Here is a 103,010-nt window from a genome sequence, read left to right on the forward strand (position 1 = left end):
CTACGCGAACGCCGGGTGGGCGGTGCGCCGTACGCGGCCCAACCGCCATCGCGGCTACGCGAACGCCGGGTGGGCGGTGCGCCGTACGCGGCCCAACCGCCATCGCGGCTACGCGAACGCCGGGTGGGCGGTGCGCCGTACGCGGCCCACCCGCCATCGCGGCTACGCGAACGCCGGGTGGGCGGTGCGTCGTACGCGGCTTTCCCCCGTGGTGGCTGCGGGGCGTGACGGTTGGGTTCGGCGGGGGCGCACGGGCGCGTTCGGCGGGGCGCAGGGCTGCGTTCGGCAGGGGCGCGTGACCTGCCGGGTCCGCCGTACGTGATGATCCTGAGGGTTCGTCACGACCCACCTCACCGACCACCTCACAGGGGATTCTTCATGCGCTCCGTGCCGTCCGTACCGTTCACCGTCGCCGCCCTCGCCGCGGCCCTGCTCCTGACCGCCTGTGACAGTGGCGGCGCCGGCGAGGGCGACGCAGGAGGGGACGGCGGCGGGAGGACGACCCGCGCGGCGGCCGCCGCGTGCGCGGCCGACGGGATCGCCGTCGAGGTCGGCCCCGCCAACGCCGCCCCCGTCGCCGGGGACACCGGCAACCTGCCCGTGACGCTGACCAACGAGGGCTCCGAGTGCATCCTCGACGGCTTCCCCGTCGTGAAGTTCTCGGCCGGCGGCGAGAAGGTCGCCGTACCGGTCGACGAGGCGGCGAAGGCGCAGAAGCTGACGCTCGCCGAGGGCGCCGCCGCGTCGTTCACCCTCACGTACGTGCGGGGCGAGGAGGGTGCCGCGGGCAGCCTCGCCGTGGAGGCCCTGGAGATCGCGCTGCCGGGTGCGGCGGAGGGCGGCAGCCACCCGTGGTCGTACGGGCCGGTGGCGGGCGGGGAGGCGGCGCCCGAGGCGTCGGTCGGCGCCTTCCAGCAGGCGGGCGACTGAGGGGCCGGCCTCACTCGAGCCGTCGGCGCGCTCTCACCTCCGCCCGGTCGGCCGCGCGGGCGCCCTCCGTCCAACCGGCCGCGTCGGTCACTCCGCGCAGCCGGGTCGTGGTGGTCTCCGGGAACAGCTGCTCCATCCGTCCGGTGACCGCGACCTCGCGGGAGGCGAGTACCGGCAGGAGCTCGTCGGCCGCCTCGCCCCGGGCGGCGGCCTCGGCGGCGGCTTCCTCGGCGGCCTGTTCGGCGGCGGCCTCCAGACGCAGGCCGATGCGGTGGGCGTAGGCGGCGAGGAAGGACTGCCGGAAGGTCCTGGTGCGCTTGCGGCCGCGGGCCCGCTGGGCGGCCTCCGCCTTGGTCATCGCGGTCGTCGCCTGCACCAGGAGCGAGGTGTAGAGCAGTTCGACGGCCTCCAGGTCGGGTGCGAAGCCGACGACGGTGGAGAAGCCGAAGGGTTCGTTCCACACGGCCCGGCAGTGGTTGGCGGAGGCGACCGCGTCCAGCAGCACCGCCTTGGCCTGCTCGTAGGGCGGTTCGACGCCGATCCGGCATGCGGTGGGCTCGTCGGCGGCCGGGGCGTGCGCGGCGAGCAGGGCCTCGTCGATGCTGTGCCGGGCCATCAGCTCCTGCGCCTTGGCGGTGAGCGCCTCGGCCTCGTCCGGGTAGCTCGTCGCCTCGGCCTTGGCGAGCAGGGCGCGGATACGGCCCAGCGCCCTCGACTCGCCCTGTGGCCTGCCGCGGGCGGGCGTGCGGGGCCGCGGCTCGTCCAGGGACTCCAGGGCGGGCAGGCGCGCCAGCAGCCGGTACAGCTCCAGGACGGCGGTGGCGTGGGCGAAGCGGTCGCCCGAGGGCTCCTTTCCGGCCTGCGGGTCCAGCCGGCCGAGTTCGGCGATCTGGGCGGTCCAGCGAGGTCCGCGCGGACGGTCGTCGGACGCCTGGGAGCGGATCAGGGAGGCGGCGAGCCGTACGTGGACGTCGTCGAGGTCGCGCCGCACGATCCGTACGACGTCGGCGGGCTCCCAGCCGCGCCGCCACAGGTCGGCGACGAACCCGCGCCCCCGCGCGGCGAGTTCCGCGTCCGCCGCGGGGTCGGCCGCGAGCAGCGAGGCGCCGGTGTCCAGGGCGACGTGGTCGTCGCCGGGGGCATACAGGGCAGCCTCGAAGGCGCGTTCGACGGTGTTGGTCGTGTCGTCCACCCGGCGATCGTGTCACGGGCGCGTCTCACTCCACGAAATTCGCTCGCCCGCGCGGGGGCCCGCACCGAGCATGGCGCACATGGTGGACCCGCATCTGTACACGGCGTTCCTCGTCGCCGCATTGGCCCTGTGCGTCACTCCGGGGCCCGACATGATGTTCGTCGTGGCCATGGGCGGGAAGGGCGGACCCGTCGCCGGGGTGATGGCGGCGGCCGGGGTCGCCTGTGCCATGTTCGTGCACGCCGTCGCCGCGGCGCTCGGGCTGTCGGCGCTGTTCACGACGTTGCCGGTGCTGTACCAGGTGCTGCGGTGGGCGGGGGCGGCGTATCTGCTGTACCTGGCCTACCGGGCGTTCCGGGAGCCGGCGGCGCCGGTCGCGCGGGACGTCCCGGGCGGGGAGCCGGCGGAAGGCGCCGGGGCGGGGCGGTGGCGGGCCTTCTGGCAGGGCGCGGTGACCAATCTGCTCAACCCGAAGGTGATCGTCTTCAACGTCGCCTTCCTGCCGCAGTTCGTGGACCCGGCGCTGGGCCACGTCCCCGGCCAGTTCATGGTGCTGGGGCTGACCTTCGTGGTGATGGGCTTCGCGGTGGACGGTTCGATCGGCCTGCTCTCCGGCAAGCTGTCCGCGCTGCTGCGCCGGAGCCGGCGCGTGGCACGAGGGTTGAGCGTCTTCACGGGGACGGTGTTCGCAGGGCTGGCCGTCCGCTTGGCGGCGACTCCGAAGTAGGCCGGGAGGGGGCGACGGCGGCGGACCGGATGTGTCAACCGATGGTTGACACCATTGGGGGTGCAACCTACGGTTGACACATGGCGACGAACCCGACCATCACGTCATCCGTCCGTCTCGACGACCTCATCGCGGCCATCAAGAAGGTCCACGACGAGCCCCTCGACCAGCTCCAGGACGCCGTGCTCGCCGGGGAGCACCTGGGCGACGTGGCCGACCACCTGATCGGCCACTTCGTGGACCAGGCCAGGCGTTCCGGCGCGTCCTGGACCGACATCGGCAAGAGCATGGGCGTCACCCGGCAGGCCGCCCAAAAGCGCTTCGTACCGAAGGAGTCCGCCGACCTCGATCCCAACCAGGGCTTCAGCCGTTACACGCCCCGGGCGCGGAACACCGTCATGGCCGCCCACAACGAGGCGGTCGCCGCCCGCACGCCCGAAGGCCGCCCCGAGCACCTGGTCCTCGGCCTGCTGGCCGAGCCGGAGGGCCTGGCCGCCAAGGCGATCACCGCGCAGGGCGTCCCCCTCGACGCCGTACGCCAGGCAGCCGCCTCGGCCCTGCCCCCGGCCGCCGACGACGTACCGGAGCTGATCCCCTACGGCCCCGACGCCAAGAAGGTGCTGGAGCTGACCTTCCGCGAGGCCCTGCGCCTCGGCCACAACTACATCGGCACCGAGCACGTCCTGCTCGCCCTGCTGGAGTTCGAGAACGGCGAGGGCGTGCTGTCCGGGCTCGGCATCACCAAGGCGTCGGTGGAGCAGTACGTCGCGGACGTGCTCGCGCTGATCCAGCAGCAGCCGACGAAGGCGGAGCCGGAGCAGGACTAGCCGGAACAAGGCTGAAGTGCCGCCCCCAGGCCATGGGGGCCATCGCTCCCGGGCCGTCGCGCGGGGCCGTTGTCAGACCCTGGTGCGACACTCACGTTCATGGCCGACAGGTGGGCGCTCGCTCCGGCCGAGGACGGTGGCGTGGACGTCGCCCCCCTCGGTCCGGACGGGCTGCCCGCCGGGCCGGTGGTCCGGGAGGAGGATCTCGCCGAGGCGGTGCGCAGCAGGCCCCGGGTGACGCGGTGGGTGTGGCGGTCCACTGCCGAGGTCTATCCGCGGCTGCTCGCCACGGGGGTGCGAGTGGAGCGGTGCTACGACGTCGAGGACGCCGAGACCCTCCTCCTGGGCCACGAAGGGCGGTACGGCGAGCCACGCTCGGCCGCCGCCGCCCTCGCCCGGCTGCGGGGCGGCCCCGTGCCGCCCGACCCTCCTGCGCGCTCCGCCGAACCGGGCGCGCAGTCACCGCTGTTCGAGCCACAGGGCGCCCGGCTCCCGCTCGACGACCTCCTCGCGGTCTACGCCGAGCAGCTGCGGCGGCACGAGCGGGCCGCCCACCCGGACCGGATGCGGCTGCTGACCGCCGCCGAATCGGCCGGGATGCTGGTGGCCGCCGAGATGAACCACGCGGGCGTCCCCTGGAGCGCGCCCGTGCACCGTGAGGTGCTGCACGACCTGCTGGGCGAGCGGTACGCGGGCGGCGGCGAGCCGCGCCGGCTGGCCGAGCTGGCCGACGAGGTGTCCGCCGCCTTCGGCCGCCGGGTCCGCCCGGATCTGCCCGCCGACGTCGTCAAGGCCTTCGCGCAGGCCGGGATCAAGGTGGGCTCGACCCGCCGCTGGGAGCTGGAGACCGTCGACCACCCGGCGGTGAAACCGCTCATCGAGTACAAGAAGCTGTACCGGATCATGGTCGCCCACGGCTGGTCCTGGCTGCAGGACTGGGTGCGGGACGGGCGGTTCCGGCCCGAGTTCCAGGCGGGCGGCACGGTGACCGGGCGGTGGGTCACCAACGGCGGGGGCGCCCTGCAGATCCCCCAGGTGATCCGGCGCGCCGTCGTCGCCGACCCGGGCTGGCGGCTGGTCGTCGCGGACGCCGACCAGATGGAACCGCGCGTCCTCGCCGCGATCTCCCGCGACCCCGGCCTGATGGAGGTCGCCGGCCGGGAGACCGACCTCTACCAGTCCGTCTCCGACCGCGCCTTCGCCGGCGACCGCGACCAGGCCAAGCTCGCCGTGCTCGGCGCGATCTACGGCCAGACCTCCGGCGACGGGCTGAAGAACCTCGCCGCGCTCAGACGCCGCTTCCCGAAAGCGGTGGAGTACGTCGACGAGGCGGCCCGCGCGGGCGAGGAGGGCAGGCTGGTGCGCACCTGGCTGGGCCGGACCTGCCCGCCGGCCGCCGGGGCGGGCAGAAGCGGCGCGGACGAGGCGGGCCTGCCCCAGGACGACCCGGCCGTCGAGGACCCGGGCGGCGACGGACGCGCCCAGGACTGGGTCCCCGGCTACGCCTCCACCAACGCCCGCGCGCGGGGCCGGTTCGCCCGCAACTTCGTCGTGCAGGGCAGCGCCGCCGACTGGACCCTGCTCCTGCTCGCCGCCCTCCGGCGCGCCTGCGCGGACATGGCGGCCGAGCTGGTCTTCTTCCAGCACGACGAGGTGATCGTGCACTGTCCCGAGGAGGAGGCGCAGACGGTGGTCGCGGCGATCCGGGAGGCGTCGCAGCTGGCCGCGCGACTGACGTTCGGCGAGACGCCGGTGCGGTTTCCGTTCACGGCGGCGGTGGTGAGGTGTTACGCGGACGCGAAGTGAGCGGGCGGGCGTGCGGTGCGGCGGGACCGGACGGCGCCGCCCGCCGAGGCCCCACGGGCGGTGCAGCATGACGCCGGCAGGCAGGTCGTGGCCGCGGCTTGCGTCTCGTAGCTCGAAGGACACGATGCGCCGCGGGGGAGACGCCAGGCCCGGCCCGGAAATCACAACTGAGACCAGAACTGAGACCGAGGACCGACGCGCGGCCCGTGACCGGTGTCGTTGACGCGTCCGGTAGCGCAAAAAACCCCAGGTCAAAGGAATTCGGCCTGGGGTTTCAATGGAGCCGCCTTCGGGATTCGAACCCGAGACCTACGCATTACGAGTGCGTTGCTCTGGCCATCTGAGCTAAGGCGGCGCGCCGGTCGCACCATGGTGCGATCAGCAACGTCGGTAAGTCTACACAGTTTCCGGAGGTGCTTCGTACCGGCCCGCGCCGGTGCTACGAGCAGCGCTTCCCGTCCGTCGGCGGGGTGCCGCGCAGGAGGTAGGCGTTGATCGTGCGGTCGATGCAGTCGCTGCCTCGGCCGTACGCCGTGTGGCCGTCGCCGTCGTAGGTCAGGAGGCGGGCCGAGGAGAGCTGGCGGGACAGGGACTGGGCCCAGCGGTAGGGGGTCGCGGGGTCGCGGGTGGTCCCGACCACGACGATCGGGGCGGCGCCCTTCGCCACGATGCGGTGCGGTTCGCCGGTGTGGCCGACGGGCCAGTACGCGCAGTTCAGGGACGCCCAGGCGAGGCCCTCGCCGAAGACCGGGGACGCCTTCTCGAAGTCGGGCAGGGCCTCGCGGACCTCGTCCGGGGTGTCGAAGGCGGGCGGGAGGTCGAGGCAGTTCACGGCGGCATTGGCGGACATCAGGTTGGAGTACCGGCCCTCGGCGTCCCGCTCGTAGTAGCCGTCGGAGAGGACGAGCAGGCCCGCGCCGTCGCCCTCCTTCATCGCCGCCGTGAGCGCCTCGCGCAGCTGCGGCCAGGCCGCCTCGTCGTACATCGCTGCCATGACACCGGTCGTGGCCAGGGACTCGGTGAGCCGGCGTCCGTCCGCGTCGCCCGTGGGCAGCGGCTTGGCGTCGAGCTTCTCGAAGAAGGCATTGAGGTTGCGCCCGACCTGCTCCGGCTTGGTTCCCTTGCCGCCGAGCGGGCAGCCGTTCTGCGTCACGCAGTTCTCGGCGAACGCCCTGAACGCCGTCTCGAAGCCCGCCGTCTGGTCCAGGGTGAGCCTGCGGGCGGGCAGCGTCGGGTCCATCGCGCCGTCCAGCACCAGCCGCCCCGACCGTTCCGGGAACAGCCCGGCGTACGTCGCTCCCAGGAACGTGCCGTACGACGCCCCGACGTAGTTGAGCCGCTCGTCGCCCAGCGCCGCCCGCAGGAGGTCCATGTCCCGGGCCGCCTCGACCGTCGAGACGTGCCGCAGCAGTTTCGGGGCGTCCTCGCCACAGCCCTCGCCGAACTTCCGGTACTGCTCGATCAGCCCGGCCGTCTCCCGCTCGTCGTCCGGTGTGCCGTCCGTCTGCGTGTACGCGTCCATGGCCGGACCGTCCAGGCACTCGACGGGCTCGCTGCGGGCAACCCCGCGCGGGTCGACGGCGACCATGTCGTAGCGGGCGCGGATCTCGGCCGGGTAGCCGATACCGGCGTACTCCTGGAGGTAGCCGATCGCCGAGCCGCCCGGTCCGCCCGGGTTCACCAGGAGGGAGCCCAGGCGCTCGCCGGGCCCGGTGGCCTTCTTGCGGGCGACCGCGAGGCGGACGTCGCCGTCCTGGCCGGGGCGGTCGTAGTCGAGCGGGGCCAGCAGCGTGGTGCATTCGAAGCCGGGCACCCCGCAGGCGCGCCACTTCAGCTTCTGCTCGTAGTACGGCGCGAGCCCGGACGGCGTCGCCCCGGACAGCGCGACCAGCACGGCGGGATCGCCGGCCGCCGACGTGGAACTCGTCGGACTCCCGGGCGAGCAGGCCGCGGCGCCCAGCATCGCCGCCAGCGCGATCAGCGCGGCTGCGGTGCGCGCGCCTCGACCGGACCTGCGCGCGCTGCGGGACCCGGGAAGGGGACGGTTGGTGTGCATCCCGTGATCGTAACGCTGCGCGATCACTTCGGCGCGCTGCGTCGCGGATGTGCCACGGACGGGCGACGCCGTCAACGCGCGGCGGACCCCTCGCCGCTCAGCCGGCTCTGAGCGCCATCGTCATCGCCTCCACCGCCAGCAGCGGCGTCACATTGCGGTCGAGGGCCTCGCGGCAGGCGGCGACGGCCTCGATCCGGCGCAGGGTGGACTCGGGCGTGCTGCCGCGGGCGATCCGCTCCAGGGCGTCCTCGGCGTCGGCGTTGGCGATCGCGACGCGGGAGCCGAGCTGGAGGGCGAGGACGTCGCGGTAGAAGGCGGTGAGGTCGGACAGGGCGACGTCGAGGCTGTCGCGCTGGGTGCGCGTGCGGCGGCGCTTCTGGTTGTCCTCCAGGTCCTTGATCACGCCCGCCGTGCCGCGCGGCATCCGGCCGCCCTGCGACGCGCCGAGCGCCGCCTTCATGTCCTCGGTCTCCTTGGCGTCCGTCTCGTCGGCGAGCGCCTTGGCGTCAGCCGCCGCGGCGTCGACCAGTTCCTGGGCGGCCTTGAGGCAGCCCCCGACGTCGTCGACGCGCAGGGGCAGCTTCAGCACGGCGGCGCGGCGCGCGCGGGCCTCCGGGTCGGTGGCCAGTCGGCGCGCCCGCTCCACATGCCCCTGCGTGGCGCGGGCCGCCGCCATGGCGACGTCCGGTTCGACGCCCTCGCGCCGGACGAGCATGTCGGCGACGGCGTCCACCGACGGGGTGCTCAGCGTCAGCAGCCGGCACCGGGAGCGGATGGTGGGCAGCACGTCCTCGACCGACGGCGCGCACAGCAGCCACACCGTGCGGGACGCGGGCTCCTCCACGGCCTTGAGGACGGCGTTCGCCGATTTCTCGTTCAGCCGCTCGGCGTCCTCCACCAGGATGACCTGCCAGCGGCCGTTCGCCGGGGCGGTGAACGACTGACGGACCGTGTCCCGCATGTCCTCGGCGCGGATCTGCGCGCCGACCGCGGTGACCGTGGTGACGTCCGCGTGGGTGCCGATCAGGGCCGTGTGGCAGCCGTCGCAGAAGCCGCAGCCCGGCGCGCCGCCGAGCGCGCGGTCGGGGCTGACGCACTGGAGGGCGGCGGCGAAGGCCCGTGCCGCCTGGACGTAGCCGGCGCCGGGCGGGCCGGTGAACAGCCAGGCGTGCGTCATCTTCGACGCCTCGGGCGGCGGGGCGTCGGCGGACGCGGCCGTGACCAGGGCGTCGGCGTCCCGTGCCGCGGCGGCGAGCTGCTCGCCGATCCTCTCCTGCCCGACGAGGTCGTCCCACACGCTCATGGGTCACGCCGCCCTTCCGTCACGTTCGCGGTACGCCGTCCATTGTGCGGGCGACCACTGACAACGCCCGCGACGGTTCAGCTCCTGCGCCCCCGGCCCCACCCGCGGCGCCCCTGGTCTCCGTCGCGCGAACCGTCGCCGGAGCCGTGGTCGTGGCCGTCGGCATGGGCGTCGTCGCGGCTGTCGTCGCGGCTGTCGTCGTGCGGGCCGAGCAGCTCGTCCGCCAGCGTCGGCAGGTCGTCCAGCGGCGTCTCCTCGGCCCAGTCGGACCGCGGCCTGCGCCGGGGCGTCCCGTCCTCGCCGACCTGCGGCAGCTCCCGCGTACGGTCCTCGGCCGCCTCCGCCCGCGATCCCGCCGCGTCCGGCCGCTCGTCCCGGAAGTAGCCGGGCGGGACCCGGTCCACCGGGTCCTGTCCCGGCGCTGCGGGCCGTACGGCCGCCCCGTCGGCCCCCGGCGGGACCTGCGGCAGCACGGCCGTCTCGTCCGCGGCCCCCGGCAAAGGCTGCGGCAGCTCAGTGGTGGCCTCGGCGTCGGCGGCGCCGCGGTCCCGCGGCGCCTCGTCGCGCACCGGACGCAGGACCGCCGTCTCCTCCAGCGGCCCGCCCGTCGCGTTCGTCGGGGTCACCACCGGCGTCGGCACGGTCGCCGCGTCCGTCGGGACGGCGGGCGGCGCCGGAGGGCGCGGGCCCTGCGCCGCTGCCGCCGCTGCCTGCTCGGCCGCCCTGCGCGCCTCCTCGGCCCGCAGCAGCGCCGCCTCGGCCTCACGCTGCTTCGCCAGCCGGCGCTGCTCCTCCTCGGCGCGCCGACGGGCCTCCTCCGCCCGCTGCCGGGCCTCTTCCTCGGCCTGCTTGCGCCGCCGCTCCTCCTCGGCCCGGCGCCGCTCCTCTTCCTCCGCGCGCGCCTTCTCCTCGGCGAGCAGCCGCGCCCGCTCCTCCTCCGCGCGCCTGCGCGCTTCCTCGGCCCGCTGCCTGGCCTCCTCGGCCTGCCGCTCGGCCTCGCGCCGCTGCGCCTCCTCCAGCTCGCGCCGCTTGCGCTCCTCCTCCTCGGCGCGCAGCCGGGCGAGCAGTTCCTGGCGCTCGCGCTCCAGGCGCTCCTCCTCGGCCTTGCGGGCGGCCTCTTCCTCCGCCTTGCGGCGGGCCTCCTCCTCGGCCTTGCGCCGCGCCTCCTCCTGCGCCTTGATCTCGGCCTCGGAGAGCGGCAGCAACTGGTCGAGCCGGGCCCGGATCACGGTGGTGACGGCCTCGGGCTCCTGGCCGGCGTCCACCACCAGGTAGCGCCCGGGGTCGGAGGAGGCCAGCGTGAGGAAACCGGAGCGCACGCGCGCGTGGAACTCGGCGGGCTCGGACTCCAGCCGGTCCGGCGCCTCCGTGAACCGCTCCCGGGCGGTCTCCGGTGCGACGTCCAGCAGCACGGTCAGGTGCGGGACGAGGCCGTGGGTCGCCCACCGGTTGATGCGGGCGATCTCGGTCGGGGACAGGTCCCGGCCGGCCCCCTGGTAGGCCACCGACGAGTCGATGTACCGGTCCGAGATGACGACGGCGCCGCGCTCCAGCGCCGGCCGCACCACGGTGTCGACGTGCTCCGCGCGGTCGGCGGCGTACAGCAGCGCCTCCGCGCGGTGCGAGAGCCCGGCGCTCGACACGTCGAGCAGGATGGAGCGCAGCCGCTTGCCGACGGGCGTGGCCCCGGGCTCGCGGGTGAGCACCACCTCGTGGCCCTTGGCCCGTATCCACTCGGCGAGCGCCTCGGCCTGGGTGGACTTCCCGGCGCCGTCGCCGCCCTCCAGGGCGATGAAGAAGCCGGAGCCCGCGGGCGACTGCACCGGGTCGTCGCCGCCGAGCAGCGCGTCGCGCAGGTCCTGGCGCAGCGGCACCCCGGAACGGTCGTCGAGCTTGGCCAGCACCAGCGCGGCCACCGGAAGCAGCAGCGCGCCGACCAGCATCAGGGTGTACGCCGCTCCGCCGTGCGCGAACACGAACTTGCCGTTCTCCACGCGGTGCGGCCCGATCAGCGCGGCCAGCACGGGCGCGGCCACGACGGCGAGGGCGACGACGGCCCGGACGACGGCGTGCAGATGCTCGGTGGTCCGCGCCCGCCGGTGCTCCTCCGTCTCCTGGTCGAGCAGCGCGTGCCCGGTGTTCGCCGCCGCGCCCGCGCCGACGCCGGCCAGCGCGACGATCAGCAGCACGGTGGCGACGTCCGGGACGAGGCCGGCGGCCAGCAGGGCTACGCCGGTGAAGGCGAGGGCGAGCGCGAGCATCCGCCGCCGTGACAGCGTCACCAGCACCTTCGGCGCCGTACGGACGCCGACGACGACTCCGCCGGTCAGCAGCAGCACCAGCAACCCGTACGTCACCGGGCCGCCGCCGAGGTCGTTGGCGTGCAGCACGGCGACCGCGCCGGCGGCGGCGACCGCGGCGGCGACGGCCGCGCAGGCGAGCACCAGCAGCGGGACGGCGCCGGTTCGGCCCTTGTCGGCGCCGGCGCCCGCCTTGGGTCGGCGCAGCCCTTCGAGCGGGGACCGCGCGCGGGGGGTGCGGGTGGCGGGCACGTCGAGGAAGGTCAGCACGGACAGCGACGCCGCGAACAGCCCGGCCGCGACGTACGAGGCGAGGGCGGCCTGATGCTGGGCGAACCAGTCGACCCCGGCGCCCAGCAGGTTGTTGAACAGCCCGGCGGTGACCAGCGCGGCGCCCGCCAGCGGGACGGCGGCGAAGCCGGTGCGCAGCCACAGGCGGCGCAGTGCGTCCATGTGGTCCGGCAGCGGCCGTACCGTCGCGCCCTCCGGCGGCGGGGCGGGCAGCAGCGCGGGGGCGGCGCTCGCGCGCGACACCGTCCAGAAGCGCTCGGCGACGCCGGTCACGAAGACGGTGGCGAGCAGGGCGACGAGCGCGTTGTCCGGCGTCCAGTCGATCCACAGCGGCGCGACGATCAGCAGCGCGGCACGCAGCCCGTCCGCGCCGACCATGGTCCAGCGCCGGTCCAGCGGGCCGTCCTGGGAAGTGAGCGAGGTGAGCGGGCCGAGCAGGACCGCCCCGAAGAGGAGCGTGGCGAGAATGCGCGCCCCGAGGACGGTCGCCACTACGAACGCCGCGCCCCGGTAGCCGCCGCCGAAGGAGCCCTCCGCGACGGCCGCCTGGAGGACCAGGAGGACCAGCACAAGGAGCGCGAGAACGTCACCGACCCCGCTCACCAGTTGTGCGCTCCACAACCGCTTCAGCTGCGGGCGGCGCAGCAGGGCGCGGACGGCGCGCTCGCGGGAGTCGGCGACCAGGGCGTCGTCGGGGGCCGGCTGATGGGCCGTTGGCTGCTCGGCTCGCGTCATGCTTTCAGCCTATCGGGCCGGACCGGCACTCCGGTGGACCCGCCCGAACGTGTGCACGCCCCGACATCCGTACGATGCCGGGGCGTTCGTTTCGCGAACGCGGGGGTACCTGCGACGGACCGGACATATGGCCGAAACGCCGCGCCCGTGGGGCAGCTGGCGACCATCGGGCCGCCGACCGGCGGACGGGCGAGCCGTCGGCCGACCCGTCGGAGGCGGCCGGCCAGTCCCAACCCGGCCAGTCCGGCCGATCAGCCCCGGGCCGGTCCCGACCCGATCAGCTCCCGGCCGGTCCGGCCCGTCCCGGCCCGCTCAGTCCTCGCCCGCCGCCGACTTCGAAGCCGTCGCCTTCTTCGCGGCGGTCTTCTTCGCGGTCGCGGTCTTGGATGCCGCCGACTTGGCGGTCGTCTTCTTCGCCGTCTTCTTCGCCGCGGTCGTCTTCTTGGCCGCCGTCGTCTTGGCGGCGGCGGTCTTCTTCGCCGGCGCCTTCTTCGCGGGGGCCTTCGCCCGCTTCTCGGCGAGCAGTTCGAATCCGCGCTCCGGGGTGATCGTCTCGACGCTGTCGCCGGAGCGCAGCGTGGCGTTGGTCTCCCCGTCGGTGACGTACGGGCCGAACCGGCCGTCCTTGACCACCACCGGCTTCCCGCTGACCGGGTCCTCGCCCAGTTCCTTCAGCGGCGGCTTGGCGGCCGCGCGGCCACGCTGCTTCGGCTGGGCGTAGATCGCCTGCGCCTCCTCCAGCGTGATCGTGAAGATCTGGTCCTCGGACTGCAGCGAGCGCGAGTCCGTGCCCTTCTTCAGGTACGGCCCGTAGCGGCCGTTCTGCGCGGTGATCTCCTGCCCGTCCGTGTCCGTGCCGACGACGCGCGGCAGCGACATGAGCTTGAGGGCGTCCTCCAGCGTCACCGTGTCCAGCGCCATCGACTTGAACAGCGAGGCCGTGCGCGGCTTGACGGCGTTCTTGCCGGTCTTCGGCGTGCCCTCGGGGAGGATCTCCGTGACGTACGGGCCGTAGCGGCCGTCCTTGGCGACGATGGTGTGGCCGGTGCTCGGGTCGGTGCCCAGCTCGAAGTCGCCGCTCGGCTTGGCGAGCAGCTCCTCCGCCAGCTCGACGGTCAGTTCGTCGGGCGCGAGGTCCTCGGGGATGTCGGCGCGCTGGTGGTTCTCCGCGTCCTTCTCGCCGCGCTCGATGTACGGCCCGTAGCGGCCGACGCGGAGCACGATGCCGTTGCCCACGGGGAACGACGACACCTCGCGGGCGTCGATCGCGCCGAGGTCGGTCACCAGTTCCTTGAGGCCGCCGAGGTGGTCCCCGTCACCGTTGCCGGCGTCGGCCGCGCCGCTGCCGTGGCCGGGGCCCTCGCCGAAGTAGAAGCGCTTCAGCCACGGCACGGCCTGGGCCTCGCCGCGCGCGATGCGGTCGAGGTCGTCCTCCATGCGGGCGGTGAAGTCGTAGTCGACGAGCCGGCCGAAGTGCTTCTCCAGCAGGTTGACCACGGCGAAGGAGAGGAAGGACGGCACGAGGGCCGTGCCCTTCTTGAAGACGTAGCCGCGGTCGAGGATCGTGCCGATGATCGACGCGTACGTCGACGGGCGGCCGATCTCGCGCTCCTCCAGCTCCTTGACCAGCGACGCCTCGGTGTAGCGGGCCGGGGGCTTGGTGGCGTGCCCGTCGACCGTGATCTCCTCGGCGGTCAGGGCGTCGCCCTCGGCGACCTGCGGCAGCCGGCGCTCGCGGTCGTCCAGCTCGGCGTTGGGGTCGTCGGCGCCCTCGACGTAGGCCTTGAGGAAGCCGTGGAAGGTGATGGTCTTGCCGGACGCGCTGAACTCGACGTCGCGGCCGTCGGAGGCGGCGCCGGCGATCTTCACGGTGACGCTGTCGCCGATGGCGTCCTTCATCTGGGAGGCCACGGTCCGCTTCCAGATCAGCTCGTACAGCTTGAACTGGTCGCCGGTCAGACCGGTCTCGGCGGGCGTGCGGAAACGATCACCCGAGGGACGGATCGCCTCGTGCGCCTCCTGCGCGTTCTTGACCTTGCCGGCGTAGGTGCGCGGCTGCGGCGGGAGGTAGTCGGCGCCGTACAGCTGCGTGACCTGGGCGCGGGCGGCGGCGATCGCCGTCTCGCTCAGGGTCGTCGAGTCCGTACGCATGTAGGTGATGTAGCCGTTCTCGTACAGCTTCTGCGCGATCTGCATGGTGGCCTTCGCACCGAAGCCGAGCTTGCGGCTGGCCTCCTGCTGCAGCGTCGTCGTACGGAACGGGGCGTACGGCGAGCGGCGGTACGGCTTCGACTCGACGGAGCGGACGGAGAAGCGGGTGTTCTCCAGGGCGGCGGCCAGCGCGCGGGCGGCGGCCTCGTCGAGGTGCAGGGTGTTGGCGCTCTTGATCTGCCCGAGGGAGTCGAAGTCGCGGCCCTGCGCGACCCGCCTGCCGTCGACCGTCTGCAGGCGTGCGACCAGCGACGACGGGTCGGACGCGTCGCCCGCGCGGCCGGTCCCGAAGGTGCCGGTCAGGTCCCAGTACTCGGCGGAGCGGAAGGCGATGCGCTCGCGTTCCCGCTCGACGACCAGGCGCGTGGCGACGGACTGGACGCGGCCGGCCGACAGGCGCGGCATGACCTTCTTCCACAGGACCGGCGAGACCTCGTAGCCGTAGAGGCGGTCGAGGATGCGGCGGGTCTCCTGGGCGTCGACGAGCTTCTGGTTGAGCTGGCGCGGGTTGGCGACGGCCGCCCGGATCGCGTCCTTGGTGATCTCGTGGAACACCATGCGCTTGACCGGGATCTTCGGCTTGAGGACCTCCTGGAGGTGCCAGGCGATCGCCTCGCCCTCCCGGTCCTCGTCGGTGGCGAGGAAGAGCTCGTCGGAGTCCTTCAGCAGGTCCTTGAGCTTCTTGACCTGCGCCTTCTTGTCGGCGTTGACGACATAGATCGGCTGGAAGTCGTGTTCCACGTCCACACCGAGGCGGCGCACCTCGCCGGTGTACTTCTCCGGCACCTCCGCGGCGCCGTTGGGGAGGTCGCGGATGTGCCCGACGCTCGCTTCGACGACGTAGCCGGGGCCGAGGTAGCCCTTGATCGTCTTCGCCTTGGCAGGCGACTCGACGATGACGAGTCGGCGGCCGCCCTGTGCGGTCTCGCTGGTCGGGGACAACTTCGCTCTTCTCTCCGGTCGACGCTGGGGCCTCCCCAGGCCTTGGTCCCGGGGTCGGGTCATGGTGACGCTGCGGAGTGTGACGGTACATCCCGCCCCCGTGTCAAACGGGAAAAGCCCGCAACGGCCACTCGAACGGTAACCCGACTACCGCCATTCCTGCCGCCCGGAGTGGCCGAGGCCGTTCGGGCGCCGATCCGGAGCGCCACCTCTCAATTAGCCAGGTGAGAGATCCCGAGCGCCTGCCGGACCTGCCGTCAGACCTGCGTCAGGCACCAGGCGCCGACGGCGAGGGAGACGAACGCGACCACGCTCGCGGTGGCCGCCGATGCGACGGGACTCACACCGAGGGCGACGGGCTCACGGCGTCGCACGCGGGTCGCCGTCCAGGCCGCGAGGGCCGCTCCGAACAGGGCGAACGTCAATCCCGCGAAGATCGCCGGTCCGCTCTCCATGGCTCGTCGCGCCCCTTTTCTCCGGTCCGTGCGGATCTGTTTTCCGGAGGTTGACACGCGCGGGCGGCGTCCGGGCGAACCTGACGTGAACGTGCGGGCGACGGGCCTGTGGATCACCGGGCCCCGGCGTCCGGTCCGCCCCGCCGACGGGAGCCGACAGGACGCGGAAGGGCCCGGATCGCCGAGGAAAAAATCATGGTGCGAGACGTTCCCGGCCGCCTTGGCCGGTTTTCGCCCCCGCCCCCGCCTCCTGTCCGGTCACTGTCACCTTGGCTGTGACGGTAACCGGGCCGTGGCGGTCACCGCGGCGCGACGACGACCGCGGCGCGACGACGCGTGACGACGACCGACGACCGCGGCGCGACGACGACGCGGCGTGACGACGACGCGGCGTGGGGCGTGATCGTGCGGGAAGTCACTGCGCCGGTTCGAGGAACCCCTGCTCCACCAGCAGCCTGATCTGCGCCGGCGTGCGGTCCCGCAGCAGCACCGGGTCCTCGCCCATGAGCTGGGCGATGGCGTCGAGGATCCGCCCGGCGGTCAGCGAGCCGTCGCACACGCCCGCGAAGCCCGCGGCGACCGTGTCCACCTTGGTGGCCCGGCGCATGCCGCGGTTCTGCCGCAGCACGACGTGCTCGGGGTCCTCGGCGCCGGGCAGTCCGACCTGTTCCTGGACGATCTCCGGGGCCAGCCGGAAGCACTCCTCCAGCAGGGCGGCGTCGTCGCGGGCGCGCAGGTGGTCGAGGCGGGCGAAGTGCGCCCGGACCGTCTCGCCGAGCGGCTGTTCGACCGGATGCGGCCACTCCTCGACCGTGACCGAGGGCGTCGCGGCCCCCGTCCGGCGCAGGGTGATCCAGCCGAAGCCCACCGCCTTCACCTTGCGCGCCTCGAACTCGTCCAGCCAGGCGTCGTACCGCGCCTGATAGTCGGCCGCGTCACCGCGGTGGTCGCCCGCGTCCCGCAGCCACAGCTCGGCGTACTGCGTGACGTCCTGCACCTCGCGCTGCACGATCCACGCGTCGCACCCCTGCGGCACCCAGGACCGCAGCCGCTCCTGCCACTCCTCCCCCTCGACGTGCTGCCAGTTGGCGAGGAACTGCGCGAACCCGCCCTCGTTCAGCCGCTCCCCCGCCTGCTGAACGAGCGTCCGGCACAGATCGTCCCCGCCCATCCCGCCGTCGCGGTACGTCAACCGAGCCCCGGGGGAGATGACGAACGGCGGGTTGGAGACGATCAGGTCGTACGTCTCGTCGTCCCGCAGCGGCGTGAAGAGCGAGCCCTCACGCAGGTCGGCGGCCGGGGCGCCGGACAGCGCCAGGGTGAGGGCGGTGATGTGCAGGGCACGCGGGTTGACGTCGGTCGCCGTCACGCGCGTGGCGTGCTGGGCGGCGTGCAGGGCCTGGATGCCGGAGCCCGTGCCCAGGTCGAGGGCGGCGGCGACGGGCGTGCGCACGGTGATGCCGGCCAGGGTGGTGGAGGCGCCGCCGACGCCGAGGACGACGCCTTCGTCGTGCCGCCCGATGCCGCCGGCCCCGCCGACCGCGCAGCCCAGGTCGGAGACGATGAACCAGTCCTCCCCGCCGGGCCCGCCGTACGGCCGCACGTCCACGGTCGCCGCGACCTCGTCCTGCCCCGCACGCGTCAGCCACCCGTCCTCCAGGCACTCGGCGACGGGCAGAACGGCCGCCACGCGCGCGTGCCCCACGGGTTGCTGAAGGAGGAACAGCCGTACGAGCGTCTCCAGCGGCGTGTCTCCCCTGGTGGCCCGGAGCGCGGGGACGGTCTCGCTGCGGGCCAGCGCCGCGTAGGCGGGGGCGCCGAGGAGTTCGAGCAGTCCGTCGGCGGTGAAGTCGGCCGCGAGCAGGGCGTCCCGCAGCCGTGCGACGGTGCCGGGGCGGTCGGCGGAGGGCAGGACGGACAGCGAGGACTGACTGGCGTTACTCACGCCTCCATTGTGACGTGCGCCCGGCTGCCCGCACCCGCGCCGGAGGGCTCGCGGGGGGGCGGCGTGGGGGTGCCGTTGCGCCGGGCGCGGGTGGGTCGTAGCGGCGGAACAGGGGGGCATGGCACCGGGTGCGGGTGGGCCGTGTCGCCGGGGCGCGGGTGCGTCGTAAGACCGGCGGGTGCCTGGCGGGTGCCCCGTGCGCCCGCCAGGAGCGCGTCGGACGCCCGGCGCGCAGGCCCGTCGGCGGCCGACCGGGCCGCCAGGCCGACCGGGCCGCCAGGCCGACCGGGCCGCCACGGGCGACTACGCCGCCGCAGGCGACTACGCCGCCGCAGGCGACTACGCCGCCGCGGGCGAGGCGGAGGCGGAGGCGCTCTTGCAGCTCTCCTGCCTCTGCATCGCCTCGCCGACCTCGCCCTCCTCCAGGGCCTTCAGGGCGTCGCTGCCGCTCTTGCCGAGCTTGTCGAGTCGGCCGGCGATGTCCTTGAGACCCTCGGCGAACTCGGCCTGGTCCTTGGTGTCGAGCTTGTCGACCCGCTTCTGGAGATCGGCGTAGGAGGCGGAGAGGCCGTTCAGCTCCTTGACCGCGTCCTGCTGCTTCTTCTCGCCGTCCTCGACGTCCGGCGCGCCGGCCTTGCTCACAGCCGCACCCATCGCCTTGTAGGCCTCGGACATGTCCCCGAATGCCACCGAGTCGGTCTTCTGGACCTGCTCGGGCTCGCTGTTGTCGGAGGTCTCCTTCTGGATCGCCGCGTTGGCGTCCTGGATCTTCTTCGCCTGCGGTTTGACGGCGTCGCAGACCTGCTTGGCCCAGGCGTCCAGCTTGTCGTCCCCGTCGTCGCCGGTGCATCCCGACAGTGCCAGTACGAGTACCGCACCGCCGGACAGTGCGGCAGCGAGCTTCTTGTTCACCGGTTTGGTCCCTTCCATGGCTCTCGGCCCCGGAACATACACGCCGAGCGGACGGCAGACATATGATAAACGTCTGCTTTGACCCATTTTGAAGCCATTTGCGGCAAGGGAGAGCGGGAGAGAGAAGGCTCACGGTGGGGCGCGAAAGCGGCGAGGCGGGCCGGCGAAGCGTCAACGCGCTCCGCCTGCCCGCCCCTTGAGCCGGGTTTCCCGCCCCCCTGCTACGAAACCACCGCCGGATCAACGGGTTTGGCGGTGCCGTCGGCGTCGCCCTCGTCTCCCATGGCGATGCCGCGCCGCTTGGAGGCGTACACCGCCCCCACGATGACCGCCAGGGCGAGGCCCGCGATCAGGACGCGCACGCCGGTGTTCTCGTCCGCGCCGTAGCTGAACTTGATGACGGCGGGCGCGATCAGCAGCGCGACCAGGTTCATCACCTTCAGCAGCGGGTTGATCGCGGGGCCCGCGGTGTCCTTGAAGGGGTCGCCGACCGTGTCACCGATCACGGTCGCGGCGTGGGCGTCGCTGCCCTTGCCGCCGTGGTGGCCGTCCTCGACGAGCTTCTTGGCGTTGTCCCAGGCGCCGCCCGAGTTGGCGAGGAAGACCGCCATCAGCGTGCCGGCCCCGATCGCCCCCGCGAGATACGCGCCGAGCGCGCCGACGCCCAGCGTGAACCCGATGAAGATCGGCGCCAGCACGGCCAGCAGCCCGGGCGTGGCCAGTTCCCGCAGCGCGTCCTTCGTACAGATGTCGACGACCTTTCCGTACTCCGGTTTCTCGCTGTAGTCCATGATCCCGGGCCGTTCCCGGAACTGCCGCCGCACCTCGAAGACCACCGAACCCGCCGACCGCGACACGGCGTTGATGGCAAGCCCCGAGAAGAGGAAGACGACCGCCGCCCCCGCGATCAGTCCGACCAGGTTGTTGGGCTGCGAGATGTCCATCGCCAGCGTCATCGGCGAGTCCTCGCCGGCGAGTTTCTCGCCGACGTCGCGCGCGCCGGTGGCGATGGCGTCGCGGTACGACCCGAAGAGCGCCGACGCGGCGAGGACGGCCGTGGCGATGGCGATGCCCTTGGTGATGGCCTTGGTCGTGTTGCCGACCGCGTCCAGGTTGGTGAGCACCTGCGCGCCCGCGCCCCGGACGTCGCCGGACATCTCGGCGATGCCCTGGGCGTTGTCGGAGACCGGGCCGAAGGTGTCCATCGCGACGATCACGCCGACCGTGGTGAGCAGTCCGGTGCCGGCCAGCGCGACCGCGAACAGCGCCAGCATGATCGAGGTGCCGCCCAGCAGGAAGGCGCCGTAGACGCCGAGGCCGATCAACAGAGCTGTGTAGACTGCGGATTCCAGGCCGATGGCGATACCGGCGAGGACGACGGTGGCCGGTCCGGTGAGGGAGGTCCGGCCGATGTCCCGGACCGGGCGGCGGCTGGTCTCGGTGAAGTAGCCGGTGAGCTGCTGGATGAGGGCGGCGAGGACGATGCCGATGCCCACCGCGACGAGTGCGAGGATCCGCGGGTCGCCGTCCGTCCCGAGGATCTCGGCGTCGGTGACGCCGTCCAGCTCCGCGTACGTGTCCGGCAGATAGACGAAGACGGCGACGGCGACCAGCACCAGCGAGATCGTGGCGGAGATGAAGAACCCGCGGTTGATCGCGCTCATCCCGCTGCGGTCGGCCCGGCGCGGCGCGACCGCGAAGATGCCGATCATCGCGGTGATCACTCCGATGGCGGGCACGAGCAGCGGGAAGGCCAGCCCGGCGTCGCCGAAGGCGGCGGTGCCGAGGATCAGCGCGGCGACGAGGGTCACGGCGTACGACTCGAAGAGGTCGGCCGCCATGCCCGCGCAGTCGCCGACGTTGTCGCCCACGTTGTCGGCGATGGTCGCGGCGTTGCGCGGGTCGTCCTCCGGGATGCCCTTCTCGACCTTGCCGACCAGGTCGGCGCCGACGTCGGCGGCCTTGGTGAAGATGCCGCCGCCGACCCTCATGAACATGGCGATGAGGGCGGCCCCGAGCCCGAAGCCCTCCAGCACCTTCGGCGCGTCGGCGGTGTACACCAGCACGACGCAGGAGGCGCCGAGCAGCCCGAGGCCCACCGTGAACATGCCGACGACGCCACCCGTGCGAAAGGCGATCTTCATTGCTCTGTGCGATACGGCGGTGAGATCCTTTTCCGGTTCGCCTTCCGCCGGAGTCGCCTCACGGGCCGCCGCGGCGACACGCACATTGCTGCGCACCGCGAGCCACATTCCGATATAGCCGGTGGCCGCCGAGAAGGCCGCGCCGATCAAGAAGAACACCGACCGGCCGGCGCGCTGATTCCAGTCGTCCGCGGGCAGCAGCAGGAGCAGGAAGAACACGGCGACGGCGAATACGCCGAGTGTGCGCAACTGCCGTGCCAGATAGGCGTTCGCGCCCTCCTGGATGGCGGTGGCGATCTTCTTCATGCCGTCGGTGCCCTCGCCCGCGGCGAGTACCTGGCGCAACAGCACCCCGGCCACCACGAGCGCCGCCAGCGCGACGGCCGCGACAATCAGCACCAGGACCCGGTTGCCGTCGGTCAGCACCGCTGCCGCGAAGGCCGTGGAGTGATCCCACTCGTGCGGGGAAGAAAGCTCCGCCATTCGTCCTCCTTGACGCTTGGGCTGAGCTCAAGATGTGGACGGAGTGCAGGTGTCCGAGCCCGATCAACAGGGCACGGCAAACCGCGATTCGCGTTCACTCGCTCCACGAAAATGATCGCAGGAAGTCATGGAACCGGAAAGTTCTCATACTCCGGACGCATTCCTCCGGGGCCTTCGCGGGCCGCGGGAAAACACCGAGGGCCCTGCTTGCTCGGCAGGGCCCTCGGTGAAGACTGCGACGACGACTTCGTTGACTGCGATTACTGAAATTCACCGCGGCGACTGCGTGACTGCGGTGACTACTGCAGACAGACTGCGGTGATTACTGCGTCGGAGTGAACGAGGAGGGCGTCAGGGAAGCGTGACGTTCGGCGGCGGGGTGGTGGGCCAGGTCATGCGGATCCTTCCACCGTGCTCCCCGGCGGTGACCTCCACCTCGTCGACGAGCCCGCTGATGACCGCGAGGCCCATCTCGTCCTCCTCGGTCTCCGGGTCCGGCTCGCCGGCGGCTCCCGCGGCCGAGCGGGCCCCGGGGACCTGATGCGGCGCCTCGTCGCCGACCTCGATGGAGAACTGCTTCTCCTCCTCGATCAGCGACACCGTCACCGGCGCCGCGATCCCGCCGCTCTGGTGGAGTCCGACGGCCCTCGTGCAGGCCTCGCCCACGGCGAGTCTGACCTCGTCGAGGACGGCCTCGTCGACCCCGGCCCTGCGTGCCACCGCCGCCGCCACCAGGCGGGCGGTCCTGACGTGCTCCGGCAACGCGCTGAAGCGGAGTTCGACGGTGGCCATGCGTCCCCCTCTGAGCTACGGGCGTGCTGTCGGGGGGCCGGGCCGTCGAGCCCGGCCCCCCGGTTTCACTCTGCCTCCCCGGGCCCTCGGCCCGGACCGGTGATCAGTCGGTGGCCGCCACCGCTTCCTCGACCGAGGTGTGAATCGGGAACACCTTGGTGAGGCCGGTGATACGGAAGATCTTCAGAATGCGCTCCTGGTTGCAGACCAGGCGCAGCGAGCCCTCATGGGCGCGCACCCGCTTCAGTCCGCCGACCAGCACGCCGAGCCCGGTGGAGTCGAGGAAGTCCACGCCCTCCATGTCGACGACGAGGTGGAAACTGCCGTCGTTCACCAACTCGACCAGCTGCTCGCGCAGCTTGGGCGCGGTATATACGTCGATTTCGCCGCCGACCCTGACGATCGTGCGATCGCCGATGGTCTCGGTCGACAAGGACAGGTCCACGGATCCTCCAGCACCTTGCTATCGAGCGGTCGCCCTCGGGGCATCTCGGGTTTCAGCCCCCGGGACGGTTCGCCAGCCGCGATGGCATTCAATCACTTACCGGCAGGCGTGCACGACGCCTTGGTCCCATTGTCCGTCACGCCAGTGACACACTCGGTGCCGATGGCCGAGAATCACCGATCCGATCGATCCCCGACGCAGCCCGCACCGCGGCCCACTCCGGCCATGGTGCTGGACCGGCTCGCCTCCGGTCCGAGCCGGGCCTCGCGCATCACTCATACGGAGCACTTGCCCCCGCGCGCGGGTCGCCATGCAGTGTGGCCGCACCGGATCCGTTCCGAGGTCGTCGCCGCCGTGCGGGACGCCGGCATCGAGCACCCCTGGGCGCACCAGGCGCGTGCCGCCGAGCACGCCCTGGACGGCGACTCGGTGGTCGTCGCCACCGGGACCGCCTCCGGCAAGTCACTGGCGTACCTCGTCCCGGTGTTCTCCACCCTCCTGGACGGCGCCGAGGCCCCGAACGGCCGCGGCGCCACCGCGCTCTACCTGGCCCCCACCAAGGCCCTCGCGGCGGACCAGTGCCGGGCCGTGAAGGAGCTCTCCCGCCCGTTGGGCCACGCCGTACGGCCGGCCGTGTACGACGGCGACACCCCGTTCGAGGAACGCGAGTGGATCCGCCAGTACGGGACCTACGTCCTGACCAACCCGGACATGCTCCACCTGGGCATCCTGCCGTCACATCCGCGGTGGGCCTCCTTCCTGAAGGCGCTCAAGTACGTCGTCGTCGACGAGTGCCACACCTACCGCGGCGTCTTCGGCTCGCACGTCGCCCACGTGCTGCGCCGGCTGCGCCGCCTGTGCGCCCGCTACGGCTCCTCTCCCGTGTTCCTGCTGGCCTCGGCGACCGCCGCCGAGCCCGCGGTGGCCGCGCGCCGCCTGACCGGCCTGCCGGTGGTGGAGGTGGCCGACGACGCCTCGCCGCGCGGTGAACTGGTGTTCGCGCTGTGGGAGCCCCCGCTCACCGACATGCAGGGCGAGAGGGGCGCCCCGGTCCGCCGCACCGCCACCGCCGAGACCGCCGACCTCCTCACCGACCTCACGCTCCAGGGCGTGCGCAGTGTCGCCTTCGTCCGCTCCCGGCGCGGGGCCGAGCTGATCTCGGTGATCGCCCAGGAACGGCTCGGCGAGATCGACCGCTCCCTGGCCCGGCGTGTCGCGGCGTACCGGGGCGGCTATCTGCCCGAGGAACGGCGCGCCCTGGAACGAGCCCTCCATTCGGGTGAACTCCTCGGGCTCGCCGCCACCACCGCCCTCGAACTCGGCGTCGACGTGTCCGGCCTCGACGCGGTGGTGATCGCCGGTTATCCGGGCACGCGCGCGTCGCTGTGGCAGCAGGCGGGCCGGGCGGGGCGGTCCGGGCAGGGGGCGCTGGCCGTACTGGTCGCCCGCGACGATCCGCTGGACACCTTCCTCGTCCATCATCCCGAGGCCCTGTTCGACCAGCCGGTGGAATCGACCGTCCTCGACCCCGACAACCCGTACGTCCTCGCCCCGCACCTGTGCGCCGCCGCCGCCGAGCTGCCGCTGGTCGAGGAGGACCTGGAGCTGTTCGGGCCGGCCAGCGCGGAGCTGCTGCCCCAGCTGGAGGCGGCGAAGCTGCTGCGCCGGCGCACCAGGGCCTGGCACTGGACCCGCCGGGAGCGGGCCGCCGACCTGGCCGACATCCGGGGCGAGGGCGGACAGCCGGTGCAGATCGTGGAGTGCGGCACCGGCAGGCTGCTCGGCACGGTCGACGCCGCGTCCGCGCACACCACCGTCCACGAGGGCGCCGTCCACCTCCATCAGGGGCGCACCTATCTGGTGCGCTCCCTCGACCTGGACGATTCGGTCGCCCTGGTCGAGGAGGCCAACCCGCCGTACTCCACGGTCGCCCGCGACACCACCTCCATCTCCGTGCTGGAGACCGACGTCGAGATCCCGTGGGGCGCGGCGCGCCTGTGCTACGGCTCCGTCGAGGTCACCAACCAGGTCGTCTCCTTCCTCCGCCGCCGGCTCATCACCGGCGAGGTGCTGGGCGAGTCCAAACTCGACCTGCCTCCCCGCACCCTGCGCACCCGCGCCGTGTGGTGGACGGTCACCGAGGATCAGCTGGACGAGGCCCGGATCAACCCGGAGATCCTCGGCGGCGCCCTGCACGCCGCCGAGCACGCCTCGATCGGCATGCTGCCCCTCTTCGCCACCTGCGACCGCTGGGACATCGGCGGCGTCTCGATCCCGCTGCACCCCGACACCCTCCTCCCGACGGTCTTCGTCTACGACGGTCATCCGGGCGGCGCGGGATTCGCCGAACGCGCCTTCCACACCGCCCGCTCCTGGCTCACCGCGACCCGCCAGGCCATCGCGTCCTGCGAGTGCGACGCCGGCTGCCCCTCGTGCATCCAGTCCCCCAAGTGCGGCAACGGCAACGATCCGCTGCACAAGAGGGGCGCGGTGCGACTGCTGACGGTGCTGCTGCGGGGGGCGCCCGAGGAGAAGCCGGAAGAGGGGTCGGAGGTGACGCCGGGCGAGGAGCGGTAGCGGCGTTCACGGTGCCGGGCTGCTGGGCGGCAGCGGCCCGGCACTGCCGGACTCCGCAGCCCGGCTGCGCGGTGGCAGCGGCTCCGTGCCGCCCGACTCCGTGCCCGGCGGCGCCCAGTCCGCGGGACCCGCCCGGGACCTGACCTCCACCGTGAACGGTCCCCGCCCCGCGGTCGCCGTCACGTCCGAGATCTCCCCGACCAGCGCGCACCGCGTCAGCCGCGCACCCTGCGCCCGCGCGATCTCGTCCGCCCTGTCGCAGGCCGTCGAGGCGCCCAGCGTCCACTGGTCCGCCGCCGCGAGCGCCGCCAGGTCCGCGCCGCCGGCCGCCCGGTGCCGGGCCAGGACAGCCTGTCCCAGGGCCAGCACCACGCCGAACACCACGCACAGGACGGCGATCGCCCCCACGCTCCAGACGGTGGCCGACCCGCGGTCCGCGTCCGGGCTCGCCGGGCGGGTCCACCTCACCCGACGGGTCGGCCCGACCCCGCGGCCCGCGTCAGGGCGCTCCAGGCGGATCCACCTCACCCGACGGGTCGGCGCAGCCCCGCGGTCCCGCACCGCCGGGTGGCCCCGGCTCGGACCGCCCCCGCACGCATGCCGTCTCGTCCTCATCCCGGCGCCCCCTCCGCCAATGCCACGGCCTCCTCCCGCAGTCGGTAACCCAGCCGTCCCACCGCGGGCGCCTCGGCCGTCACCACGACCCGCACCCGGTCCGCCTCCCGGCTGACCGTGACCCTCGCCCCGTGCGGCGCCGCCTCCCGGACCGCCGTCACGACCGCGTCGGGCGAGTCCTGGCGGGCCGCCGCGCGGGCGCCGGTCCTGGCCGCGTCCACGCACTGGATCTGCGCGGCCACGACGAGCACCACCCAGGTGAGCCCCATCGCGAAGATCACCAGCACTGGCAGCACCACCGCGGCCTCCGCCGTGACGAACCCGCCGTCCCGGTCCGTGCGCCGCTCACATCCGCGCATCGAGCGCCCGCTTCACGATGGCCTGCAGCTCCGCGTTGACCTGCCCACTGGTGATGACCTTGTAGAGGATCGCCGCGAACGCCACCGCGGCGACGATGCCGACGGCGTACTCGGAGGTCACCATGCCCGCTTCCCTCCGCACCCCGCGTGTCCCGCACACCAGCGCCCGCGCCCACGCCCGGACCGCCTGTACCGCCCGTGTCACCTGCTTCATGTGATTCATCCGGTTCGCCTGGTTCATCTCAACTCCCTTGAAGTCCCTGTGCCTGGTTGCGACGTCCGTGTCGTCGCTCGTGGAATGCGGTAGTCGTCGCTCGTCGTTGCTCAGTTGCTCATCGGCCCGGCCTCCTGCCCCCGGCGTGCCTCGTCCGCCGTACCGCCGTAGCGCGCTGCCGCTGTGCTGCCGTGCCGCCGTCAGCCACCACCCCCTCCCAGCACCCCTCCCGCCAGACCGATCACCACGGGCAGCACGCCCATCGCGATGAAGGCGGGCAGGAAGCACAGCCCCACCGGGGCCGTGACCATGACGGCCGCCCGCCGGGCCCGTTCCGTCGCGCTCCGGGCCCAATCGGCGCGGGCGTCGGCGGCGATCCGGGCGACCGGTGCCGCGGCGGGGAGCCCGGAGACGTCGGCCCGTTCCAGCAACCGCGCCAGTGCTCCCGCGCCGGGTGCGGCGGCCAGCGCGCGCCACGCCTCGGCCGGCGCTCCCCCGAGCCGCACCTCCGCCGCGCCGCGTGCCAGCGCGCCCCCGACGGGACCGCCCAGCGCCTCTCCCACGGCCCGGGCGGCGATCACCGGTCCGGCGCCGGCCGTGATGCAGGCGGCCAGCAGGTCGGCGGCGAGCGGGAGTTGGCGAGCGGCGGCCCGGGCGTCCGACTCGGCCTCGACTCCACCGGCCGCCGCCTGCCGCAGACGCCACCGCCACAGCCCGACCGCACCCGCGGTCCCGACGGCCATGCCCATGACCCCGCCGACCAGCACCCACCCGGCGACCGCCACCACGCCCACCGGCCACCAGCGGCGTACGACCTGTGCGCCCCGCAGGCGCCGCCCGGCGACCACCGCATCAGCCCCAGCCGGCACCAGCCCGCCCAACCGCCTGCGCACCCGGCGTCTTTGCCGCGCTCCCCGCGCCCCCGCCACCAACCACGCGCCGAGCAGCACGACCCCCAGGGCCACCCCCAGCCTGTGGAAAACCTCCGCACTCACACCGCACCCCTCTCGGATCCCTCGGTCCCTCGATCCCTCACCGCCCGCCGCCCCGCCGCCCCGCCGATGCATCACCACACCGGGCCCCCGCCCCCGCACAGCACCGCCCCACACCACCGCCCCTCACCCCGTCCCCTCCGCGCCCCGCACGATCCGCAGCACCCACCACAGCCCCACCCCCTCCAGCACCCCTCCGACGACCAGGCAGGCCAGACCCGCGCCGGTGTGCAGCAGGACTCGCAGCGGGTCGGCGCCCAGGGCCGAACCCAGGCACAGGCCGAACACCGGCAGCCCGGCGAGCATCACGGCGGTGGCTCGAGCACCGGCCAACTGAGCACGCAGTTCCGCGCGTTGGTCGCGCTCCGCGCGCAGCGCGCCCTCGAGCCGGTCCAGCCCTGCCGCAAGGCCCGCGCCCCGGTCCACGGCGACCTGCCAGCACGCCGCCAGCCCCAGCAGCCCGTCGGCCCCCGGCCGGCGTGCAGCCGTCGCGAGCGCCGACGGGACGTCCCCGCCGAACCGCGCCGCCGCGAGCACGGCCGCCTGCGCCTCACCGAGGCCACCGGACTCCCGTGCCGCCCGCAGCAGCGCCTCACCCGGGTGTCGTCCCGCCCGCACCTCGCCGGCGAGCACTCCGCACAGCGCGATCACCGCGTCCCCGCGGCGCTCCCCTGTCCGCCGCGCCTCCCGGGCCAGCCGCGCCCGCCGCAGCACTGGCACTCCGGCCGCCCCGACGATCACCGGCAGCACGGATGCGCCCAGCACCGCCCCACCCAGCCCGACCACCAGGACCCACCACTCGCCCCTGAACCGCCCACGCAGCCCCCGCAGCTCACCGGCACACCATCGCCACCACGACGGCCCGGCCCGCACCACTCCACCGCCTCCGCCACCGCCCCCGGCACGGCCCTCACCCCCGGCCAGCAGCATCCGAGCCCGCGTCGCCCCGGACCAGCCCCTGCCGATCAACCACAGCGCGGCCCCGCCGCACACCACGGCCGTCCCCGTCACCGACTCCTGCACAGCACCGCTCACCCTTCGTCCTCGTCACCCTCGACCTCGCCCAGCCGCCGCCGCTCACTCGACCGCCCCGCTCCCACCCCGCCGATCACCACTCCACTCCCTCGCCACCACCACCTCCGTCCCCACCGCGCAGCAGCTCCCGCAGCCGCTCCCAGCCCCGCTCCCGCCGGAACGCCTGTTCGCCCCACCGCAGCGCGGGCACCGTCCTCACCAGCCCGGACGGATCCCGCTCCAGCACATGCACTTCCGAGATGAGCCGCCGCCCGGTACGGTCGCGCACCAGGTGCAGCACGACCGAGAGCGCGGCGGCCAACTGGCTGTGCAGCGCGGCCCGGTCGAGCCCGGCTGCGGTGCCGAGCGCCTCCAACCGGGCCGGCACGCCCGCCGCCGCGTTGGCGTGGACGGTGCCGCAGCCTCCTTCGTGGCCCGTGTTCAAGGCGGCCAGCAGATGGACCACTTCAGGACCGCGCACTTCGCCCACGACCAGCCGGTCGGGCCGCATCCGCAGCGCCTGCCGCACCAGGTCGTCGAGCGTGACGAGCCCGGCGCCCTCCTGGTTGGCGGGTCTGCTCTCCAGCCGGACGACGTGCGGATGGTCCGGCCGCAGCTCGGCCGAGTCCTCGGCGAGCACGATCCGCTCGCCCGGTCCGACCAGCCCCAGCAGGGCGCTCAGCAGCGTCGTCTTCCCGAACTAGGGACAGAGACACCATTGCTGAGGCACACTCGGGCCATGAACAGCACCCAGACGGGGGGCGCCCGGACGCGCGCCGTCATCTACTGCCGCATCAGCCAGGACCGCACCGGCGCCGGCCTCGGCGTCGACCGCCAGCGCGAGGACTGCGAAGCCCTCGCCCAGCGCAACGGCTGGGACGTCGTCGAGACCTACGTCGACAACGACGTGTCCGCGTTCTCCGGGAAGCTGCGCAAGGACTACCGGCGCATGCTCGCCGACCTCGACGAGGGCAAGGCCACCGTCGTCATCGTCTGGCACACCGACCGTCTCACCCGCTCGATCGTCGAGCTGGAGGAGTACATCGAGCTGTCCGACCGCCGCGGCATCGCCACCCACACCGTGCAGGCCGGGACCATCGACCTCGCCACGCCGTCCGGGCGGATGACCGCGCGGATCCTCGGCGCCGTCGCCCGCCAGGAGTCCGAGCACAAGGGGCACCGCGTCGCCCGCGCCCGCCAGCAGAAGGCCATCAACGGCGAGTGGGCAGGCGGGATCCGCCCGTTCGGGTGGGGCGTCCCCACCGGCGAGGTTCGCACGCGCATCGACCGGAAGACCGGCGAAGAGGTCGAGGTCCCCGAGCTTGACATGCTGAAGGCCGTCCCCGAAGAGGCCGAGGCGCTGCGCTACTGGACCGACGAGATCCTCTCCGGCGGGTCGATCCGGTCACTGGTGAAGTGGTGCAACGACAAGGGCATCACCACCACCCGGGGCAACCCGGTCACCCACACCGACCTGCGGGACATGCTGCTGCGCCCCCGCAACGCCGGCATCGCCGTGTACCGGGGCGAGGAAGTCGGCCGCGGGAAGTGGGAGCCGATCGTCGACGAGGCGAAGTACCGGGCCGTCGTCGCCATCCTGAAGAACCCGGCGCGGACGACGACGCCCGGTGCCCAGCCGAAGTGGCTGGGGTCGTTGCTGTACCGGTGCGGGCGCGCCGGCTGCACGCACTTCGTGTACGTCACCCAGTCCGGCGGGCGTTCGTACCCGTCGTACCGGTGCCAGACCGGGCACGGCGGCGGCCGGCGGGCCGAGGTGGTCGACCAGTACGTCGAGGACACCATCGTTGACCGACTGTCCAGGCCGGACGCGCACGAGCTGCTGGAGCCCGCGCCGGACGGCATCGACGTGGCTGCGCTGCAGGCGGAGAGCGAGCAGATCCGCCGGCGCATGACGGACCTGGCGGGCCTGTTCGGCGCGGGGCAGATCGGGATCGAGGCGTTCACCGAGGGAACGGACACGGCGCGCGCGCAGCTGGAGGGCGTGACGCGGCAGCTGGCCCGGGCGGCGACGCGGGACCCGCTCGCCGGCCTGGTCGGGGCGCCGGACGTGCGGAAGGCGTGGAAGGGGATGGAACTGGAGCGGAAGCGTGCCGCGCTGCGGTCGCTGGTCGAGGTGACGCTGAAGACGCCGCGGCCGGGGCGGATGCCGGACGGCGGATACTTCGATTTCAATGCTGTCGTCTTCAACTGGAAGCGGAGCGGAGCAGCGTCCGCGTGAACCGCCTCCAGACCCGAACCTAGCAAGCCGCAAAGAAGTGGTGGTAGACCGTGAAATTAAAGCGGTCGCCGACACCCGCAGAGCATGGCTCTGGCGTCATTGCTCACCTTCCCCCTTGTTGCGCCGCATCACGCGCTGCATCGCCTCTTGAAACGCTTCCACCAGGTAGGGCTTCATCTCGGCAAACGTGTCTTGCATTTTCTGCTGAGTGGCTTCGGAAAGGGGCGGATCAATCTGCACTTCCCCCTCCACCGACTTCTTGCGCAGATCACCATCTTCACCCCATGACAGAGCATACGTGGGGCGTTCCGCATCTGGCTTGGTGACGGCATCTGGATCAATGTGTCGGAGAGACGCAGGAAGCGCGGGTGGAATGAGGCCCTGCCGCTTCATCCTGTCTCGCACCTCACGGACCTCCGCCTCGTACCGAAGTACCGAGCGGTCCGCTGTCTCCACTGCCGTCCTCATACGGTTGTATCGTCGCTGAGCTTCCGTGTATCCCTCCATTACAGTAGCTAGGACGGACATCCTGTCTTGCGCAGCGGCCTTTTCCCGTTTGCGCACATCATCGATTTCCGCTGCATCCAAGGCAACCAACTTATCCGACAATTCACGATACTCACGTTGCGCCCTCTGCATATCGATGTCGGCCTCCTGGAAGCGATCAGGGAGGCCTTCGATGGCCTTCAGCGCTCGATCGCGGCTGGCCATGGCTCGCATCAGAAGCGCCACATAGTCTTGATGCGTTCGCGCAAGGGTCAGAGGCGACTCCGGCGAGGACTCAACCGCTCCCTCGTTGATTGCGACTGTGCCAGCGACCCAACCAATCGCTTCCAACGGCTCAAGCAACGCATCGGGCAGCACTTCTACTTCCGCCGCATACCCGACCGGGAATAGCAGAACCGCGGGAGGCACCTCGAGGGCTTCCGCGAGAACCAGGACCTCGGCAACCGTCACGGTCGTTCGTCGACCGCTCTCCATGTTCGCGATCACTGACCGCTTGATGGACATACCAAGGCGGTCGCAACGCTCGGCTAGCTGCTGCGCGCTCAGCCCTCTGGCAAGGCGGTGCCGACGCACCTCAGCAGCGATCGATAGAGCGAGGCGCGTGGCGTAGTCCGGTCCGTGTTGCGTCATGACGGCGAGACTCCCATGTGTCTTGTGCGTCCACCAACGACGGGGCGGCACGCTCCGGTGACAGGTGGCATCACCCGGCACCCGGTGTCAGGATTCAGCAACGTTCCCACGGTTTCTGTGTTGACACAAGACAGCACCGCTTGACACACCTCGGGGCGACCTTCAGACTCGGACCACTTCCCCAGGAAGCAACTTCCGCAAGGAGTGCCACGAATCATGACAACGACATCCGTGAGTGGCCCGCTCACTCGTGAGGAGCTACTCGCACTTCCCGCCGCCGTTGACGTGGAGACCGCAGGGCGAGCCTTCGGGATCGGCCGGACCACGGCTTACGCCTTGGCGAAGGCCGGCGACTTCCCCTGCAAGGTGCTCCGCATCGGCAAGGCATACCGGGTGATCACTCAGGACCTGCACCGGGTTCTCGACATCACTCCCGGGAACGGCGACGGCGCCGGGTCTAGCCACCCGACGCCGTCTGACGAGAACGCCCTTCACCACCAGCGCTAACCAGCAAGACGGCGGCACCCGGGGTCTAGCCCACCCCATCAGTGCCGCCGCCGGAAAGAGACGTCTCAATGACAACGGTACAACTCACGGCGTCAACGGCGACGCCGGACGGAAAAGACCAGCACCTCAACGGCGTCATCGTCGCGATCGGCGCCGCCACCGGCCCGCTCCGCCGCGACCAGCAGACGGACCTCTGGGCCACGCCCGACTGGGACGCCTACGCCTACGAGGCCGTTTACGACCCGGCCCGCATCAGCCGCGCCGACGCTGAGACCGCGATACGCACCCAGCTCGCCGAGTTCAACGTCCAAGTCGCTCGCTTCCTCAACGAGGACGCCCCGCTCACCGCCGCCCAGCGCGGCCCCGAGTGGATGACCCGCTGGAACTGCACCCCCGACTGCACGACCGACCACGGCGCGCCCAACGCGTCCGACTGGCACGTCAGCGTTCGGGTCGAGACGGCCATGCGCGACATCGACTCCAGCCTCCTCCCGGCGGAGAACGCGAACCTGCCCTGGTTCGGCGCGCAGGTCGTCGTCATCAACGACAAGCCGCAGGCCTACGGCCGTGAGACCCGCGTGTGGGTGGACTACGGCCACGTCACCGGGGAGTTGAGCCCGTCTGAGGCCCGGCAGGCGCTGGAGGAGCTGCGCGGCTTCGTCGCCCGGTTCCAGACCGTCGTGGAACACGCCGAGCGGAGTGCGGCCAGCGACTTCGAGGGCGACCCCGAGATCGCCCGACTCGACCGCGAGGCCGAGGACCGCCGGATCCGCGCCATCACCGAGGGGCGCCGATGAGCACAGCGACGAACCCGCCGGCCGCCGGGGACACCCCCGGCCGCCCGCCCCGCGCCGACCGCCCCGTCCGCTTCGAGGACCCCGCCCGTAACGCCGCCTACTGGGCGCGCATCGAGCGCATCGTCGACGAAGCGCCGCCCCTCACCGTCGAGCAGAAGGCCACCCTCCGCGGCCTCTTCGCTCCCGTCGTCGCCGCCATGGCCAAGGAAGAGGCAGCGTGAACGAGCACCGCCCCGGCCAGTGGCCGGTCGACCACCCCGTCCACATCGACACACCCGCGCCGCCGCCTGCCGCAGAGCCCGCCCCGGCGCAGCCGCGCGTCGAGGTGCCGGTGCCGGCCGTCCGCCTCGTCGTCACCGTCGACCTCACCGGCCGGTATGACACCCACACCGAGGTCAGCCGGGACCTGTACGAGCAGACCCGCTACTCCACCGACTGCCACACCGCGATCGTGCGTCTCGGCGAGGACGCGCTGCGGGTGGGTGTCGGCCTGGGCAGCGCGATCGCGTCCCGGTTCTTCCTCGCCGCCCGTGAGATCGAGATCCACGTACCGGGCGGGACCCGGTGGGCCTACGTCGCAGCCGAGGCGCAGCAGTACATGCGCCACTACGCCGCCGACCACGCCCAGATGCTCACCACAACGCGCACTCCCGAGGGCTGATCGGGTCAGCGCACCGCGGCCCCGGGCCCTCCCCCAGGCCCGGGGCCGCACGCGCACTCACGAACCCCACAGGCCCCGCTCGTAGAAGAGAGCACCGTTCGTGAACAGCACCACCACCCTCCCGCTGTTCGGGGAGGACCCCGAGCAGACCGAGGCACCTGTCCAGACGCCGCCGGTCCGTCTCGGGATGGCCGCCGCCGCGGCCCGCCTGGTCGCCTACCGCGACACCCAGTTCGAGGACGGCGAGCCCCGCGCGCTGCTCGTCGTCGACTGCCCGTTCTGCGCTCACCGGCACGTCCACTCCGCCGGTCTCGCCGCCGCGCCGCGCGTCTGCCCCCGGCAGTCCCGGTGCGTCGGCCGCCCGACCGGCGCCTACTACTTCCCGGCGGTGACTCGGTGACGAACCAGTTCCTGGAGATCCCGTCGGACCTGCCGAGCGCCGCCGTCGCCTACGCGGCGGCGGGCATCCGCGTCTTCCGCGTCCGTCCGGACAAGGCCCCGTTCGCCAACTGCGCCCGGTGCCGCCCGCCCACGGAGACGCGGCCCAATCCGTTCTACATCGAGCACCGCCCCGAGGAGTGCCGCTGCACCGCACGCACCTGCCACGGCTTCCACGCGGCGACCACGGACGTGACGCTCGTCAGGCAGTGGTGGACGGAGCAGCCCGACGCGAACATCGGCGCGCCGTGCGCGCTTAACGGGTGGGCCGTCCTCGACATCGACCCCCGGCACGGCGGCGACCAGTCCTTCGCCGTCCTGGAGCAGCGCGTCGGCGTGCTGCCCGGCACCGTCATGCAGCTCACGGGCGGCGGCGGGCTGCACATCGTCTACCGCACGCCGAGGGTGTCGCTGCCCGGGACGCTCGGCCCCGGCCTGGACGTCAAGCACAACGGCTACATCCTGCTGGCGCCGTCCGTGCACAGCAGCGGCGGCCGGTACCGGTGGTCCGGGCACGGGCGCTTCCTACGGCCCGACGTCGCGTGGCCTGCGGTGCTCACCCCGCAGGCGAGGAGGGCCGCATGACGACGTCCGAGGAAATCCAGCGGGGCGTCGACGCCGCGCTGGCCAAACTCGGCGCGCAGACGCCGCCGATCGGTGCGGCGCGCGGCTCGTTCCGGGTGTCCTCCGACCGGCTCGACTCCTACACCCGCAAGGCGCTGCAGGCCGAGTGCGACCTGATCGTTGGCGCACCCGACGGCGACCAGAACAACACGATCAACCGGGCCGCGTTCAATGCGGGCACGCTGGTGGCTGCTGGCGCGCTCAGCGAAGCTGACGCCCGCGAGGCCCTGCTGTCCGCCGCCATCGCGGGCAACCATCCCGAGCGGAGGGCGCGGCCCAGCATCGAGTCCGGTCTCCGCAGCGGCATGCAGCACCCCCGGACCCCGTGGCCACCGGTCTCCCACGCGACCGCCACCACGGACGTCCGGGAACTGCTCGGCGACGAAATCGACTGGAGCGACATCGAGCTGGGCCTCGGCGAGCCGGACGATCCGGTCGACGACCACGACCCGGGCAAGCCCAGCAGCCAGGGGCAGCCCTCCGTGCCCGGCCTGATCCCTGAAGAGTTCTGGGCCGCCCGGCCCGAGCTACAGCACATCCGCCAGGCCGGCCACTCCCGTACCCGCTCCGGTGACGTTGCCCTTCTGTCGGTCCTCACCCGGCTGTCGTCGCTGGTGTCGCACCGAATCCGCGCCGACACCGGCATCGCCGGGTACGCCTCGCTGAACCTCTTCGGCGGAATCATCGGGCCTTCCGGTATCGGCAAGTCCACCGGCGTGGAGGTCGCCGACCGGCTCATGCCCGCCCCGCCGGACCTCGACTTCCGCGACGGGCTGCCGCTCGGCTCCGGCGAGGGCCTTGCCGAGGTGTTCATGGGCATCGTCGAGGAGGAGACCGGCGAGGTCCGGAAGCGCGGCGGAACCGAGACCCCCGTCACCGTGAGCGTCCGCAAGCAGGTTCGGCACAACGCCTTCTTCTACGTCGACGAGGGCGCGACGATCACCCGGCTGATGAAGGAGCGGTCCGGGTCGACGCTCGGCGAGACGCTCCGCAGCGCGGCCGTAGGCCAGACGCTGGGCCAGACCAACGCCAGCAAGGACACCAGCCGGTACATCCCCAGCGGCTCCTACAGCCTCGGCCTGCTGGTCGGCTTCCAGCCGGAGACCGTGGCACCGCTGTTCGAGGAGGTCGCCGAGGGCACGCCGCAGCGGTTCGTGTGGGTGCAGGTCATCGACCCGTCAATCCCCGACGTGCCGCCGCCGTGGCCCGGCGAGCTCAACGCCTGGCGCGAGGCCGCCACCGTCCCACCGGGCGACGAGGCGAGCCGCTTCGTCCTGGTCTCCTTCGACGAGTCCATCAAGGCCGAGCTGCGCGCCGCCGACTTGGCCAAGGTCCGCGGCCACCTCGACCCGTCCCAGTTCAACCAACTCGACTCGCAGGCCCCGGTGATGCGCGTGAAGCTCGCGTCGCTGCTGGCCATCCTCGGCGGGCGGCGGCATGTGACGCCGGAGGACTGGCAGCTGGCTCAGATGCTGTGGGAGGCGTCGTGCGCGACCCGGGACGCAGTGCTGGAGTACACCGCAGCGCAGCGCCGGGCCGAGCAGGAGCGGCGCACCGTGGCGCGCATCGAGGAGGAGGTGCGCGTCGACCACGCCAAGCAGCTGGCCGAGGAGAAACGGACGGAGCGGGCTGTCGAGCGGCTTGCCATCCGGCTCTCGGCTTTCGTGCACGCACAGGGGGCGAAGTCCCGTTCGGAGCTACGGAGCCGGGCGGCCGGCCGGGAGAAGCGGTTGCTGCCCGATGCGTACTCCTACGCACTGCTGCGTGAGTGGCTCGTCGAGGACGACGGCAGGTTCGTCCCCGGCCCTGTCCCCCCGTCGTGAGGGGGGGGACAAGGGGGGGGACAGCGCAGGGGGGGACAGCGTTTGTCCCCCCGTCCCTCCCCCGGACGCTCCCCAACTAGTTCCGCCCAGAAACTATTGCCTCTGCAAGTAACCGTCTGACCAGCACTAATAAAAGATCAAGATCAACTATCTCTCGACTCGCATAGCGCGCGAGAGAGGGGGGGACAAACAGCGTCCCCCCTGTCCCCCCCTTGTCCCACTGTCCCCCCGATCGATCAGGGAGACCTGATGTCCGACTTCACCCCGGCGCGGAAGCCTGACCCGCCGAACTCTCGAGGAGACAAGATGACCAACCGCTTCTTCGACCGCGCCGCCGCCATCTTCGGCGTGCGCGAAGGGGTAGTCGCCTGGCCCTACGGCCTGGAGACGCCGCACCCGCGACGCAGCTGCCTAAGCCGCGAGCGCCTCGCCGAAGCGACCGCACACGCCGAAGCCGCACAGCACACCATCGTCGAGTGGGCCGAACGCCACGGCCTTCGCTACAGCCGCACCGGCTGCTGCCAGCTCTGGCTCCTACGCAAGGTCAGCCGGAAGTGCCCCCTCGGCACCTGCCGCAACAACGGCGGACTCGACTACGTGTGGCTGGACCACGCGAATGGATGGCTGCGCGACAGCAGGCCGGCCGTCCTGACGAGCGCCCCCTACAGCACTGAGTACGACGCCGAGCATCCAGAGATCCGCGAGTGCTTGCGCACTGACGAGCGACTGCGCGCAGCGTTCGGGGACGGCTGGTACGGCCACGGCACCAAGCAGATCGTCCTGTGGCGCACGGACCGTATCGACCACGTCGAGCCGGCGGCGCTGCCCCGCTGACCCGCCGCCTCTACGGCCGGGCCCGGGGGCATCGGGCCCGGCCTCGCGCCCGGCACACCACAACGGTGATCACTTTGCGGTTGCCCGCTTAGTGAAAACGCTCGTCACTTTGGCGGCATAGCCAAAGTGACCGACCTCCCAAGGAGCCGAAGCTGAGATGACCTCGACCGAGATTCAGATCCTGCTGTGCGGCGTCGGCATCGGCGCCTACGGCATGGCCGTGCTGCACATGGTGGGCGACATGCGCAGCATCCGCCGCAACCTCACTGCTTCCGGTGCCGCGCGGAAGCGCGCCGCCGGCGACGTCTTCCTGAGCAGCTTCCGCCTGCACCGGCTGCAGCTGCGGGCGGAGGCCGAGCGGTGACCGCGTGCGAGCTGTGCGGCGCCGAGACCGTCGGCCGGTACCTGTGCGAGCGGCACGCTGTCGCCTTGGCCAAGACGCTCGCCGCACTGCCCGACCTGCACACCGAGCTGTCCGTGCACCTGGTGCCCGCCCGTCGGGGCCTGGCCGAGCACACCGCGGCTGCACCGGCCGGCCCGAGGTCCCCGCTCAACGAGGACGTTCTCGACCTGGTCGGCCGCGGCGACATGGCCGCCGTCGTTGAGTCGTGGCGTGAGGACGTCCAGCGGGTGCGCTGGCCGGAGCGCAGCGCCCCGCCGCGTGCCGGGATGGCGTCGGCGTGCCGGTGGCTTGGCATGGAGTTGGAGTGGATCGTCGAGCACTACCCGGCGGCCGGCGACCTCGCCCGGGAGGTACGGGAGCTGGAGCTCCAGGCGCGCACGATCGTGGGGGACCCGGCACCCCGGCCGCAGCGACTCGGGACGTGCGTGGCGATCACCGCTGAGGGAGTCGTTTGCGGCGCGGTGATCTCCCGGCTGCCGGGGCAGACCCGGCTGAAGTGCCGCTGGTGTAGCTACACCTACGAGAGTGCGCAGGACTGGGCCCTGCTCGTCCACTTCCAGGCGAAGGAGACGGCGTGAATATCACAGCCCCCCTTGTGCGTAACCCCGTGTGTGATAACCTCGGAGAGGTGGAAACGCCTCCCTGGCGGGACCGCCTCCGCACGGAAGACGAGCTGCTGGAACAGCTCGACAACCAGGCGGAAGCAGCCCGCAGACGACGGGCGCAAGCCCTCAAAGACGGGGCCGACGAACTCGGCAGCGTCTACAAGGTCGCGCAACAGCTGGGCCTCAGCTGGACCGCTGTAGCGAACGCGATCAAGAAGTACACAACGGAATAAGACGAGGGCCGGGCAGCAGCTCTCCGGGTGCTGGAACACCTGGAGGCGCGCGCGCCGCCCGACCCTCTACGCCCCCGGAGCGCAGCAACGCCCGGGCACTTGACCACGAACGAGATCGGACCTCGTCATGGACCACCAGCACCTTAGCGCGCCCTTGTGCGCGCCGATTAGCGGCGGCCGCCGCCTCATCGCGGCCGGGTACGTGCGCCGCGCACCCCAACCGCCGGCCGAACCCAGCGACCTCGAGGTCGCCGTCCGCGTCGCGCAGCAGCTGCTCGACAGCGACCAGATCCTCTCCGTCCGCGAGGCCCTCCGCCTCCTGCTCCGCGCCCTCGGTGCCGAGACGCAGGTGACCCGATGAGCCGCGCCGACATCCCCGCCCCCGTCCGCGACCTGCTCGCCGCGGTCCTCGAAGCCCTCGACATCCCCGCCCCGGCCACGGTCGGCGGCACCGAGGCGCACGACCGGCTGCTCAACGAGCGGGCCATGCACGCCCGCATCGCCCTGCAGAACCTGCTCGACTCCGGCCCCGTCCTCGGAGTCGACTGGACCGCCCGCTACCTGCGCGAGCGCATCGCCGAGCACCCCGTCGCCGGGTACGTCACCGTCGACCAGGCGCACGCCGCCCTCACCGAGGGCAAGACCTGGTCCGAGGCCGTCACCCTCCCCGGGGGTGAAGACCAGTGAGCAGCGAACCCCGCACCACAACCGTCAACCTGCTCACCGTCCATCCGCTGGTCATCCCCGAACCGGACTGGTGCGCCGGCCACCCCGACGCCGACTCCGACCAGGCCACCGCCGACTTCCGCGTCGACATCTCCCACGCCGGCCCCGAACACCACCTCGACTTCCACGGCGAACACCTGTGGACGGCCCTTCTGTCTCAGGCCCCGTTCGCCACCAGCCCCGAACACCGCGGCGTCGGACTCTTCATCGAGCAGGGCAGCTTCGCCCGCACCCTCACGCCCGCCGAGGTGTACGACCTGGCGGCCACGATGGAGGCGCACGCCGACCGGCTGCGGGACCTCGCCGACCGGCTCTCCGCGATCCTCGCCGGGGGTGCCCGGTGAACCGCGACTACCTGAAGTGGGGTGCCCTGGTCGCCGCGCTCGTCGCGACAGCCTCGGCCGAGTACGACCTCGCCCGCGCGGTCGGCTTCAACAAGTGGGTCGCTGCCGCAGTCCCGGGTGCCCTGGACATCTACACGATCCGCGCCCTGCGGGCCCACCGCGACGTCCTCGCCGCCGTGGCCGCCCTCATCCTGGTGAACTCCGCGAGCCACCTCGTCACGGTCGGCCTGCTGCCCGTCGACTGGCCGCTCGTCGTCGCCGTCGCCGCCATCGCCCCGCTCGTCCTGTGGCGGGTACACCGGCTCGCCGACGCACCCGCGGAGCCGGACCTCGTGCAGGAGACCCAAGAGATCCCGGCCGCCCCGGAGTACGAGCCGGAGTACGAGCCGGAGCCGGAAGCGGAACCCGTACCCGCCGTACCCGAGCCGGTCCGTCCGATCCCTCCGGCTGTACCCGAGGGGGCGCGGCTGCTGCCGATCGTCGCCCGCCCGGCGCCCGCCGCGAAGGCTCTCGTATCCGCCGCCGAGTACACCCATCCCCGCACCGAGGTACGCGCCGAGTACGTACCCGACAAGGTGTGGCAGGAAGACCACGAGTACCTGACGGGCACCCACCGCCCCGAGTATCTGGACGACCCGGAGCAGTCCGACCCGCTCACCGAGTACGGCCTCGGTCTGGCCGCCGAGCAGTTCAAGGACGAGCTGCTGGCCGGCAAGGTCCCGTCCATCCGCGCCATCAAGGACCGGCTGTCCGTCGGCCAGAACCGGGCCAAGGAGATCCAGGACGGCTTCCGTCAGGCCCTCGCCAAGTTGTCGGCCGTCCGGCCGGAGGTGGGGCAGTGAAGGCGCTCATCCTCGGCGTGCTGGCCGGCCTGCTGCTCGCCTTTCCCGCACTGCTCGGCCTGGCCGTCACCGCGGTCACCGCGCTGGTGGAGAGGCCGTGGGCGGTCGCCTTCGTCCTCGGCCTGGTCGTCCGCCCGTACCTGCCCCTGCCGTGGAGGTGGACCCGATGAGCGACCTGGAGAAGGCCGCCCGCGACGCCGTCGAGGCCGCCGACAACGCGGAGATGGTCCGGCAGATCGCCGCGATCCTCGCCGCCCAGCAGCTGCTCGCCCAGCAGCAGGCCGCGCCCGCGCCGGCCGCCCGGCCCGAGTTCAACGCCACGAAGTGGCTCGTCATCGGCGGGGTGGTGGTGTCGGCCGGCCTGGTCGCCTCCCTGTTCGCCGTCGCCATCGCCATCGGTGCCGTGTGCGCCACCACCTGCCTGCTGATCCTCCGCGGCCTGTGGGCCGACTTCCAGAAGGGCCGCTGACCTGCCCTTCCGTCCCGCCGGACCTGCTTTCGCCGAGAGCGAGAGCAGCCCGGCGGGTGCGGTGGGGCCGGACAGCCCGGCCCGTACCCGTCCGAGGAGGACACCGTGAGCGACTTCATCAACGACAAGGTCAGCGAAGCCATCGCCGCCATGGACGCCGGAAACGACCAGGCCCTGGTGCACGCCGTGGTCGAAGCCATCAGCGAGAACGACGGCACCTTCGCACAGACCATGGCCGCCATGACCGAGGCCGCCAAGCAGCAGCGCGGCGCGTGACCGCCACCACGACCCCCTGGAGGACTGCCCCATGGCCGACAACCCCCGCCTGACCTGGACGGAGAAAGCCGCCGTCGCCCGCCTGGAGCTGAAGGGCGCCCGCCGCATCCTCGCCGGCGCCAAGTCCACCCCCGACATCGACCGCCGCGTCGAGGCCATCTACGACAAGGCCCGCAAGCGCGCCGCCGACAGCAAGTAGGTACGCCACGGGGCGGCCGTACCCGGCCAGGTACACCCGGCCGCCCCGTGTCCCGGACCGCCCAACAGAACGACCGGAGGAACCATCGTGACGGACACCCTCGTACCCGCCAACGTCGAGGCCCCGAGTACGCCCGTACCCGCCGTACCCGAACAGCCGGGTACGCCCTCGGCGCCCGTACCCGTCGACAATCCGAATCTGCCCTCCCCGGGCGTGGCCGACGAGAAGCGGAAGCCGATCCTGCCTGCCTGGGTGAAGGACCGTGCCGACTTCGCCGCCACTCTCAAGCACACCGCCGGCCGCCTCGGGTACGCCGCCGCCTACCACACCGTCCGCGCCCCCTGGTACAGCGTGCAGCTCGCCGCGATGTCCCCGCGCGGCGTCTGCCGCTTCATCACCGAGACGAACCGGTGGGTGTGGGACCGGGAGGCCGCGCCGCTGCGGGCACACGCCGTGCGCGCCGAGGACGCCGTCGAGTACATGACCCTGGCCCGGCTGCGCGCCAACCGCGTCCGCCTGCGCGGCCTCGTCGTGGCCATCGCCGCGGTGTTCGGCGCCGGTTTCGCCCTGTGGCTGTACGTCATGGCCCCCGCCTTCCTGTGGGCGTTCGCGGCTGGAGCGGTCCTGACCTGCGGCTACTTCGGGCAGCAGCCCGACGCCCCCGTCATCGGGCCCGCCGTGATGCGCACCGAACTGCAGAAGCTGACCGGCACGATCGTCCTGCGAGCGCTGGAGTCGATCGGCAACCCCCGCATCACCGCCGCGATCAAGAAGGGCGGCGACATGAACGGGATGCGCTTCACCAGCGAAATCACCCGCGACGGCCCCGGCTACCGCGCCGACCTCGACCTCCCCTACGGCGTCACCCCCGAGGACGTCATGGAGGAACGCCAGGCCCTCGCCTCCGGCCTGCGCCGCAAGCTGGGCTGCGTGTGGCCCTCCGGCGACCCCGAGGAACACGAAGGCCGGCTGATCCTGTGGGTCGGCGACAAGCCCATGAACGAAACCACCAAGCCCGCCTGGCCGCTGCTGAAGGACGGCCACGTCGACCTGTTCCAGCCGGTCGTCTTCGGCAACGACCAGCGGATGCGGGACATCCGCGTCACCCTCATGTTCGCCTCCGTCGTCATCGGCTCCATCCCCCGCATGGGCAAGACGTTCCTGCTCCGCCTGCTGCTGCTCATCGCCGCCCTCGACCCGCGCGCCCAGCTGTACGCCTTCGACTTCAAGGGCACCGGCGACCTCGGCCCCCTCGAACCCGTCTGCCACCGCTACCGCACCGGCGAGGACGACGAGGACGTCCTGTACGTCCTGCACGCGCTGCGGGAACTGAAGGACGAACTGCGCCGCCGCGCCAAGGTGATCCGCAGCCTGCCGCGCTCCCGCTGCCCCGAGTCGAAGGTGACCCCGGCCCTGGCCAGCGACAAGAGCCTCGGCCTGCACCCGATCGTGGTCGGCTTCGACGAGTGCCAGGTGCCCTTCGAGCACGAGAAGTACGGCGCCGAGCTGGAGTCCATCTGCACGGACATCGCCAAGCGCGGCCCGGCCCTCGGCATCGTCGGCATGTTCGCCACCCAGCGCCCCGACGCCAAGAGCCTCCCGCCCGGGATCAGCGCCAACGCGGTCCTGCGGTTCTGCCTCAAGGTCATGGGCCACACCGCCAACGACATGGTCCTCGGCACCGGCGCGTACAAGGCCGGCATCCGCGCCACCATGTTCTCCCGCTCCGACCGCGGTATCTGCTGGATGTCCGGCGAGGGCGAGGACCCGCTCATCGTCGCCTCCGCGTTCGTCGACGGCCCGGCCGCCGAGAAGGTCGTCGCGCGCGCCCGCCAGCTGCGGGAGGACTACGGCAACATCACCGGCCACGCGATCGGCGAAGGCCCCTCCGCCTCCCGCGGCATGGACGTCCTCGGCGACGTGCTCAAGACGTTCCACGCCGACGAGGAACAGCTGTGGTGCGAGCGGATCGCCGCCCGCCTGGCCGAGACCCTGCCCGACGTCTACGGCGAGTGGACGACCGCCAGCGTGGCCCCCGCCCTGAAGCCGTGGGGGGTGACGACCGCAGACGTGTGGGCCGCCGGAGACGACGGCAAGGGCACCACGAAACGCGGCATCAAGCGAGCCGACATCACCGCCGCCATCACCCGCCGTAACGCCGACCGGGCCGCCGCCTGACCCCGAAACGGCCGCTAGGCCTAGCACCCCGCCCTGCTAGGCCTAGCACCCCCGCTAGCACCACAATCCGCCCCTGACCTGCCACCTAGCGTCTAGCAGCGGCAGGCCCGGAAACGGGAAACACCCGCCCAGGAAGGCCACCCGACCCCCATGCTGATCGCTAGCGCCGCACTCATCGCGGCCCTCGGCTACTACACAGCGTTGTGCGCCATCAAGCCGTTCGGTACCTGCCGCAGATGCCACGGCACAGGCCAGGTCGAGCGGTTCGGAAAGCCCCGGACCTGCCCGCGCTGCCGTGGCCGACGGCTCCGGCTTCGCGTCGGCCGGCGCGCGCACAACGCCTGGCGACGCACCCACCAGGCCGGCACCCGCTGACGCATCATGGAGGTCATGGAGCAGCAGCACATACGGCCCGGCCACCTCACCGCCCACCAGACCGCCCGCGTCCTCGGCATCACCCTCACCGGGCTGCGCACCCTCGTCCACCGCGGCCAGCTCACCCGCTCCGGCGGCACCCCCCGCCAGCCCTGGTACGCCGCCCGCGACGTCACCGCCCTCGCCGCCAAGCGCGCCACACGCTCCGCCGCTTGACCGCAGGTCAGCCGCAGTGCAACGATCTCCGTGTACACCTGTGCCCATCGGGCACCACAGACACCCCGAAGGCCCCGCCCACCAGCGGGGCCTTCGCCGTACCCGGAGGGCGACGATGCACAGCCCCCAGATCGTCGTGGAGATCCGCGACCTGCCCCCCACAGACGACGGCTGGGCCCGCTGCGAATCGACCGGCCGCGCCTGCTTCGTCTGCACCTGCAGCACCACCACCGGCTTCGTCGACAAGGCCGCCGCAATCCAAGCCGCCGCCGAGCACCCCGGCAGTGCTCACAGCCCACGGATCGACGGACCCCGCGAACCCCTCAAGGTCGACGTCCGCCTCGTCGGCGTCGGTGCCGAGGTGACGGCCTTCTTCCGCGGGCTCGTCCGGCGCGAGAGGTAACCAACCAGTACGGCACCGGCGGGTCACAGGACGGACACAAGCCGTATACGCCAGCTCCACACGTCGCATGATGTCCCCTCAGCACTCGATCTCTGGGGACGACACATGCGCATCCGCACCACCATCGGCGCTCTCACCGCCGCCTTACTCCTCTCCCTCACCGCCTGCGAGAGCACCGAATCCACCACCTCCACCAAGCCGGGCACCGACGCCAACAACAGCAGCCCCGCCAAGCAGGACCCGCCGCCGGCCCAGGAATCGGAAGACGCCGCCGAGCCGGACACCGACACCTCCGACGCCGGCGCGGACGTGGCGGAGACCGCCGAACTCCCCAACCTGGTCGGGATGGACCTCCAGGCCGCCCAGGACGAAGCACAGAACGCCGGCTTCTTCAGCCTCGACGACCAGGACGCCAGCGGCCAGAACCGCCTGCAAGTCCTCGACCGCAACTGGACCGTGTGCAGCCAGGACCCCGCACCCGGCACCCACCCGACGGACACCCTCGTCACCCTGCACGCGGTCAAGGACACCGAGACCTGCTGACCCCCTGACCCGCCCCAGGCCCGGCCCGCCTCCCGCTGGCCGGGCCTTCGCACGCCCGGAGGCGACCATGCCCAGGCGAGCCCTCCAGGTCTGCCCCACCCCCGGATGCCCCACCCTCACCCCCGGCGGACGCTGCCCCAACTGCCAGGCAAAGGCGCAACGCCGACGCCCCACCGCAGCAGCCAAGGGCTACGACACCCGATGGGAACGCACACGCCGCGAGTACCTCCGCGCGCACCCCTACTGCGAGTGCGACGAGTGCGAGCAGCTGCCCCCGCTCCTCCGGCCGAGGGCGACCGAGGTCAACCACCGCGACGGACTCGGACCCCTCGGACCCCGCGGCCACGACTGGGCCAACCTGCAGTCCATGACCAAGGCCCACCACTCCCGGCACACCGCGAAGGAGCAGCCCGGAGGCTGGAACGACCGCGAACAGTGACCGGAAGGCAAAGCCGCAGGTCAGAAGCCCTTCCGAGGGTAAGGCCGCAGGTCAGAGGGGTGGGGGGCGACCCCCGGCCGGTAGGGGTGCCGGAACGCCGGGGAGGGCTCCGGGAGGTCCGCAGGGTCAGAGGGTCCATGATCCACAACCGGCGTCACGCAAGGTGACGGCTATCGGTGCTGCGCAACGCAGCGCGCGAAGGAGTGATCGCCATGCCCCGTGGGGGACACGCCGCGTCCGGGCCGCCGCCGGACCCGAACTCCCTGAAGTCCGCGAAGGCCGTACAGGCCGGCGGCTGGACCACGCTGCCGGCGGAGGGCCGCACCGGCCCGGCGCCCGAGTGGCCGCTGACCGAGCAGACGGGCCGTGAAGCGCAGTTGTGGGAAGACCTGTGGGCCAGACCGCAGGCGGTCGCGTGGGAGGAACTGGAGCAGGACCTGGAGGTCGCCCTGTTCTGCCGGACCCTGGCGGAAGCCGAGCGGCCGGACTGCCGAGTCGACGTGAAGAAGATGGTCCGCAGCTACCTCGACAGTCTCGGGCTCAGCGTCGCGGGGATGCTGCGCAACCGGTGGAAGGTCGCCCCGGCCGCCGAAGTCACGGAGCCGACCGCAACCGCGGCCGCGCCGGCGCGACGCCCGAGCGCGCGCGACCGGCTCAGGGTCGTGCCCAGTGGCGACGGGGACTGACCCCGGCTTCGTCGTCGACTTCCCCACCTTGTGGGTAGTGCCGGACTGGATCGAGGAGCACTGCCCCATCCCGGACGGCTTCCGCGCGGGCGAGCGCATGGAGCTGTACCCGTGGCAGCTGTGGTGCACGGCCAACCACTACCGGGTCCGCCCGGAGGCGACCGTCGGGCAGTTGGCGCCGGCGTTCCACTACCGGCGCTCGCAGGTTGTCGCGCCGCAGAAGACCGGCAAGGGCCCGTGGTCGGCGACGATCGTGCTGGCCGAGGCGGTCGGCCCGGTCGTCTTCGGCGGCTGGGCCAGAGGCGGGGAGCGGTACCGGTGCGCGGATCACGGCTGCCCGTGCGGCTGGTGGTACGAGTACCAGCCCGGCGACCCGATGGGTGTGCCGTGGCCGACGCCGCTGATCCAGCTGACCGCGTCCAGCGAGGACCAGGTCGCCAACGTCTACCGGCCGCTGAAGTCCATGGTGAAGCTGGGGCCGCTCGCCGAGCAGCTGCGGGTGGGCGAGGAGTTCGTGCGGGTCGGTGACGCCGGACGCATCGACGTCGTGACGTCGAGCGCGCTGTCCCGGCTGGGCAACCCGATCAACTTTGCGCTGCAGGACGAGACGGGGACGTGGACGGCGGCGAACAAGCTGCGCCGGGTGGCGGAGACCCAGCGGCGCGGTCTGGCCGGTATGGGTGGCCGGTCGATGGAGACGACGAACACCTGGGACCCGTCGGAAAACTCGGTGGCGCAGACGACCGCGGCGTCCAAGCGCCGGGACATCTTCCGCTACCACCCGCAGGCGCCGAAGTCGCTGTCGTACAAGGACAAGCGGCAGCGGCGGAAGATTCACGCGATCGTCTACGCCGGCTCGGCGCACGTCGACCTCGACGCGATCGAGGCCGAGGCCGCGGAGCTGATGGAGCACGACCCGGCGCAGGCCGAACGCTTCTACGGAAACCGGGTCGTCTCGGGCACCACGGCGTGGCTGGACGGCACGGCGTGGGCGGCGCGGGCGAAGCCGCGTCCGGTGAAGCGGCGTACCACGGTGGTGGCCGGGTTCGACGGCTCGGACATCGACGACCACACCGCGATCCGGCTGGAGACCTTGGACGGCTACCAGTTCACTCCGGTCTACGGTCCGAACCGGCTGCCGACGATCTGGGACCCGGCCGACTACGACGGCCAGGTTCCCCGGCTCGAGGTTGACGCCGCCATGGACGAGGTGATGCGCACCTACAACGTCGTCCTGCTGTACGCGGACCCGCCTTACTGGGAGTCCGAGGTGGACGCGTGGGCGGAGAAGTACGGCGAGCGGCGGGTGATCCGCTGGTACACGCGGCGGGTGGTGCAGATGCACGCCGCGGCGGAGCGGCTGAAGACCGACGTGACCAAGCGGGACACGAAGTTCTCGCACGACGACTGCCCGATCACCGCCGCTCATGTGGAGAACACCCGCGCGGCCGCGCGGCCGGGCGACCGGTACGTGCTGGCGAAGGCGTCGGCGACTCAGAAGATCGACGCCTGCGTGACGAGCGTGCTGGCGCACGAAGCGGCTGGCGACGCGATCGCCGCGGGCCTCAGCACCCGCAGGAAGAGCTACTACTACGGCGCGTGAGAGGGGGCCTGGCGTGGCCGAGGACGACGACCTGAAGAAGGCGAAGGCCCTGGTGGAGACGCTGGAGAAGGAACTCACCACCCGGTGCGGCCCGATCGACACCTACCGGGCGTACTACCGGGGCGAGCAGGCCCTGAAGTTCGCCTCGGACGAGTTCCGCAAGTACCACGGCGACCGCTACCGCGACTTCTCCGACAACTGGGTGCAGGTCGTCTCCGACTCCCCGGTGGAGCGGCTGACCGTGACCGGCATCAAGCCCTACGGCGCCGACCAGGCCGACGGGGAGTCGATGCGGGTGTGGCAGGCCAACGGCCTGGACGCCGACAGCCAGCTGGGGTTCCTCGGCGCGGTGATGTCCTCGCGCAGCTTCGCCCTGGTGTGGGGCGACCCGGACGACGACGAGACGCCGGTGGTCACCTTCGAGGACGCCTCCAGCTGCATCGTCGCCTACGAGCCCGGCTCGCGCCGGAAGCGGCGGGCGGCGCTGCGCCGGTGGCAGGACGGCAGCAAGTACATGGCGGTCCTGTACCTGCCCGACGCGGTGTGGAAGTTCGAACGCCCCGTGGAACGGCAGGTCAAGACGGAGGACATGGCGTCCGTGGACACGCAGCTGGACGCATGGCAGCCGCGGGAGATGCGTGACGAGCCCAACCCGCAGCCCAACCCGATGGGCGTGGTGCCGGTCGTGGAGCTGGTGAACCGGCCGCTGCTGGTCGACGACCCGATCTCCGACGTCCGCGGCGTGGTCCCCATGCAGGACGCGGTGAACTTGCTGTGGGCGCAGCTGTTCACCGCCTCCGACTACGCCGCCTTCCCGCAGCGCGTCGTCCTGGGCGCCGAGCGGCCGATGATTCCGATCCTCAACGCGGACGGCGACATCGTCGGGGAGAAGCCGCTGGACCTGGAGAAGCTGGCCGCGGACCGGATCGCGTTCATCACCGGGGAGAGCGCGTCGATCGCGGAGTGGACGGCCGCCAATCTGGAGGCGTACACGAAGGTGATCGAGGTGGCGGTCGGGCACATCGCCGCGCAGACCCGCACCCCGCAGCACTACTTGATCGGGAAGATGGCCAACCTCAGCGCGGATGCGCTGCTGGCCGCGGAGACCGGTCTGGTCAAGCGGGTGGAGGAGAAGCAGCTCTGGTACGGGCAGGCCATCCGTGAGGTGTTCGCGCTGATCGCGCTCGCGCGCGGGGAGGACGACAAGGCACGCGCGCTGCGGTCGGGCTACATGCTGTGGGCGGACGCGGAGTCCCGCTCGCAGGCGCAGCTGGCGGACTCGCTGCTGAAGCTGAAGCAGATCGGGTTCCCGTTCGAGTTCCTGGCCCTGCGCTACGGGCTCACCCCGGCCGAGGTGGTCGACCTGCTGGCGATGATCGAGCGGCAGCACCAGCTGGACCCGCTCGGCGCCGCGGCCGCGATGATGGCCCAGCGGCCCGGGCCCGCCGCGGACCCGCCGGATGTCGAGGAAGAGGCGGCGTGAGCACGCCGCCCACCGCGCAGGACCACCAGCAGGAGCGCGCCGCGCAGGCGGCGACGACGGCGGCCGCGGTCCGTCAGGTGTGGTCCACGGTCGACCCCGACCGGCTGGAGGCGTCCTGGCTGGCGCGGGCCGCGCTGGTCGCCGAGCTGATCCGGCACGGGCAGCTGGCCGCCGCAGCGACGGCCGAGCCGTACCTAGTGCAGGAGACCGGGCCCGGCGAAGGCGAGGTCAACCCGGCGGCCGCGGTGGAGGCGACTGGTGACCTCAGCGTCCCGCTGGTCTATCCGCTGATCATCGCCCTGAACCGGCTCGGCCGCGGGTTCACCACCGCCATGTCGATCCTGTCGGGGGCGTACTTCCTGGAGATGGTCACCCGCTCCCTGGTCGCCGACGCCGGCCGGATCGCCGACATGGCCGGGATGATCGCCCGCCCGCGGGTGGTGTCCTACGTGCGCGTGGTGGAGCTGCCCGCGTGCGCGCGGTGCATCATCCTCGCCGGGCGGGAGTACAGCCTGTCCGAGGGGTTCGCGCGGCATCCGCGGTGCGACTGCACGCTCGCGCCGCGCCGCCCCGGCGACACCTGGGAGCTGTCCTCGCCGACCGCCCTGCTCGAACAGATGACGCCCGTGCAGCAGCGGCGCGCGCTCGGCGAGGCCGGGATGAAGGCCGTCGGCGAGGGCGCGGACGTCGGCCAGGTCGTCAACGCCCGCCGCGGCATGACCACCGTGACCCGCTACGGGCGCCAGGTGCAGGCCACCCGCGAGGGCACGACCCGGCGCGGCCTGTACGGCAGCAGGCGGGCGCAGTTCGCCAAGGCCGCCGGCGACCGCTACGCCCGCGCGAAGACGCCCCGGCTGATGCCGGAGGAGATCTACCGCCTGGCCGACGGCGACCGGGAGCACGCGATCCGCCTGCTCAAGCGGAACGGCTACATCGTCTGACCTGGCGCAACGCCCGGTCCCGACCCCGCAATGGGAGACACCGCCATGACGACACCTACCTCCGACGCGTCCGTGGACACCGCGCGCGCCGACGGCGAGCCGACCACCGGCGACGACCTGGAACCGACCGGTGACAACCCGGACGGCACGGCCGACGGCGACGGCGACGACGACCCGGAGGGTGCCAACCAGCTCGGCGACCCGGGCAAGAAGGCACTGGACACGATGAAGGGCAAGCTCAAGGCGGAGCGCGAGCGGCGCCGGGAGCTGGAGCGGCTGCTGGCCGAGCGGGACAAGCCCGCCGACGGCGACCAGCCCGACCCCGAGGCGATCGTGCGCCAAGCCGAGCAGGCCGCCATGGCCAAGGCCAACGAGCGCATCATTCGCGCCGAGGTGAAGGCCGCGGCCGCCGGGAAGCTGGCCGACCCGGCCGACGCCTACCGGTTCTTGGACCTGTCCCAGTTCGAGGTGGACGCCGACGGCAACCTCGACGCCGACGAGGTCGCCGACGCGATCGAAGGCCTGCTGAAGTCCAAGCCCTACCTGGCCGCGCAAGGCGGCACCCCCACGAAGCGGTTCCAAGGGACCGCAGATTCCGGCGCCCGCAAGGGGAGTGGCCGGCCCGCCCAGCTCACCGAGGCAGACGTCAAGCGCCTGTCCAAGGAGGGCAAGCACGCCGAGATCCTCAAGGCCCGCGACGAAGGCCGGCTCGAGGACTACCTCGCCCAGTAACCCCTGAACGGAGAAACACGACATGGCCATCAGCGCCTTCAAGCCGGAAGTCTGGAACGCCGAACTCCTGGTCACCCTGGAGAAGTCCCACGTCTACGGAGCGCCCGGCGTGGTGAACCGCCAGTACGAGGGAGACATCTCCCAGTACGGCGACACCGTCCACATCGTCAGCCTCGCCGAGCCGACCATCGGCACCTACAGCCCGCACGTCGACATCGTCATCGAGGACGTCGACGACACCGACACCACCCTCGTCATCGACCAGGCGAAGTACTTCGCCTTCGAGGTCGACGACGTGGAGAAGCGCCAGGCCCTCAACGGCGGCGCCATCCTCACCGAGCAGGCCCGCAAGGCCGCCTACAAGCTGCGCGACGTCGCCGACCAGTACCTGGCCACCCTGATGGCCGCCGGCGTGGACGCCGGGAACCTGGTCGCCGAGCAGACCCTGGCCACCCCGGCCGAGGCCTACGACCTGCTCGTGGACCTGGGCGTCATCCTCGACAACGACAACGTGCCCTCCGAAGGCCGCTGGGTGGTCGTCACCCCGGCGTTCTACGGGCTGCTGCTGAAGGACTCCCGGTTCATCGCCGCGGGCGACGCGCAGGGCGCTCAGGTCCGCACGAACGGCATCGTCGGCCAGGCCGCCGGGTTCACCATCCACAAGTCCAACAACGCCCCCAACGGGCCCGGTGCCGGGGCGGGCAAGCTCGTCATCGCCGGGTACAACGGCGCGGTCACCTACGCCGAGCAGATCAACAAGACCGAGGCGGCCCGCAAGGAGAAGGGCTTCGCCGACATCGTCAAGGGCCTACACCTGTACGGCGCGAAGGTCGTCCGCGCGACCGGCCTCGCCGCAGCGGACGTGATCATCTGATGCGCCCGGGAGAGCAGCTTCGCTTCCGGGGCCCCGCCGGCGCCCCGTTCGTGGTGACAGTCGGCGAGGTCTTCGACGCGAAGGCCATCAGCGCCCGCGTTGGGTCCGGCGAGTGGACCCCGCTGGAGACCGGGCAGGCCGACGCCGGCGAGGCGGAAAGCACGCCGAAGCGTCCGGCGCAGAACGCGTCCAAGGCCGACTGGGTCACCTACGCGGTGGACAGCCACGGCATGGACCGCGAGCAGGCGGAGTCCATGACGAAGCCGCAGCTCATCGAGGCCACCGCCACGAAGGAAACCCCCACCCCCGCTGGAGAGGACGACGGTCATGGCGACTGAGAACACCGACCCGAACGAGAACACCACGGCGCCCGAGGGCACGGCGACCGTGGGCGACCGGGAGAAGACCGACGGCGCGAGCGGCCCGCGCCCGCGCGTGGAGTGGACCGACGACGGCGGCCCCCGCCCCGACGGGGTGGAGGCCAAGGTCACCGACCCGCGCCCCACGGACACCTCCGACGCCCACGACGACGCCGCACGCGACGACGGCCCCGGCAACGACGGCTGACGGGGCCACCGTGGCACTGACCCCCCTGGCGACGGTGGCCGACCTCACCGCCCGCGGCCTGACCGTCGCCCCCGAGGAAACCGCTCTGGCCGGCGTCTACCTCGACGTCGCCTCCGCCGCGGTGCGGGCCGCGGCCGGCGTCCCCATCAGCGAGACGACGTCCACTGTCACCCTGGACGGCGAGGCCTCGCAGTGGCTGTCCCTGCCCGGCCCGCCCGTGCGGTCCGTGCAGGCCGTCACCGTCGACGGCCGGGCCCTGGACGCCGCCGACTACAAGCTGCGCTCCGGCCGCCTGTGGCTGGCGCGCGGATGGTCATTCAGCTACGAGCCGTCCGAGGTCACCGTCACCTACACCCACGGCCTGCCCACCGTGCCCGCGGACATCGTGGACCTCGTGTGCCGGATCGCCGCCGCCACGCTGATCGCCTACCGGTCCCAGCCCGACGGCGAGGGCCTGGCCGCGAAGGACATCCGATCCGAGCGGATCGGTGACTACTCCGTGCAGTACGGGGACTCCGGCCGCATCACCGAGGTCGAGCTGCCGCCCTACCTGCGCGAGCAGCTGCGCGCCCGCTTCGGCGGGGGCGTCGCGGTGGTGAGGTCCCGGTGAGCCGGGTCGGCCGGCTGCTCAACCGCACGGTCGCGGTGTGGCGGGCCACCACGGTCGACGACGGCGGCGGCGGGCAGGAGCGGACCTGGGCGCAGGTGGGCAGTCTGCGCGCCCGCATGTCCCAGCCCACCGCCCGCGAGCGGCAGGCCGCCGACCAGGCCGGCGCACAGCTCGACGAGACCTGGTACTTCCACCCCGGCGCGGATGTGCGCCGCGGCGACGAACTGCGTCCGCCCGGGAGGGTCGCAGAGGTGTTCGCCGTGTTCGAGCCGTCCGAGCCCGGCACCTACCTGCGCGCGGACTGCACCGTGCGCCAGTCCGAAAGCTGAGGATCACCATGGCCATCCTGAACCCGCAGAGGGTCACCCTGGGCGGACTGCAGCCCAACTACTCCAACGCTGCGTCGGGCGGCGACCAGGCCCCGGTCGGGGAGAAGCTGGTGCTGCACGTCCGTAACGGCGACGCCACCTCCAAGACGGTGACCGTCGCCACCCCGGGCATGGCCGGGGACCTCGCCATCGCGGACGCCGTGCAGACCATCCCCGCCTCCGGCAGCGCGTTCATCCCGCTCAAGCAGGCGTTCCGGGACCCGGCGACCGGGCGCGCCGCGATCACCTACAGCGCGGTCACCTCGGTCACCGTCGCCGTCCTGCAGCTGCCCTGACGCCGTGGCCCGACGAGTCCGGCTCGACGGCCTGCGCGCCGCGGTCCGCGCGATCGAGCGGATCCCCGACGCGATGGGCGAGGCGCGCAAGGAGACGCTGCACGAGTGGGCCGACAACGTGGAGTCCACCGCCGAGGACGCCGCCGCGGTCCGCTCCGGCCACCTCAAGGGGCAGATCGAGCAGAAGGTGGACGAGCAGTACGGGCGGGCCGAGGTCGGCGTGTGGGAGCCCACCGCGATGGAGTACGCGTACTACGTGGAGAAGGGCACGTCGTCCATGGACGACCAGCCGTTCCTGGTGCCCGCGTTCGACGAGCACCGCCGCCAGGTCACCCGCACCTACCGGGCCGCGTTCCGCCGGCACATGCGGGGGGTGAGCGAGTGACGTCCGCGCTGTGGCCGCTGCAGCAGGCCGTCGTGCAGAAGCTGCGTGCACACGCGCCGCTGACGGCGCTGGTGACCGGTGTGTTCGACAAGGTGCCGGAGCAGCAGGCGCACCCCTACGTCACCCTCGGCTCGATCACCGAGACCACGGACGACGCCCACAACGCGCGCGGCCTGGAAGCCGCCGTGGTGCTGCATGTGTGGTCGAAGTACGCCGGGTACCGGGAGGCGTCCCTGATCCTCACGGCCCTGGACGACGCGCTGGACCGGCAGCCGCTGACGGTGGCCGGCTTCCGCGATGTGTCGATCGCGCACCGCCAGCACACCCAGGTCCGCGACCCCAACCCCGACATCAGGCACATCAACGTCAGCTATCGCGTGTGGCTGACCAAGGCGTAAGGAGGACAGACCCATGGCTGGTCTGGACGCTTTCGGCACTCAGCTGCAGCGCGGCGACGGCGCCGGAGTGGAGACGTTCTCGCCCATCGCGAGCGTCACCGACATCACCCCGCCGGGCATCGAGCGGGAGACCCACGACGTCACCGCGCACGACAGCCCGGACAAGTACCGAGAGTTCATCGGCGGGCTGAAGGACGGCGGGGAGGTGGAGATCGAGCTGAACTACGACCCCCGCGAACACGACAGCCTGGTCGCCGATTTCGAGGACGAGAACCCCCGCAACTACAAGGTCGTCTGGCCGGGCACGCTCGGCGAGTGGTCGTTCAAGGCGATCCTGACGAACTTCGAACCGTCGGCGCCGCACGACGACAAGCTCTCCGCGTCCGCCACCTTCAAGGTGTCCGGCAAGCCCACCATCACCACCGGCGTCTGATGTCCGCCGAGACCGTCTACGACGCCGACACCTGGCCGCTCGTCGCCTGCAGCGAACGACTCGCCGAACTCCGGGACTGGCTGCGCGCCAACGGCATCGACCCGGCCGACGTCTCCGTGCACGAGGACATCACCATCGAGCCCTTCACGCTGGGCGGGGACCGGGCCATCCGCTACACCGCCCATCTGCGCAACGCCGAGGGCTGCAAATACCGCGACGACACCACCGGCGGCGTCGCCCAGGAGGAGCGCCTGGTGCCCCTCGTCACCGACCCGCCGCCGCACTGGCCCATCAGCAGGGAGACCGACCGATGACGACCTACCTGTCCGCCGAGCAGATCCTCGGCGCCGACGACCTCAAATGCGAGGACGTCAACGTGCCGGAGTGGGGCGGGACCGTGCGGGTGCGGGAGCTGCCCGGCACCGAACGCGACCGGTTCGAGTCGCAGTTCCTCGGCAAGGACGGAGCGTCCATCCGCGCCGAAGGGCTGGAGGGGTTCCGGGCCCGGCTCGCCGCGGCGACCCTCGTCGACGGCGACGGCCGCCAGCTGTTCCGGTCGGCGGCCGAGGTCAAGCGGCTGGGGGAGAAGAGCGCGGCCGCGCTGCAGCGGGTGTGCGACGTGGCGATGCGGCTGTCCGCGATGACCGAGGCCGACGTCAAGGAACTCACGGGAAACTGAGACGGCGGCCAGAGCGGCAGTTCTACTTCCGTCTGGCCGCCCACCTCGGCAAGACCGTGCGCCAGCTGCTCGCCGAGACCGGTTCCGCCGAACTCGCCGAGTGGCGCGCCTACGAGCAGATCGCCGGCCCGCTCGGCGGCGCCCGCGGTGATGTGCAGGCCGCGCTCATCGCGTCCGTCGTCGCCGCCGTCAACCGCAGCAAGGGCCAGCGCGCCCCGACCGTCGCGGACTTCATGCCGCGCTGGGACCGCACACGCGTGCGCAAGACGCCCGAGGAGCTCTTCAAGCTCGCCCTGGCCGCCAACAGCTCCCTCGGCGGCAGCGTGAACACCACAACCTGACGAGGGGGTGACGCCGATGGCCACCCTCGAATCCATGACCGTCCGGCTGGGCATCGACACCGACGCCCTGCGCGAGGGCGCCGACCAGGCAAAGACCAAGCTGGCCGGGCTCGGCAAAGCTGTCCTCGGCCTCGGCGCGGGCCTGCCGGTCGCCGCCGCGGTGGCCACCGGCGTGGGCGGCATGGCCGCAGCGTTCGCGTCCGCCGGCGTCGCCGCGCACGCCTTCAAGCTGGCGGCCGGCCCGCAGATGGCCGCCGTCACCGAAGCGACCAACGCCGCGACCAAGGCCGAGGACGCGCGCGACACCGCGACCCGCAAGGCAGCCGCTGCGCAGAAGCTGGCCGCCAAGGGGGGCGAGGAGTACAAGGCCGCGCTGCGGGAGGCGGAGGCGGCGGCCAAGGCCGCGCGCGACGCCGACGCCGACTACGAGGCGCAGATGGCCGAGATGCCCAAGTCGACGCGGGCGATGGCCGAGGAGCTGGCCGGGCTGAAAGAGGACCACGAGGCGTGGTCCAACAGCCTGGCCGACACCACCATGCCCGTCTTCACCAAGGGCCTGCAGGTCGCCCGGCGGCTGCTGCCGCTGCTGACGCCGTTCGTGAAGTCGGCGGGCGCCGCGCTCGGCGACTTCATGGACGAGATCGACCGGGGCACCCGCGGCGGGGGCGTGGAGTCGTTCGCGCAGTCCATGGCGAAGATGGCTGGGCAGAACCTGAAGTCGCTGCTGGGCGGGCTGAAGAACATCGCGGTCGGTGTCGGCGGGATCATCAAGGCCTTCCTGCCGCTGTCGAACAACATGGCCGGCGGGTTCGAGGAGGGCACCGCGGCGTTCGCCCAGTGGGGCCAGAGCCTGGCCGGCTCCGAGGGGTTCGCCCAGTTCGTCGCCCTGGCCAAGCAGGGCGCGCAGACCATGGGCACGCTGGCCACGACCGCGCTGAAGCTGATCACTGCTCTCGCGCCGCTGCTCGGCGTGACCGCGATGCTCGCGCTCACCCTGGCCAACATCATCAACGCGCTGCCGCCGCCGGTCGTGCAGGCCCTGGCCTACGCCATCCTCGCCGCGGTCGTCGCGATGAAGGCGTTCGCCGCCGCCTCCGCGGTCGTGGAGAGCGCCACCGACCTGGTCAACTCCCGGCTCGGCCAGGCCGTGCGCCGGTGGGCGGCCGCGGCCGCCGCAAGCATCCGGTCCGGTGCCCGCATGGCTGCCGCTTCCGTCGCCTCCGCCGCGCGCGCGGCGGGCGCGTGGGCGGCCGCCGCCGCGCGCGCGACGGCGACCTGGCTGGCCACGATCATCCGCGTCGCCGCGGTCACCGTCGCCCGGTTCGCGATGATGGCCGCGCACGCGCTGATGATGGCGGCCCGCATGGCCGCGTCCTGGGTCATCGCCATGGGCCCGATCGGCTGGGCCATCGCCGCCGTGATCGGCCTGGTGGCCCTGATCATCGCCTACTGGGACGAGATCAAGGCCGCCACCGCCGCCGCCTGGAAGTGGATCGCCGGCAGGCTGGTGTGGGCGAAGGACAAGATGATCGCCGCGTTCCTGAACTTCACCCTGATCGGCCTGGTCATCAAGCACTGGAGCACGATCAGGTCCAAGACGGCCGCCGCGTGGAACGCGGTGGTGGCCTGGGTGAAGGGCATCCCCGGCCGCCTCTACAACGCGTTCCTGAACTGGACGCTGCTCGGGCTGGTGATCAAGCACTGGGACAACATCAAGACCGCCACGATCAAGAAGGCCACCGAAGTGGTCGACTGGATCAAGGGCTACCCCGACCGGCTGTCGGCCGGCCTCGGCAACCTCGGTGACCTGCTGTGGAACCACGGCCGCGACCTGGTGCTCGGCCTGTGGGAAGGCATCAAGGCCATGGGCAGCTGGCTGAAGTCCACGCTGACCAGCTGGGCGAGGGAACTGATCCCGGGGCCGATCGCCGACGCTCTGGGCATCTCCAGCCCGTCGAAGCTGATGGCCGACCGCATCGGCCGCTGGGTGCCCCCGGGCATCGTCGAGGGCGCGGAGGCCGAAGCCCCCGCGATGAACCGGGCCCTGGAGGGCCTGGTCGACGTGCCCGGCCTGAACACCGTCAACCGCGGGCAGAGCCGCGCCGCCCGCGCGGCCGGCGCTGCCCCGAACCGTCTAATCCTCGAACTGCGCGGCGGCAGCCGGGCGTTCAGGGAGTTCTTCCAGGAGACCGTCCGCGCCACCGCGGGCGGCGACGTCGTGCGATTCGCGGAGGGGTGAGAGATGGTCAGCCTGCCCCCCGACCTGTGGGCCGAGCTGCACTACGGCGGCGCGTGGAACGACGTCACCGGCGACGTCCGCGCCACGTCGACCGTGACCATCACGCGCGGCCTCACCTCCGAGTCCGCGTCGACGGCCGAGCCGACCAGCTGCGAACTCGCCCTGGACAGCCGCGACAACCGGTACGCGCCCCGCAACCCCGCCAGTCCGCTGTCCGGGCTGATCGGCCGCAACACCCCGCTGAGGCTTGGCTACGACGTCGGCTCGCCGTGGGCGGTGATGGCCGGCGGGCTCGGCAGCGACGCGCTGGAGACCCCCGACAGTCCCGCCCTGGACGTCGCCGGCGACCTCGACCTGCGCATCGACGTGGCGCTGGAGGACTGGTCGGAGTCACAGATGCTGGCCCTGCGGTACGTGCTCAGCACGAACGACTGCTGGGCGCTGGAGATCATCGACGGCTACCCGGTGTTCCTGTGGTCGCCGGACGGCACGTTCGCGTCCCGTCTGGACCGCACGGCCACCGAGCAGCTGAAGGCATACAACGGGCAGCGGCTGACGCTGCGCGTGCACCTAGACGTCAACAACGGCGCGGGCGGCCACGAGCTGCGCTTCTACACCGGCCGCACCGTCGACGACACCGAGTGGCACCTGCTCGGCGCGCCGATCGTCGGCACGGGCACCACCGCGGTGTTCGCCGGGACCGCACCGCTGGAGATCGGGCACGGCAGCAGCTTCAACTCGACGCCGGCCGGAGGCCTGCTGAACCGGCTGCGCGGCAAGGTGTACGCGCTGAAGCTGCTGGACAACGCCGTGACCAAGGTCGACATGAAGACCCGGGCCGCGGCCGTGGGCGGGACGTCGTTCACCGACTCGACCGGGCTGGTGTGGACGCGGCAGGGCGGCGCCTACATCACCAACCGGCACGTCCGCATGTCCGGGGAGGTGCCCGCCTGGCCGCCGACCCGGGACCTGTCCGGCGCCGACAACTACGTCAGCATCGCCGCGGCCGGGATCACGCGCCGCATGGACGCCGGGAACAAGCCCCAGGAGTCCGCGCTGCTGCGGTTCATCAAATCGCGGGAGCCGGTGGACTGCTGGCCGCTCACCGACGGCCCGGACGCCGAGGTCGCCCAGAACCTCATCGCCGGCGGCAGCGACATGGAGCAGGTCATCGACCCGGACACGGGCACCGCCGCCGAGTGGGCCAGCGGCAACCTCGCCGACTGGATCGAACCCGTCATCCGTGTGCAGTCGGGCAGCAGCGGCCGGATCGAGGGGAGGGTCCAGCGCCTCGGCGACACCGAGACGTGGTCGGTGGACCTGTTCCTGCGCGGCGGCGGCAAAACGGCCGGCGGCGTCTACCGGCTCTACGACCGCGGGCCCGGCAGCGACGACAACCCCATGGTCTACCTGCAGGCGTCATGGAACGGGAACAGCAACAACCTCACCGTGACCTGGAACAGCGTGGGTGACACCGTCTCGTCCACCGGCCTGGTCACCACCATCGACACGGCCGGCCTGTACAGCGACCGCCCCCACCACCTGCGCATCACCATCGACCCGGGACCCACCAACACGGTCTGGTACCTGTACATCGACGGGTTGCTGCGCGAGACCGGCACCATCGCCGGCATCGTCATGAAGGCGCTGCGGACGGTCTACCTGTCGTGGGCGGCCCTGGCCGTGTCGGGCCAGGCCTCCGACCGCGCCTTCGGCTACATCACCTACTGGACCAGCGCCGGGCCCACGGCCGCCGAGGTGTGGGCGGCCTACCGCGGCAACCGCGGCGAGCGCGCCGGGGAGCGGATCGAGCGCCTGGCCGCCGAGAACGGCTACACCGCCTCGGTGGCGGGCGAGCTGGAGTACCAGCAGCGCGTGGGCATCCAAGGGCGCAGGAAGCTGCTGGAGCTGCTGAACGAAGCGTCGCAGGCGAACTTCGGGTTCCTGCTCGACGCGCGGGACCGGGCCGAGGTCGTCCACCGCGGGCAGTCCACGCTGTGGAACCAGACCCCCGCCCTGACCCTGGACTACTCCGCCGGCGTCATCGCCGCGCCTTTCGCGCCGCTCGACGACGACAAGCTCACCGAGAACGACGTCACCGTGGCCCGCGAGTACGGCACGGTGCCGGCGCGCGAGGTCCTCGAGGACGGCGACCTGTCGGTCCTGGACCCGGAGCTGGGCGGGGTGGGCCGCTACGACACCTCGTACACGTACAGCCTGTACACCGACGCGCAGGCCCGGCAGGTCGCCGGGCTGCGTCTGCATCTGGGCACCTACAACGGCGTCCGCTACGCGCGCATCACCGTCGACCTGGCCAACCCCCGCGTGCACGCGATGCTCGACGACATCCTGCGCGTCGACGTCGGCGACAAGCTCCGCCTCACGGGCCTGCCCCCGGACCACGGCCCGGACGACGTCGACGTCCTGGTGACCGGCTACACCGAAGAGGCCGGGGCGGACGTGTGGCGGATCACCTGGAACTGCGCGCCGGGAGCGCCCTGGACCGCCGGCATCACCGACGACTCCCGCGCGGACACCGACGGCTGCGAGCTGGCCGCCGCGGTGACGGCCACCCAGACCGCCGTGAACGTCACCACCACCGGCCTGTCCCGCTGGGTGGATTCGGCTACCTACCCCGGCGAGTTCCCCTTCGACGTCCGCGTGGGCGGGGAGGTGATGCGGGTGACCGCCTGCACCGGCACCGGCGCGGCGCAGACGTTCACCGTGGTCCGGTCCATCAACGGCGTGATCAAGGCGCATTCGGTCGGCGCGGACGTGCGCCTGGCCCATCCCGTCTACGTGGCGATGTAGGAGGCGACGATGACGACCTGGCTCGCCGGGATGCGGATCACCGCCGCCCGGCTCAACGACAACGCACTGGCCGCGACGACCAGTTCCGGGCTCGTGGCCGCCACCGGATTCAGCGTGATCAGTTTTTCCGGACGCCGGGTCAACGGCATCACCACGGTCAACGGGTTCTTGGGCTACTCCGGCGGCGGACTCTCCGTCAGCCCGGACCCCGGCGGCAACCTCGGCGACGTCCTGATGTGCACCCTGCCGTCCGGGTGGCGACCGCCCGAGACGATCAGCGCCGGATGGGGCGACGGCGTACAGGACGGCGAATGCAGCATCGCCGAGAGCGGCGCCGTCAACCTCCGGTCCTCGTTCTCGAGCATCGAGAACGGGCGCAACATCAGGTTCACCGCGGCCTGGATCAGCGGCAACAGCTAGGGCTCCGGCCCCCAACCAAGGAGACTTCATGCCTCTCGGCGAGCAGACCGGCCCGACAGAGACCAAGTGGACGATCACGGCTGTGAGCAACAGCCTGATCGGCGACTACGACGTCAGGTTCGAGATCGACGCGACCACCGACAACCCCAACGACCCGGGTATGCCGACGATCGTCCAGAAGTTCGTCGACCACATCGAGGCCTCGCCCGACTTCCGCGTCCTGGGCGCGATGCGCACGCACAAGTTCCAGCAGCAGATGACGCCCACTCCCTGACCACCGCCCGCCACCCCAGCCCCGCGCCGACGGCCGGGGCCTTTCTCATGCCTGGAGGCCCCATGGCCTGGTACGCCCGCGCGACGAAGCTGGAACTCCAGCCCGAGTCGGACGCACAGCCCGCGATCCGGCCCACCCAGCTCATCGTCCACTCCATCGTCGCCCCCTGGGACGAGCAGCGGACCTACGAATACTGGCGCGACTCGACATCGCTGGAGAGCCACTTCGGCCTGGACTACGACGGGTCGCTGGGCCAGTACATCGGCACCGAGACCCGCGCCGACGCCAACGCCGGCGCGAACCGCCGGGCGGACGGTACCGGGGCCGTGTCCGTTGAGACCGCCTCCAACCTCACGGCCTCGGACCCGTGGACCCCCGAGCAGATCGAGGAGCTGATCCGCCTCGGGGTGTGGATGCACCAGATCCACGACGTCCCGCTGCGGATCTGCCGCAGCCACGCCGACCCCGGCTTCGGCTACCACAGCCAGTTCCGCGAGTGGTCGACCAGCGGAACCGCCTGCCCGGGCGCGGCCCGCATCAAGCAGTTCCGAGAGGTCGTCTTCCCGGGCATCCTCGCCCGCGCGTCCGGCACGACCACCGACCCCGTCCAGGAGGACGACCACATGCCCGAGTACGTCAACCTCGGCGTCGCCAGCAACTACGACCTGCAGCCGGGGAAGTGGGACTCGATCGAGTTCACCCAGGAGTGGACCGACGAGACCGGCGACCATGCCACCAACGGATCGTCGTTCGTGAGCGGTCCGGCGCGCTTCACCGGCACCCTCAGCCTGACCGTCCACGGCCTCCCGCCCGGGGCCGTCCTCCAGGCCCGCATGTCCGAGTACGAGGGCGACACCCACCGCGCGGATCACCCGGTCCACGAGATCACCGGCACGACCGGCGCCACGTTCGCGGTCATCCCGCTGACCAAGCGGCTCGCCGCCGGGCGGCGTATGCGGGTGCGGCTGCTCAGCCGCGCCGAAGCGCCCGTCACCATCACGCACGCCGTCCTGACGGCGCTCGTCTGGAAGGAATCCTGACCATGCGCATCTCCAGCATCGCCAAGTCCATCGTGGCCGGCGTCTCGGCCGGGTCGGCGGCCCTCGTCACCGCGGCGCAGGACAGCGTCATCACCACCGGGGAGGGCGTCACCGTGGCGCTCGCCGTCCTCGGCGCGTGGGGCATCACCTGGGCCGTGCCCAACCGGCCGAGCAACCGCACGCACGTCTGACGACCCGAGGGGGGGCCGTGACCGACCTGCTCGGGTTCAGACCCGTCGACCTGGGGGCCGCGGCCCTCGTCGCCCTCGTCGTCCTGCTGGTCCTGCGCGGGCAGCTGGTCCCGCGCCGTCAGCTCGAAGACCTCCGCGCCGACAAGGACCGGCAGATCGAAGACCTGCGGACCGAACGCGACACCTGGCGGCAGGCACACACCGTCTCCGAAGAGGCGCGGCGCGAAGCCCAGGGCCAAGCCGCGGAACTGCTGGAGATGAGCCGCACCACCGGGTACTTCTTCAACGCCTTGCCCCAGCCCCGCAGCCGCTCCCGGGAGGTGAGCACGGATGCTGGCATGGATCAGCAGACTGCTGCACCGCCCGGCTGACCCGGCCGAGCCGGTGCTGTCGCCGGGGCAGCGGGAGGCCTCGGCGGCACTGGACCGGGCCGAGGCCGACCGCGCCCAGCTGCACGCCCAGCGCAGCGAGGTGACGGCCGAGGCCCGTGTCTGGCGGCGCCGCCGGGAAGAGAACCACTTCTCCGAGCGCATCGCCGCGCTGTTCCGAGGAGACGAGCAATGGGAGACCTGAGCATCGACCAGCTGTTCAACGTCGTGGCGTCGATGCTGGCCACCGTGGTGTGCGCCGCGTTCGTCATCATCTTCCACCTGCGGGCCAGGTGGTGGCGGACCCCGCTCGGCCGCAACCAGATGGGCCTGCCGGCCGCGATCGGGGCGCTGTGCCTGTACACCGTGCTGGTCAGCATCTGGCCGGACGGCTGCACGGCGATCGTCCTGCGCGCTGTGCGCACGGCGATCGTCCTGGGCATCGTGGTCCTCGTGATGCAGCGCATCGACCTGATGCTGCGGGCGCAGCGCGAACATGACCACCACACCCGCACCTGATCCACCGCGGCCCCGCTCTCCTCCGGGAGGGCGGGGCCGCTTTCGTGCGTCCAGGGGTGCGGACTGGCGCGCACCCCTACGTCTGGTCTGTGACGAAGCTGCCCATGCCGGGCGTGGTGACGAGCAAGCCCTCTTCCCGCAGGGCGGCCGTCGCCTTCCGCACGGTTCCACGGGCGACGCCGAACTCGGCCTCAAGCTGCACCTCGCTGATGAGGGTGCGTGGCGGGAGCTCGCCGCTGGTGATGCGCTCGCGCAGCACGTCGGCGATCTGCGCCCACTTGGGCCGGGTCGGGTCGAAGTCGATCACCCGTCCGACTGTAGATATTCGGGCTTATCGGGGCATAGAGATACACACCCATGCCTAGGCATGGACAGGGGTGTACAGGCATCCCTACGGTGGGTGACACCAAAAGCCCCGGCGACCGCGCGAACGGCCCCGGGGCGTGGACGACTGGTTGGAGTCGACATGTCAGACCCTACGACCATCAGCACACCCACGGAACCGGGTGCCGCCCAGTACCGGGCGCTGATCGACCACTGCAGTTCGTGCCGCCAGTGCCGGACCAACACCGCCGTCGCCTGCCCGACGGCGGGCCGTCTGCGGCGCGCCTGGTCGACCGCCCGCCGCGCACACCGCGGGGGTGCCCAGTGACGAGCAAGGGACAGGCGGCGGCGGACGAGGCGCGGGCGCTCGCCGCCGGGCGCGCGGCGGGCTACTGCTGGGCGCCGGACCCGTCCGGGCCCGCCAGGTGCACGCGCCTGCCCGGCCACCCGGGCGACCACGTCGACTACTACACCGGCCGCAAGAAGGTCACCGACGCATCCGGGTGTACGTGGCCCCAGTGACCCCCGTGCCCGGCCGGACGGCTGGCCGGACACGGGCCTGACCCCGCCCGCCTCAGCTCGCCGACATCGCTGGGGCGGGCATCCCCCGCGGCCCCGGCCGGCGCCCCCGTCGCCGACCGGGGCCGCTTCATGGAGGTCGACTTGTTCGATCGGACCGCCGGTCTCCACCACCAGGACGGGGTGAAGGTGAGACGTAGCCGGTTCACATACTCATCGGCGGTCTGCGCCTTGCCGACGCCGCACGCTCCCTCGGGAGCAGGCGAACGACCGTCGCCCTCGCGTGACGAGCGCGACGGCGACGGCCGGACAGCGGACTACAGTGACGTTAGCCTCTGCCTGCCTCTGATCCTTGCCGGGATCAGACGAGGCGCCAGGCCAGGAACCCGATCATCGCCAGGATGACGAGACTGACGCTCATCAGGTGCCGGGCCAGCAGGATGGCTATGTAGCGGACGGTCCGGGGAGTCTCTTGCAGGGCGTCCCGGATCGTCCGTTCTCGCTCGATGTACCGCCTCATGGCGACCAGCTCCTTGCTGGGTAGGTGAGGATGCGCCGGCTCGGCGACTTCACATAGGACCGAAGAATCCGAGGGCGCGACGATGCCACCCCTTCCGGGGGCGGTGTTCCTCTCGGTGCCCAGGACACTACTGCTTTAGCGAACGCCGATTGGACGGGATCGGTGAGCGCAAAGCGGATATTTGGACCTCCCCGTTGCCACCCATCTGGGCGTATCACCTAGAGCCCAAGGGTGACTACACTCCGCATTTCACTCACACATCGGACTTCCCCAACGCCCGCACCTCGCTGACCTGGTACGACAGCAGCGCCCGCAGGACCACCTGCAGCACCCAGCCACCCGCCGACAGTCAGGCGTCGCCCCTGGCCGTCGACCGGGGCCGCTCCGCGCTCACCTTCAAATCGAAGGTGAGCACACGCGGAGCCGAATCGGGCCACAAAAACGCAGGTCAGAAGGGTTCACAGGCGATCCCCTGACGTCGTCGCGTCATGATCACTTTAGAGGCGTCATAGCGGTAGATTGGGGTTTCCGGTGCCGGTGCCCCCGCTGATCAGGAAGGACAGCCGTGCCCGCAGCAAAGCCCACAGCACTCGGTCGCCGCCCGGCGGAACCGTGCCCGCCTCGACCAGCTCCCTGAGCGTGAACGCTCGCGGGCGGACCACGCGCAGGGACAGGCAGGTGCAGTCGACGGCGACCGGCGGCAGCACGGCGTGCAGCCGGGTCCCGTCCGGCAGCCGGGCGTCGACCCACGGCCTGGCGTCGTCCAGACGCCGCCCCGCGACGGCGGCCAGTCGCTGCGCCAGACGTCGTACGGCCGCCGCGTCCGGGAAGGAGACGGGCGTCAGTTCCAGTCCGCCGCCCCGGTCGACCCAGACCCGGTCCGGAGCCGACACCAGGACGTCCGTGACGGAGGGGTCGGCCAGCAGCGGCTCCAGCGGACCGCTGCCGACCAGCTCGGAGCGCAGGTGCTCGGCCGCCCGCAGCACCTCGGCGTGGCCGAGCACCCGCCCCTGTTCGCGCAGCGCCTGTGCCACCCGGGCCGGCGTCGGTTCGGCCCCGCTCTCGGCCAGCCGCTGCCGCACCCCGTCCAACAGCGCCGGACCACCCGCCCACCCGGTCTCACCCGAGCCCTGCACCTGTCGAACCCGGCTCACCCCGTTCACGCCGGTCACCCCGTTCAGCCTGTTCACTCCGTCCACCCCGTCCACCCCGTCCACCCCGTCCACCCCGTCCACCCCGTCCACCCGGTCCACACCACTCGACCCGCTCAGCCCTCTCACACCGCTCAACCCACTCACCCGCCGCCCCCGCGCGCGACCCTCGGGCCGCTCGCGCCCTTCAGGCCACCCACGCCCCTCACCTCACTCACGCCGCCGGCCCTCACTCCTCGCCCCCTCCCGCCCCTCAAGCCGCCCCCGCCTCCAGCACCGCCCGCTCCCAGAACTCCTTGCAGAAGCGCGCCAGCGGCCCCCTTCCGCCCGCGCCCGGCGGGGACTTGCCGTCACCGGGGCGCAGCAGGGCGGACTCGACGGGCACCTCGCCCGCCAACGGGAGCCCGAGGAGGCGGGCCACCTCGCGGTCGTCCAGGCCGGGCGCGTACGGGCCGCGCACCGCGACACGCAGGTCGCCGAGGACCATGCCGACGGCGGCGGCGACCCGGCCGCCGGCCGCGACGGCGCGCAGTTCGGCGGGGACCAGCAGGAGTCCGACGTCGAGCTGGGCGAGGACCTCGGCCACCGTCTCGTCCACGCGGCGCGGCAGATCGACGACGACCGCGCCGCCGCGCCTTCTGGCCGCCGCGAGCACCGCCCGGACGGCCTGCGGCGGGACGGCGACGCGGTCGCCCCGGTCCCAGCTGAGCACCCGCAGCGAGTGCAGCTCGGGCAGCGACTCCTCCAGGGCGCCGCTGCCGACCCGGCCGCGCGAGGCGGCGAAGTCGGGCCAGCGCAGCCCGTCGGTGGTCTCCCCGCCGAGGAGGACGTCGAGTCCGCCGCCGAGCGGATCGGCGTCCACGAGCAGGGTGCGCAGCCCTTCACGAGCGGCGGTGACGGCGAGGGCGCAGGCCAGCGTGGACGCCCCGGCCCCGCCGCGCCCGCCGATGACGCCGACGGTGAGGGCGGGTGCACCGACGCCCTCGGCGACGTCGGCGATGCGGTCGACCAGCCACTGCTCGCCGTCGGGCAGCATCAGGACGTGGTCGGCGCCGATCCGCACCGCGCGCTCCCAGACTCCCGGATCGTCCTGGTCGCGGCCGACGAGCACCACGCCCCGCCGCCGGGCCACCCCTCGTACGCGCCGGGCGGCGTCGTCGCCGACCAGGACGAGCGGGGCGGCCTCCCAGCCGCCGCGCTCCGGCAACGAGTGGTGGACCTCGGGCGTGGCGCCCGCGGCGGCGCACAGGCGGAGCAGGTCGTCGAGCAGTCGGGCGTCCTCGGTGACGATCAGTGGTGTGCTCTGGCGCCCTCCGGCGGGCGGCGGATCGTAGGTGACGGATCCGGTCATGTGCGTTCCCCGTTCGCTGCTGGCTGCGGTCCCTCGCGCGGCCGGCGGCCCCGCGATTCCCATAGGCATGGAGAACCGGCGAGCGGCCTCCCTATGAGCGGCCGACGGAATCCGGCCATACGCGCCCGACAAACGGAAGCGGGTCCGGGAACTCGTCCCGCTCGGGCCGCGCAGGAATCACGGTGCAGCGATCCCGGAAATAAAGTGGATCTTGGTGGATAACTGTGGACATCCCGGAGGCTGTGAATATCGCCATCACCCATACCGGTGAAGTCCCGCACGATGTCCCGCTCGACTTCCACAGAGCAGTACGGCGACTACCGTCCGTGACGGATCATGGGTATGCCGAAGAGGCGGCTTCAGCCGCCTCGGGAGGGTGCGTGCACCGCGACAGGGAGGGAAAAATGCGTCCGGACATGCGACGACCCCCGCCGGGGGGGAGAGCGGGGGTCGTCCCCACGGCCGACTCGGGGGGGGAGGAGTCGGGCCGGGTTAGCACGGTCGCGAACGATCCGTGACTTCCATGGTGTACCCGAGAGCCTTCTCAGGCAAACCCACACGCCCCACCTTACGCCGAATGGGCTGCCCCTATGCTCGGGGGCGTGGAAAACCACTCGTTGCCCCGCACAGCGGCCTTCTTTGACCTGGACAAGACGGTCATTGCGAAGTCCAGCACGCTCACCTTCAGCAAGTCGTTCTACCAAGGCGGTCTGATCAACCGCCGGGGAGTCCTGCGCAGCGCATACGCGCAGTTCGTCTTCCTCGCCGGCAGCGCGGACCACGAACAGATCGAACGGATGCGCGCTTACCTGTCCGCACTGTGCCGCGGGTGGAACGTCGAACAGGTCAAGGAGATCGTCGCCGAGACGCTGCACGACATCATCGACCCGATCATCTACGACGAGGCCGCCTCCCTCATCGAGGAGCACCACACCGCTGGCCGGGACGTCGTGATCGTGTCGACGTCGGGGTCGGAGGTCGTCGAGCCGATCGGCGAACTGCTCGGCGCGGACCGTGTGGTGGCCACCCGCATGGTCGTCGGCGACGACGGCTGCTACACGGGCGAGGTGGAGTACTACGCCTACGGGCCCACGAAGGCGGAGGCGATCAGGGAGCTGGCCGAGTCCGAGGGGTACGACCTCTCGCGCTGCTACGCCTACAGCGATTCGGTGACCGACCTGCCGATGCTGGAATCCGTCGGCCACCCGCACGCCGTCAACCCGGACCGTGCCCTGCGCCGCGAGGCCGTCGCGCGCGGCTGGCCGATCCTGGACTTCCGCCGTCCGGTCCGGCTCAAGCAACGGCTGCCAAGGTTCTCGGCGCCGCCCCGGACCGCACTGGTCGCGGCGGCGGCCATAGGCGCCGCGGCGGCCACGGCCGGCCTGGTCTGGTACGCCAACCGCCGCCGCGCCGCGACCGCGTGAACACCAGCCCAGCGTCCCCTGAACCCACCAGACCGAGCGCCCCCCGAGCCCCTCGAACCCCCGAACCCACTGAACCCGACTGACGCACCAGCAAGATTGAACGAACAACCAAAAGAAGCGGGTCCTCCACTTCCGCATCCACCGATTCTGGAGTACAAAGGACATAACGGCCCGCGAGACCAAGGACATCCGAAAGGATCACCTTCAAAACGCACACTGGCCCCACGGACCGAGCATGAACACCGGGCACCCACGCGACGTCGACCCGTCGATTACGGGCCAGCCGCACCAGGTGGCGGGCAAAGTCCCCGACCTGATGGGCACATATCGAGGACGCCTGGTAACCCGGTGAGCATGCCAGCGGCGGTACGAGCACTCGTACCGCCGCATTTTCGTGGGCAACGGCGGGTGCTCGCCGTGCAGGCGATCGCCGTGCGCACCCCTTCGGCAGGGCCGACAGGCCCGGGCCTGTCCTACGCCGCCCCGCGCTGGAGCGCCTCGCAGACCGCCGTCGACTCGCGCGCACCCAGCTCCACGGCCTTCCCGCAGTGCGCGATCCACGCCGCCATGCCCTCCGCGGTGCCGGAGAGGTAGCCGTCGAAGGCCGTCAGGTAGGCCTCGCGGCCCAGCTCGGCGTGGCCCGTCTCCGCCGGGCAGACGGACTTCGGGTCGAGGCCGCTGCCCACCAGCACGATCCGCTCGGCCGCGCGCGCGACCAGGCCGTTGTACGACACGAAGGGGCGCAGCGCGAGCAGCTCGCCGTGCACCACGGCCGCCTGGACCAGGGCCGGCGCGGAACTGCCCGCGATGACCAGCTCGGACAGCCCTTCCAGCCGCCCCGACACCTCCGCCGCGCTCGGCAGCGGCTGCCCGATCAGCGGCTCGTCGACCGGCTCGCCCTCCTGCCGGGGCCGCCCCACCCGGTCGGCGTCGTCCGCCGCCGCCACCAGATGCAGCCGGGCCAGCACCCGCAGCGGGGACTGCCGCCAGATGGACAGCAGCTGCCCCGCCTCCGCGGTCAGCCGGAGGGCGGCGCCCATCACGCGCGCCTCGTCGTCGACACCGAAGTCGGTGCGCCGGCGCACCTCCTCCAGCGCCCAGTCGGCCCCGGACAGCGCCGCGGAGCCGCGGGCGCCGCGCAGGGCGGCCTCGGACGTGATCTCGTTGCTGCGCCGACGCATGACCCGGTGTCCGTAGACCCGGTCCACGGCCTTGCGCACGGACTCCACGGACTCGGCCACGCCGGGCAGGGAGCCCAGGGCCGCGAGCGGATCGGCGGACGCGCCTGTCGTACTCATGAGTACGACCCTACGCACCCAGGGCCCGCGCCCCACGAAGGAGTGGTCTTCTTCACGCGCGTGCGCCCCGCGCCGCCGTCGCGGCACTACGCTTACTGAACATGAAAATTGCTTTCGTCGGGAAGGGCGGCAGCGGCAAGACCACCCTGTCGTCCCTTTTCATCCGTCACCTGGCCGCCGCGGGCGCCCCGGTCGTCGCGGTCGACGCCGACATCAACCAGCATCTCGGGGCCGCGCTCGGGCTCGACGAGCCGGAGGCCGCGGCGCTGCCCGCGATGGGCGACCGGCTGCCGCTGATCAAGGACTACCTGCGCGGCTCCAACCCGCGCATCGCCTCCGCCGAAACGATGATCAAGACGACGCCGCCCGGCGAGGGGTCGCGGCTGCTGCGGGTGCGCGAGGACAACCCGGTCTACGACGCCTGCGCCCGGCCGGTGGAACTCGACGGCGGGGCCGTCCGTTTGATGGTCACCGGCCCCTTCACCGACGCCGACCTGGGGGTCGCCTGCTACCACTCCAAGACCGGAGCGGTGGAGCTGTGCCTGAACCACCTCGTCGACGGCCCCGACGAGTACCTCGTGGTGGACATGACGGCGGGCTCGGACTCCTTCGCCTCGGGCATGTTCACCCGCTTCGACATGACGTTCCTCGTCGCCGAGCCGACCCGGAAGGGGGTCTCCGTCTATCGCCAGTACAAGGAGTACGCCCGCGACTTCGGCGTCGAGCTGAGGGTCGTCGGCAACAAGGTTCAGGGTCCGGACGACCTCGACTTCCTGCGTGCCGAGGTCGGCGACGACCTGCTCGTGACCGTGGGGCACTCCGACTGGGTGCGCGCCATGGAGAAGGGCCGGCCGCCCCGGTTCGAGCTCCTGGAGGACGCCAACCGCCGCGCCCTGGAGACGCTGCGGACGGCCGCCGACGCCACGTACGAGCGGCGGGACTGGGACCGCTACACGCGCCAGATGGTCCACTTCCATCTGAAGAACGCCCAGTCCTGGGGGAACGAGCGCACCGGGGCCGACCTGGCGGCGCAGATCGACCCCGGTTTCGTCCTCGGCGAGGGCGTCACGGCCCCCGCCTGACCGTCAGCGCCGGTCCGCCGGCGCGCCCGGCACGCCCTTCGGGGCCGGGGCCGGGCGGGCGGACAGGAAGGACGCCCAGCCCTGCTTGGGGGCCTCGCCCACCCCGAGCGTGCGCAGCTTGGCCAGCACCGCCGGGTCCTGGGCGTCCAGCCAGTCCGCGAGCTGCCGGAACGAGACGCAGCGCACCTCCGCCTTGGTGCACACCGTCGCGATGACCTCCTCGACGGCGCGCATGTAGGCGCCGCCGTTCCAGGACTCGAAGTGGTTGCCGATGATCAGCGGCGCGCGGTTGCCGTCGTAGGCCCGCTGGAAGCCCATGAGCAGGGCGTCGCGCATCTGGTCCCCCCACTGCCGGTGCTTGGCGGGGTCGCCCTGGGTGGTGGTGCCCGACTGGTTGACCATGAAGTTGTAGTCCATGGTGAGTTGCTCGAAGGAGTGCCCGGGGAACGGCACCAGTTGCATCGACAGGTCCCACAGGCCCTCCTTCTTGCCGGGCCAGACCTGGTTGTTGACGCCGCTGGTGTCGTAGCGGAAGCCCAGTTCGCGGGCGGCCTTGAGGAAGTTGGCGCGGCCCTCCAGGCAGGGGGTGCGGGCGCCGATCAGCTCCTTGTCGTAGTCGAAGGGCAGCGGGGAGGCGCTCCTCATGCCGGAGTTGGTCTTCCAGGACTTCACGAACTGCTTGGCCTGGGCGATCTCGTCCTTCCACTCCTTCACCGACCAGTCGCCGACGCCGCCCGTGCCGCCGCAGAAGTGGCCGTTGAAGTGGGTGCCGACCTCGTTGCCCTCCAACCAGGCCAGCCGCAGCTGCTCGACGGTGTCGGCGATGCCCCGGCGGTCGTTGAAGCCGATGTCGGAGCGGCCCGGGGAGTGCTGCGGCGGCCTGTACAGCTCGGCCTTGTCCTTGGGCAGCAGGTAGACGCCGCTGAGGAAGTACGTCATCGTCGCGTTGTTCGCCCTGGCGACCTTGCGGAAGTGGGAGAACAGCCGCTGACTGTCCTCGCCCGCGCCGTCCCAGGAGAACACCACGAACTGCGGTGGGCGCTGACCGGGCTTCAGCCGCTGCGGGCGGGGCAGGTGCGGCTGGGCGCCGGTGAACGCGGTGGAGCCGTCGCCAATCAGCCGGATCGCGCTCTTGGGCGGCGCCGGCGCCGGCCGCGCCTCCCGCGCCCCGCCGCCGCCCTCGCCCTCCCCGCCTTCCCGCGGCCCGTCCGCGCCCCCGCCCTCCCGCGGACCGCTCACCTCCCGGTGCGGCCCGTTCCCCCCTCCCCCGGCGTCGTCGCCGTCGAACGCGCACCCGGCGAGCGATCCGGCACAGACCGCGGCGACCACGACGCCCGCGGCGATCTTCTGGCTGGCGGCCATGTCCGCCCACCTACTTCCTTGACTCGGGCCAACGCCGAAGCGGGCGTTTTCTGACGATCTGCCGGGATTTCCGGCAGCGCCGCCAAGGTCGCACAAGGCCGAGAAGGAATTAATACGACAAGCCGATCAAATGCCCGCATCACTCTCCGGAGTGATTCTCCAGGGCCGTCCGCACGCTCATGTGAGGGCCGTTACAGACCTGAACCCCGCCCCGGCGCCGTCCGTGGGAAGGAATGACCCGGCATGGCGGGCGCCGGCAGCGGTTCCGTACCGCCGGGGGCCGCACACCCGCATAGGTCTAAACCAATTTCCCGACGACCCTTGTCACCGGGCCATTCCGTCTGATGAGCTGTGGCCTGGGACACAACGGACACCCTTCGAAAGGGAGATGTCGTGAGCAACGAAAGCCTGGCCAACCTGCTCAAGGAAGAGCGCAGGTTCCCGCCGCCCGCCGACCTGGCCGCCGCCGCCAACGTCACGGCGGAGGCGTACGAACAGGCCAAGGCTGACAGGCTCGGCTTCTGGGCCGAGCAGGCCCGCCGGCTGACCTGGGCCAAGGAGCCGACCGAGACGCTGGACTGGTCGAACCCGCCGTTCGCCAAGTGGTTCAAGGACGGCACGCTCAACGTCGCCTACAACTGCGTCGACCGGCACGTCGAGGCGGGCCACGGCGACCGGGTCGCCATCCACTTCGAGGGCGAGCCCGGCGACGGCCGCGCCATCACCTACGCCGAGCTGAAGGACGAGGTCTCCAGGGCGGCGAACGCCCTGCTGGACCTGGGCGTGCGCAAGGGCGACCGGGTCGCCGTCTACATGCCGATGATCCCGGAGACGGCGATCGCGATGCTGGCCTGCGCCCGGATCGGCGCGGCCCACTCGGTCGTCTTCGGCGGCTTCTCGGCGGACGCGCTCGCGACCCGTATCCAGGACGCCGACGCCAAGGTCGTCATCACCGCCGACGGCGGCTACCGGCGCGGCAAGCCGTCCGCGCTGAAGCCGGCCGTGGACGAGGCAGTCGAGCGCGCGGGCAACGTCGAGCACGTGCTCGTGGTCCGCCGCACCGGGCAGGACGTCACCTGGCACGACGAGCGGGACGTGTGGTGGCACGAACTGGTCGACCGGCAGAGCGCCGAGCACACCCCCGAGGCCTTCGACGCCGAGCACCCGCTGTTCATCCTCTACACGTCGGGCACGACGGGTAAGCCCAAGGGCATCCTGCACACCTCCGGCGGCTACCTCACCCAGGTGGCGTACACCCACCACGCCGTCTTCGACCTCAAGCCGGAGACCGACGTCTACTGGTGCACCGCCGACGTCGGCTGGGTCACCGGGCACTCGTACATCGTCTACGGGCCGCTCGCCAACGGCGCCACCCAGGTCATGTACGAGGGCACCCCGGACACCCCGCACCAGGGCCGGTTCTGGGAGATCGTGCAGAAGTACGGCGTGACGATCCTCTACACCGCGCCCACCGCGATCCGGACGTTCATGAAGTGGGGCGACGACATCCCCGCCAAGTTCGACCTGAGCAGCCTGCGGGTGCTGGGCTCGGTGGGCGAGCCGATCAACCCCGAGGCGTGGATCTGGTACCGCAAGCACATCGGCGCGGACCGGACCCCGATCGTGGACACCTGGTGGCAGACCGAGACCGGCGCGATGATGATCTCGCCGCTGCCGGGCGTCACCGAGACCAAGCCGGGCTCCGCGCAGCGCCCGCTGCCCGGCATCTGCGCCACCGTCGTGGACGACGAGGCGAACGAGGTGCCCAACGGCGGGGGCGGCTACCTGGTCCTCACCGAGCCGTGGCCGTCCATGCTGCGCACCATCTGGGGCGACGACCAGCGGTTCCTGGACACCTACTGGTCGCGGTTCGAGGGCAGGTACTTCGCCGGCGACGGCGCGAAGAAGGACGACGACGGCGACATCTGGCTGCTCGGCCGGGTGGACGACGTGATGCTGGTGTCCGGGCACAACATCTCCACCACCGAGGTGGAGTCGGCGCTCGTCTCGCACCCGTCCGTCGCCGAGGCGGCCGTGGTCGGCGCGGCCGACGAGACGACCGGGCAGGCGATCGTCGCCTTCGTGATCCTGCGCGGTACGGCGTCGGAGACCGACAGCCTCGTCGGCGAGCTGCGCAACCACGTCGGCGCCGCCCTCGGCCCGATCGCCAAGCCCAAGCGGATCCTGCCGGTGGCGGAGCTGCCCAAGACCCGCTCGGGCAAGATCATGCGCCGGCTGCTGCGCGACGTCGCCGAGAACCGTCAGCTCGGTGACGTGACCACACTGACCGACTCCACGGTCATGGACCTCATCCAGGCCAAGCTCCCGGCCGCGCCCGGCGAGGACTGACGCGACGGGACGACGGGACTGACGCGACGGCTGTCCGGGAGCACCCTCGGACAGCCGTCCGCGGCACCGGACCGGAGATCACTGCGCCGGACCGCCGCAGCTTAGGTAAGCTAAAGAACGCGTCAACAGAGCGACAGTGATCAAAGGTGCGCCGGGAAGTCTGGTCGGCATGTGTTCCGTGCTGCCCGAGACCGGAGGTCCTTCCCATGACCACGCCCCCGCCGCCCGCTCCCCGCAAGGTCTTCGGCCGCCTCTCCCTGCCCGAGCGGAACTTCGTCGCGGACGCCCTGCGCACCGAGACCGTCGGCGGCGTGCTGCTGCTGCTCGCCGCGGTCGCCGCGCTGGCCTGGGCGAACATACCCGCGCTGAGCGACAGCTACGAGAGCGTCAGCCACTTCCACATCGGCCCCGCCTCCCTGGGCCTCGACCTGTCGATCGAGCACTGGGCCGCCGACGGGCTCCTGGCGATCTTCTTCTTCGTCGCCGGCATCGAACTCAAGCGCGAGCTGGTCGCCGGCGACCTGCGCGACCCCAGGGCGGCGGCCCTGCCGGTCGTCGCCGCACTGTGCGGCATGGCCGTACCCGCGCTCGTCTACACCCTCACCAGCTCGGCCGGCGGCGGATCCCTGGCCGGCTGGGCCGTGCCCACCGCGACGGACATCGCGTTCGCGCTCGCCGTGCTGGCCGTCATCGGCACCTCCCTGCCGAGCGCGCTGCGCGCCTTCCTGCTCACGCTCGCCGTGGTCGACGACCTCTTCGCGATCCTGATCATCGCCGTCTTCTTCACCGACGACCTCGACTTCCTCGCCCTCGGCGGCTCGGCGCTCGGCCTCGCCCTGTTCTGGCTGCTGCTGCGCAAGGGCGTGAAGGGCTGGTACGTCTACGTCCCGCTGGCGCTGGTGATCTGGGCGCTGATGTACAACAGCGGCATCCACGCCACCATCGCCGGCGTCGCCATGGGCCTGATGCTGCGCTGCAGCACCCGTGAGGGCGAGGAGCACTCCCCCGGCGGTCACATCGAGCACCTCGTGCGCCCCCTGTCCGCGGGCCTGGCCGTCCCGCTGTTCGCGCTGTTCAGCGCGGGCGTGTCGATCTCCGGCGGCGCCCTCGGGGAGGTGTTCACCCAGCCGGAGACGCTCGGCGTCGTCCTCGGCCTCGTCGTCGGCAAGACCCTCGGCATCTTCGGCGGCACCTGGCTCACCGCCCGCTTCACGCGCGCCTCGCTCAGCGACGACCTGGAGTGGGCGGACGTCTTCGCCGTCGCCTCGCTGGCCGGCATCGGCTTCACCGTCTCGCTGCTGATCGGCGAACTGGCCTTCGAGGGCGACGCGGCGCTCACCGACGAGGTCAAGGCCGCCGTCCTGGCCGGCTCGCTGATCGCGGCGGCCGTCGCCACCGTGCTGCTGAAGTTCCGCAACGCCAAGTACCGGCGGCTCTACGAGGACGAGGAGCGCGACGACGACCTCGACGGCGTCCCCGACGTCTACGAGCTGCACGACCCGGCCTATCACCTGCGGATGGCGGAGATCCACGAGCGAAAGGCCGCCGAACACCGCAGGATCGCCGAGGAGCAGACGGCCGCGCGGCTTGCCGAAGTGCCGGGCGGGGCAGGCGAGGAGCACGACGGTCCGGCATGATCTGACGAGACGGTACAAAAGACGGGACCGTACGCGGGCACACGAGCACGCGACCGTACGCAGGCAGGCACGAGCACGCGCGGACGGGACGGTCCGCAGAAGAGGGAGAACCGCGATGAGCGCACCCGACGGCAGCCCGGTCGGCGCCGAACGCAGCATCGGCCAGCTGTTCGCCACGGCTACCACCGAGATGTCGGCGCTGGTGCACGACGAGATCGCGCTGGCCAAGGCCCAGCTCAGGCAGGACGTCAAGCGCGGTGCGACCAGCGGCGGGGCCTTCATGGCGGCCGGCGTGCTGCTGCTGTTCTCACTGCCCATGCTCAACTTCGCCCTCGCGTACGGCATCCACACCTGGAGCGACTGGAACCTGGCGGTCTGCTTCCTGCTGTCCTTCGCGGCGAACGTGCTGATCGCCGGATTCCTCGCGCTGATCGGCGTGGTGTTCGCGAAGAAGGCGAAGAAGGGCAAGGGCCCGCAGAAGGTGGCCGCGTCGGTGAAGGAGACGGCGGGCGTCCTGCAGAACGCCAAGCCGCATCCGCGACCCGAGCGGCCCGAGCTGACCGGCTCTCCCGCGGACCGCTCCCCGAAGGCCGTCGAAGCTGTGGCACGCTCGTCCTCATGACGGAACCCGGCACTCCTTCGGCGCAGCCCGCCTCGGCCGTACGGCTCGACCTGCCCGGCGGGCAGGAGGTCACGCACCGGGACGTCGCCGCCAACGGCGCGCGTTTCCACATCGCGGAGGTGGGCGACGGGCCGCTGGTGATGCTGGTGCACGGCTTCCCGCAGTTCTGGTGGGCCTGGCGGCACCAGATGGAGGCGCTCGCCGACGCCGGGTTCCGGGCCGTCGCCATGGACCTGCGGGGCGTCGGCGGCAGCGACCGCACCCCGCGCGGCTACGACCCCGCCAACCTCGCCCTGGACATCACCGGCGTGGTCCGCTCCCTGGGCGAGCCGGACGCCGCGCTGGTCGGGCACGACCTGGGCGGATATCTGGCGTGGACGGCGGCCGTGATGCGCCCCAAGCTGGTGCGGCGGCTGGCGGTCACGTCGATGCCGCATCCCCGGCGCTGGCGTTCGGCGATGCTCTCCGACGTCCGGCAGACGGCCGCGAGCTCCTACGTCTGGGGCTTCCAGCGGCCCTGGATCCCGGAGCGGCAACTGGTCGCGGACGACGGCGCGCTGGTGGGCCGGCTGATCCGGGAGTGGTCGGGGCCGCGGCTGCCGGAGGACGACGCGGTGGCGGCGTACCGGCGGGCGATGTGCATCCCGTCGACGGCGCACTGCTCGGTCGAGCCCTACCGCTGGCTGGTGCGGTCGATGGCCCGACCGGACGGCATCCAGTTCAACCGGCGCATGAAGCGCCCCGTGCGCGTGCCCACGCTGCACCTGCACGGCTCCCTCGATCCGGTGATCCGCACCCGCAGCGCCGCCGGTTCCGGCGAGTACGTCGAAGCCCCCTACCGCTGGCGGCTGTTCGACGGTCTCGGCCATTTCCCCCACGAGGAGGACCCGGTGGCGTTCTCCACCGAACTCGTCAACTGGCTGAAAGATCCCGAACCCGACCGGTGATCCGGCCATGACGCCCGGTATACGGACCGGTACGCCTGTCGTACGAACGCCCACTTGCCCGGCGCATAGGCCAAATGAGCGCCCCCCAGGCGGTTATGGACCTTCGGGCGGGGGCAGACGTCGAGGTATGGGCTGGACGCACGACTTCAGTGACGCAGCAGCACGCAACCGTAGCTCGGCCACGGGCCCGAGCTCTCACCGGCAGGGAGGTTCGCCCCAACTGGTGGGCACGGACCCCCGGGTGGGCATTCCGCGCATCCTGCGCCGCCGCGCGCGCTGGGTCTCCGTACGCCTGCGCCATCCGCGCGGCTGAACCGGCGGTCCGCCGCGGGGCGGCCGGGCGTCGTCACAGGGCGCAGCTGTCGCTGTCCACCTGCTGATTGGCCGTACGGCCCGCGGCGATGTCCTCCTGGATCTCGTCCACCGTGAGGGCGTACCCCGTCTCGGCGTCGTCCAGCGACTTGGCGAAGACCACGCCGTAGACCTCGCCCTCGGGCGTGAGCAGTGGGCCGCCGGAGTTGCCCTGGCGCACGACCGCGTACAGGGAGTAGACGTCGCGGCGGACGGTGCCGCGGTGGTAGATGTCCGGGCCGTTGGCGGTGATGCGCCCGCGTACGCGCGCCGAGCGCACGTCGTACGCGCCGTTCTCCGGGAAGCCGGCGACGATCGCGCTGTCCCCGCTGGCCGCGTCGTCGGTGGTGAACCGCAGCGCGGGCGCGGACAGGTCGGGCACGTCGAGCACGGCGATGTCGCGCTCCCAGTCGTAGAGCACGACCGTCGCGTCGTAGCGCCGGCCCTCGCCGCCGATCTGCACGGTGGGTTCGTCGACGCCGCCGACGACGTGCGCGTTGGTCATGACGCGGCGCTCGGCGAAGACGAAGCCGGTGCCCTCCAGGACCTTGCCGCAACTCTGCGCGGTGCCCATCACCTTGACGATGGACCGCTGGGCGCGCGCGGCGACCCGACTGCCGGCGAGCGCCGGGTCGGGCGGCCGTACGTCGGTGATGGGCTCGTTGGAGAACGGGCTGAAGACCTGCGGGAAGCCGTTCTGCGCGAGGACCGCGGAGAAGTCGGCGAACCAGGTGTCGGCCTGCGCGGGCAGCGCCCGCGAGACGCCCAGCAGCACCTTGGAGCTGCGCACCTCCTTGCCGAGCGTCGGCAGGGTGGTGCCGGCCAGGGCGGAGCCGATCAGCCAGGCCACGAGCAGCATGGCGGCCACGTTGACCAGGGCGCCGCCGGTGGCGTCCAGGGCGCGCGCCGGGGACCAGGTGATGTGCCGGCGCAGCTTGTTGCCGAGGTGGGTGGTGAGCGCCTGGCCGACCGAGGCGCAGACGATGACGACGACGACCGCGACGACGGCGGCGGTCGTGCTCACCTCGGAGTTGTCGGTGAGCAGGTCCCAGACGACGGGCAGCGCGTAGACGGCGACGAGACCGCCGCCCAGGAATCCGATCACCGACAGGATGCCGACGACGAAGCCCTGGCGGTAACCGACGATCGCGAACCACACGGCGGCGACCAGCAACAGGATGTCCAGCACGTTCACCGCTTCAAGCCTCGCCTCGTCACTCCGGCGTCCCCCGGGACACACACCACGAAGGTCACCCTGTCATGACCGCCGGTCGAGTGGGACCAGCTTGTCGCGGTCCCAGGGTCTCTCCCAGCCTGCGTAGTGCAGCAGCCGGTCGATGACCCCGGCGGTGAAGCCCCAGACGAGGGCCGATTCGACCAGAAATGCCGGACCGCGGTGGCCCAGGGGGTGCACGGCCATGGCGCGGTTGGCGGGATCCGTGAGATCCGCCACGGCGACGGTGAAGACCCGGGCCGTCTCGGCCGGGTCGACCACGCCGACCGGGCTCGGCTCCCGCCACCAGCCCAGCACCGGCGTCACCACGAACTGGCTGACCGGGATGTACAGCCTGGGCAGCACCCCGAACAGCTGCACGCCCGCCGGGTCCAGGCCGGTCTCCTCCTCGGCCTCGCGCAGGGCGGCCCGCAGCGGTCCGTCGCCCAGCGGGTCGCCGTCCTCGGGGTCGAGGGCGCCGCCGGGGAAGGCGGGCTGCCCGGCGTGCGAGCGCAGCGATCCGGCCCGCTCCATCAGCAGCAGCTCGGGGCCGCGGGCGCCCTCGCCGAACAGGATGAGGACGGCGGACTGCCGGCCCGCGCCGTCGTCCGGCGGCAGGAAACGGCTCAGCTGGAGCGGCTCGACCGTCTCCGCGGCCCGCACCACCGGGTCGAGCCAGTCCGGCAGCCCTTCCTTGCTCAGCGTCACCGGGCCCCGCGTCTCGCTCGCTCGTGTCATCGCCACCCCCGCTCTCTCACTGCCAACGACCGGCCACCGCCCGATCGTTCCGTCATCCGGCCCCCAGGGGCGGGGCCGGCCGGCCGCCCGCCTCCAGATACTCCCGCGGCGGGTTGAGCCGCTGGCCCGGGAAGCCGCCCTTCTCGTACTTCAGCAGCTTCTTCGCCTTCTCCGGGTCCGTCTCGCCCTCGCCGTAGGCCGGGCAGAGCGGGGCGATGGGGCAGGCGCCGCAGGCGGGCTTGCGGGCGTGGCAGATGCGGCGGCCGTGCCAGATGACGTGGTGCGACAGGTCGGTCCAGTCGTTCTTGGGGAACAGCGTGCCGACGGCGGCCTCGATCTTGTCGGGGTCCGTCTCGTCGGTCCACTTCCAGCGCCGAACGAGCCGCTGGAAGTGGGTGTCGACGGTGATGCCGGGGCGGCCGAAGGCGTTGCCGAGCACCACGAACGCGGTCTTGCGGCCGACGCCGGGGAGCGTGACGAGGTCCTCCAGGCGGCCGGGGACCTCGCCGCCGAACTGTTCGACCAGGGCCTTGGAGAGCCCTATCACCGACTTGGTCTTGGCCCGGAAGAAGCCGGTCGGACGGAGGATCTCCTCGACCTCCTCGGGGTTGGCGGCGGCCAGGTCCTCGGGGGTGGGGTACCTGGCGAACAGGGCCGGGGTCGTCTGGTTGACGCGCAGGTCGGTGGTCTGCGCCGACAGCACCGTGGCCACGACGAGCTGGAAGGGGTTCTCGAAGTCCAGCTCCGGGTGCGCGTAGGGGTACACCTCGGCGAGCTCGCGGTTGATCCGGCGGGCGCGGCGCACCAGCGCGGTGCGCGACTCATCGCGGGGCGGCTTCGGCGCGACGGTCTTCGCGGGCGGGGCGCCCACGAGGGCGGCGGTCGCCTTCCTGGGAGCGACGGCGACCTTCTTGGCGGGGCGGGCCTTCGCCACCGCAGCGCCCTCGGCGGCCGAGCCCCGAGCCTGCGCGGCATTCGCCGACGCCGCTGCCTCGGCCGCCTTCTTACGGGGCGCCGACTTCTTCCCCGACGTCACCTTTGCCGTCTTTGATGTCTTTGTCGGTTCCTTACCGCCACTCGGACCCTGTTCGCCCACAGCGGAATCACGACGTACGGCCACCCGCGCAGCTCCCTCGGCCTGTGCTCTCACCGGCGATTTGGACACCCGGCCAGCCTACGGCCCGCCACCGACATCCGCCCCGGCCCTCGGGGACCGGCCCCCAATTGGCCCCCTGCCGCGTACCCCGGCACACCGGTGCGGCATCCTTGTGACAGATCACACTGTGTGGACCGTCCGGCAAAATGGGCACCACGGTCCCCTGGCAGACGGGGGAGCAGGACCCCTGTGAGCAGGTCGACAAGGAGATAACTCGTGGACGACGTTCTGCGGCGCAATCCGCTCTTCGCGGCGCTCGACGACGAGCAGGCCGCGGAGCTGCGCGCCTCCATGAGTGAGGTGACCCTCGCGCGGGGTGACTCCCTGTTCCACGAGGGCGACCCGGGCGACCGCCTCTACGTGGTCACGGAGGGCAAGGTCAAGCTGCACCGGACGTCGCCCGACGGCCGCGAGAACATGCTGGCCGTCGTCGGCCCCGGCGAGCTGATCGGCGAGCTGTCGCTGTTCGACCCGGGCCCGCGCACGGCGACCGCCACCGCCCTCACCGAGGTCAAGCTGCTCGGCCTCGGCCACGGCGACCTCCAGCCCTGGCTGAACGCCCGCCCCGAGGTGGCCTCCGCCCTGCTCCGCGCGGTCGCCCGCCGGCTGCGCAAGACCAACGACGCGATGTCCGACCTCGTCTTCTCGGACGTCCCCGGGCGTGTGGCCCGCGCCCTGCTGGACCTGTCCCGCCGGTTCGGCGTGCAGTCCGAGGAGGGCATCCACGTCGTCCACGACCTCACGCAGGAGGAGCTGGCCCAGCTGGTCGGCGCGTCCCGCGAGACGGTCAACAAGGCCCTGGCGGACTTCGCCCAGCGCGGCTGGCTCCGCCTGGAGGCCCGCGCGGTGATCCTGCTGGACGTGGAGCGGCTGGCGAAGCGGTCGCGGTAACGCGCCCGGCGCCGGCGCGCGGGCGGGGGGCGAAGGCTCTAGATGAGCCCGTGCTCCTCCAGGTAGTCCAGCTGCGCCCGGACGGACAGTTCCGCCGCCGGCCACAGGGAGCGGTCCACGTCCGCGTAGACATGGGCGACGATCTGGTGCGGGGTGCGGTAGCCGTCCTCGACCGCCGTCTCGACCTGTGCGAGGCGGTGGGCGCGATGGGCGAGGTAGAACTCGACGGCCCCCTGGGCGTCCTCCAGGACCGGCCCGTGACCGGGCAGGACCGTGTGGACGCCGTCGTCCACCGTGAGGGACCTCAGCCGGCGCAGGGAGTCCAGATAGTCCCCGAGGCGGCCGTCGGGGTGCGCCACGACCGTCGTGCCGCGCCCCAGGACGGTGTCGCCGGTCAGGACGGCACGGTCGGCCGGCAGATGGAAGCACAGGGAGTCCGAGGTGTGCCCCGGCGTGGGCACGACCCTCAGCTCCAGTCCGCCCACGGTGATCACGTCCCCGGCGGCGAGCCCTTCGTCGCCCAGCCGCAGCGCCGGGTCCAGGGCGCGCACCTTGGTGCCGGTCAGCTCGGCGAAGCGGGCGGCGCCCTCCGCGTGGTCGGGGTGGCCGTGGGTGAGCAGAGTGAGGGCGACGCGCTTGCCGGCCCGCTCGGCGACGTCGACCACGCGGGCGAGGTGGCCCTCGTCCAGCGGGCCCGGGTCCACGACGACGGCCTGCGCGGAGCCGGGCTCCGACAGGATCCAGGTGTTGGTGCCGTCCAGGGTCATCGCCGACGCGTTGGGTGCGAGGACGTTGACCGCGCGCGGGGTGGCGGGACCGGAGAGGGCACCGCCGCGCGGCTGACCGGGGAGGGCTGCTGCGTCCGTCATGCGGAGGGACCTTCCAGGACGTCGGCGGGGCGGGTCGGGACGGGTTGCGGGCCGCGGTCGGAAGGGCCGCTTTCCGGGCTCGGGCCGGCCAGGTCGCCCTGCGGGCGCGGATGGGCCGGGACGTGCCGGGTGAACTCGTCGTGGCCCGGCCAGGAGAGCACGACCTCGTCGCCCACCAGCCGCGCGGTGGCCAGGACGGGCGTCATGTCCCTCCCGGGTGCGGCGGCGAGGGCCTCGGCGGCCGCGCCGTACGGCGTCAGCTGGCGCAGCGTGGCGATGGTCGGCGGCATCATCAGCAGCTCGCCCGCGTCGTACGACGCCGCGGCCTCGGCGGGCCGGATCCACACGGTCCGGTCGGCCTCCGTGGAGGCGTTGCGGGTGCGCTGGCCGGAGGGGAGCGCGGCGACGAAGAACCACGTGTCGTAGCGCCGCGACTCGAACTCGGGGGTGATCCAGCGGGTCCAGGCCCCCAGCAGGTCGGAGCGCAGGACGAGGCCACGGCGGTCGAGGAACTCGGCGAACGACAGCTCACGGGCGACCAGGGCGGCACGGTCGGCCTCCCAGTCGGGCCCGGTGGTGTCGCCGACCACCGCGTCGGGAGCGGGCCCGGCCAGCAGGACGCCCGCCTCCTCGTACGTCTCCCGTACGGCCGCGCAGACGATCGCCTGCGCCTCCGCCTCGCCGACGCCGAGCCGCCGCGCCCACCACGCGCGCGCGGGGCCCGCCCAGCCGACGTGGCGTTCGTCGTCACGGGGGTCGACTCCGCCGCCCGGGTACGCGTACGCGCCCGCCGCGAAGGCCATGGAGGCGCGCCGGCGCAGCATGTGGACGACGGGGCCGTCGCCGGTGTCCTTCAGCAGCATGACCGTGGCCGCGCGCCTGGGTGTCACCGGCGTCAGGGAGCCGTCCGCCAGCGCGCGGATGCGGTCCGGCCACTCCGGGGGGTACCACTGACCGTTCGCCATGGGCGGAGGCTATCCCGTAGTGCGCGGATGTTCGAGAGAGGCGATCATCCGCGCGGGGTCGCGTACGAAGGCCCCGCGGGCCCCCGCACCCCGGTACAGGAGCCTCGTACGACCGCCCCACGCGGGAGAACCCCCGTACGCCCGCACGGGAGCCTGCTACGGCCTTCAGGCGTCGGTCAGCTCGACCTGGATGTCGACCTCGACCGGGGCGTCCAGCGGCAGCACCGCCACGCCCACGGCGCTGCGCGCGTGCACGCCCTTGTCGCCGAGGACCTCGCCGAGCAGCTCGCTGGCGCCGTTCAGCACGGCGGGCTGGCCGGTGAAATCGGAGGCGGAGGCGACATAGCCGACGACCTTCACGACGCGCGCGATGCGGTCCAGGTCGCCGGCGACGGACTTGACGGCCGCCAGGGCGTTCAGGGCGCAGATGCGGGCGAGGTCCTTGGCCTCCTCCGGGGTGACCTCGGCGCCGACCTTGCCGGTGACCGGGAGCCTGCCGTCCACCATCGGCAGCTGGCCGGCGGTGTGGACGTACGGCCCCGACCGCACGGCGGGCTGGTAGGCGGCCAGCGGCGGCACGACCTCCGGCAGTGCGAGGCCCAGCTCGGCGAGCCTCGCCTCGACCGCGCTCACGCCTGCTTCTCCCGCTTCAGGTAGGCCACGAGCTGCTCGGGGTTGTTCGGCCCGGGCACCACCTGGACGAGCTCCCAGCCGTCCTCGCCCCAGGTGTCCAGAATCTGCTTCGTGGCGTGGACGAGCAGCGGAACGGTTGCGTATTCCCACTTGGTCATGGCCCGACTGTATCGGCCCCGCCCGCGCGGCCCCGCCCGGCACCGAGTTGTCCACAGCCTCCCGGTTGGTTCGGGCGCCGACTGGTTACGCTCGAATACGTGAGCAGGCTCCAGGTCGTCAGCGGCAAGGGCGGGACCGGTAAGACGACGGTCGCCGCCGCCCTCGCGCTGGCCCTCGCCACGGAGGGGAAGCGGACGCTCCTCGTCGAGGTCGAGGGCCGGCAAGGCATCGCACAGCTCTTCGAAACAGAGGCGTTGCCCTACGAGGAGCGGAAGATCGCGGTCGCTCCGGGCGGCGGGGAGGTGTACGCCCTCGCCATCGACGCCGAACTGGCCCTTCTGGACTACCTCCAGATGTTCTACAAGCTCGGCAGCGCGGGCCGCGCCCTCAGGAAACTCGGCGCCATAGACTTCGCCACCACCATCGCGCCGGGCGTCCGCGACGTCCTGCTGACCGGCAAGGCGTGCGAGGCGGTCCGCCGCAAGGACAAGGCCGGCCGGTACGTGTACGACTTCGTCGTCATGGACGCCCCGCCCACCGGCCGCGTCACCCGCTTCCTCAACGTCAACGACGAGGTCGCCGGACTGGCGAAGATAGGGCCGATACACAATCAGGCGCAGGCCGTGATGCGGGTGCTCAAGTCCCCGGAGACCGCCGTGCACCTGGTGACGCTGCTGGAGGAGATGCCCGTCCAGGAGACCGCGGACGGCATCGCCGAGCTGCGCTCCGCCCGGCTCCCGGTGGGCCGCGTCGTGGTGAACATGGTGCGGCCGGAGGTCCTCGACCCCGCCGACCTGGAGCTGGTGCGGTCCGTCGGGCGCGGGGACGTGGCCCGGTCCCTGTCGGCCGCGGGGCTGGGCGGCGCCCGCCGCGGGCAGCACGCCGAGCGGCTGGTGGACCCGCTGCTCGCGCAGGCCGAGGAGTACGCCGCGCGCTACCGCCTGGAGCACGAACAGCGCTCCGTCCTCGGTGAGCTGGGCCTGCCGCTGCACGAACTGCCGCTGCTCGCCGAGGGCGTGGACCTGGCGGGCCTGTACGAACTGGCCACCGAGCTGCGGAAGCAGGGGATGTCATGAGCCCGGACCCGGCCCAGCAGTCCGACCCCGCCCGTCCCCGTCTGGGGCCCGCGCGCGTGCTGGACGTCGATCCGCTGCTGGACGACCCCGGAACCCGCATCGTGGTGTGCTGCGGCGCGGGCGGCGTCGGCAAGACCACCACGGCCGCGGCGCTCGGCCTGCGCGCCGCCGAGCGCGGCCGGAAGGTCGTCGTGCTCACCATCGACCCGGCGCGCCGGCTCGCCCAGTCCATGGGCATCGACTCCCTCGACAACACCCCGCGCCGGGTCAAGGGCATCGAGGGCGACGGCGAACTGCACGCCATGATGCTGGACATGAAGCGCACCTTCGACGAGATCGTCGAGGCGCACGCGGACCCCGAGCGGGCCGCCGCGATCCTGGCCAACCCCTTCTACCAGTCGCTCTCGGCGGGCTTCGCGGGCACGCAGGAGTACATGGCGATGGAGAAGCTGGGCCAGCTGCGGGCCCGGGACGAGTGGGACCTGATCGTCGTGGACACCCCGCCGTCCCGCTCGGCGCTGGATTTCCTGGACGCGCCGAAGCGGCTCGGCTCCTTCCTCGACGGCAAGCTGATCCGCGTCCTGCTGGCCCCTGCGAAGGTGGGCGGCCGGGCGGGGATGAAGTTCCTCAACGTCGGCATGTCGATGATGACGGGCGTCCTGGGCAAGCTGCTGGGGGGTCAGCTGCTGAAGGACGTCCAGACGTTCGTGGCGGCGATGGACTCGATGTTCGGGGGGTTCCGCACGCGCGCGGACGCCACGTACAAGCTGCTCCAGGCGCCCGGGACGGCGTTCCTGGTGGTGGCGGCCCCGGAGCGGGACGCGCTGCGCGAGGCCGCGTACTTCGTGGAGAGGCTGGCCGCGGAGGACATGCCGCTGGCCGGGCTGGTGCTCAACCGGGTCCACGGCAGCGGCGCCGACCGGCTGTCGGCCGAGCGGGCGCTCACCGCCGCGGAAAATCTTGAGGAGCCTCGCATTGTGGATCAGCGGGGCGGGAAAGCAGTACTTGGCAACTCCCCTGCCCTGGACGGCAGTTCAGAATCCCCCGACGAGTCCGGCGCGACGTCCCCGGCTTCCCCGGCCCGGCCCTCCGGCGAGTCCCCCGCCGCCACGGACCCGGCCGTCACGGACCTGGCCACGGACGCCGCTCCAGGCGACCTCGCGGATGCCGCCCCGAGCGACTCCGCGGACGGTGCCGACGACGCGGAGCGGTCCGTCGACCGGCTCACCGCACGCCTGCTGAGGCTGCACGCCGACCGCATGCACCTGCTCGCGCGGGAGCAGCGCACGCGTGACCGTTTCACCGCCCGCCACCCCGAGGTGGCGGTGACCGAGGTGGCCGCGCTCCCCGGCGACGTCCACGACCTCGCGGGTCTGCGGGACATCGGGCACCGGCTCGCGGCCAACCGTCAGGAGCTGCCGCAGACGGAGGTCTGACCAACCGGCAGGAGCTGCCCGAAACGGAGGTCCGACCGGGCGGAGACGGAAGTCCGACGGAGCGGACCTGCGCCGGAGCGACGGAAGTCCGAGGGGATTCCGCGCCGGGCGAGGGATCAGCCGACCGCCGCGTAGTTCTCGTACACCTCGTCGTTGTCGAGCGGTACGAGCCCGGCCCCGCGCTCGTACTCCGTCCGCGCCGTCTCCAGGAGCCGGCGCCAGGACGTGACGGTGGGCCGTCTGCGCAGCAGCGCGCGGCGTTCGCGCTCCGTCATGCCTCCCCACACGCCGAACTCGACGCGGTTGTCCAGCGCGTCGGCCAGGCACTCGGTCCGCACCGGGCATCCGGTGCACACCGCCTTGGCCCTGTTCTGCGCTGCTCCCTGAACGAACAGTTCATCCGGATCGGTAGTGCGGCAGGCCGCCTGCGCACTCCAGTCGGTTACCCAGCCCATACCGGCGCCGTCCTCTCCCGAATCGAGGCTCCCCCACGGCGGCAGCGGCATATTCACCGCCGCCAGTTGAGGACGTTACGGAAGGTGGGCACAGCGCAACACCCCCAGCGGGCCCAATCTTGAATGGTCCGAACGGACTATGGGTAAGCGGCAGATCACCCGGGGGAGTGAGCCCGCGACATGCGCGACGATCCCGGCATACCGGGGCGATTCAGTTGCGCCAGAGCGGATGCCGGAAAAAAGCCGGGGGGTCCGGAACGATTCGGGGTCGCCGGACGTATGGAATACATGGTCCTGCTGCTGTGACAGTTGAGAGCAGCTTAGGCCAAGGCCTGCCCGTGTGTCCGGCGAATGGAAAGGTCCGCACACCCCGCCACTCGCCCCGCCGCCGAGACGCGCGACCTCCCTCTTCCCCGTTCCCTCCACCCTCCGCCCGCCCCGGTCGCCGGACGACCAGCCACTCGACAAACACCCCACTCCCCCAGACGTCACAATCCAGGCAATTCGGCACTCGAACATCCCGAGCGCCGACCGCTCCTTCGGTTCGCTCATGACTTCGGATTAGGCTGCACTCATGCCAAAGAAGCGCTCGGGCGGTGGTCTGTCGCCAACCCAGCAGGCCGCCAAGTTCCTCGGTGTCAGTGTGCTCGCGGGAGCCGTGGCGGCCGGCATCGCCCTGCCCGCCGTCGGCGCGCTGGGCCTGGCGGCCAAGGGCTCGGTCGAGAGCTTCGACGAGCTCCCGGCCAACCTCAAGACTCCGCCGCTGAGCCAGCGCACCACCATCCTCGACGCCGACGGCGGCCAGATCGCCACCGTCTACTCGCGCGACCGCACGGTGGTGGAGCTCAAGGACATCTCGCCGTACATGCAGAAGGCGATCGTCGCGATCGAGGATTCGCGCTTCTACCAGCACGGCGCGGTCGACCTGAAGGGCGTCCTGCGTGCCCTCAACCGCAACGCGCAGAGCGGCGGCGTCGCCGAGGGCGCGTCCACGCTCACCCAGCAGTACGTGAAGAACGTCTTCGTGGAGGAGGCCGGCGACGACCCGACCAAGGTCGCGCAGGCCACCCAGCAGACCCTCGGCCGCAAGATCCGCGAGCTGAAGTACGCGATCCAGGTCGAGGAGGAGCTGGGCAAGAAGAAAATCCTCGAGAACTACCTGAACATCACCTTCTTCGGCCAGCAGGCGTACGGCGTCGAGGCCGCCGCCCAGCGCTACTTCTCCAAGCCGGCCAAGGACCTCAACCTCCAGGAGTCGGCCCTCCTCGCCGGCATCGTCCAGTCGCCCAGCCGCTACGACCCGGTGAACGACGAGGCCGAGGCGGTCAAGCGGCGCAACACCGTGCTGGAGCGCATGGCCGAGGTGGGCCACATCTCCCGCGCGCAGGCCGACGAGGCCAAGGAACAGCCGCTCGGTCTGAACGTCAGCCAGCCGAAGAACGGCTGCATCACGGCGGTCAAGGGCGCGGGCTTCTTCTGCGACTACGTGCGCGCCGTGTTCCTCGGCGACCCGGTCTTCGGCAAGACCAAGGAGGACCGGGCCAAGATCTGGAACCAGGGCGGCCTGACCATCCGCACCACGCTCGACCCGCAGGCGCAGGAATCGGTGCAGGCCTCGGTCAAGGACCACGTCAACCAGAACGACGACGTGGCCACCGCCGCGACGATCGTCGAGCCCGGCACCGGCAAGATCCTGGCGATGGGCCAGTCCCGCCCGTACGGCTTCGGCAAGAACGAGACGCAGATCAACCTCTCCGTCGACCAGAAGCTGGGCGGCGGCGCCGGTTACCAGCCCGGTTCGACGTTCAAGCCGATCGTGGCCGCGGCGGCCATCGAGGGCGGGATGCCGGCGACGAAGTCCTACGCCTCGCCGTACGAGATGGAGTACCCGAGCCCGGTCCCGGCCTGCGACGGCAAGACCTGGGTGAACCAGGAGCGCAGCAAGGTCGCCAACGAGAACGAGTCCGAGGTCGGCCCGTACGCCATGAAGGAGGCGACCGCCAAGTCGGTCAACACCTACTACGTCGAGCTGATCAGCGAGATCGGCATCTGCCCGGTGACCGAGATGGCGGCCAAGGTCGGCATCGACAAGCGGGCCGGCGGCACCCCGATCGAGCAGAACCCGTCGATCGCGCTCGGCACCATGGAGCAGTCCCCGCTGACCATGGCCAACGCCTACGCGGCCTTCGCCTCGCGCGGCATGTACTGCACCCCGGTCGCCATCGAGTCGATCAGCCAGAAGATCGGTGACAAGTCGAAGTCGCTGGCGGTGCCGAAGTCGACGTGCTCGCGCGCGATGTCCGAGACGACCGCCGACACCATCAACACCCTGCTGCGGGGCGTGGTCGAGGACGGCACGGGCACGCAGGCCGGCCTGGGCAGCCGTCCGAGCGCGGGCAAGACCGGTACGACGGACGAGCGGTTCGCGGCCTGGTTCGTGGGCTACACGCCGAACATGGCCGGCGCCGTCTGGGTCGGCGACCCCAAGCACGAGCGCAAGATGGTCGACATCACCATCGGCGGCGTCTGGCACGACAAGGTCTTCGGCGGCCAGGTGCCCGGCCCGATCTGGCGCGACATGATGACCGGCGCGCTGGAGGGCAAGCCCGCGCCCGACTTCACCCTCGTGGACATCCCCGACCCGCAGAAGCCGAAGGAGCGGGAGGACGAGGGCGGCAACGACGACAACCGGAACGGCGACGGCAACGGCCGCGGGAACGGCGGCGCCGTCGGCGGCCTGTTCGCCGGCGGCACCACCGGCGGCGACACCCCCGAGCCGACCTTCACCATCCCCGAGGGCTGGATCCAGGGCGGCGACAACGGCGGCGGGAACGGCAACGGGAACGGCGGCGGCAACTGGCCGTAGGCGGTGCGTGAGGAACGCGGTACGGCGATGGGGGCGCCCCCCTCCTCGAAGGAGGGGGGCGCCCCCATCGCCGTAGAGGTCCGTACAGGTCCGGAGCTGTCGGGTCCTGCACGGACCTGTCCGGACAGGGACGTACAGGGACGCACAGGACCGAGCACGCACACCGGCCCCGGTACTCGGCCTCCGGGCTCAGCCCGCGAGCAGCTTCTTCACCACGGCGGCGACCCGGCCGCCCTCGGCCTGGCCGGCCACCTTCGGGTTGACGATCTTCATGACCGCCCCCATGGCCCGCGGCCCCTCCGCCCCAGCGGCCCTGGCCTCGGCGACGGCCTGGGCGACGATGTCGTTCAGCTCCTCGTCGCTGAGCTGCTTGGGCAGGTACGCGGCGAGCACCTCGCCCTCCGCCTTCTCCCGCTCGGCGCTCTCGGCGCGACCACCCTGCGCGAAGGCCTCGGCCGCCTCGCGCCGCTTCTTCGCCTCCTTGGTGATCACCTTGAGGACCTCGTCGTCGGAGAGCTCGCGCTTCTCCTTGCCGGCGACCTCCTCCTTGGTGATGGCGGCGAGCGTCAGCCGGAGCGTCGAGGAGCGGAGCTCGTCGCGCTCCTTGATCGCGGCGTTGAGGTCTTCCTGCAGCTTCGACTTGAGCGTGGTCATGAGGTCGATTGTCGCAGGTGCCGAGGACTGGACGCCCATTGATTTCACGGGCGGTCGCCGGAGGGGACGCACCGTGCCCGCACCCGATGCCGGTCTGACACGATGGAAGGCATGCGCGCGCGATACGGAGTACCCCTGGGCATCACGGCGGTCGCGACCGCCGGTCTCGTCTACTCGGTCGGGTTCGAGGCCCGTTCCTTCCGGCTGCGACGGGTGACCGTCCCGGTCCTGCCGCCCGGCATGTCCCCCCTGCGCGTCCTGCACGTCTCCGACATCCACATGGTGAGCGGGCAGCGCAAGAAGCAGCGCTGGCTGCGCTCGCTGGCCGGCCTGCGCCCGGACTTCGTGATCAACACGGGCGACAACCTCTCCGACCCGGAGGGCGTCCCGGAGGTACTGGACGCACTGGGCCCGCTGCTGGAGTTCCCGGGCGCGTACGTCTTCGGCTCCAACGACTACTACGGCCCCAAGCTGCGCAACCCCGCCCGCTACCTGATCGAGAAGGCCCAGGGCAAGCACGGCCTCAACGGCAACGCGCCCGCGGTCGGCGTCATCCACAACCCGTGGGAGGACCTGCGGGACGGTTTCGACGCGGCGGGCTGGCTCAACCTCACCAACACACGGGGCACGCTGAAGATCGACGGCGTGTCCGTGGAGATGACCGGCGTGGACGACCCGCACATCAAGCGGGACCGGTACGCGGAGGTGGCGGGCGGCCCCTCGGTCACGGCCGACTTCTCGATGGGCGTGGTCCACGCGCCGTACCTGCGCAGCCTGGACGCCTTCACGGCCGACGGCTACCCCCTGATCCTGGCCGGCCACACCCACGGCGGCCAGCTGTGCATTCCCTTCTACGGCGCCCTGGTCACCAACTGCGACCTCGACACGGACCGCGTGAAGGGCCTGTCGACGCACACGGCGGACGGCCGTACGGCGTACCTGCACGTGTCGGCGGGCTGCGGTACGAACCGCTACACGCCGGTACGGTTCGCCTGCCCTCCGGAAGCGACGCTGATGACGCTGGTGGGTGCGGAGAGCCGCTGACCCGCTCGGCGTACCAGGCGTCGCCCGGTGTGCCCCGTTTCCCTACCGTTGGGGGCATGACGTCCCCCATACCCAGGGACATCCCGGACCTCCCCGCGATCCCGGGCATGCCCGCGCCGCGCCCCCCGACGGTCCCCGCGAGCGCGGTGGTGACGCCGGTACGCCGCCCCGTGGCCGCCGCATGCCGAGCCCTGACGGCAGCGGCGGCCACGACGGGCGTCACCCTCAGCCTCACCGCCGGCGCCCCCCCGCTCCACGCCCTGAGCCACTTCACGGTCCAGAGCGGCATCCTGCTGGCCCTGGCCTTCACGGCGTCGGCGTACCGATCCTGGTCGGCCCGCCCGCCACTCCCGGCGGCGGTGAGTGGCGCGGCCCTCCTGTACGCGCTGATCACGGCGGCGGTCCACCACCTCCTCCCGGCGCCCACCCCCTGGTCCGGGCCGGCGACCCTGCTCCTTCACACGACGCTCCCCATCGCCGCGGCCCTCGACTGGCTCCTCCTGACCACGCCCGGCCGCCTCCGCCTCCGCCACGCGGCCCCGTGGCTCCTCTACCCCCTGACCTACCTGGCCCTGTCCCTGGCCTGCGCCGCCCACCTGTCCCCCGACCACGTCCCCCCGTACCTCGACCCCACCGCCCACGGCTACCTGCCGGCCCTGAGCAACGCCCTCCTCCTCGGCCTCGCCGGCTACGCCCTGGCCCTGCTCCTCATCGCCCTGGACCACACCCGCCCGAACCCACTGCGCCGCCGCGCCAAAACCGGATTTCGTCTCCAGCCACCGGTGGGCTAAAGTAAACGACGTCGCCGCGACAGCGGCCGACGATCGGGGTGTAGCGCAGCTTGGCAGCGCGCTTCGTTCGGGACGAAGAGGTCGTGGGTTCAAATCCCGCCACCCCGACAGAGAAGTACCAGGTCGCCCGGGCTACTCACGTGAGTAGCCCGGGCGACCTGTCTTTGTGCGTGTCTATCTGCGTGACTACTGGTTCCCGCATGTCTACGGCCGCTGGGGATCAGCGCCGAAGATCCCATCCATGACCACGGCGCCGGTCTGGATCACAGGGCGGATCTGCTTCCGGTAGACCTCCTCGGTCACGGCCGTACCGGAGTGGCCGACGAGCCGGGAGATCTCCTCCAGCGGGACGCCACGGTCGGAGAGCAGCGACACGAAGCTGTGCCGGAGCTCCCGGGGCGTCCACTCGTCGGCGTCGATCCCGTCAATGTCCTTGAGCGTCTGGCGGAAGGCACGCCGGACGTTGGCGGCGTCGAGCGGCTTGCCGACGGCCGAGGAGAAGACGAGTCCGTGTTCCTCCCACTTGTCGCCGGCGGCGAGCCGGTCCCAGCCCTGATCTTCGAACTGCTGCCAGAGCGCTTCGACACAGCGCGCCGGCAGGGCGAGCGTGCGCCGGGACTTCCGCGTCTTGGTATCCCCACTCCGCCGGACCGAGCGCCACACGGCGATGTGCGGAGGCTGCGGCGGATCGAACTCCGGACGCCCCTTGAGAAAGACGTGGTCCCAGGTGAGGGCCCGCAGCTCCTCAGTACGGGCACCGGTCAGCAGCGCGACGACGATGTACGCGTACATCGAGGTCCCCTCAGCCCCCTTCAGCACGGCCTCAGCCTGAGCGAACGTGAGCGCCTTGGACGGTCGTCCCGCCTGCCCCTGGGGGACGGAGCACAGCTCGACGACGTTGCGCTTCACCTTGTCCCGCGCCATGGCCCGCTTGACCGCACGGTTCAGGCAGGAGTGGAGCGCCTGGAGAGTACGGGTGCTGAGCGTCCTGGCCTTGGTGGCCATCCAGCGGTCTACGTCCTCCGCACTGAGGTCGCGGAGCTTGCGCGCGCCGAGTGACGGGATGACGTGCTTCTCGCTCAGGAGCGTGGTCGTCTCCACGGTGCTGGGGTCGAGGCCGGCCAGGCCGTAGGTGAGCCAGTCCGTCACCGCGTCCTTGACCGTGTAGTTGGTGGGAGCGATGGCGAGACCGTCCTCATGGTCCCGCAACACCTCCTTCAGCTTGTTCTTCGCCTCCGTCTTGGTCTTGCCACTCCCCCGCTTCACGATCCGCTTGCCGCTCGGATCGAAGCCCAGGTTCGCCGTGGCGATCCAACGCTGTCTCTTCTCGTCCCAGTGCAGGCCGCCGTCACCGCGGCTACGACGCTTGGCCATCAGGCGGCTTCCTCGATCTCACGGGTGATGAAGTCGCGCAGGGCATCGGCGGGGATGCGGCGAGAACGGCCGACGGTGATGGAGACGAGCCGCCCGGAACGGATCAGGGCGTAGACCGTGGAGCGGCCGAGCCTGAGTCGCACCATGACTTCCGGCACGGTCAGCAGTTCCGGGGTGACGGTGGTCATGCTGCGGCTCCTTCCTGGGCGAGTTGATCGCGTAGGGCTTCACGGGCTGTCTCGCGGTTGAGTTGCAGGTCGCGCGCGATGGTCGCGGCGAGGACGGATTCGCCGGGGGTGTGGCCGTGGCCGGCGTACTGCCAGTCCGCCAGGACGAGCACGGTGTCCGGCGCCTGGTCGTCGAGGTCGATGCCGAGAGCGGCGCGTTCCTGCTCGGCGCGGAAGTCGGCGCGTGCCTGGCGCAGGGCGCCGAGGGTCGTCGAGTAGCGGCGGGACTTGGAGGAGAAGTGGCCGCGGAAGCCGAGCATGTGGGCCCAGGCCCAGAGCCGCCGGTCCGGATACAGCGCGTCCAGGTCGCGGCAGGCGGTGATCAGTCGGCGGGTGTGGTCCGGGACGCCGTGGCGATCGAGTTCGGCGAGTTCGCCGATGCGGCGATCCAGGGTGCCGGTGTTCTCGGCGGCTTTGGTCGCGTACTTGGCGACGTACGAGGCGACGGCCTGTTCTGTCAGGTCCGAGCCGTCCCCGAACGCCTTCACGGGGCGTACGTCGAGCTGCCGGCCCCAGCGGAAGGTGCGGGCGGGTTGGTCGTCGACGGCCGGGACGGAGACCGAGGTGTAGCCGTGCGCGGCGGCGGCCCGGATGGCGTCGTCGAGGAGCCGCACGGTGGCCCAGGACGGCGGGGCGGAGTCCGGGCCGTCGGGGCCGTCGACGCGGATGATGGCGTGGAAGTGGATGGCGCCGCGTTTCTGGAACTCGGCGACCTTGCCGTAGGAGAGGCGGGCGGCCTCTTTGAGTTCGCGTTGGGTGAGGCCGGCGCGGGCGGCGATCTCGCGGCGGAGGCGGTTGGTGAAGCGCTGCCAGAGCTGTCCGGCGTGGTTGTTGAAGAGGACGGCGCCGGCGTAGTCGTACGTGGTCGGGTCGAGGGCGGTGCCCAGTTCGGGGGCGTCCGGCGTGTGGGCGGTGCCGCAGCGGCAGGTGCCGGAGTCGGGGCGGTTGTGGACCGGGCCGAAGGAGGGGGCGGTGAGGGTGGCGAAGACGCGGGGGTGGTCGCGGACGGTGGCGGGGATGTCGCGGCGGTCGTCTCCGGCGAGGCCGGCGCGGATGAGGTGGTAGGTGTCGCCCGCGTAGGTCTGGGCGCAGGCCGGGCAGCGGGAGGCACGGCGGTTGCCGCAGGCGAGGCGGAGGCGTCCGCCCGGCTCGGTGGCGGTCGAGTAGTGGTGCAGGGTGGCGCCGGTGGTCTTGTCCTTGTGGGTGGTCCAGCCGGTGAGGTGGATGGGGTCGGCGCAGCCGCCGGTGCGGCGGATCTGGTCTTCCCATCGGTGGTAGTCGGGGGCCGAAGCCACCCTCAGCAGGTCGCCGAGGGTGATCGGGTCGAGCAGGTCAGACACGAGCGCCCTCCGGGTTGCGGCGGGCGGGGGCGGTGCGGGTGCCGGTGCCGTGGCAGGCCGGGCAGTCGGCGGTGATGGTGCGCGGGTGGCCGTGCGGGGTATGTCCGCCGGTCGTGATGGCGACGGAGGCGAAGCCGTCGCGGTTCAGGCAGGTGTGAGGTGCCGGGCGGGTGGGCTGCGGCATGCTGGAGCTTCCTTCCGGTTCCTTCGGGGATCGGGTGGGGACGGCGCCCGGGCGGCGGATGCTTGGCGGTATCGGAGCCGCCCGGGGGCCGGTCAGCGACGCTTGGCGTCGGCGTTGAGCAGGGAGCGCAGGACGACGGCGCAGACGGCGACCGAGGCGCCGGTGACGGCGACCGCCAGGAGCATGGAGACCAGGACGGCGCCGACGACCAGGACCACGGCGGTGCCGCCACCGACGAGGGCGAGCGCGGTGCCGGGGGTGAGCTGCACGACCGGCCGGGACGAGACCGGGGCGGCGGAGGCCGGCGGCGGGACCGGGGTGCCGGGCGTGACGGTGGTCGGTTCGACGACGGCGGCGGTGGGCGGGGTGACCAGGCCGGTCGGCTGGGGCATGGTCGGGAGCTGGGGCCGGAACATGAACGGTTCTCCTTTCGAGCGGGCGGGCGGGCGGGTTACTTGACGGCGGTGTCGATGACGGGGGCCAGGAGGCTGTCGGCGAGGAGGTAGCCGCCGAGGAGGAGTACGGCGATGAGCCACCAGGGCGGGCGGATGAGCTTGACGCCGAGGACTCCGACGCAGAGCAGGGCGAACCAGAGCGGGACGTCCATGGCGGTACCTCCGGTCAGTTGACGCGGCAGCGGTGGGTGCGGGCGGCGAGCTGGGCGGCGGAGCGCGCGGTGTAGTCGGCGGACCAGCCGCAGCGGTCGTTGGTGCACACGGCGGCGTGCACGGTGCGGCCGTGCCGGTCGCGGTGGGTGCCGATCTGCACGGGGCCGATCCGCATCACGGAGTGGAAGTGGTCGCGGGCGGGCATATCAGTCGGTCTCCGTTCGACTGGTCGTCGGGTCGGGGAAGGTGGCGCGGATTCCGGCGACGGTGGCCGGGCGGGGCGTGAGCCGGGCGGCTTCCTCGGCGAGCAGGTGGGCGAGGTAGGAGCGGCCGGCGGCGACCATGTCGCGGGCACCGTCGAGGTAGTCGGCGGCGGTCAGGCCGTAGGGGTCGGTGGTCATGGGTGGTGCCTTCCTTCCGGTCAGGCGAGCCGGGCGGCGATGGCGTCGGCGAGCTGGGCCGGGACGCCGAGGCGGGCGCGGAGGGTGTCGGGGTCGATCGGGGTGCCGGTCCGCTGCTCGTGGTCGTCGGCGACCTTGCGGGCGTGGTCGACCAGCGCGGCCGGGACCGGAGGAGCGGCCACCGCAGGCGGAGCCGGCGCGGGCTCAGGCTCGGGTGCGGGAAGCGCGGCGGGCTCCTCGGTGTCGGCCCCGGGCTCGGGGGCGTGCTCCCGGTCGATCTCGACGGCCGGGGGTTCGGGTGTGGGGTCGATGTCGGTGTCGGCCGGCGCTTCCGGCTCGGAGCGCGCGGCGGTGTGGGCGAGGAGCGTGCCGCCCATGAAGGCGAGCGCGGGCCAGGCGGCGACGAGGATGCGCAGCCAGGCCGGGACATCGTTCAGGTCGAGGAGGCCGGCGGTGGCGACGTTGGCGCCGAGGGACGCGACCAGGGCGATCACGAACCAGCACCAGGCCAGCCGGGTCGGTCCGTCGGTGCGCAGTCGGCGCCAGGCGGCGACCAGGAGCAGGTCGACGCTGATCGGGTAGGCCCAGGCTTTCCAGCCGTCCTGTCCGGCAGCGGCGGCGAGGTCGTGGAGGTGGGCGAAGGACAGCGCCCCGGCGATGACGGCCTGGACCAGGACGGCGTCGACGCGGAGAGCGGGGCGGGCCATCACGGTTCCCTTTCTGTCGTCAGGCATGGGAGGGGTAGGGACCCGGCGCGAAGGCGGTCGCGCCGACCGAGGGAGGGGTGAGGGTCAGGCCGTGGCGGGGGCCGACTTGGTCAGCCGGACCCGGGCCGGGGGAACCGCGGCGACGGCGGGGCGGAAGGCCGCCAGGGCGGGCACGTCGGGGGTGCGGTGGGCGTGCTTGTTGCAGATGTTGACGGCTTCGCGCAGCGAGGTGTGCGGTGCGCGGATGCGGTGCCAGCCGCCGGTGGAGTCTCCGGCGATGGCCAGCCCACGGGTCTCGGCGGGGATCTGGATCGCGGCCAGGACGGCATCAGGAGCGATGTCACCGAAGGCCATGTTCGCCGAGGTCTCGTCGTTGACGCGGTGGGCGGTACGCCCGGTGAGCTGGGCGCGGAGCATGGTGATGCCCTTGCCGAGTTCGGAGCCGAAGCGCTGCCCGCAGATCTCCAGGTAAATGCCGGCCGCGCGGCCGAGCTGGGCGAGACGGACCAGCGCGGTGATGATCCGGTCCCGTCGCTTCTCCTCCTCCTTGGAGGCGTACAGGGCGAGTTCGGCGACCTCGTCGACCAGGACCACGACCGGCACCGGCCGCAGATGCTCGGGCAGGTCCCAGATGTCGGAGGCGATCTCCGCATCCGGCACGGCGACGCTGATGCGCTGCTCGGCGCGGATGAGCTGATAGACGTCCGCCATGTGCCCCACGAGAGCTTCCAGCAGGTCCAAGGCGGTATCGGGGTCGTCGGCCAGCGCGGAGAACCGGCGAGCCAGCGGGAACAGCTCCACCCCTTGCTTGCAGTCGATGCCGACCAGGGCGACGTGCTGCGCGGCGAGGCCGGCGACCAGGTTGCGCTGGTAGACCGACTTCCCCGACTCCGTGGCGCCGAGGGTCAGCCCGTGCGGGACGGCGCGATAGTCGCGGTAGTGGACGGAGCCGTCCTCGCGCAGGGCGACCGGGATGCGCATCGGCCGGGTGTCGATCTTGGCGGGCATCTGCACCCGCTTCAGCACGTCGTAGCCGGTCATGCGTACCTCGACGACCCCGGAACGGATCTCGCGGGAGGTGACGCCGTACAGCCCGAAGGAGTGGCGGAGCCGGTCGGTGGCGGCGGCCACGTCGAAGGCGTCCTGTCCCGGCCTGAGCTTGAGCCGCAGCACCAGGCCGGTGCGGGTCGGACGCAGCCGCAGGATACGCGGTGCCCGGAACTCCGGAGCCTCCCGACCGGTCATCCGGGCCAGCGCCAGCCGCCACCGGGCCGGCGGAACGGTCAGCCCGCACGCGTCCATCACCGACGTGTACCGGACCAGGACCCGCACGGTGGCGAAGGCGACGCCGAAGGACAGCCAGTACCAGGCGGGGCGCCGCCACCGCAGGAGACCCGCGGCGGCAGCGACCACCAGCACAGCGACCACGAACCAGGTGGTGGTCATGGTCAGGCCGCCTTCGCGCCCGCAGCGGCCAGCGAGGTCACGGCGACCGCGCGGAAGGCGATGCCGTGCCGCTTCTGGCCGTTGAACTCGTTCTCCCACGGCCGGGCGATCAGACCCGTGAGCGCGACCGGGGTGCCCATGGCCAGCTCACCGGAGATGCCGGTCTCCGGGACGGTGACGGACAGAATCTCGACCTCGTCGTTGGCCGCGAACATCACATCCACGGTCATCAGCTTCACGCCGTCCGCGTCCAAGGCGATCTCACCGGTACGGCGGTCACGGACCTTGGGCTGAGCGGGCTTGGCGACCATCACGGTGGCGGCGGACGTGTCGACGGGGATCTGACGCATGAGGGAGACCCTTCCAGGGCGGGAGCGGCGTACTTGCTTGGCGGTGGGTCGCCGCTCCCGAACGTTGATGGCATGCCGCAGCAAAGCCGCGGAGTGTTCCGCGCTTCCTTCTGGTGCGCACCAGAAGGTTGCATCTGGTGCGCACCAGATGTCAAGCGCGATCGCCGGTCCGGCGCTTCAACTCGCCTGCCTGCGACACTCCCAGAGAAGCGCGCCGAGCAACACGGCGGTAGCCAACAGGGGTTAACAGCAACACCGTTAACCCCTTTCGACCTGCGACGATGTGAGGCATGCTGCTGTTACGACCCAACACCCCAACGTGGAGCGGCAGTACACGATGAGTGGACTCAAGGCAGCACGGACGGCGCGGGAATGGTCACAGGAACGTCTGGTGCGGGAGATCGAACACCATGCGCGTCAGCACATGCTCACCGTCGCCTCCACCGCGAGTTTGCGAGTGTACGTATCGGAGTGGGAGAACGGCCGCCGAACGATCTCCAGCCGCTACGCCAAGATCCTCCGCGTCCTGCTCGGCGTCACCGACGACGAACTGACCGGCACCCCGCAGTCACCGCCGGCACTCGCCCCGGCCGACGGATACGACGAGCTGATCGGCCGTATCGACGAGGCCCGAAACGTCAGCCTGACCATGGTCAAGACGTTCATGGACCAGACCGAACTACTCCGGACCATCGACCGGCAGATGGGCGCCGCCAGCCTGGTCGACGAGATGACCGCCCACCTGTCCCGCCTGGAAGACGCCCTCACCTTCGCGGTACTCCCGGAGACCCGGCGCCCGGTCGCCCTGGCCCTGGCCGGGGCGGCCACCCTGGCGGCCTGGCAGGCCCTCGACGTCGGAGCCGTGGAACGGGCGTGGCGCCACTACGAGCTGGGCAAGCGCGCCGCCCAGGAGGCCGAGGAGCCCATGTACCTCGCGCACGCCACCGCCGAGCAGGCATACGTCCTCTGCGACGCGGGACGCCCCGAGACGGCGGTCCACCTGGTCCGAGAGGCACAGCGACTTGGCGGACAGGGCATGTCCCCACGGCTCCGGGCATGGCTGTACGCGGCCGAAGCGGAGATCTGCGCCCGAGCCGGGCTCCAGGACGACTGCCGACGAGCCCTTGAGCACGCGATACAGCACCTGCCCGCCGGTGAGGACGCCCGTGATCCCGACATGCTGAGCATCTTCCTCAACGAAGGCCACCTCACCCGATGGCGCGGAAGCACACTGGCCCTGATCGGCGACGCCGAAGCGGTCGGCAGCCTCTACACCGCCCTGGAGACGACCGACCCCACGTTCGTCAGGGCATCGGCGGGACTGCGCTGCGACCTGGCGCAGGCCCATTTGGCACGCGGCGAGTACGCCGAGGCGCAGAAGCACCTGCGGCAGGCGCGACTGGTGGCAAGCCGAACCGGATCAGTACGTCACCGACGCCGCATCGAGCAGCTCACGCAACGCTTGTAGGCGAAGCGCCGGCATTCCGCGAAGCGAGCACGTGAAGGAGGGCGACGAGGGTCCCCGACCCCATCAGCTCACCGCGCTCCATCAGCCCAGGAATGTCGGACAGCGGAACCCACGCGATGTGCCCGGCCTCTTCCAGGTCGGTCGGTTCCCCGACCAGTTTGGCGCCATGCCCGACGAAGATTTCGTGCGGCGAGTCGACCATGCCGACCATGGGCTGATACGTGACGATGTGCTCCAGCGCGCTCGGCCGCCAGCCGGTCTCTTCCTCGACCTCACGCAGGGCAGCCTGTAGAGGTTCCTCGCCCTGGTCGACGATGCCGCCGGGGAGCTCCCAGCCGAAAGACTCGGGAACGAAGCGGTACCGCCACATCATGAGCACGCGGTCCTGGTCGTCGATGACCGCGGCGATGGCCACGTGGTGCAGCTTCACGACGTGGTGTTCGAAGCGGTCGACGCCGGGCGGCTCGACGTCGACGAGGCTCAGCTTCACCCAGCGGTTGTCATACAGCGTCCGCTCACCGTGAATCTGCCAGGGCTCGACATCGGCCGGCGCCTTGGTGGACACGGACCGATCCGGCACTCGGTAGGAACTCCGACCGTGGACCTCAACGACGCCTTCAGTGACGAGCTTGGCCAGCACCTGACGCAGGGCCGTACGACCGATCTCCAGCTCTTCCGACAGAGTCCGCTCGGATGGGAGCTTGGAACCTGGGGCGTACTTGCCCGCAGCGATCCACTCACGAATCGTGCGGTAGACCCGCTCCGACTTGGGTCCCATCCGGCGAGCACGCTCCTACCGTCGTCGAGTGTGTGTAGCTACACCAGCGTAGCCGCCGTGTGCCTACCCAGTAGGCATTCTCAGTGCGCATCGACTACCAGAACGATCTGTAGGAGCGCGGTACAACTTTCCCTACTTGATCAAGCCCCGGCTGCGCTCCGCTCCGCCGGGCGCGCTCCCGGCTCCGCTGCGGGCGCCGCTCCTGCCTTCGGCCCGCTCCGCCCGCGCTGCGCCGACGCGCGCCCTGGTTAGGGTGGGCCGGCAGCATGAGGTTAGAACAAGTCGTGGCTGGGGCGGTCGGCTCCACGGCTTTACTGGCCGTTCTCTATCCGTTCGTGTGCTTGGTCTGGTTCGAACGGGATGCTGGATCGGGTGAGTTGGCTGACGTCGGGGCATGAAGAGAAGGGC

General features: G+C 71.9%; 115 protein-coding genes, 2 tRNA genes and 2 pseudogenes. 73 read left to right on the forward strand and 46 right to left on the reverse strand.

The annotated features are described in order from the left end of the window. Positions 1 to 387: 387 nt before the first annotated feature. Positions 388 to 930 (forward strand): DUF4232 domain-containing protein, encoded by a 543-nt coding sequence (locus tag ACZ6KF_RS28980; RefSeq protein WP_356630725.1) that lies wholly within the window; start codon positions 388 to 390, stop codon positions 928 to 930. Positions 931 to 940: 10 nt separating this feature from the next. Here ACZ6KF_RS28980 and ACZ6KF_RS28985 read toward each other — a convergent pair whose 3' ends face one another. Beyond that, positions 941 to 2,122 carry a DUF2786 domain-containing protein gene (locus ACZ6KF_RS28985; protein WP_469159601.1) on the reverse strand — a complete coding sequence of 394 codons (1,182 nt, stop codon included), beginning with the start codon at positions 2,120 to 2,122 and terminating at the stop codon, positions 941 to 943. A gap of 79 nt (positions 2,123 to 2,201) precedes the next feature. On the opposite strand from ACZ6KF_RS28985, the gene ACZ6KF_RS28990 reads away from it, so the two are divergent. From ACZ6KF_RS28990 to ACZ6KF_RS29000, 3 genes are all read left to right on the forward strand, one after another. Beyond that, the gene (locus ACZ6KF_RS28990) at positions 2,202 to 2,849 is read left to right on the forward strand and encodes a LysE family translocator (RefSeq protein ID WP_356630703.1); all 648 of its coding nucleotides are present in this window, start codon (positions 2,202 to 2,204) and stop codon (positions 2,847 to 2,849) included. Between the two features lie 80 nt (positions 2,850 to 2,929). Continuing rightward, positions 2,930 to 3,676: a Clp protease N-terminal domain-containing protein gene (locus ACZ6KF_RS28995; RefSeq protein WP_469241023.1), complete on the forward strand. Its 747-nt coding sequence runs from the start codon at positions 2,930 to 2,932 to the stop codon at positions 3,674 to 3,676. 99 nt (positions 3,677 to 3,775) lie between these two features. Beyond that, positions 3,776 to 5,482: a bifunctional 3'-5' exonuclease/DNA polymerase gene (locus tag ACZ6KF_RS29000; RefSeq protein ID WP_469241025.1), complete on the forward strand. Its 1,707-nt coding sequence runs from the start codon at positions 3,776 to 3,778 to the stop codon at positions 5,480 to 5,482. Positions 5,483 to 5,760: 278 nt separating this feature from the next. On the opposite strand, the gene ACZ6KF_RS29005 is transcribed toward ACZ6KF_RS29000, so the two are convergent. The 11 genes from ACZ6KF_RS29005 to bldG form a co-directional block, all read right to left on the reverse strand. Further along, positions 5,761 to 5,837 (reverse strand) — tRNA-Thr (locus ACZ6KF_RS29005). 84 nt (positions 5,838 to 5,921) lie between these two features. Beyond that, a complete protein-coding gene (locus tag ACZ6KF_RS29010; RefSeq protein ID WP_469241027.1) occupies positions 5,922 to 7,538 on the reverse strand; it encodes an alpha/beta hydrolase in 1,617 nt (538 codons plus the stop codon). 97 nt (positions 7,539 to 7,635) lie between these two features. Beyond that, positions 7,636 to 8,841 (reverse strand): DNA polymerase III subunit delta', encoded by a 1,206-nt coding sequence (locus ACZ6KF_RS29015; protein WP_469159582.1) that lies wholly within the window; start codon positions 8,839 to 8,841, stop codon positions 7,636 to 7,638. 77 nt (positions 8,842 to 8,918) lie between these two features. Further along, the gene (gene tmk, locus ACZ6KF_RS29020; RefSeq protein WP_469241030.1) at positions 8,919 to 12,167 is read right to left on the reverse strand and encodes a dTMP kinase; all 3,249 of its coding nucleotides are present in this window, start codon (positions 12,165 to 12,167) and stop codon (positions 8,919 to 8,921) included. 312 nt (positions 12,168 to 12,479) lie between these two features. Continuing rightward, positions 12,480 to 15,320, reverse strand: coding sequence for a type I DNA topoisomerase (gene topA / locus ACZ6KF_RS29025; RefSeq protein ID WP_469241032.1), 2,841 nt, complete (start codon positions 15,318 to 15,320; stop codon positions 12,480 to 12,482). 257 nt (positions 15,321 to 15,577) lie between these two features. Further along, a complete protein-coding gene (locus ACZ6KF_RS29030; RefSeq protein WP_356630688.1) occupies positions 15,578 to 15,775 on the reverse strand; it encodes a hypothetical protein in 198 nt (65 codons plus the stop codon). A gap of 415 nt (positions 15,776 to 16,190) precedes the next feature. Further along, positions 16,191 to 17,720, reverse strand: coding sequence for a DUF7059 domain-containing protein (locus tag ACZ6KF_RS29035; RefSeq protein WP_469159579.1), 1,530 nt, complete (start codon positions 17,718 to 17,720; stop codon positions 16,191 to 16,193). A gap of 339 nt (positions 17,721 to 18,059) precedes the next feature. Next, entirely contained in the window at positions 18,060 to 18,650 is a 591-nt protein-coding gene (locus tag ACZ6KF_RS29040; protein WP_356630686.1) for a small secreted protein, read from the reverse strand. Between the two features lie 203 nt (positions 18,651 to 18,853). Further along, positions 18,854 to 21,259 (reverse strand): sodium-translocating pyrophosphatase, encoded by a 2,406-nt coding sequence (locus ACZ6KF_RS29045; RefSeq protein ID WP_469241033.1) that lies wholly within the window; start codon positions 21,257 to 21,259, stop codon positions 18,854 to 18,856. 351 nt (positions 21,260 to 21,610) lie between these two features. After that, on the reverse strand, positions 21,611 to 22,051 hold the full coding sequence (locus ACZ6KF_RS29050; RefSeq protein ID WP_356630682.1) for an ATP-binding protein: 441 nt from the start codon (positions 22,049 to 22,051) through the stop codon (positions 21,611 to 21,613). Between the two features lie 103 nt (positions 22,052 to 22,154). Then, positions 22,155 to 22,496: an anti-sigma factor antagonist BldG gene (gene bldG, locus ACZ6KF_RS29055; RefSeq protein ID WP_024885807.1), complete on the reverse strand. Its 342-nt coding sequence runs from the start codon at positions 22,494 to 22,496 to the stop codon at positions 22,155 to 22,157. Positions 22,497 to 22,577: 81 nt separating this feature from the next. Here bldG and ACZ6KF_RS29060 point away from each other — a divergent pair, with 81 nt between their 5' ends. After that, the gene (locus ACZ6KF_RS29060; RefSeq protein ID WP_469241035.1) at positions 22,578 to 25,073 is read left to right on the forward strand and encodes a DEAD/DEAH box helicase; all 2,496 of its coding nucleotides are present in this window, start codon (positions 22,578 to 22,580) and stop codon (positions 25,071 to 25,073) included. 6 nt (positions 25,074 to 25,079) lie between these two features. Here the strand turns inward: ACZ6KF_RS29060 and ACZ6KF_RS29065 are convergent, their stop codons facing one another. From ACZ6KF_RS29065 to ACZ6KF_RS29090, 6 genes and pseudogenes are all read right to left on the reverse strand, one after another. Next, positions 25,080 to 25,601 (reverse strand): Rv3654c family TadE-like protein, encoded by a 522-nt coding sequence (locus tag ACZ6KF_RS29065; protein ID WP_469241037.1) that lies wholly within the window; start codon positions 25,599 to 25,601, stop codon positions 25,080 to 25,082. A gap of 83 nt (positions 25,602 to 25,684) precedes the next feature. Next, positions 25,685 to 26,047, reverse strand: a complete 363-nt coding sequence (locus ACZ6KF_RS29070) for a TadE family type IV pilus minor pilin (protein ID WP_356630676.1) — start codon at positions 26,045 to 26,047, stop codon at positions 25,685 to 25,687. Further along, positions 26,034 to 26,288 (reverse strand): DUF4244 domain-containing protein, encoded by a 255-nt coding sequence (locus ACZ6KF_RS29075; RefSeq protein WP_356630674.1) that lies wholly within the window; start codon positions 26,286 to 26,288, stop codon positions 26,034 to 26,036. Before ACZ6KF_RS29075 ends, ACZ6KF_RS29070 begins: the two co-directional genes overlap by 14 nt. A 173-nt stretch (positions 26,289 to 26,461) precedes the next feature. Beyond that, complete coding sequence (locus ACZ6KF_RS29080) at positions 26,462 to 27,256, reverse strand: type II secretion system F family protein (protein ID WP_469241039.1); 795 nt, start codon at positions 27,254 to 27,256, stop codon at positions 26,462 to 26,464. Positions 27,257 to 27,379: 123 nt separating this feature from the next. Next, entirely contained in the window at positions 27,380 to 28,288 is a 909-nt protein-coding gene (locus ACZ6KF_RS29085) for a type II secretion system F family protein (protein WP_469159575.1), read from the reverse strand. 73 nt (positions 28,289 to 28,361) lie between these two features. Then, positions 28,362 to 28,964: pseudogene (locus tag ACZ6KF_RS29090) on the reverse strand (ATPase, T2SS/T4P/T4SS family); the annotation flags it as partial. Between the two features lie 42 nt (positions 28,965 to 29,006). Here ACZ6KF_RS29090 and ACZ6KF_RS29095 point away from each other — a divergent pair. Continuing rightward, entirely contained in the window at positions 29,007 to 30,506 is a 1,500-nt protein-coding gene (locus ACZ6KF_RS29095) for a recombinase family protein (protein ID WP_469241041.1), read from the forward strand. 96 nt (positions 30,507 to 30,602) lie between these two features. Here ACZ6KF_RS29095 and ACZ6KF_RS29100 read toward each other — a convergent pair whose 3' ends face one another. Further along, positions 30,603 to 31,643, reverse strand: a complete 1,041-nt coding sequence (locus ACZ6KF_RS29100; RefSeq protein WP_469241043.1) for a helix-turn-helix domain-containing protein — start codon at positions 31,641 to 31,643, stop codon at positions 30,603 to 30,605. A 216-nt stretch (positions 31,644 to 31,859) separates the two neighbouring features. Here ACZ6KF_RS29100 and ACZ6KF_RS29105 point away from each other — a divergent pair, with 216 nt between their 5' ends. The 50 genes from ACZ6KF_RS29105 to ACZ6KF_RS29350 all read left to right on the forward strand — a co-directional run bounded on the left by ACZ6KF_RS29105 (position 31,860) and on the right by ACZ6KF_RS29350 (position 63,836). Continuing rightward, the gene (locus ACZ6KF_RS29105) at positions 31,860 to 32,150 is read left to right on the forward strand and encodes a helix-turn-helix domain-containing protein (RefSeq protein ID WP_469241045.1); all 291 of its coding nucleotides are present in this window, start codon (positions 31,860 to 31,862) and stop codon (positions 32,148 to 32,150) included. Positions 32,151 to 32,218: 68 nt separating this feature from the next. Next, entirely contained in the window at positions 32,219 to 32,947 is a 729-nt protein-coding gene (locus tag ACZ6KF_RS29110) for a hypothetical protein (protein WP_469241048.1), read from the forward strand. Next, the gene (locus tag ACZ6KF_RS29115) at positions 32,944 to 33,168 is read left to right on the forward strand and encodes a hypothetical protein (protein WP_469241050.1); all 225 of its coding nucleotides are present in this window, start codon (positions 32,944 to 32,946) and stop codon (positions 33,166 to 33,168) included. The genes ACZ6KF_RS29110 and ACZ6KF_RS29115 overlap by 4 nt, the downstream gene beginning before the upstream one ends. After that, positions 33,165 to 33,608 carry a hypothetical protein gene (locus tag ACZ6KF_RS29120; protein ID WP_469241051.1) on the forward strand — a complete coding sequence of 148 codons (444 nt, stop codon included), beginning with the start codon at positions 33,165 to 33,167 and terminating at the stop codon, positions 33,606 to 33,608. The genes ACZ6KF_RS29115 and ACZ6KF_RS29120 overlap by 4 nt, the downstream gene beginning before the upstream one ends. A 100-nt stretch (positions 33,609 to 33,708) precedes the next feature. Then, on the forward strand, positions 33,709 to 34,008 hold the full coding sequence (locus tag ACZ6KF_RS29125; RefSeq protein WP_469241053.1) for a hypothetical protein: 300 nt from the start codon (positions 33,709 to 33,711) through the stop codon (positions 34,006 to 34,008). After that, entirely contained in the window at positions 34,005 to 34,631 is a 627-nt protein-coding gene (locus tag ACZ6KF_RS29130) for a bifunctional DNA primase/polymerase (protein ID WP_469241056.1), read from the forward strand. The genes ACZ6KF_RS29125 and ACZ6KF_RS29130 overlap by 4 nt, the downstream gene beginning before the upstream one ends. After that, complete coding sequence (locus tag ACZ6KF_RS29135; RefSeq protein WP_469241058.1) at positions 34,628 to 36,493, forward strand: hypothetical protein; 1,866 nt, start codon at positions 34,628 to 34,630, stop codon at positions 36,491 to 36,493. The genes ACZ6KF_RS29130 and ACZ6KF_RS29135 overlap by 4 nt, the downstream gene beginning before the upstream one ends. A 306-nt stretch (positions 36,494 to 36,799) precedes the next feature. Continuing rightward, positions 36,800 to 37,327: a hypothetical protein gene (locus ACZ6KF_RS29140; protein ID WP_469241060.1), complete on the forward strand. Its 528-nt coding sequence runs from the start codon at positions 36,800 to 36,802 to the stop codon at positions 37,325 to 37,327. 157 nt (positions 37,328 to 37,484) lie between these two features. Continuing rightward, the gene (locus tag ACZ6KF_RS29145) at positions 37,485 to 37,691 is read left to right on the forward strand and encodes a hypothetical protein (RefSeq protein ID WP_469241062.1); all 207 of its coding nucleotides are present in this window, start codon (positions 37,485 to 37,487) and stop codon (positions 37,689 to 37,691) included. Then, positions 37,688 to 38,308, forward strand: coding sequence for a hypothetical protein (locus ACZ6KF_RS29150; protein WP_469241064.1), 621 nt, complete (start codon positions 37,688 to 37,690; stop codon positions 38,306 to 38,308). The genes ACZ6KF_RS29145 and ACZ6KF_RS29150 overlap by 4 nt, the downstream gene beginning before the upstream one ends. Continuing rightward, positions 38,305 to 38,568 carry a hypothetical protein gene (locus ACZ6KF_RS29155; RefSeq protein ID WP_469241066.1) on the forward strand — a complete coding sequence of 88 codons (264 nt, stop codon included), beginning with the start codon at positions 38,305 to 38,307 and terminating at the stop codon, positions 38,566 to 38,568. Before ACZ6KF_RS29150 ends, ACZ6KF_RS29155 begins: the two co-directional genes overlap by 4 nt. Positions 38,569 to 38,695: 127 nt before the next feature. Further along, entirely contained in the window at positions 38,696 to 38,929 is a 234-nt protein-coding gene (locus ACZ6KF_RS29160) for a hypothetical protein (RefSeq protein WP_469241068.1), read from the forward strand. After that, positions 38,926 to 39,255 carry a hypothetical protein gene (locus ACZ6KF_RS29165; RefSeq protein WP_469241070.1) on the forward strand — a complete coding sequence of 110 codons (330 nt, stop codon included), beginning with the start codon at positions 38,926 to 38,928 and terminating at the stop codon, positions 39,253 to 39,255. Before ACZ6KF_RS29160 ends, ACZ6KF_RS29165 begins: the two co-directional genes overlap by 4 nt. Then, positions 39,252 to 39,638 (forward strand): DUF6907 domain-containing protein, encoded by a 387-nt coding sequence (locus ACZ6KF_RS29170; protein WP_469241072.1) that lies wholly within the window; start codon positions 39,252 to 39,254, stop codon positions 39,636 to 39,638. The genes ACZ6KF_RS29165 and ACZ6KF_RS29170 overlap by 4 nt, the downstream gene beginning before the upstream one ends. Beyond that, positions 39,635 to 40,480 carry a hypothetical protein gene (locus ACZ6KF_RS29175; protein WP_469241074.1) on the forward strand — a complete coding sequence of 282 codons (846 nt, stop codon included), beginning with the start codon at positions 39,635 to 39,637 and terminating at the stop codon, positions 40,478 to 40,480. Before ACZ6KF_RS29170 ends, ACZ6KF_RS29175 begins: the two co-directional genes overlap by 4 nt. Further along, positions 40,477 to 40,650: a hypothetical protein gene (locus ACZ6KF_RS29180; RefSeq protein ID WP_469241076.1), complete on the forward strand. Its 174-nt coding sequence runs from the start codon at positions 40,477 to 40,479 to the stop codon at positions 40,648 to 40,650. Before ACZ6KF_RS29175 ends, ACZ6KF_RS29180 begins: the two co-directional genes overlap by 4 nt. Beyond that, positions 40,647 to 40,949: a hypothetical protein gene (locus ACZ6KF_RS29185; protein ID WP_469241078.1), complete on the forward strand. Its 303-nt coding sequence runs from the start codon at positions 40,647 to 40,649 to the stop codon at positions 40,947 to 40,949. Before ACZ6KF_RS29180 ends, ACZ6KF_RS29185 begins: the two co-directional genes overlap by 4 nt. A gap of 105 nt (positions 40,950 to 41,054) precedes the next feature. Further along, positions 41,055 to 41,225, forward strand: coding sequence for a hypothetical protein (locus ACZ6KF_RS29190; protein WP_469241080.1), 171 nt, complete (start codon positions 41,055 to 41,057; stop codon positions 41,223 to 41,225). 31 nt (positions 41,226 to 41,256) lie between these two features. Next, positions 41,257 to 41,424 carry a hypothetical protein gene (locus tag ACZ6KF_RS29195; protein ID WP_469241082.1) on the forward strand — a complete coding sequence of 56 codons (168 nt, stop codon included), beginning with the start codon at positions 41,257 to 41,259 and terminating at the stop codon, positions 41,422 to 41,424. An 87-nt stretch (positions 41,425 to 41,511) separates the two neighbouring features. Further along, positions 41,512 to 43,602 carry a cell division protein FtsK gene (locus ACZ6KF_RS29200; protein WP_469241084.1) on the forward strand — a complete coding sequence of 697 codons (2,091 nt, stop codon included), beginning with the start codon at positions 41,512 to 41,514 and terminating at the stop codon, positions 43,600 to 43,602. A gap of 390 nt (positions 43,603 to 43,992) precedes the next feature. After that, positions 43,993 to 44,193 (forward strand): hypothetical protein, encoded by a 201-nt coding sequence (locus ACZ6KF_RS29205; RefSeq protein WP_469241086.1) that lies wholly within the window; start codon positions 43,993 to 43,995, stop codon positions 44,191 to 44,193. Between the two features lie 115 nt (positions 44,194 to 44,308). Continuing rightward, a complete protein-coding gene (locus ACZ6KF_RS29210; protein WP_469241088.1) occupies positions 44,309 to 44,596 on the forward strand; it encodes a hypothetical protein in 288 nt (95 codons plus the stop codon). A 105-nt stretch (positions 44,597 to 44,701) separates the two neighbouring features. Further along, entirely contained in the window at positions 44,702 to 45,139 is a 438-nt protein-coding gene (locus ACZ6KF_RS29215; RefSeq protein ID WP_469241090.1) for a PASTA domain-containing protein, read from the forward strand. Positions 45,140 to 45,206: 67 nt separating this feature from the next. Beyond that, positions 45,207 to 45,578 (forward strand): HNH endonuclease, encoded by a 372-nt coding sequence (locus tag ACZ6KF_RS29220; protein ID WP_469241092.1) that lies wholly within the window; start codon positions 45,207 to 45,209, stop codon positions 45,576 to 45,578. A gap of 212 nt (positions 45,579 to 45,790) precedes the next feature. After that, positions 45,791 to 46,264, forward strand: a complete 474-nt coding sequence (locus ACZ6KF_RS29225; RefSeq protein WP_469241094.1) for a hypothetical protein — start codon at positions 45,791 to 45,793, stop codon at positions 46,262 to 46,264. Continuing rightward, positions 46,248 to 47,867 (forward strand): hypothetical protein, encoded by a 1,620-nt coding sequence (locus ACZ6KF_RS29230; protein WP_469241095.1) that lies wholly within the window; start codon positions 46,248 to 46,250, stop codon positions 47,865 to 47,867. The genes ACZ6KF_RS29225 and ACZ6KF_RS29230 overlap by 17 nt, the downstream gene beginning before the upstream one ends. A 13-nt stretch (positions 47,868 to 47,880) precedes the next feature. Continuing rightward, positions 47,881 to 49,350, forward strand: a complete 1,470-nt coding sequence (locus ACZ6KF_RS29235) for a phage portal protein (protein ID WP_469241097.1) — start codon at positions 47,881 to 47,883, stop codon at positions 49,348 to 49,350. Further along, on the forward strand, positions 49,347 to 50,291 hold the full coding sequence (locus ACZ6KF_RS29240; protein ID WP_469241100.1) for a VG15 protein: 945 nt from the start codon (positions 49,347 to 49,349) through the stop codon (positions 50,289 to 50,291). Before ACZ6KF_RS29235 ends, ACZ6KF_RS29240 begins: the two co-directional genes overlap by 4 nt. 45 nt (positions 50,292 to 50,336) lie before the next feature. Beyond that, on the forward strand, positions 50,337 to 51,023 hold the full coding sequence (locus ACZ6KF_RS29245; protein WP_469241102.1) for a hypothetical protein: 687 nt from the start codon (positions 50,337 to 50,339) through the stop codon (positions 51,021 to 51,023). Positions 51,024 to 51,045: 22 nt separating this feature from the next. Next, a complete protein-coding gene (locus ACZ6KF_RS29250; RefSeq protein WP_469241103.1) occupies positions 51,046 to 51,897 on the forward strand; it encodes a major capsid protein in 852 nt (283 codons plus the stop codon). Further along, positions 51,897 to 52,235, forward strand: coding sequence for a hypothetical protein (locus ACZ6KF_RS29255; protein WP_469241105.1), 339 nt, complete (start codon positions 51,897 to 51,899; stop codon positions 52,233 to 52,235). The genes ACZ6KF_RS29250 and ACZ6KF_RS29255 overlap by 1 nt, the downstream gene beginning before the upstream one ends. Next, entirely contained in the window at positions 52,225 to 52,464 is a 240-nt protein-coding gene (locus ACZ6KF_RS29260; RefSeq protein ID WP_469241106.1) for a hypothetical protein, read from the forward strand. Before ACZ6KF_RS29255 ends, ACZ6KF_RS29260 begins: the two co-directional genes overlap by 11 nt. A 10-nt stretch (positions 52,465 to 52,474) precedes the next feature. After that, on the forward strand, positions 52,475 to 53,074 hold the full coding sequence (locus tag ACZ6KF_RS29265; RefSeq protein ID WP_469241109.1) for a head-tail connector protein: 600 nt from the start codon (positions 52,475 to 52,477) through the stop codon (positions 53,072 to 53,074). Then, positions 53,071 to 53,403, forward strand: a complete 333-nt coding sequence (locus ACZ6KF_RS29270; protein ID WP_469241111.1) for a head-tail adaptor protein — start codon at positions 53,071 to 53,073, stop codon at positions 53,401 to 53,403. The genes ACZ6KF_RS29265 and ACZ6KF_RS29270 overlap by 4 nt, the downstream gene beginning before the upstream one ends. A gap of 8 nt (positions 53,404 to 53,411) precedes the next feature. Beyond that, positions 53,412 to 53,738, forward strand: a complete 327-nt coding sequence (locus ACZ6KF_RS29275; RefSeq protein WP_469241112.1) for a hypothetical protein — start codon at positions 53,412 to 53,414, stop codon at positions 53,736 to 53,738. Positions 53,739 to 53,742: 4 nt separating this feature from the next. Continuing rightward, positions 53,743 to 54,123, forward strand: a complete 381-nt coding sequence (locus ACZ6KF_RS29280; RefSeq protein ID WP_469241114.1) for an HK97-gp10 family putative phage morphogenesis protein — start codon at positions 53,743 to 53,745, stop codon at positions 54,121 to 54,123. Then, positions 54,120 to 54,521, forward strand: a complete 402-nt coding sequence (locus ACZ6KF_RS29285) for a DUF3168 domain-containing protein (protein WP_469241117.1) — start codon at positions 54,120 to 54,122, stop codon at positions 54,519 to 54,521. The genes ACZ6KF_RS29280 and ACZ6KF_RS29285 overlap by 4 nt, the downstream gene beginning before the upstream one ends. 13 nt (positions 54,522 to 54,534) lie before the next feature. Next, positions 54,535 to 54,954 carry a phage tail tube protein gene (locus tag ACZ6KF_RS29290; RefSeq protein WP_469241119.1) on the forward strand — a complete coding sequence of 140 codons (420 nt, stop codon included), beginning with the start codon at positions 54,535 to 54,537 and terminating at the stop codon, positions 54,952 to 54,954. Continuing rightward, the gene (locus ACZ6KF_RS29295; protein WP_469241121.1) at positions 54,954 to 55,268 is read left to right on the forward strand and encodes a hypothetical protein; all 315 of its coding nucleotides are present in this window, start codon (positions 54,954 to 54,956) and stop codon (positions 55,266 to 55,268) included. Before ACZ6KF_RS29290 ends, ACZ6KF_RS29295 begins: the two co-directional genes overlap by 1 nt. Beyond that, positions 55,265 to 55,633: a hypothetical protein gene (locus ACZ6KF_RS29300; protein ID WP_469241123.1), complete on the forward strand. Its 369-nt coding sequence runs from the start codon at positions 55,265 to 55,267 to the stop codon at positions 55,631 to 55,633. Before ACZ6KF_RS29295 ends, ACZ6KF_RS29300 begins: the two co-directional genes overlap by 4 nt. 56 nt (positions 55,634 to 55,689) lie before the next feature. Next, on the forward strand, positions 55,690 to 55,974 hold the full coding sequence (locus ACZ6KF_RS29305) for a phage tail assembly protein T (RefSeq protein WP_469241125.1): 285 nt from the start codon (positions 55,690 to 55,692) through the stop codon (positions 55,972 to 55,974). A gap of 16 nt (positions 55,975 to 55,990) precedes the next feature. Next, positions 55,991 to 58,213, forward strand: coding sequence for a hypothetical protein (locus ACZ6KF_RS29310; protein ID WP_469241127.1), 2,223 nt, complete (start codon positions 55,991 to 55,993; stop codon positions 58,211 to 58,213). A gap of 3 nt (positions 58,214 to 58,216) precedes the next feature. Further along, on the forward strand, positions 58,217 to 61,024 hold the full coding sequence (locus tag ACZ6KF_RS29315) for a hypothetical protein (RefSeq protein WP_469241129.1): 2,808 nt from the start codon (positions 58,217 to 58,219) through the stop codon (positions 61,022 to 61,024). Positions 61,025 to 61,033: 9 nt separating this feature from the next. Beyond that, positions 61,034 to 61,444, forward strand: a complete 411-nt coding sequence (locus ACZ6KF_RS29320) for a hypothetical protein (protein WP_469241131.1) — start codon at positions 61,034 to 61,036, stop codon at positions 61,442 to 61,444. 28 nt (positions 61,445 to 61,472) lie between these two features. Beyond that, a complete protein-coding gene (locus ACZ6KF_RS29325) occupies positions 61,473 to 61,718 on the forward strand; it encodes a hypothetical protein (protein WP_469241133.1) in 246 nt (81 codons plus the stop codon). 62 nt (positions 61,719 to 61,780) lie between these two features. Further along, positions 61,781 to 62,758, forward strand: coding sequence for a peptidoglycan recognition protein family protein (locus tag ACZ6KF_RS29330; protein WP_469241135.1), 978 nt, complete (start codon positions 61,781 to 61,783; stop codon positions 62,756 to 62,758). Positions 62,759 to 62,760: 2 nt separating this feature from the next. Next, positions 62,761 to 62,949 carry a hypothetical protein gene (locus tag ACZ6KF_RS29335; RefSeq protein ID WP_469241137.1) on the forward strand — a complete coding sequence of 63 codons (189 nt, stop codon included), beginning with the start codon at positions 62,761 to 62,763 and terminating at the stop codon, positions 62,947 to 62,949. Between the two features lie 17 nt (positions 62,950 to 62,966). Next, positions 62,967 to 63,320: a hypothetical protein gene (locus ACZ6KF_RS29340; protein ID WP_469241139.1), complete on the forward strand. Its 354-nt coding sequence runs from the start codon at positions 62,967 to 62,969 to the stop codon at positions 63,318 to 63,320. Beyond that, positions 63,280 to 63,522 carry a DUF7620 family protein gene (locus ACZ6KF_RS29345; RefSeq protein ID WP_469241142.1) on the forward strand — a complete coding sequence of 81 codons (243 nt, stop codon included), beginning with the start codon at positions 63,280 to 63,282 and terminating at the stop codon, positions 63,520 to 63,522. The genes ACZ6KF_RS29340 and ACZ6KF_RS29345 overlap by 41 nt, the downstream gene beginning before the upstream one ends. Next, the gene (locus ACZ6KF_RS29350; protein WP_469241144.1) at positions 63,510 to 63,836 is read left to right on the forward strand and encodes a putative phage holin; all 327 of its coding nucleotides are present in this window, start codon (positions 63,510 to 63,512) and stop codon (positions 63,834 to 63,836) included. The genes ACZ6KF_RS29345 and ACZ6KF_RS29350 overlap by 13 nt, the downstream gene beginning before the upstream one ends. A 76-nt stretch (positions 63,837 to 63,912) precedes the next feature. Here the strand turns inward: ACZ6KF_RS29350 and ACZ6KF_RS29355 are convergent, their stop codons facing one another. Continuing rightward, on the reverse strand, positions 63,913 to 64,143 hold the full coding sequence (locus ACZ6KF_RS29355; protein ID WP_469159523.1) for a GntR family transcriptional regulator: 231 nt from the start codon (positions 64,141 to 64,143) through the stop codon (positions 63,913 to 63,915). A 159-nt stretch (positions 64,144 to 64,302) separates the two neighbouring features. Here ACZ6KF_RS29355 and ACZ6KF_RS29360 point away from each other — a divergent pair, with 159 nt between their 5' ends. Together ACZ6KF_RS29360 and ACZ6KF_RS29365 are read left to right on the forward strand one after the other, a co-directional pair. Beyond that, positions 64,303 to 64,488, forward strand: a complete 186-nt coding sequence (locus ACZ6KF_RS29360) for a hypothetical protein (protein WP_469241145.1) — start codon at positions 64,303 to 64,305, stop codon at positions 64,486 to 64,488. Then, complete coding sequence (locus tag ACZ6KF_RS29365) at positions 64,485 to 64,682, forward strand: hypothetical protein (protein ID WP_469241147.1); 198 nt, start codon at positions 64,485 to 64,487, stop codon at positions 64,680 to 64,682. Before ACZ6KF_RS29360 ends, ACZ6KF_RS29365 begins: the two co-directional genes overlap by 4 nt. Before the next feature lie 358 nt (positions 64,683 to 65,040). Here ACZ6KF_RS29365 and ACZ6KF_RS29370 read toward each other — a convergent pair whose 3' ends face one another. The 3 genes and pseudogenes from ACZ6KF_RS29370 to ssd all read right to left on the reverse strand — a co-directional run bounded on the left by ACZ6KF_RS29370 (position 65,041) and on the right by ssd (position 67,701). After that, positions 65,041 to 65,199 carry a hypothetical protein gene (locus tag ACZ6KF_RS29370; RefSeq protein ID WP_469241149.1) on the reverse strand — a complete coding sequence of 53 codons (159 nt, stop codon included), beginning with the start codon at positions 65,197 to 65,199 and terminating at the stop codon, positions 65,041 to 65,043. Between the two features lie 515 nt (positions 65,200 to 65,714). Continuing rightward, positions 65,715 to 66,305 (reverse strand): annotated as a pseudogene (locus ACZ6KF_RS29375) (ATPase, T2SS/T4P/T4SS family); the annotation flags it as partial. A 298-nt stretch (positions 66,306 to 66,603) separates the two neighbouring features. Then, positions 66,604 to 67,701, reverse strand: a complete 1,098-nt coding sequence (gene ssd / locus ACZ6KF_RS29380) for a septum site-determining protein Ssd (protein WP_469241150.1) — start codon at positions 67,699 to 67,701, stop codon at positions 66,604 to 66,606. A gap of 590 nt (positions 67,702 to 68,291) precedes the next feature. On the opposite strand from ssd, the gene ACZ6KF_RS29385 reads away from it, so the two are divergent. Then, positions 68,292 to 69,125, forward strand: a complete 834-nt coding sequence (locus ACZ6KF_RS29385) for an HAD family hydrolase (RefSeq protein ID WP_356630664.1) — start codon at positions 68,292 to 68,294, stop codon at positions 69,123 to 69,125. A gap of 473 nt (positions 69,126 to 69,598) precedes the next feature. Here ACZ6KF_RS29385 and ACZ6KF_RS29390 read toward each other — a convergent pair whose 3' ends face one another. Further along, positions 69,599 to 70,423 carry a Fic family protein gene (locus tag ACZ6KF_RS29390; protein ID WP_356630662.1) on the reverse strand — a complete coding sequence of 275 codons (825 nt, stop codon included), beginning with the start codon at positions 70,421 to 70,423 and terminating at the stop codon, positions 69,599 to 69,601. Between the two features lie 101 nt (positions 70,424 to 70,524). Here ACZ6KF_RS29390 and ACZ6KF_RS29395 point away from each other — a divergent pair, with 101 nt between their 5' ends. Further along, positions 70,525 to 71,505, forward strand: coding sequence for an ATP-binding protein (locus tag ACZ6KF_RS29395; RefSeq protein ID WP_469159518.1), 981 nt, complete (start codon positions 70,525 to 70,527; stop codon positions 71,503 to 71,505). Positions 71,506 to 71,508: 3 nt separating this feature from the next. On the opposite strand, the gene ACZ6KF_RS29400 is transcribed toward ACZ6KF_RS29395, so the two are convergent. Further along, positions 71,509 to 72,867, reverse strand: a complete 1,359-nt coding sequence (locus ACZ6KF_RS29400; RefSeq protein WP_469159517.1) for a polysaccharide deacetylase family protein — start codon at positions 72,865 to 72,867, stop codon at positions 71,509 to 71,511. A 393-nt stretch (positions 72,868 to 73,260) separates the two neighbouring features. Between ACZ6KF_RS29400 and acs the strand changes: the two genes are divergently transcribed. The 5 genes from acs (at position 73,261) to ACZ6KF_RS29425 (ending at position 78,735) form a co-directional block, all read left to right on the forward strand. Then, on the forward strand, positions 73,261 to 75,216 hold the full coding sequence (acs, locus tag ACZ6KF_RS29405; protein ID WP_356630656.1) for an acetate--CoA ligase: 1,956 nt from the start codon (positions 73,261 to 73,263) through the stop codon (positions 75,214 to 75,216). A gap of 206 nt (positions 75,217 to 75,422) precedes the next feature. Continuing rightward, positions 75,423 to 76,853: a Na+/H+ antiporter NhaA gene (nhaA, locus tag ACZ6KF_RS29410; RefSeq protein ID WP_469159516.1), complete on the forward strand. Its 1,431-nt coding sequence runs from the start codon at positions 75,423 to 75,425 to the stop codon at positions 76,851 to 76,853. Positions 76,854 to 76,968: 115 nt separating this feature from the next. Beyond that, positions 76,969 to 77,475 carry a phage holin family protein gene (locus ACZ6KF_RS29415; protein ID WP_469159515.1) on the forward strand — a complete coding sequence of 169 codons (507 nt, stop codon included), beginning with the start codon at positions 76,969 to 76,971 and terminating at the stop codon, positions 77,473 to 77,475. After that, entirely contained in the window at positions 77,472 to 78,422 is a 951-nt protein-coding gene (locus tag ACZ6KF_RS29420; RefSeq protein ID WP_469159514.1) for an alpha/beta fold hydrolase, read from the forward strand. Before ACZ6KF_RS29415 ends, ACZ6KF_RS29420 begins: the two co-directional genes overlap by 4 nt. A gap of 127 nt (positions 78,423 to 78,549) precedes the next feature. Beyond that, complete coding sequence (locus ACZ6KF_RS29425) at positions 78,550 to 78,735, forward strand: hypothetical protein (RefSeq protein WP_469241151.1); 186 nt, start codon at positions 78,550 to 78,552, stop codon at positions 78,733 to 78,735. 33 nt (positions 78,736 to 78,768) lie between these two features. Here the strand turns inward: ACZ6KF_RS29425 and ACZ6KF_RS29430 are convergent, their stop codons facing one another. The 3 genes from ACZ6KF_RS29430 to nth all read right to left on the reverse strand — a co-directional run bounded on the left by ACZ6KF_RS29430 (position 78,769) and on the right by nth (position 81,760). Then, complete coding sequence (locus ACZ6KF_RS29430) at positions 78,769 to 79,968, reverse strand: MarP family serine protease (RefSeq protein WP_356630646.1); 1,200 nt, start codon at positions 79,966 to 79,968, stop codon at positions 78,769 to 78,771. A gap of 63 nt (positions 79,969 to 80,031) precedes the next feature. After that, positions 80,032 to 80,724 carry an NUDIX hydrolase gene (locus tag ACZ6KF_RS29435; protein WP_356630644.1) on the reverse strand — a complete coding sequence of 231 codons (693 nt, stop codon included), beginning with the start codon at positions 80,722 to 80,724 and terminating at the stop codon, positions 80,032 to 80,034. A 52-nt stretch (positions 80,725 to 80,776) separates the two neighbouring features. Beyond that, positions 80,777 to 81,760 (reverse strand): endonuclease III, encoded by a 984-nt coding sequence (gene nth, locus ACZ6KF_RS29440; RefSeq protein WP_469241153.1) that lies wholly within the window; start codon positions 81,758 to 81,760, stop codon positions 80,777 to 80,779. Positions 81,761 to 82,096: 336 nt separating this feature from the next. Here nth and ACZ6KF_RS29445 point away from each other — a divergent pair, with 336 nt between their 5' ends. After that, entirely contained in the window at positions 82,097 to 82,771 is a 675-nt protein-coding gene (locus tag ACZ6KF_RS29445) for a Crp/Fnr family transcriptional regulator (RefSeq protein WP_031115987.1), read from the forward strand. Positions 82,772 to 82,809: 38 nt separating this feature from the next. Here ACZ6KF_RS29445 and ACZ6KF_RS29450 read toward each other — a convergent pair whose 3' ends face one another. From ACZ6KF_RS29450 to ACZ6KF_RS29465, 4 genes are all read right to left on the reverse strand, one after another. Continuing rightward, positions 82,810 to 83,640, reverse strand: a complete 831-nt coding sequence (locus ACZ6KF_RS29450) for an MBL fold metallo-hydrolase (protein WP_356630640.1) — start codon at positions 83,638 to 83,640, stop codon at positions 82,810 to 82,812. Next, on the reverse strand, positions 83,637 to 84,605 hold the full coding sequence (locus tag ACZ6KF_RS29455) for an NUDIX hydrolase (protein WP_469159511.1): 969 nt from the start codon (positions 84,603 to 84,605) through the stop codon (positions 83,637 to 83,639). Before ACZ6KF_RS29455 ends, ACZ6KF_RS29450 begins: the two co-directional genes overlap by 4 nt. Before the next feature lie 165 nt (positions 84,606 to 84,770). Then, positions 84,771 to 85,238, reverse strand: coding sequence for a RidA family protein (locus ACZ6KF_RS29460; protein WP_356630636.1), 468 nt, complete (start codon positions 85,236 to 85,238; stop codon positions 84,771 to 84,773). Continuing rightward, positions 85,235 to 85,396: a DUF4177 domain-containing protein gene (locus ACZ6KF_RS29465; RefSeq protein WP_003975360.1), complete on the reverse strand. Its 162-nt coding sequence runs from the start codon at positions 85,394 to 85,396 to the stop codon at positions 85,235 to 85,237. The genes ACZ6KF_RS29460 and ACZ6KF_RS29465 overlap by 4 nt, the downstream gene beginning before the upstream one ends. 99 nt (positions 85,397 to 85,495) lie before the next feature. Between ACZ6KF_RS29465 and bagA the strand changes: the two genes are divergently transcribed. Together bagA and bagB are read left to right on the forward strand one after the other, a co-directional pair. Next, positions 85,496 to 86,473 (forward strand): ATPase BagA, encoded by a 978-nt coding sequence (bagA, locus tag ACZ6KF_RS29470; protein ID WP_469241154.1) that lies wholly within the window; start codon positions 85,496 to 85,498, stop codon positions 86,471 to 86,473. Beyond that, positions 86,470 to 87,909, forward strand: a complete 1,440-nt coding sequence (gene bagB / locus ACZ6KF_RS29475; protein WP_469241156.1) for an ATPase BagB — start codon at positions 86,470 to 86,472, stop codon at positions 87,907 to 87,909. The genes bagA and bagB overlap by 4 nt, the downstream gene beginning before the upstream one ends. A gap of 116 nt (positions 87,910 to 88,025) precedes the next feature. Here the strand turns inward: bagB and wblA are convergent, their stop codons facing one another. Further along, on the reverse strand, positions 88,026 to 88,364 hold the full coding sequence (wblA, locus tag ACZ6KF_RS29480) for a transcriptional regulator WblA (RefSeq protein WP_356630630.1): 339 nt from the start codon (positions 88,362 to 88,364) through the stop codon (positions 88,026 to 88,028). 574 nt (positions 88,365 to 88,938) lie between these two features. On the opposite strand from wblA, the gene ACZ6KF_RS29485 reads away from it, so the two are divergent. Further along, positions 88,939 to 91,230, forward strand: a complete 2,292-nt coding sequence (locus ACZ6KF_RS29485; protein ID WP_356630628.1) for a transglycosylase domain-containing protein — start codon at positions 88,939 to 88,941, stop codon at positions 91,228 to 91,230. Between the two features lie 189 nt (positions 91,231 to 91,419). Here ACZ6KF_RS29485 and ACZ6KF_RS29490 read toward each other — a convergent pair whose 3' ends face one another. Then, entirely contained in the window at positions 91,420 to 91,884 is a 465-nt protein-coding gene (locus ACZ6KF_RS29490) for a GatB/YqeY domain-containing protein (protein WP_356630626.1), read from the reverse strand. 111 nt (positions 91,885 to 91,995) lie between these two features. Between ACZ6KF_RS29490 and ACZ6KF_RS29495 the strand changes: the two genes are divergently transcribed. The 3 genes from ACZ6KF_RS29495 to ACZ6KF_RS29505 all read left to right on the forward strand — a co-directional run bounded on the left by ACZ6KF_RS29495 (position 91,996) and on the right by ACZ6KF_RS29505 (position 93,827). Continuing rightward, entirely contained in the window at positions 91,996 to 92,928 is a 933-nt protein-coding gene (locus ACZ6KF_RS29495; protein ID WP_469159508.1) for a metallophosphoesterase, read from the forward strand. A 56-nt stretch (positions 92,929 to 92,984) separates the two neighbouring features. Continuing rightward, positions 92,985 to 93,719 (forward strand): Pr6Pr family membrane protein, encoded by a 735-nt coding sequence (locus ACZ6KF_RS29500; protein WP_469241158.1) that lies wholly within the window; start codon positions 92,985 to 92,987, stop codon positions 93,717 to 93,719. Between the two features lie 34 nt (positions 93,720 to 93,753). Next, a tRNA-Pro gene (locus tag ACZ6KF_RS29505) sits at positions 93,754 to 93,827 on the forward strand. A gap of 96 nt (positions 93,828 to 93,923) precedes the next feature. Here ACZ6KF_RS29505 and ACZ6KF_RS29510 read toward each other — a convergent pair. The 11 genes from ACZ6KF_RS29510 to ACZ6KF_RS29560 all read right to left on the reverse strand — a co-directional run bounded on the left by ACZ6KF_RS29510 (position 93,924) and on the right by ACZ6KF_RS29560 (position 100,356). Further along, on the reverse strand, positions 93,924 to 95,093 hold the full coding sequence (locus tag ACZ6KF_RS29510; protein WP_469241160.1) for a site-specific integrase: 1,170 nt from the start codon (positions 95,091 to 95,093) through the stop codon (positions 93,924 to 93,926). Next, positions 95,093 to 95,281 (reverse strand): helix-turn-helix domain-containing protein, encoded by a 189-nt coding sequence (locus ACZ6KF_RS29515; RefSeq protein ID WP_469241162.1) that lies wholly within the window; start codon positions 95,279 to 95,281, stop codon positions 95,093 to 95,095. Before ACZ6KF_RS29515 ends, ACZ6KF_RS29510 begins: the two co-directional genes overlap by 1 nt. Beyond that, on the reverse strand, positions 95,278 to 96,660 hold the full coding sequence (gene repSA, locus ACZ6KF_RS29520; RefSeq protein ID WP_469241164.1) for a replication initiator protein RepSA: 1,383 nt from the start codon (positions 96,658 to 96,660) through the stop codon (positions 95,278 to 95,280). The genes ACZ6KF_RS29515 and repSA overlap by 4 nt, the downstream gene beginning before the upstream one ends. After that, positions 96,653 to 96,844 carry a hypothetical protein gene (locus tag ACZ6KF_RS29525; protein WP_469241166.1) on the reverse strand — a complete coding sequence of 64 codons (192 nt, stop codon included), beginning with the start codon at positions 96,842 to 96,844 and terminating at the stop codon, positions 96,653 to 96,655. Before ACZ6KF_RS29525 ends, repSA begins: the two co-directional genes overlap by 8 nt. Before the next feature lie 92 nt (positions 96,845 to 96,936). Next, entirely contained in the window at positions 96,937 to 97,260 is a 324-nt protein-coding gene (locus tag ACZ6KF_RS29530) for a SpdD-like protein (RefSeq protein ID WP_469241167.1), read from the reverse strand. A gap of 35 nt (positions 97,261 to 97,295) precedes the next feature. Beyond that, positions 97,296 to 97,451 (reverse strand): hypothetical protein, encoded by a 156-nt coding sequence (locus ACZ6KF_RS29535; protein ID WP_011030192.1) that lies wholly within the window; start codon positions 97,449 to 97,451, stop codon positions 97,296 to 97,298. 14 nt (positions 97,452 to 97,465) lie between these two features. Then, positions 97,466 to 97,657, reverse strand: a complete 192-nt coding sequence (locus tag ACZ6KF_RS29540) for a mobile element transfer protein (protein ID WP_469241169.1) — start codon at positions 97,655 to 97,657, stop codon at positions 97,466 to 97,468. A gap of 1 nt (position 97,658) precedes the next feature. Then, positions 97,659 to 97,853: a hypothetical protein gene (locus ACZ6KF_RS29545; protein ID WP_469241171.1), complete on the reverse strand. Its 195-nt coding sequence runs from the start codon at positions 97,851 to 97,853 to the stop codon at positions 97,659 to 97,661. 20 nt (positions 97,854 to 97,873) lie between these two features. Continuing rightward, a complete protein-coding gene (locus ACZ6KF_RS29550; RefSeq protein WP_469241176.1) occupies positions 97,874 to 98,560 on the reverse strand; it encodes a DUF2637 domain-containing protein in 687 nt (228 codons plus the stop codon). An 84-nt stretch (positions 98,561 to 98,644) separates the two neighbouring features. After that, complete coding sequence (locus ACZ6KF_RS29555) at positions 98,645 to 100,006, reverse strand: FtsK/SpoIIIE domain-containing protein (RefSeq protein WP_469241173.1); 1,362 nt, start codon at positions 100,004 to 100,006, stop codon at positions 98,645 to 98,647. Between the two features lie 2 nt (positions 100,007 to 100,008). Further along, positions 100,009 to 100,356, reverse strand: a complete 348-nt coding sequence (locus ACZ6KF_RS29560) for an SCO3933 family regulatory protein (protein ID WP_391860514.1) — start codon at positions 100,354 to 100,356, stop codon at positions 100,009 to 100,011. Between the two features lie 424 nt (positions 100,357 to 100,780). Between ACZ6KF_RS29560 and ACZ6KF_RS29565 the strand changes: the two genes are divergently transcribed. After that, a complete protein-coding gene (locus ACZ6KF_RS29565; RefSeq protein WP_469241178.1) occupies positions 100,781 to 101,824 on the forward strand; it encodes an XRE family transcriptional regulator in 1,044 nt (347 codons plus the stop codon). Here the strand turns inward: ACZ6KF_RS29565 and ACZ6KF_RS29570 are convergent. Then, positions 101,808 to 102,602 (reverse strand): NUDIX domain-containing protein, encoded by a 795-nt coding sequence (locus ACZ6KF_RS29570; protein WP_469241175.1) that lies wholly within the window; start codon positions 102,600 to 102,602, stop codon positions 101,808 to 101,810. The two genes, ACZ6KF_RS29565 and ACZ6KF_RS29570, sit on opposite strands and share 17 nt — an antisense overlap. Positions 102,603 to 103,010 lie beyond the last annotated feature (408 nt).

The sequence above is a fragment of the Streptomyces sp. NPDC046379 genome (genome assembly GCF_055587785.1).

Bases quoted from the DNA above. Each gene is read 5' to 3' on its own strand.
- ACZ6KF_RS28990 (WP_356630703.1), top strand. From the start codon at position 2,202: ATGGTGGACCCGCATCTGTACACGGCGTTCCTCGTCGCCGCATTGGCC.
- ACZ6KF_RS28995 (WP_469241023.1), top strand. From the start codon at position 2,930: ATGGCGACGAACCCGACCATCACGTCATCCGTCCGTCTCGACGACCTC.
- ACZ6KF_RS29000 (WP_469241025.1), top strand. From the start codon at position 3,776: ATGGCCGACAGGTGGGCGCTCGCTCCGGCCGAGGACGGTGGCGTGGAC.
- ACZ6KF_RS29010 (WP_469241027.1), bottom strand. From the start codon at position 7,538: ATGCACACCAACCGTCCCCTTCCCGGGTCCCGCAGCGCGCGCAGGTCC.
- ACZ6KF_RS29015 (WP_469159582.1), bottom strand. From the start codon at position 8,841: ATGAGCGTGTGGGACGACCTCGTCGGGCAGGAGAGGATCGGCGAGCAG.
- tmk (WP_469241030.1), bottom strand. From the start codon at position 12,167: ATGACGCGAGCCGAGCAGCCAACGGCCCATCAGCCGGCCCCCGACGAC.
- ACZ6KF_RS29030 (WP_356630688.1), bottom strand. From the start codon at position 15,775: ATGGAGAGCGGACCGGCGATCTTCGCGGGATTGACGTTCGCCCTGTTC.
- ACZ6KF_RS29040 (WP_356630686.1), bottom strand. From the start codon at position 18,650: ATGGAAGGGACCAAACCGGTGAACAAGAAGCTCGCTGCCGCACTGTCC.
- ACZ6KF_RS29045 (WP_469241033.1), bottom strand. From the start codon at position 21,259: ATGGCGGAGCTTTCTTCCCCGCACGAGTGGGATCACTCCACGGCCTTC.
- ACZ6KF_RS29050 (WP_356630682.1), bottom strand. From the start codon at position 22,051: ATGGCCACCGTCGAACTCCGCTTCAGCGCGTTGCCGGAGCACGTCAGG.
- ACZ6KF_RS29060 (WP_469241035.1), top strand. From the start codon at position 22,578: ATGGCATTCAATCACTTACCGGCAGGCGTGCACGACGCCTTGGTCCCA.
- ACZ6KF_RS29070 (WP_356630676.1), bottom strand. From the start codon at position 26,047: ATGCGCGGATGTGAGCGGCGCACGGACCGGGACGGCGGGTTCGTCACG.
- ACZ6KF_RS29075 (WP_356630674.1), bottom strand. From the start codon at position 26,288: ATGAACCAGGCGAACCGGATGAATCACATGAAGCAGGTGACACGGGCG.
- ACZ6KF_RS29095 (WP_469241041.1), top strand. From the start codon at position 29,007: ATGAACAGCACCCAGACGGGGGGCGCCCGGACGCGCGCCGTCATCTAC.
- ACZ6KF_RS29100 (WP_469241043.1), bottom strand. From the start codon at position 31,643: ATGACGCAACACGGACCGGACTACGCCACGCGCCTCGCTCTATCGATC.
- ACZ6KF_RS29105 (WP_469241045.1), top strand. From the start codon at position 31,860: ATGACAACGACATCCGTGAGTGGCCCGCTCACTCGTGAGGAGCTACTC.
- ACZ6KF_RS29110 (WP_469241048.1), top strand. From the start codon at position 32,219: ATGACAACGGTACAACTCACGGCGTCAACGGCGACGCCGGACGGAAAA.
- ACZ6KF_RS29115 (WP_469241050.1), top strand. From the start codon at position 32,944: ATGAGCACAGCGACGAACCCGCCGGCCGCCGGGGACACCCCCGGCCGC.
- ACZ6KF_RS29135 (WP_469241058.1), top strand. From the start codon at position 34,628: ATGACGACGTCCGAGGAAATCCAGCGGGGCGTCGACGCCGCGCTGGCC.
- ACZ6KF_RS29140 (WP_469241060.1), top strand. From the start codon at position 36,800: ATGACCAACCGCTTCTTCGACCGCGCCGCCGCCATCTTCGGCGTGCGC.
- ACZ6KF_RS29145 (WP_469241062.1), top strand. From the start codon at position 37,485: ATGACCTCGACCGAGATTCAGATCCTGCTGTGCGGCGTCGGCATCGGC.
- ACZ6KF_RS29160 (WP_469241068.1), top strand. From the start codon at position 38,696: ATGGACCACCAGCACCTTAGCGCGCCCTTGTGCGCGCCGATTAGCGGC.
- ACZ6KF_RS29165 (WP_469241070.1), top strand. From the start codon at position 38,926: ATGAGCCGCGCCGACATCCCCGCCCCCGTCCGCGACCTGCTCGCCGCG.
- ACZ6KF_RS29185 (WP_469241078.1), top strand. From the start codon at position 40,647: ATGAGCGACCTGGAGAAGGCCGCCCGCGACGCCGTCGAGGCCGCCGAC.
- ACZ6KF_RS29195 (WP_469241082.1), top strand. From the start codon at position 41,257: ATGGCCGACAACCCCCGCCTGACCTGGACGGAGAAAGCCGCCGTCGCC.
- ACZ6KF_RS29205 (WP_469241086.1), top strand. From the start codon at position 43,993: ATGGAGCAGCAGCACATACGGCCCGGCCACCTCACCGCCCACCAGACC.
- ACZ6KF_RS29210 (WP_469241088.1), top strand. From the start codon at position 44,309: ATGCACAGCCCCCAGATCGTCGTGGAGATCCGCGACCTGCCCCCCACA.
- ACZ6KF_RS29215 (WP_469241090.1), top strand. From the start codon at position 44,702: ATGCGCATCCGCACCACCATCGGCGCTCTCACCGCCGCCTTACTCCTC.
- ACZ6KF_RS29220 (WP_469241092.1), top strand. From the start codon at position 45,207: ATGCCCAGGCGAGCCCTCCAGGTCTGCCCCACCCCCGGATGCCCCACC.
- ACZ6KF_RS29225 (WP_469241094.1), top strand. From the start codon at position 45,791: ATGCCCCGTGGGGGACACGCCGCGTCCGGGCCGCCGCCGGACCCGAAC.
- ACZ6KF_RS29245 (WP_469241102.1), top strand. From the start codon at position 50,337: ATGACGACACCTACCTCCGACGCGTCCGTGGACACCGCGCGCGCCGAC.
- ACZ6KF_RS29250 (WP_469241103.1), top strand. From the start codon at position 51,046: ATGGCCATCAGCGCCTTCAAGCCGGAAGTCTGGAACGCCGAACTCCTG.
- ACZ6KF_RS29255 (WP_469241105.1), top strand. From the start codon at position 51,897: ATGCGCCCGGGAGAGCAGCTTCGCTTCCGGGGCCCCGCCGGCGCCCCG.
- ACZ6KF_RS29260 (WP_469241106.1), top strand. From the start codon at position 52,225: ATGGCGACTGAGAACACCGACCCGAACGAGAACACCACGGCGCCCGAG.
- ACZ6KF_RS29275 (WP_469241112.1), top strand. From the start codon at position 53,412: ATGGCCATCCTGAACCCGCAGAGGGTCACCCTGGGCGGACTGCAGCCC.
- ACZ6KF_RS29290 (WP_469241119.1), top strand. From the start codon at position 54,535: ATGGCTGGTCTGGACGCTTTCGGCACTCAGCTGCAGCGCGGCGACGGC.
- ACZ6KF_RS29295 (WP_469241121.1), top strand. From the start codon at position 54,954: ATGTCCGCCGAGACCGTCTACGACGCCGACACCTGGCCGCTCGTCGCC.
- ACZ6KF_RS29300 (WP_469241123.1), top strand. From the start codon at position 55,265: ATGACGACCTACCTGTCCGCCGAGCAGATCCTCGGCGCCGACGACCTC.
- ACZ6KF_RS29310 (WP_469241127.1), top strand. From the start codon at position 55,991: ATGGCCACCCTCGAATCCATGACCGTCCGGCTGGGCATCGACACCGAC.
- ACZ6KF_RS29315 (WP_469241129.1), top strand. From the start codon at position 58,217: ATGGTCAGCCTGCCCCCCGACCTGTGGGCCGAGCTGCACTACGGCGGC.
- ACZ6KF_RS29320 (WP_469241131.1), top strand. From the start codon at position 61,034: ATGACGACCTGGCTCGCCGGGATGCGGATCACCGCCGCCCGGCTCAAC.
- ACZ6KF_RS29325 (WP_469241133.1), top strand. From the start codon at position 61,473: ATGCCTCTCGGCGAGCAGACCGGCCCGACAGAGACCAAGTGGACGATC.
- ACZ6KF_RS29330 (WP_469241135.1), top strand. From the start codon at position 61,781: ATGGCCTGGTACGCCCGCGCGACGAAGCTGGAACTCCAGCCCGAGTCG.
- ACZ6KF_RS29335 (WP_469241137.1), top strand. From the start codon at position 62,761: ATGCGCATCTCCAGCATCGCCAAGTCCATCGTGGCCGGCGTCTCGGCC.
- ACZ6KF_RS29345 (WP_469241142.1), top strand. From the start codon at position 63,280: ATGCTGGCATGGATCAGCAGACTGCTGCACCGCCCGGCTGACCCGGCC.
- ACZ6KF_RS29350 (WP_469241144.1), top strand. From the start codon at position 63,510: ATGGGAGACCTGAGCATCGACCAGCTGTTCAACGTCGTGGCGTCGATG.
- ACZ6KF_RS29360 (WP_469241145.1), top strand. From the start codon at position 64,303: ATGTCAGACCCTACGACCATCAGCACACCCACGGAACCGGGTGCCGCC.
- ACZ6KF_RS29370 (WP_469241149.1), bottom strand. From the start codon at position 65,199: ATGAGGCGGTACATCGAGCGAGAACGGACGATCCGGGACGCCCTGCAA.
- ssd (WP_469241150.1), bottom strand. From the start codon at position 67,701: ATGACCGGATCCGTCACCTACGATCCGCCGCCCGCCGGAGGGCGCCAG.
- ACZ6KF_RS29385 (WP_356630664.1), top strand. From the start codon at position 68,292: ATGCTCGGGGGCGTGGAAAACCACTCGTTGCCCCGCACAGCGGCCTTC.
- ACZ6KF_RS29390 (WP_356630662.1), bottom strand. From the start codon at position 70,423: ATGAGTACGACAGGCGCGTCCGCCGATCCGCTCGCGGCCCTGGGCTCC.
- ACZ6KF_RS29395 (WP_469159518.1), top strand. From the start codon at position 70,525: ATGAAAATTGCTTTCGTCGGGAAGGGCGGCAGCGGCAAGACCACCCTG.
- ACZ6KF_RS29400 (WP_469159517.1), bottom strand. From the start codon at position 72,867: ATGGCCGCCAGCCAGAAGATCGCCGCGGGCGTCGTGGTCGCCGCGGTC.
- nhaA (WP_469159516.1), top strand. From the start codon at position 75,423: ATGACCACGCCCCCGCCGCCCGCTCCCCGCAAGGTCTTCGGCCGCCTC.
- ACZ6KF_RS29415 (WP_469159515.1), top strand. From the start codon at position 76,969: ATGAGCGCACCCGACGGCAGCCCGGTCGGCGCCGAACGCAGCATCGGC.
- ACZ6KF_RS29420 (WP_469159514.1), top strand. From the start codon at position 77,472: ATGACGGAACCCGGCACTCCTTCGGCGCAGCCCGCCTCGGCCGTACGG.
- ACZ6KF_RS29425 (WP_469241151.1), top strand. From the start codon at position 78,550: ATGGGCTGGACGCACGACTTCAGTGACGCAGCAGCACGCAACCGTAGC.
- ACZ6KF_RS29435 (WP_356630644.1), bottom strand. From the start codon at position 80,724: ATGACACGAGCGAGCGAGACGCGGGGCCCGGTGACGCTGAGCAAGGAA.
- ACZ6KF_RS29450 (WP_356630640.1), bottom strand. From the start codon at position 83,640: ATGACGGACGCAGCAGCCCTCCCCGGTCAGCCGCGCGGCGGTGCCCTC.
- ACZ6KF_RS29455 (WP_469159511.1), bottom strand. From the start codon at position 84,605: ATGGCGAACGGTCAGTGGTACCCCCCGGAGTGGCCGGACCGCATCCGC.
- ACZ6KF_RS29465 (WP_003975360.1), bottom strand. From the start codon at position 85,396: ATGACCAAGTGGGAATACGCAACCGTTCCGCTGCTCGTCCACGCCACG.
- bagB (WP_469241156.1), top strand. From the start codon at position 86,470: ATGAGCCCGGACCCGGCCCAGCAGTCCGACCCCGCCCGTCCCCGTCTG.
- wblA (WP_356630630.1), bottom strand. From the start codon at position 88,364: ATGGGCTGGGTAACCGACTGGAGTGCGCAGGCGGCCTGCCGCACTACC.
- ACZ6KF_RS29485 (WP_356630628.1), top strand. From the start codon at position 88,939: ATGCCAAAGAAGCGCTCGGGCGGTGGTCTGTCGCCAACCCAGCAGGCC.
- ACZ6KF_RS29490 (WP_356630626.1), bottom strand. From the start codon at position 91,884: ATGACCACGCTCAAGTCGAAGCTGCAGGAAGACCTCAACGCCGCGATC.
- ACZ6KF_RS29495 (WP_469159508.1), top strand. From the start codon at position 91,996: ATGCGCGCGCGATACGGAGTACCCCTGGGCATCACGGCGGTCGCGACC.
- ACZ6KF_RS29500 (WP_469241158.1), top strand. From the start codon at position 92,985: ATGACGTCCCCCATACCCAGGGACATCCCGGACCTCCCCGCGATCCCG.
- ACZ6KF_RS29510 (WP_469241160.1), bottom strand. From the start codon at position 95,093: ATGGCCAAGCGTCGTAGCCGCGGTGACGGCGGCCTGCACTGGGACGAG.
- ACZ6KF_RS29515 (WP_469241162.1), bottom strand. From the start codon at position 95,281: ATGACCACCGTCACCCCGGAACTGCTGACCGTGCCGGAAGTCATGGTG.
- ACZ6KF_RS29525 (WP_469241166.1), bottom strand. From the start codon at position 96,844: ATGCCGCAGCCCACCCGCCCGGCACCTCACACCTGCCTGAACCGCGAC.
- ACZ6KF_RS29530 (WP_469241167.1), bottom strand. From the start codon at position 97,260: ATGTTCCGGCCCCAGCTCCCGACCATGCCCCAGCCGACCGGCCTGGTC.
- ACZ6KF_RS29535 (WP_011030192.1), bottom strand. From the start codon at position 97,451: ATGGACGTCCCGCTCTGGTTCGCCCTGCTCTGCGTCGGAGTCCTCGGC.
- ACZ6KF_RS29540 (WP_469241169.1), bottom strand. From the start codon at position 97,657: ATGCCCGCCCGCGACCACTTCCACTCCGTGATGCGGATCGGCCCCGTG.
- ACZ6KF_RS29545 (WP_469241171.1), bottom strand. From the start codon at position 97,853: ATGACCACCGACCCCTACGGCCTGACCGCCGCCGACTACCTCGACGGT.
- ACZ6KF_RS29550 (WP_469241176.1), bottom strand. From the start codon at position 98,560: ATGGCCCGCCCCGCTCTCCGCGTCGACGCCGTCCTGGTCCAGGCCGTC.
- ACZ6KF_RS29555 (WP_469241173.1), bottom strand. From the start codon at position 100,006: ATGACCACCACCTGGTTCGTGGTCGCTGTGCTGGTGGTCGCTGCCGCC.
- ACZ6KF_RS29560 (WP_391860514.1), bottom strand. From the start codon at position 100,356: ATGCGTCAGATCCCCGTCGACACGTCCGCCGCCACCGTGATGGTCGCC.
- ACZ6KF_RS29565 (WP_469241178.1), top strand. From the start codon at position 100,781: ATGCTCACCGTCGCCTCCACCGCGAGTTTGCGAGTGTACGTATCGGAG.
- ACZ6KF_RS29570 (WP_469241175.1), bottom strand. From the start codon at position 102,602: ATGGGACCCAAGTCGGAGCGGGTCTACCGCACGATTCGTGAGTGGATC.